Annotated in this window: 121 protein-coding genes (1 of these 121 cut by a window edge); 83 read left to right on the top strand and 38 right to left on the bottom strand. The window is 43.4% G+C overall.

Annotation, left to right across the window (positions count from 1 at the left end):
* On the bottom strand, nt 1–216 hold the 5' end (the start) of the coding sequence (locus EO130_RS03395) for a 5-(carboxyamino)imidazole ribonucleotide synthase (RefSeq protein WP_127140120.1). It extends 939 nt beyond the left edge of the window; only the first 216 of its 1,155 coding nucleotides appear in the window; it begins with the start codon at nt 214–216; the stop codon falls past the left edge of the window.
* Between the two features lie 117 nt (nt 217–333).
* Between EO130_RS03395 and EO130_RS03390 the strand changes: the two genes are divergently transcribed.
* The 5 genes from EO130_RS03390 to EO130_RS03370 all read left to right on the top strand — a co-directional run bounded on the left by EO130_RS03390 (nt 334) and on the right by EO130_RS03370 (nt 5,345).
* Nucleotides 334–1,440: an adenylate kinase gene (locus EO130_RS03390; protein ID WP_127140137.1), complete on the top strand. Its 1,107-nt coding sequence runs from the start codon at nt 334–336 to the stop codon at nt 1,438–1,440.
* Nucleotides 1,441–1,473: 33 nt separating this feature from the next.
* Entirely contained in the window at nt 1,474–2,475 is a 1,002-nt protein-coding gene (gene obgE, locus EO130_RS03385; protein ID WP_127140119.1) for a GTPase ObgE, read from the top strand.
* A gap of 64 nt (nt 2,476–2,539) precedes the next feature.
* Nucleotides 2,540–3,064: a DUF4136 domain-containing protein gene (locus EO130_RS03380; protein ID WP_127140118.1), complete on the top strand. Its 525-nt coding sequence runs from the start codon at nt 2,540–2,542 to the stop codon at nt 3,062–3,064.
* A 500-nt stretch (nt 3,065–3,564) separates the two neighbouring features.
* Entirely contained in the window at nt 3,565–4,623 is a 1,059-nt protein-coding gene (locus tag EO130_RS03375; RefSeq protein WP_127140117.1) for a sensor histidine kinase, read from the top strand.
* Nucleotides 4,620–5,345, top strand: coding sequence for a LytR/AlgR family response regulator transcription factor (locus tag EO130_RS03370; RefSeq protein ID WP_127140116.1), 726 nt, complete (start codon nt 4,620–4,622; stop codon nt 5,343–5,345). Before EO130_RS03375 ends, EO130_RS03370 begins: the two co-directional genes overlap by 4 nt.
* Before the next feature lie 166 nt (nt 5,346–5,511).
* On the opposite strand, the gene EO130_RS03365 is transcribed toward EO130_RS03370, so the two are convergent.
* Together EO130_RS03365 and EO130_RS15670 are read right to left on the bottom strand one after the other, a co-directional pair.
* Nucleotides 5,512–5,889 (bottom strand): DoxX family membrane protein, encoded by a 378-nt coding sequence (locus EO130_RS03365; protein WP_127140115.1) that lies wholly within the window; start codon nt 5,887–5,889, stop codon nt 5,512–5,514.
* Between the two features lie 94 nt (nt 5,890–5,983).
* Nucleotides 5,984–6,247 (bottom strand): SDR family oxidoreductase, encoded by a 264-nt coding sequence (locus EO130_RS15670; RefSeq protein WP_313781246.1) that lies wholly within the window; start codon nt 6,245–6,247, stop codon nt 5,984–5,986.
* Nucleotides 6,248–6,439: 192 nt separating this feature from the next.
* Between EO130_RS15670 and EO130_RS03355 the strand changes: the two genes are divergently transcribed.
* From EO130_RS03355 to EO130_RS03340, 4 genes are all read left to right on the top strand, one after another.
* The gene (locus EO130_RS03355; protein WP_206513117.1) at nt 6,440–7,027 is read left to right on the top strand and encodes a DUF2202 domain-containing protein; all 588 of its coding nucleotides are present in this window, start codon (nt 6,440–6,442) and stop codon (nt 7,025–7,027) included.
* 191 nt (nt 7,028–7,218) lie between these two features.
* Nucleotides 7,219–7,698, top strand: coding sequence for a DUF4265 domain-containing protein (locus EO130_RS03350; RefSeq protein ID WP_127140113.1), 480 nt, complete (start codon nt 7,219–7,221; stop codon nt 7,696–7,698).
* Nucleotides 7,699–7,887: 189 nt separating this feature from the next.
* Nucleotides 7,888–8,139, top strand: a complete 252-nt coding sequence (locus EO130_RS03345; RefSeq protein ID WP_127140112.1) for a type II toxin-antitoxin system ParD family antitoxin — start codon at nt 7,888–7,890, stop codon at nt 8,137–8,139.
* On the top strand, nt 8,132–8,431 hold the full coding sequence (locus EO130_RS03340; protein ID WP_127140111.1) for a type II toxin-antitoxin system RelE/ParE family toxin: 300 nt from the start codon (nt 8,132–8,134) through the stop codon (nt 8,429–8,431). The genes EO130_RS03345 and EO130_RS03340 overlap by 8 nt, the downstream gene beginning before the upstream one ends.
* Before the next feature lie 51 nt (nt 8,432–8,482).
* Here EO130_RS03340 and EO130_RS03335 read toward each other — a convergent pair whose 3' ends face one another.
* Both EO130_RS03335 and EO130_RS03330 read right to left on the bottom strand, forming a co-directional pair.
* A complete protein-coding gene (locus EO130_RS03335; protein WP_127140110.1) occupies nt 8,483–9,268 on the bottom strand; it encodes an SDR family oxidoreductase in 786 nt (261 codons plus the stop codon).
* The gene (locus EO130_RS03330; protein WP_127140109.1) at nt 9,265–9,576 is read right to left on the bottom strand and encodes a cupin domain-containing protein; all 312 of its coding nucleotides are present in this window, start codon (nt 9,574–9,576) and stop codon (nt 9,265–9,267) included. Before EO130_RS03330 ends, EO130_RS03335 begins: the two co-directional genes overlap by 4 nt.
* Nucleotides 9,577–9,671: 95 nt before the next feature.
* Here EO130_RS03330 and EO130_RS03325 point away from each other — a divergent pair, with 95 nt between their 5' ends.
* Complete coding sequence (locus tag EO130_RS03325; RefSeq protein ID WP_127140108.1) at nt 9,672–10,547, top strand: Mur ligase domain-containing protein; 876 nt, start codon at nt 9,672–9,674, stop codon at nt 10,545–10,547.
* Nucleotides 10,548–10,551: 4 nt separating this feature from the next.
* Here the strand turns inward: EO130_RS03325 and EO130_RS03320 are convergent, their stop codons facing one another.
* Nucleotides 10,552–11,004 (bottom strand): DUF1569 domain-containing protein, encoded by a 453-nt coding sequence (locus EO130_RS03320; protein WP_127140107.1) that lies wholly within the window; start codon nt 11,002–11,004, stop codon nt 10,552–10,554.
* Nucleotides 11,005–11,057: 53 nt separating this feature from the next.
* Between EO130_RS03320 and radC the strand changes: the two genes are divergently transcribed.
* Genes radC through EO130_RS03290 form a run of 6 tightly spaced genes read left to right on the top strand, consistent with a single transcriptional unit; the run spans nt 11,058 to nt 16,661 of the window.
* Complete coding sequence (radC, locus tag EO130_RS03315) at nt 11,058–11,756, top strand: RadC family protein (RefSeq protein WP_127140106.1); 699 nt, start codon at nt 11,058–11,060, stop codon at nt 11,754–11,756.
* A gap of 3 nt (nt 11,757–11,759) precedes the next feature.
* The gene (locus tag EO130_RS03310; protein WP_127140105.1) at nt 11,760–13,055 is read left to right on the top strand and encodes a polysaccharide deacetylase family protein; all 1,296 of its coding nucleotides are present in this window, start codon (nt 11,760–11,762) and stop codon (nt 13,053–13,055) included.
* The gene (locus tag EO130_RS03305) at nt 13,048–13,737 is read left to right on the top strand and encodes a YjjG family noncanonical pyrimidine nucleotidase (protein ID WP_127140104.1); all 690 of its coding nucleotides are present in this window, start codon (nt 13,048–13,050) and stop codon (nt 13,735–13,737) included. Before EO130_RS03310 ends, EO130_RS03305 begins: the two co-directional genes overlap by 8 nt.
* Before the next feature lie 54 nt (nt 13,738–13,791).
* Complete coding sequence (locus tag EO130_RS03300) at nt 13,792–14,343, top strand: hypothetical protein (RefSeq protein WP_127140103.1); 552 nt, start codon at nt 13,792–13,794, stop codon at nt 14,341–14,343.
* On the top strand, nt 14,340–15,800 hold the full coding sequence (locus EO130_RS03295; protein ID WP_127140102.1) for a DUF5723 family protein: 1,461 nt from the start codon (nt 14,340–14,342) through the stop codon (nt 15,798–15,800). Before EO130_RS03300 ends, EO130_RS03295 begins: the two co-directional genes overlap by 4 nt.
* A 12-nt stretch (nt 15,801–15,812) precedes the next feature.
* Nucleotides 15,813–16,661: a hypothetical protein gene (locus EO130_RS03290; RefSeq protein WP_127140101.1), complete on the top strand. Its 849-nt coding sequence runs from the start codon at nt 15,813–15,815 to the stop codon at nt 16,659–16,661.
* Here EO130_RS03290 and EO130_RS03285 read toward each other — a convergent pair.
* Nucleotides 16,658–17,935 (bottom strand): replication-associated recombination protein A, encoded by a 1,278-nt coding sequence (locus EO130_RS03285; protein ID WP_127140100.1) that lies wholly within the window; start codon nt 17,933–17,935, stop codon nt 16,658–16,660. The genes EO130_RS03290 and EO130_RS03285 overlap by 4 nt on opposite strands.
* Before the next feature lie 120 nt (nt 17,936–18,055).
* Here EO130_RS03285 and EO130_RS03280 point away from each other — a divergent pair, with 120 nt between their 5' ends.
* The gene (locus EO130_RS03280) at nt 18,056–18,778 is read left to right on the top strand and encodes a rhomboid family intramembrane serine protease (protein ID WP_127140099.1); all 723 of its coding nucleotides are present in this window, start codon (nt 18,056–18,058) and stop codon (nt 18,776–18,778) included.
* Between the two features lie 2 nt (nt 18,779–18,780).
* Here EO130_RS03280 and rlmB read toward each other — a convergent pair whose 3' ends face one another.
* From rlmB to EO130_RS03255, 5 genes are all read right to left on the bottom strand, one after another.
* On the bottom strand, nt 18,781–19,521 hold the full coding sequence (rlmB, locus tag EO130_RS03275) for a 23S rRNA (guanosine(2251)-2'-O)-methyltransferase RlmB (RefSeq protein ID WP_127140098.1): 741 nt from the start codon (nt 19,519–19,521) through the stop codon (nt 18,781–18,783).
* Between the two features lie 62 nt (nt 19,522–19,583).
* The gene (locus EO130_RS03270; RefSeq protein WP_127140097.1) at nt 19,584–20,327 is read right to left on the bottom strand and encodes a hypothetical protein; all 744 of its coding nucleotides are present in this window, start codon (nt 20,325–20,327) and stop codon (nt 19,584–19,586) included.
* A 207-nt stretch (nt 20,328–20,534) separates the two neighbouring features.
* A complete protein-coding gene (locus EO130_RS03265) occupies nt 20,535–21,464 on the bottom strand; it encodes a hypothetical protein (RefSeq protein WP_164732864.1) in 930 nt (309 codons plus the stop codon).
* A gap of 48 nt (nt 21,465–21,512) precedes the next feature.
* Nucleotides 21,513–23,183: a SusD/RagB family nutrient-binding outer membrane lipoprotein gene (locus tag EO130_RS03260; RefSeq protein ID WP_127140095.1), complete on the bottom strand. Its 1,671-nt coding sequence runs from the start codon at nt 23,181–23,183 to the stop codon at nt 21,513–21,515.
* Between the two features lie 25 nt (nt 23,184–23,208).
* Entirely contained in the window at nt 23,209–26,451 is a 3,243-nt protein-coding gene (locus tag EO130_RS03255; protein WP_127140094.1) for a SusC/RagA family TonB-linked outer membrane protein, read from the bottom strand.
* A 560-nt stretch (nt 26,452–27,011) separates the two neighbouring features.
* Here EO130_RS03255 and rpsL point away from each other — a divergent pair.
* The 36 genes from rpsL to EO130_RS03075 all read left to right on the top strand — a co-directional run bounded on the left by rpsL (nt 27,012) and on the right by EO130_RS03075 (nt 49,835).
* A complete protein-coding gene (gene rpsL, locus EO130_RS03250; protein ID WP_014032016.1) occupies nt 27,012–27,386 on the top strand; it encodes a 30S ribosomal protein S12 in 375 nt (124 codons plus the stop codon).
* Nucleotides 27,387–27,405: 19 nt separating this feature from the next.
* On the top strand, nt 27,406–27,882 hold the full coding sequence (gene rpsG / locus EO130_RS03245; RefSeq protein WP_127140093.1) for a 30S ribosomal protein S7: 477 nt from the start codon (nt 27,406–27,408) through the stop codon (nt 27,880–27,882).
* Nucleotides 27,883–27,890: 8 nt separating this feature from the next.
* Nucleotides 27,891–30,017: an elongation factor G gene (gene fusA / locus EO130_RS03240; protein WP_127140092.1), complete on the top strand. Its 2,127-nt coding sequence runs from the start codon at nt 27,891–27,893 to the stop codon at nt 30,015–30,017.
* Between the two features lie 12 nt (nt 30,018–30,029).
* On the top strand, nt 30,030–30,335 hold the full coding sequence (gene rpsJ / locus EO130_RS03235) for a 30S ribosomal protein S10 (RefSeq protein WP_108246808.1): 306 nt from the start codon (nt 30,030–30,032) through the stop codon (nt 30,333–30,335).
* Nucleotides 30,336–30,504: 169 nt separating this feature from the next.
* Nucleotides 30,505–31,128: a 50S ribosomal protein L3 gene (gene rplC / locus EO130_RS03230; RefSeq protein ID WP_127140091.1), complete on the top strand. Its 624-nt coding sequence runs from the start codon at nt 30,505–30,507 to the stop codon at nt 31,126–31,128.
* Complete coding sequence (rplD, locus tag EO130_RS03225; protein WP_127140090.1) at nt 31,128–31,757, top strand: 50S ribosomal protein L4; 630 nt, start codon at nt 31,128–31,130, stop codon at nt 31,755–31,757. The genes rplC and rplD overlap by 1 nt, the downstream gene beginning before the upstream one ends.
* A gap of 7 nt (nt 31,758–31,764) precedes the next feature.
* Nucleotides 31,765–32,055, top strand: coding sequence for a 50S ribosomal protein L23 (rplW, locus tag EO130_RS03220; RefSeq protein ID WP_127140089.1), 291 nt, complete (start codon nt 31,765–31,767; stop codon nt 32,053–32,055).
* A gap of 9 nt (nt 32,056–32,064) precedes the next feature.
* Nucleotides 32,065–32,889, top strand: coding sequence for a 50S ribosomal protein L2 (rplB, locus tag EO130_RS03215; RefSeq protein WP_127140088.1), 825 nt, complete (start codon nt 32,065–32,067; stop codon nt 32,887–32,889).
* 11 nt (nt 32,890–32,900) lie between these two features.
* Nucleotides 32,901–33,179: a 30S ribosomal protein S19 gene (rpsS, locus tag EO130_RS03210; protein ID WP_127140087.1), complete on the top strand. Its 279-nt coding sequence runs from the start codon at nt 32,901–32,903 to the stop codon at nt 33,177–33,179.
* Between the two features lie 7 nt (nt 33,180–33,186).
* On the top strand, nt 33,187–33,594 hold the full coding sequence (rplV, locus tag EO130_RS03205; protein ID WP_127140086.1) for a 50S ribosomal protein L22: 408 nt from the start codon (nt 33,187–33,189) through the stop codon (nt 33,592–33,594).
* A 9-nt stretch (nt 33,595–33,603) separates the two neighbouring features.
* Nucleotides 33,604–34,314: a 30S ribosomal protein S3 gene (rpsC, locus tag EO130_RS03200; protein WP_127140085.1), complete on the top strand. Its 711-nt coding sequence runs from the start codon at nt 33,604–33,606 to the stop codon at nt 34,312–34,314.
* Between the two features lie 20 nt (nt 34,315–34,334).
* The gene (rplP, locus tag EO130_RS03195; protein ID WP_127140084.1) at nt 34,335–34,754 is read left to right on the top strand and encodes a 50S ribosomal protein L16; all 420 of its coding nucleotides are present in this window, start codon (nt 34,335–34,337) and stop codon (nt 34,752–34,754) included.
* Nucleotides 34,755–34,773: 19 nt separating this feature from the next.
* Nucleotides 34,774–34,965, top strand: a complete 192-nt coding sequence (gene rpmC / locus EO130_RS03190; protein WP_014032004.1) for a 50S ribosomal protein L29 — start codon at nt 34,774–34,776, stop codon at nt 34,963–34,965.
* Nucleotides 34,966–34,978: 13 nt separating this feature from the next.
* The gene (gene rpsQ / locus EO130_RS03185) at nt 34,979–35,236 is read left to right on the top strand and encodes a 30S ribosomal protein S17 (RefSeq protein WP_100816200.1); all 258 of its coding nucleotides are present in this window, start codon (nt 34,979–34,981) and stop codon (nt 35,234–35,236) included.
* Nucleotides 35,237–35,238: 2 nt separating this feature from the next.
* On the top strand, nt 35,239–35,607 hold the full coding sequence (gene rplN, locus EO130_RS03180) for a 50S ribosomal protein L14 (protein ID WP_127140083.1): 369 nt from the start codon (nt 35,239–35,241) through the stop codon (nt 35,605–35,607).
* A gap of 16 nt (nt 35,608–35,623) precedes the next feature.
* The gene (gene rplX / locus EO130_RS03175; protein ID WP_127140082.1) at nt 35,624–35,935 is read left to right on the top strand and encodes a 50S ribosomal protein L24; all 312 of its coding nucleotides are present in this window, start codon (nt 35,624–35,626) and stop codon (nt 35,933–35,935) included.
* Nucleotides 35,936–35,937: 2 nt separating this feature from the next.
* Complete coding sequence (gene rplE / locus EO130_RS03170; RefSeq protein ID WP_127140081.1) at nt 35,938–36,489, top strand: 50S ribosomal protein L5; 552 nt, start codon at nt 35,938–35,940, stop codon at nt 36,487–36,489.
* Nucleotide 36,490: 1 nt separating this feature from the next.
* Entirely contained in the window at nt 36,491–36,760 is a 270-nt protein-coding gene (gene rpsN / locus EO130_RS03165) for a 30S ribosomal protein S14 (RefSeq protein ID WP_036379829.1), read from the top strand.
* Between the two features lie 18 nt (nt 36,761–36,778).
* Complete coding sequence (rpsH, locus tag EO130_RS03160; RefSeq protein ID WP_127140080.1) at nt 36,779–37,177, top strand: 30S ribosomal protein S8; 399 nt, start codon at nt 36,779–36,781, stop codon at nt 37,175–37,177.
* Between the two features lie 19 nt (nt 37,178–37,196).
* Nucleotides 37,197–37,739, top strand: a complete 543-nt coding sequence (rplF, locus tag EO130_RS03155) for a 50S ribosomal protein L6 (RefSeq protein ID WP_127140079.1) — start codon at nt 37,197–37,199, stop codon at nt 37,737–37,739.
* An 11-nt stretch (nt 37,740–37,750) separates the two neighbouring features.
* Complete coding sequence (gene rplR, locus EO130_RS03150) at nt 37,751–38,104, top strand: 50S ribosomal protein L18 (RefSeq protein ID WP_127140078.1); 354 nt, start codon at nt 37,751–37,753, stop codon at nt 38,102–38,104.
* Nucleotides 38,105–38,110: 6 nt separating this feature from the next.
* Entirely contained in the window at nt 38,111–38,635 is a 525-nt protein-coding gene (gene rpsE / locus EO130_RS03145; protein WP_127140077.1) for a 30S ribosomal protein S5, read from the top strand.
* 12 nt (nt 38,636–38,647) lie between these two features.
* Nucleotides 38,648–38,827, top strand: coding sequence for a 50S ribosomal protein L30 (rpmD, locus tag EO130_RS03140; RefSeq protein WP_127140076.1), 180 nt, complete (start codon nt 38,648–38,650; stop codon nt 38,825–38,827).
* Nucleotides 38,828–38,841: 14 nt separating this feature from the next.
* The gene (gene rplO / locus EO130_RS03135) at nt 38,842–39,294 is read left to right on the top strand and encodes a 50S ribosomal protein L15 (RefSeq protein ID WP_127140075.1); all 453 of its coding nucleotides are present in this window, start codon (nt 38,842–38,844) and stop codon (nt 39,292–39,294) included.
* An 11-nt stretch (nt 39,295–39,305) separates the two neighbouring features.
* A complete protein-coding gene (gene secY / locus EO130_RS03130) occupies nt 39,306–40,649 on the top strand; it encodes a preprotein translocase subunit SecY (protein WP_127140074.1) in 1,344 nt (447 codons plus the stop codon).
* A 3-nt stretch (nt 40,650–40,652) separates the two neighbouring features.
* Nucleotides 40,653–40,868, top strand: a complete 216-nt coding sequence (gene infA / locus EO130_RS03125; protein WP_014031991.1) for a translation initiation factor IF-1 — start codon at nt 40,653–40,655, stop codon at nt 40,866–40,868.
* A gap of 4 nt (nt 40,869–40,872) precedes the next feature.
* Nucleotides 40,873–40,989, top strand: coding sequence for a type B 50S ribosomal protein L36 (ykgO, locus tag EO130_RS03120; RefSeq protein WP_010519235.1), 117 nt, complete (start codon nt 40,873–40,875; stop codon nt 40,987–40,989).
* A gap of 2 nt (nt 40,990–40,991) precedes the next feature.
* A complete protein-coding gene (gene rpsM / locus EO130_RS03115) occupies nt 40,992–41,366 on the top strand; it encodes a 30S ribosomal protein S13 (RefSeq protein WP_127140073.1) in 375 nt (124 codons plus the stop codon).
* 101 nt (nt 41,367–41,467) lie between these two features.
* Nucleotides 41,468–41,860, top strand: coding sequence for a 30S ribosomal protein S11 (rpsK, locus tag EO130_RS03110; protein ID WP_127140072.1), 393 nt, complete (start codon nt 41,468–41,470; stop codon nt 41,858–41,860).
* A 108-nt stretch (nt 41,861–41,968) separates the two neighbouring features.
* On the top strand, nt 41,969–42,574 hold the full coding sequence (rpsD, locus tag EO130_RS03105) for a 30S ribosomal protein S4 (RefSeq protein ID WP_127140071.1): 606 nt from the start codon (nt 41,969–41,971) through the stop codon (nt 42,572–42,574).
* A 21-nt stretch (nt 42,575–42,595) separates the two neighbouring features.
* Nucleotides 42,596–43,588: a DNA-directed RNA polymerase subunit alpha gene (locus tag EO130_RS03100; protein WP_127140070.1), complete on the top strand. Its 993-nt coding sequence runs from the start codon at nt 42,596–42,598 to the stop codon at nt 43,586–43,588.
* 60 nt (nt 43,589–43,648) lie between these two features.
* Nucleotides 43,649–44,152, top strand: coding sequence for a 50S ribosomal protein L17 (gene rplQ / locus EO130_RS03095; protein WP_127140069.1), 504 nt, complete (start codon nt 43,649–43,651; stop codon nt 44,150–44,152).
* Between the two features lie 97 nt (nt 44,153–44,249).
* Nucleotides 44,250–45,362, top strand: a complete 1,113-nt coding sequence (gene carA, locus EO130_RS03090) for a glutamine-hydrolyzing carbamoyl-phosphate synthase small subunit (RefSeq protein ID WP_127140068.1) — start codon at nt 44,250–44,252, stop codon at nt 45,360–45,362.
* Nucleotides 45,363–45,478: 116 nt separating this feature from the next.
* Nucleotides 45,479–46,771 carry a phosphopyruvate hydratase gene (gene eno / locus EO130_RS03085; RefSeq protein WP_127140067.1) on the top strand — a complete coding sequence of 431 codons (1,293 nt, stop codon included), beginning with the start codon at nt 45,479–45,481 and terminating at the stop codon, nt 46,769–46,771.
* Between the two features lie 119 nt (nt 46,772–46,890).
* Entirely contained in the window at nt 46,891–48,429 is a 1,539-nt protein-coding gene (locus EO130_RS03080) for a glycogen synthase (RefSeq protein ID WP_127140066.1), read from the top strand.
* Between the two features lie 122 nt (nt 48,430–48,551).
* Complete coding sequence (locus EO130_RS03075) at nt 48,552–49,835, top strand: citrate synthase (protein ID WP_127140065.1); 1,284 nt, start codon at nt 48,552–48,554, stop codon at nt 49,833–49,835.
* A gap of 60 nt (nt 49,836–49,895) precedes the next feature.
* Here the strand turns inward: EO130_RS03075 and EO130_RS03070 are convergent, their stop codons facing one another.
* Nucleotides 49,896–50,363, bottom strand: coding sequence for a hypothetical protein (locus tag EO130_RS03070; protein ID WP_127140064.1), 468 nt, complete (start codon nt 50,361–50,363; stop codon nt 49,896–49,898).
* 285 nt (nt 50,364–50,648) lie between these two features.
* Here EO130_RS03070 and EO130_RS03065 point away from each other — a divergent pair, with 285 nt between their 5' ends.
* Both EO130_RS03065 and ctlX read left to right on the top strand, forming a co-directional pair.
* Complete coding sequence (locus tag EO130_RS03065) at nt 50,649–51,563, top strand: dimethylarginine dimethylaminohydrolase family protein (RefSeq protein ID WP_127140063.1); 915 nt, start codon at nt 50,649–50,651, stop codon at nt 51,561–51,563.
* Between the two features lie 81 nt (nt 51,564–51,644).
* On the top strand, nt 51,645–52,550 hold the full coding sequence (gene ctlX, locus EO130_RS03060; protein WP_127140136.1) for a citrulline utilization hydrolase CtlX: 906 nt from the start codon (nt 51,645–51,647) through the stop codon (nt 52,548–52,550).
* A gap of 231 nt (nt 52,551–52,781) precedes the next feature.
* Here the strand turns inward: ctlX and EO130_RS03055 are convergent, their stop codons facing one another.
* Nucleotides 52,782–52,991 (bottom strand): hypothetical protein, encoded by a 210-nt coding sequence (locus EO130_RS03055; protein ID WP_127140062.1) that lies wholly within the window; start codon nt 52,989–52,991, stop codon nt 52,782–52,784.
* Nucleotides 52,992–53,069: 78 nt separating this feature from the next.
* Between EO130_RS03055 and EO130_RS03050 the strand changes: the two genes are divergently transcribed.
* The gene (locus EO130_RS03050; RefSeq protein ID WP_127140061.1) at nt 53,070–53,303 is read left to right on the top strand and encodes a helix-turn-helix domain-containing protein; all 234 of its coding nucleotides are present in this window, start codon (nt 53,070–53,072) and stop codon (nt 53,301–53,303) included.
* 3 nt (nt 53,304–53,306) lie between these two features.
* Here EO130_RS03050 and EO130_RS03045 read toward each other — a convergent pair whose 3' ends face one another.
* The 3 genes from EO130_RS03045 to EO130_RS03035 all read right to left on the bottom strand — a co-directional run bounded on the left by EO130_RS03045 (nt 53,307) and on the right by EO130_RS03035 (nt 56,956).
* The gene (locus EO130_RS03045) at nt 53,307–54,812 is read right to left on the bottom strand and encodes a peptidase associated/transthyretin-like domain-containing protein (RefSeq protein WP_127140060.1); all 1,506 of its coding nucleotides are present in this window, start codon (nt 54,810–54,812) and stop codon (nt 53,307–53,309) included.
* A gap of 300 nt (nt 54,813–55,112) precedes the next feature.
* A complete protein-coding gene (locus EO130_RS03040) occupies nt 55,113–56,534 on the bottom strand; it encodes an SDR family oxidoreductase (RefSeq protein ID WP_127140059.1) in 1,422 nt (473 codons plus the stop codon).
* Nucleotides 56,531–56,956, bottom strand: coding sequence for a hypothetical protein (locus EO130_RS03035; RefSeq protein ID WP_127140058.1), 426 nt, complete (start codon nt 56,954–56,956; stop codon nt 56,531–56,533). The genes EO130_RS03040 and EO130_RS03035 overlap by 4 nt, the downstream gene beginning before the upstream one ends.
* Nucleotides 56,957–57,049: 93 nt before the next feature.
* Here EO130_RS03035 and argS point away from each other — a divergent pair, with 93 nt between their 5' ends.
* Nucleotides 57,050–58,828 (top strand): arginine--tRNA ligase, encoded by a 1,779-nt coding sequence (gene argS / locus EO130_RS03030; protein WP_127140057.1) that lies wholly within the window; start codon nt 57,050–57,052, stop codon nt 58,826–58,828.
* A gap of 59 nt (nt 58,829–58,887) precedes the next feature.
* Here argS and EO130_RS03025 read toward each other — a convergent pair whose 3' ends face one another.
* Nucleotides 58,888–59,616 carry a bacteriorhodopsin-like gene (locus EO130_RS03025; protein WP_127140056.1) on the bottom strand — a complete coding sequence of 243 codons (729 nt, stop codon included), beginning with the start codon at nt 59,614–59,616 and terminating at the stop codon, nt 58,888–58,890.
* A 98-nt stretch (nt 59,617–59,714) separates the two neighbouring features.
* Between EO130_RS03025 and EO130_RS03020 the strand changes: the two genes are divergently transcribed.
* A complete protein-coding gene (locus tag EO130_RS03020; RefSeq protein WP_127140055.1) occupies nt 59,715–60,644 on the top strand; it encodes a Brp/Blh family beta-carotene 15,15'-dioxygenase in 930 nt (309 codons plus the stop codon).
* Here EO130_RS03020 and EO130_RS03015 read toward each other — a convergent pair.
* From EO130_RS03015 to EO130_RS03005, 3 genes are all read right to left on the bottom strand, one after another.
* Complete coding sequence (locus tag EO130_RS03015; protein ID WP_127140054.1) at nt 60,600–63,170, bottom strand: TonB-dependent receptor; 2,571 nt, start codon at nt 63,168–63,170, stop codon at nt 60,600–60,602. The genes EO130_RS03020 and EO130_RS03015 overlap by 45 nt on opposite strands.
* Nucleotides 63,148–64,059: a FecR family protein gene (locus tag EO130_RS03010; protein WP_127140053.1), complete on the bottom strand. Its 912-nt coding sequence runs from the start codon at nt 64,057–64,059 to the stop codon at nt 63,148–63,150. Before EO130_RS03010 ends, EO130_RS03015 begins: the two co-directional genes overlap by 23 nt.
* Before the next feature lie 76 nt (nt 64,060–64,135).
* Nucleotides 64,136–64,636: an RNA polymerase sigma factor gene (locus tag EO130_RS03005; RefSeq protein WP_127140052.1), complete on the bottom strand. Its 501-nt coding sequence runs from the start codon at nt 64,634–64,636 to the stop codon at nt 64,136–64,138.
* 112 nt (nt 64,637–64,748) lie between these two features.
* On the opposite strand from EO130_RS03005, the gene EO130_RS03000 reads away from it, so the two are divergent.
* The 4 genes from EO130_RS03000 (at nt 64,749) to folD (ending at nt 69,408) form a co-directional block, all read left to right on the top strand.
* Nucleotides 64,749–66,536 (top strand): hypothetical protein, encoded by a 1,788-nt coding sequence (locus tag EO130_RS03000; protein ID WP_127140051.1) that lies wholly within the window; start codon nt 64,749–64,751, stop codon nt 66,534–66,536.
* A gap of 51 nt (nt 66,537–66,587) precedes the next feature.
* Complete coding sequence (locus EO130_RS02995) at nt 66,588–67,064, top strand: hypothetical protein (protein ID WP_241244288.1); 477 nt, start codon at nt 66,588–66,590, stop codon at nt 67,062–67,064.
* Between the two features lie 105 nt (nt 67,065–67,169).
* Complete coding sequence (ffh, locus tag EO130_RS02990) at nt 67,170–68,498, top strand: signal recognition particle protein (RefSeq protein WP_127140050.1); 1,329 nt, start codon at nt 67,170–67,172, stop codon at nt 68,496–68,498.
* Nucleotides 68,499–68,532: 34 nt separating this feature from the next.
* Nucleotides 68,533–69,408: a bifunctional methylenetetrahydrofolate dehydrogenase/methenyltetrahydrofolate cyclohydrolase FolD gene (folD, locus tag EO130_RS02985; RefSeq protein WP_127140049.1), complete on the top strand. Its 876-nt coding sequence runs from the start codon at nt 68,533–68,535 to the stop codon at nt 69,406–69,408.
* 4 nt (nt 69,409–69,412) lie between these two features.
* On the opposite strand, the gene EO130_RS15375 is transcribed toward folD, so the two are convergent.
* A complete protein-coding gene (locus tag EO130_RS15375) occupies nt 69,413–69,574 on the bottom strand; it encodes a hypothetical protein (protein WP_164732863.1) in 162 nt (53 codons plus the stop codon).
* A gap of 120 nt (nt 69,575–69,694) precedes the next feature.
* Between EO130_RS15375 and EO130_RS02980 the strand changes: the two genes are divergently transcribed.
* The gene (locus EO130_RS02980) at nt 69,695–70,321 is read left to right on the top strand and encodes a DUF2306 domain-containing protein (protein WP_127140048.1); all 627 of its coding nucleotides are present in this window, start codon (nt 69,695–69,697) and stop codon (nt 70,319–70,321) included.
* Between the two features lies 1 nt (nt 70,322).
* Here EO130_RS02980 and EO130_RS15520 read toward each other — a convergent pair whose 3' ends face one another.
* From EO130_RS15520 to EO130_RS02960, 4 genes are read right to left on the bottom strand one after another with little or no spacing between them, the layout of a single operon-like run.
* Nucleotides 70,323–70,745 carry a VOC family protein gene (locus EO130_RS15520; protein ID WP_206513116.1) on the bottom strand — a complete coding sequence of 141 codons (423 nt, stop codon included), beginning with the start codon at nt 70,743–70,745 and terminating at the stop codon, nt 70,323–70,325.
* A gap of 33 nt (nt 70,746–70,778) precedes the next feature.
* On the bottom strand, nt 70,779–71,618 hold the full coding sequence (locus EO130_RS02970) for an alpha/beta hydrolase (protein WP_127140047.1): 840 nt from the start codon (nt 71,616–71,618) through the stop codon (nt 70,779–70,781).
* Nucleotides 71,619–71,634: 16 nt separating this feature from the next.
* Complete coding sequence (locus EO130_RS02965) at nt 71,635–72,183, bottom strand: hypothetical protein (RefSeq protein WP_127140046.1); 549 nt, start codon at nt 72,181–72,183, stop codon at nt 71,635–71,637.
* A gap of 8 nt (nt 72,184–72,191) precedes the next feature.
* On the bottom strand, nt 72,192–73,700 hold the full coding sequence (locus EO130_RS02960) for a helicase HerA-like domain-containing protein (protein WP_127140045.1): 1,509 nt from the start codon (nt 73,698–73,700) through the stop codon (nt 72,192–72,194).
* Nucleotides 73,701–73,756: 56 nt separating this feature from the next.
* Between EO130_RS02960 and EO130_RS02955 the strand changes: the two genes are divergently transcribed.
* The 3 genes from EO130_RS02955 (at nt 73,757) to EO130_RS02945 (ending at nt 77,510) form a co-directional block, all read left to right on the top strand.
* On the top strand, nt 73,757–74,209 hold the full coding sequence (locus tag EO130_RS02955) for a RidA family protein (RefSeq protein ID WP_127140044.1): 453 nt from the start codon (nt 73,757–73,759) through the stop codon (nt 74,207–74,209).
* 98 nt (nt 74,210–74,307) lie between these two features.
* Nucleotides 74,308–76,830 (top strand): T9SS type B sorting domain-containing protein, encoded by a 2,523-nt coding sequence (locus EO130_RS02950; protein ID WP_127140043.1) that lies wholly within the window; start codon nt 74,308–74,310, stop codon nt 76,828–76,830.
* A gap of 65 nt (nt 76,831–76,895) precedes the next feature.
* Nucleotides 76,896–77,510, top strand: a complete 615-nt coding sequence (locus tag EO130_RS02945) for a 7-carboxy-7-deazaguanine synthase QueE (protein ID WP_417935505.1) — start codon at nt 76,896–76,898, stop codon at nt 77,508–77,510.
* 9 nt (nt 77,511–77,519) lie between these two features.
* Here EO130_RS02945 and EO130_RS02940 read toward each other — a convergent pair whose 3' ends face one another.
* Complete coding sequence (locus EO130_RS02940) at nt 77,520–78,341, bottom strand: SH3 domain-containing protein (RefSeq protein ID WP_127140041.1); 822 nt, start codon at nt 78,339–78,341, stop codon at nt 77,520–77,522.
* Nucleotides 78,342–78,382: 41 nt separating this feature from the next.
* Nucleotides 78,383–79,093, bottom strand: a complete 711-nt coding sequence (locus EO130_RS02935; protein WP_127140040.1) for a class I SAM-dependent methyltransferase — start codon at nt 79,091–79,093, stop codon at nt 78,383–78,385.
* Between the two features lie 73 nt (nt 79,094–79,166).
* On the opposite strand from EO130_RS02935, the gene EO130_RS02930 reads away from it, so the two are divergent.
* Both EO130_RS02930 and EO130_RS02925 read left to right on the top strand, forming a co-directional pair.
* Nucleotides 79,167–79,661, top strand: a complete 495-nt coding sequence (locus EO130_RS02930) for a YkgJ family cysteine cluster protein (RefSeq protein ID WP_127140039.1) — start codon at nt 79,167–79,169, stop codon at nt 79,659–79,661.
* A gap of 21 nt (nt 79,662–79,682) precedes the next feature.
* Nucleotides 79,683–80,513, top strand: coding sequence for a sterol desaturase family protein (locus EO130_RS02925; protein WP_127140038.1), 831 nt, complete (start codon nt 79,683–79,685; stop codon nt 80,511–80,513).
* 218 nt (nt 80,514–80,731) lie between these two features.
* On the opposite strand, the gene EO130_RS02920 is transcribed toward EO130_RS02925, so the two are convergent.
* A complete protein-coding gene (locus tag EO130_RS02920; protein ID WP_127140037.1) occupies nt 80,732–81,955 on the bottom strand; it encodes an exo-beta-N-acetylmuramidase NamZ family protein in 1,224 nt (407 codons plus the stop codon).
* 3 nt (nt 81,956–81,958) lie between these two features.
* Here EO130_RS02920 and EO130_RS02915 point away from each other — a divergent pair, with 3 nt between their 5' ends.
* The 3 genes from EO130_RS02915 (at nt 81,959) to EO130_RS02905 (ending at nt 85,338) form a co-directional block, all read left to right on the top strand.
* A complete protein-coding gene (locus EO130_RS02915; RefSeq protein ID WP_127140036.1) occupies nt 81,959–83,200 on the top strand; it encodes an ABC transporter permease in 1,242 nt (413 codons plus the stop codon).
* A 63-nt stretch (nt 83,201–83,263) separates the two neighbouring features.
* Nucleotides 83,264–84,562 carry a M20/M25/M40 family metallo-hydrolase gene (locus EO130_RS02910; protein ID WP_127140035.1) on the top strand — a complete coding sequence of 433 codons (1,299 nt, stop codon included), beginning with the start codon at nt 83,264–83,266 and terminating at the stop codon, nt 84,560–84,562.
* Nucleotides 84,562–85,338, top strand: coding sequence for an aldose epimerase family protein (locus tag EO130_RS02905; protein ID WP_127140034.1), 777 nt, complete (start codon nt 84,562–84,564; stop codon nt 85,336–85,338). The genes EO130_RS02910 and EO130_RS02905 overlap by 1 nt, the downstream gene beginning before the upstream one ends.
* A 13-nt stretch (nt 85,339–85,351) precedes the next feature.
* Here EO130_RS02905 and EO130_RS02900 read toward each other — a convergent pair whose 3' ends face one another.
* Nucleotides 85,352–86,719, bottom strand: coding sequence for an exonuclease domain-containing protein (locus EO130_RS02900; RefSeq protein WP_127140033.1), 1,368 nt, complete (start codon nt 86,717–86,719; stop codon nt 85,352–85,354).
* Between the two features lie 71 nt (nt 86,720–86,790).
* Nucleotides 86,791–87,633 (bottom strand): AraC family transcriptional regulator, encoded by an 843-nt coding sequence (locus tag EO130_RS02895; RefSeq protein WP_127140032.1) that lies wholly within the window; start codon nt 87,631–87,633, stop codon nt 86,791–86,793.
* A 137-nt stretch (nt 87,634–87,770) separates the two neighbouring features.
* On the opposite strand from EO130_RS02895, the gene EO130_RS02890 reads away from it, so the two are divergent.
* The 4 genes from EO130_RS02890 to EO130_RS02875 all read left to right on the top strand — a co-directional run bounded on the left by EO130_RS02890 (nt 87,771) and on the right by EO130_RS02875 (nt 93,016).
* Nucleotides 87,771–88,694, top strand: coding sequence for a dihydrodipicolinate synthase family protein (locus tag EO130_RS02890; protein ID WP_417935502.1), 924 nt, complete (start codon nt 87,771–87,773; stop codon nt 88,692–88,694).
* Nucleotides 88,691–90,214, top strand: coding sequence for an aldehyde dehydrogenase (NADP(+)) (locus EO130_RS02885; RefSeq protein ID WP_127140030.1), 1,524 nt, complete (start codon nt 88,691–88,693; stop codon nt 90,212–90,214). Before EO130_RS02890 ends, EO130_RS02885 begins: the two co-directional genes overlap by 4 nt.
* A 3-nt stretch (nt 90,215–90,217) precedes the next feature.
* Nucleotides 90,218–91,225: a 4-hydroxyproline epimerase gene (locus EO130_RS02880; RefSeq protein ID WP_127140029.1), complete on the top strand. Its 1,008-nt coding sequence runs from the start codon at nt 90,218–90,220 to the stop codon at nt 91,223–91,225.
* A 90-nt stretch (nt 91,226–91,315) separates the two neighbouring features.
* Nucleotides 91,316–93,016 carry a DUF885 family protein gene (locus tag EO130_RS02875; protein WP_127140028.1) on the top strand — a complete coding sequence of 567 codons (1,701 nt, stop codon included), beginning with the start codon at nt 91,316–91,318 and terminating at the stop codon, nt 93,014–93,016.
* A 38-nt stretch (nt 93,017–93,054) separates the two neighbouring features.
* Here the strand turns inward: EO130_RS02875 and EO130_RS02870 are convergent, their stop codons facing one another.
* The 4 genes from EO130_RS02870 to EO130_RS02855 form a co-directional block, all read right to left on the bottom strand.
* Nucleotides 93,055–93,789 (bottom strand): NUDIX hydrolase, encoded by a 735-nt coding sequence (locus EO130_RS02870; RefSeq protein ID WP_127140027.1) that lies wholly within the window; start codon nt 93,787–93,789, stop codon nt 93,055–93,057.
* Nucleotides 93,790–94,147: 358 nt separating this feature from the next.
* A complete protein-coding gene (locus tag EO130_RS02865; RefSeq protein ID WP_127140026.1) occupies nt 94,148–95,458 on the bottom strand; it encodes a TolC family protein in 1,311 nt (436 codons plus the stop codon).
* A complete protein-coding gene (locus tag EO130_RS02860) occupies nt 95,448–98,546 on the bottom strand; it encodes an efflux RND transporter permease subunit (RefSeq protein WP_127140025.1) in 3,099 nt (1,032 codons plus the stop codon). The genes EO130_RS02865 and EO130_RS02860 overlap by 11 nt, the downstream gene beginning before the upstream one ends.
* Entirely contained in the window at nt 98,543–99,619 is a 1,077-nt protein-coding gene (locus EO130_RS02855; protein WP_127140024.1) for an efflux RND transporter periplasmic adaptor subunit, read from the bottom strand. The genes EO130_RS02860 and EO130_RS02855 overlap by 4 nt, the downstream gene beginning before the upstream one ends.
* Nucleotides 99,620–99,877: 258 nt before the next feature.
* Here EO130_RS02855 and EO130_RS02850 point away from each other — a divergent pair, with 258 nt between their 5' ends.
* Both EO130_RS02850 and EO130_RS02845 read left to right on the top strand, forming a co-directional pair.
* Nucleotides 99,878–100,723: a universal stress protein gene (locus tag EO130_RS02850; protein ID WP_127140023.1), complete on the top strand. Its 846-nt coding sequence runs from the start codon at nt 99,878–99,880 to the stop codon at nt 100,721–100,723.
* A gap of 4 nt (nt 100,724–100,727) precedes the next feature.
* Entirely contained in the window at nt 100,728–101,588 is an 861-nt protein-coding gene (locus EO130_RS02845; RefSeq protein WP_127140022.1) for a universal stress protein, read from the top strand.
* Nucleotides 101,589–101,590: 2 nt separating this feature from the next.
* Here the strand turns inward: EO130_RS02845 and trxA are convergent, their stop codons facing one another.
* Nucleotides 101,591–101,890: a thioredoxin gene (trxA, locus tag EO130_RS02840; protein ID WP_127140021.1), complete on the bottom strand. Its 300-nt coding sequence runs from the start codon at nt 101,888–101,890 to the stop codon at nt 101,591–101,593.
* A gap of 160 nt (nt 101,891–102,050) precedes the next feature.
* Here trxA and EO130_RS02835 point away from each other — a divergent pair, with 160 nt between their 5' ends.
* Nucleotides 102,051–102,815, top strand: a complete 765-nt coding sequence (locus tag EO130_RS02835; RefSeq protein ID WP_127140020.1) for a 3-keto-disaccharide hydrolase — start codon at nt 102,051–102,053, stop codon at nt 102,813–102,815.
* Between the two features lie 41 nt (nt 102,816–102,856).
* On the opposite strand, the gene EO130_RS02830 is transcribed toward EO130_RS02835, so the two are convergent.
* Nucleotides 102,857–104,257 carry a S41 family peptidase gene (locus EO130_RS02830; protein WP_241244287.1) on the bottom strand — a complete coding sequence of 467 codons (1,401 nt, stop codon included), beginning with the start codon at nt 104,255–104,257 and terminating at the stop codon, nt 102,857–102,859.
* 38 nt (nt 104,258–104,295) lie between these two features.
* On the bottom strand, nt 104,296–105,441 hold the full coding sequence (locus EO130_RS02825) for a helix-turn-helix domain-containing protein (RefSeq protein ID WP_127140019.1): 1,146 nt from the start codon (nt 105,439–105,441) through the stop codon (nt 104,296–104,298).
* A 240-nt stretch (nt 105,442–105,681) separates the two neighbouring features.
* On the opposite strand from EO130_RS02825, the gene EO130_RS02820 reads away from it, so the two are divergent.
* The 5 genes from EO130_RS02820 to EO130_RS02800 all read left to right on the top strand — a co-directional run.
* Nucleotides 105,682–108,483: a triple tyrosine motif-containing protein gene (locus tag EO130_RS02820; protein ID WP_127140018.1), complete on the top strand. Its 2,802-nt coding sequence runs from the start codon at nt 105,682–105,684 to the stop codon at nt 108,481–108,483.
* A gap of 317 nt (nt 108,484–108,800) precedes the next feature.
* A complete protein-coding gene (locus EO130_RS02815; protein WP_127140017.1) occupies nt 108,801–111,986 on the top strand; it encodes a glycoside hydrolase family 2 TIM barrel-domain containing protein in 3,186 nt (1,061 codons plus the stop codon).
* Nucleotides 111,961–113,409 (top strand): carbohydrate-binding protein, encoded by a 1,449-nt coding sequence (locus EO130_RS02810; protein ID WP_241244286.1) that lies wholly within the window; start codon nt 111,961–111,963, stop codon nt 113,407–113,409. Before EO130_RS02815 ends, EO130_RS02810 begins: the two co-directional genes overlap by 26 nt.
* Before the next feature lie 18 nt (nt 113,410–113,427).
* On the top strand, nt 113,428–114,261 hold the full coding sequence (locus EO130_RS02805; RefSeq protein WP_127140016.1) for a glycoside hydrolase family 16 protein: 834 nt from the start codon (nt 113,428–113,430) through the stop codon (nt 114,259–114,261).
* A gap of 45 nt (nt 114,262–114,306) precedes the next feature.
* Nucleotides 114,307–115,090, top strand: a 784-nt coding sequence (locus EO130_RS02800) for a PKD domain-containing protein (RefSeq protein WP_127140015.1), incomplete at its 3' end; no start/stop codon positions are given.

The following is a 115,090-nucleotide window of genomic DNA, read 5'->3' as shown; positions in this document are numbered from 1 at the left end:
AAGCACATCAACATCCTTCCCGAAGGCAACGACCGCATCAAAATCCATCAAACTGCCCTGTACAAACTCATTACAGGCTATTTTGCAGGGTGCTTCGGCCGAGGCATCCATAACTTTCGTTTGGATGTCCCATTTCCGTGTTTCGTAGAGCATCATTTTGCCCAATTGTCCACCACCTAAAATTCCCAGTTTAAAGTCAGAAGAGAAAAATTGCATTGATCTGTATATTGAATGTGGGCAAAAATACATGAAATCCACGAGGGTATAAAAGATGTAGGGGCTTAGGAGTGCTAAAAATAGTATCTTTGCCAACCTGACCATAACTTGAGAACATTGATCAAACTCCACGACAAGTACTTTCAGCCGTATTTAAAGGAAGAACAAATCCTTGCTGCCATTGATAAAATGGCCAAGGAAATTGCTGCGGATTACAAAGATGAAACGCCATTGTTTGTGGGGGTGCTCAATGGAGCCTTTATGTTTGTGGCGGATTTTTTGAAGGCTTACCCGTACCCTTGCGAGGTTTCTTTTGTGCGATTGAGTTCTTATCAAGGCCTTACTTCAACGGGCATTGTGGAAACACTGTTGGATGTGCCCGATGAGCTGGAAGGGAAAAGTGTCATTATTTTGGAAGATGTGGTCGATACAGGACGAACCTTGAAGCAGTTGGTACACCTGTTTTCCAATAAGAATGTGAAGGAGTTCAAAATAGGAACGCTTTTTTACAAATCGGATATTTACAACGGGGAATACGCCATCGATTATGTGGGGCTGGAAATCCCCGATTATTTTATAGTGGGATACGGACTGGATTACAATGAACTGGGCCGTAACCTTAGAGAAGTTTACCAATTAAATCAAACAGATATGATCAACCTAGTGCTTTTTGGAAAGCCAGGAGCAGGAAAAGGGACCCAAGCAGGCTTCCTTAAGGAAAAGTATAATCTAAAGCACATTTCCACAGGGGATGTGTTCCGTTTCAACATTAAAAATGGGACCGAACTCGGTACCTTGGCAAAATCCTATATTGATAAAGGGGAATTGGTGCCGGATGAAGTGACTATCGATATGTTAAAGGCCGAGGTAGAGAAAAACCCGGATGCGGCAGGTTTCATTTTTGACGGTTTCCCACGAACTGCGGCGCAGGCACAAGCCTTGGATAACTTTTTGGAGTCTAAGGACATGAAAGTGAATGCGACCATTGCGTTGGAAGCTGAGGACGATATTTTGGTGGAACGCTTATTGGAACGTGGCAAGAGCAGCGGGCGCTCCGATGATCAAGATGAGAGCAAGATCCGTAACCGTTTTGACGAATACAATGAAAAAACGGCTCCGCTCAAGGCCTACTACGAAGCACAGGGGAAATTCCACTCCGTAAATGGAATTGGTGAAATCGAGGAGATTACCCAGCGCTTGAGCAAGGTAATCGATTCCCTGTAATTGATTTCCATAACGACTTTTTTATTTTAGAATATGACCGAAGGAAATTTTGTCGATTATGTAAAGGTGCACATTGCTTCCGGAAACGGGGGCAAGGGTTCTGCGCATTTGCGTCGAGAAAAATATGTGGCCAAAGGTGGCCCTGATGGAGGTGATGGTGGTCGAGGAGGTCATGTCATAATCAAAGGAAACAAAAACTTATGGACCTTGGTCCATTTTAAGTTCCAAAAACATTTTAAGGCAGGGCACGGAGAGCACGGCAGTAAAAGCCGGAGCACTGGAGCCGATGGTGAGGATGTGTACTTGGAAGTACCTCTGGGAACCGTGGTGCGCGATACCGAAACCAACGAAATCCTCTTTGAAATTACCGAGGATGGTGAAGAAAAAGTGGTGCTCGAAGGCGGTATGGGCGGATTGGGGAACTGGCATTTTAAGAGTGCCACCAATCAAACCCCTAGATATGCCCAGCCTGGAATCAAAGGTCAGGAAGGCCACCTTACCTTGGAATTGAAGGTATTGGCCGATGTGGGTCTGGTGGGCTTTCCCAATGCTGGGAAATCCACACTACTTTCGGTGATGACCTCTGCCAAGCCAAAAATAGCCAATTACGAATTTACTACCCTAAAGCCCAACTTGGGCATTGTGGAATATCGGGATTTTCAGAGCTTTGTGATGGCCGATATTCCCGGAATTATTGAAGGAGCTGCTGAAGGCAAGGGGCTTGGACACTATTTTTTGCGCCATATTGAGCGCAATGCCACCTTGTTGTTCTTGATTCCAGCGGATAGCAAGGACATCAGCCAGGAATACAACATCCTATTGGACGAGCTGAGACGTTACAATCCCGAGTTGCTGGACAAGGAGCGTTTGGTGGCCATTTCTAAATGCGATATGTTGGATAAAGAGCTTATCGAGGAAATGGATGCCGATATGAAAGAGGATTTCAAGGATGTTCCCTACACGTTCATCTCTTCCGTTAGCGGTTTGGGGATTCAGCAGCTCAAGGATAGGCTTTGGAAGCTGTTGAACGAATAATATCCCTTCTTCGGGTACTTCAGCAATTTATTCATTATTTTTAGGAGAATCCAAAAGTCCGAAAATGCGAACTGTTCTGCCCATAATATTGGTGCTTCTATTGGCATCCTGTAGCTCCGTGAGGGTGAATTATGATTACGATAAAACCATCGACTTTTCAGGATATACGACCTACAATTACTACCCGGATATGAAATCGGGCTTAAGCCAGTTGGATGAAAGACGATTGTTGCGAGCTTTGGATTCGACGTTAAAGTCCCGTGGTTATCGTTTGGCGGAGGAGCCGGAATTGTTTGTCAACATCATTAGCGAGGAGTATAGGGGCGCCCCAAACAACAATGTTGGCGTAGGCATAGGCGGTACGGGACGAAACGTAGGTGGGGGTATTTCCGTTGGGTTGCCCTTGGGTGGGTCCAATTGGAAACGTAGCATCCAGTTTGACTTGGTGGATGCCCAGCGCGACGCCCTCGTTTGGCAAGCAACCGCCGAAAGCGGGCTCCGCGACAATGTATCGCCAAGCGTTCGGGAAGAACAGCTCCGTGCGGTAGTCAAGAAGGTGTTTTCCAAGTTTCCTCCAAAAGTAAAATAGAACAAAATCAGCTATTTACGATTTTTTTAAGACCCATTTGCAAGGTTTTTACCGTTCGGTGGGTCAAAATGACCACTTGTCATAAATCACTTCTATGGACAAGAATGGTCCATTACTTTAGCATCATCAAAATATCTTAAAACCGAACAATCATGATAGCACTTGCCAAATTGATCATCACACTTTTAGTTAGTATCATTTTATAATCCGCGAGGACCTCACATCAAAACATCACTATGAAAAAGTTTACAACAAACCAGAAAATAGTCTTGATTATTGGAATCGTAGGCGTTGTCACTGCCTTTATAGGCAAAGTAAATGGTTGGGAATACATGGAGTTTTTTCCAGTTTTTTACGCAAGCACGAGTATGATTTGGATTTCATTCGTCTCAAATAAAAAATCGTGCTGCAAAGCTTTAAAAAGCAGGGAGGCACAAAACTCCTAACCTCCGCACACAGATCAAGTTTAATGTATATTTGAGCCATTTGTGCTCCAAAGGATGGAATTAAGTTCGCGTAAACGCAATATTGCATTTTGGACCCTACAGTTGTTGGGGTGGGGGTTTATCAACTCCATTTCTATTTTGGTTCCTCACAACCTTAGTTGGGAACTAACCGTTTTTTCGGTCGTTGTGGGTATTTTTATCGGAGTATTCAGTACTTCTTTACTACGATGGTATCTCAAAAAAAATGTCCATTTTGATTCTTTTGGAGGGAAGGAAGTCATCAAAATCATAGTATCCACCTTGTTGGCGGCCTTACTCTTCGGTCTATTGAACATCCTCTTTGGATATATTTATGTGGAGTTCGGTCCAGAACTGACGGAGATGGAACAGAAGATGTTCGAAGGATACGACAAAATTATGATTCAAGTGCTGAACTCTTTGTTTTTGGTGGGTGCTTGGACAATCACCTATTTGGTGATCAAATTGCTCTTGAAACTGAATCAGAACAGAATAGAACGGTTGGAGTTGAACACGACCCTGAAACAGGCACAATTGAATACGTTAAAGGGACAAATCAACCCACATTTTATGTTCAACAGTTTGAACAATATTCGAGGGTTGATGCTGGAAGATGTGGACCGTTCTCGGGAAATGCTCACCAAACTTTCTGAAATCCTACGTTATTCGTTGACCAAGAACAACATTAACGATATTCCTGTGCGGGAAGAGCTAGAGGTCGTGGATAACTATATCGATCTGTCCAAAATCCAGTTTGAAAATCGTTTGGAGTTTGTAAAACAAATAAAGGATGATACGCTGGATTTAAGGATTCCACCGATGATTATCCAGTTGTTGATTGAAAATGCAGTAAAGCACGGTATTTCCAATCTAAAGAAAGGTGGACGGATATTGCTTTCCATTTTCAAAACGGATAAGGATTTGTACATTGAGGTCCGAAATACCGGTAAATTGGAGATTTCGAAGGATTCTACCCAATTGGGATTGAAAAATATAGAACAGCGGTTGAAACTATTATATGCCGATAAGGCTTCCTTTACGTTGGAAGAAATATCCGATGAGGTGGTGGCACAAATTAAAATTTTGGTGGAATGAACATTAGGGCGGTCATAGTGGAAGATTCCAGGTTGGCCCGGAACGAGCTAAAGGAACTCATCAAACTTCATGATGATTTGGAGCTTGTGGGAGAGGCGGCCAATGTGGACGATGGGGTGGAACTGATAGAAAAGGAGTCTCCCGATCTACTGTTTTTGGATATCAACATGCCCGAAAAGGACGGTTTTGATCTGTTGGAACTACTCGATGAGGTGCCCATCACCATATTTAATACCGCTTACGATGAGTATGCCATAAAATCCTTTGAGTATAATGCATTGGACTATTTGCTCAAACCCGTGAGCAACAAACGTTTTGATATGGCCTTGGAAAAGGTTCGCGAAAAAATGTCGCATAGGTCCAATGAATCAGCTGCTACCACAAAACTGACCAAGCAAAGTCAAATCTTTATTAAAGATGGGGAATCCTGTTGGTTGGTAAAAATCAGTGATATTTCCATGTTCGAGATTGTGGGGAACTACACCCGGGTCTTTTTTGACGATAAAAAGCCCATGCTCTACAAATCGCTCAACCAGGTGGAAGAAAAATTGCCGGACGATTCGTTTTTTAGGGCGAATCGGCAACAGATTGTCAACACGGACTATATAGAAAACGTAGTGCCATGGTTCAATGGCAAGTTAAAACTTACCATGAAGAATGGGGAAGAGGTAGAGGTCTCCCGCAGGCAATCCTACATTTTTAAGGATAAAATGAGTTTGTAAAGAAAAGAGACTGTCTAAAAAACTAGTGAAACAGGTCATTCTGAATTCCTGCCGGTAGGCAAGGTATCTCAGAATTTCATCGTTCTGGTAAACAAATCATTATGAGAACCTGAAACAAGTTCAGGTTGACAAAAATCAAGTTTTTAGGCCGCCTCTTTCAAAGCGTTTAAGCCCGCAACAGGTCTTTGTACCTATCCTTATATCCTACCAACACCAAAATATTAAGAATCAATAGTCCCAGGGCTGGTCCAATGTTGCCCATATCCAAGGTGGCATGGAAAAGTACCGCATTCACGGACACGCTCATTAAAACCAAGGCCATTAAGGCGCCATACTTATTGAAAATTAGCGCAAGTCCCGCCAAAATTTCCACGATGGCCACCAATTGGATGGTGTAGGTGGAGGATAGTCCCCCAAAATAGTTCATTGCCGGTTCGGACATTTCACCTCCAGCGGGAATAAAATTGAGAAATTTGTTCAATCCGAATATCAGGACAAAAAGTCCCAAGAGGATACGGATTCCCAAAAAAACTTTAGAGTTCATAGGGTTAATGATTTATTGGTTACTTCATAAAAGTACCTAAAAAACAAATAGCTATGATTTTCTTGGTCAAGTTATTTTACTGGTAGTAAGGGGTTTATAGTGATCTTAGCAATCCGCCATCAATCGGGATATTGGTTCCCGTGATAAAAGCGGCCTGTTCCGATGCCAAGAAAGTCACCAAATAGCCATATTCCTTTGGGTCGCCAATCCGTTTTACAGGTACTTGCTCTTCCATGTTGCTGCGGACATCTTTTGGGGCGACATCCTTATTTCCGTTTTTTTTGGCGTTTGGTTGTGTCGTAGGGGCGTTTAACCCCCCCCCATATTTTCCCAAAATCGGGAATAGACCTACTAACATGAATGTATTCTTTCTAAGCAAAAAAGTAGTATGTTTATTCCAAATAAGTAGGGATATAAGGAATTAGCTTTATATCCAATAGTTACCTACAAGCATTAAGACAAAGATTGTTTTGAATAGAAGTAGTTTGTAATAAAAGTTACTGATAATTCAAAATAAATAATACATTTTTGACTATATAAAATAAAAATGATGAAAAAGTCAATAATGATTTTGGCTGGTGGGTTAATCCTTATAACAGCTTGTAACAAAGATGAAGGTGAAGTAGTTCCTTTAACTGAACAAGAAAAAACAGATTTGCGTTTTCTTAGAGAAGAAGAAAAATTGGCTAGAGATGTTTATGTTTATTCATACAATAAGTATGGACAGAGTATTTTCAACAATATTTCTAATAGTGAACAATCGCATATGAATAGTGTTTTAAACCTACTTAATAACTATGGATTGACTGACCCTGTAATCAATGATGCTTATGGTGTATTTTCAAATAGCGAATTACAGACACTTTACAATGAATTAACAATTAAATCAGACTCCTCACTTAATAAAGCATTAGAGGTGGGTGCGAACATAGAAGATTTGGATATCAATGATATTGATATTTTTAAAAAGCACACAACAAATATTGATTTAATCAATGTTTATGATAACCTTAGTTGTGGTTCAAGAAACCATTTACGAAGTTTCGTTGGACAGTTAGGGTCATACACCCCCGTTTATATCAGTCAAACAGAATATGATGCTATAATTAACTCTTCAAATGAACAATGTGGTCAATAATTCTTCAAAAGATTAAGCCGTAAAAATAGCAGGAAGAAAAAAACGCCCAGTAGGTAACAAAGTGTATAATTAATGGCGGGTTTGTGTTAAATTTCGAGATTTTAGCATTTTACAAACCACGTGTTAAATCCAAAGTATAGTGCTTCATAACCCGCCACTACTCATACACCGAACGTTGTGCTTAATTAGAAATGACTGACGAAAACGATAAATACGCTAAAGTTCTGTTCCGATACCACAGTAATGTTTTGGACGAAATAACTGTGGAAACCATGTGGGCAATCAAAATTGACGAAAAGAACGGGATTTATAAGTTGGACAGTATTCCGTTTTATGGACCTCTAATTGCAACGGATGATGAATTCTATGCAGAATTTGACGAATCAGAACAGATGCTGACTTATCGTGAGACAACCAAGCCATCGGGCAATTCAATTGTATTAGTCTCAATAACTAAAGAAGGGATTGATAAAGAGAACATTCGAGACGATTTTAAATCAATAGGTTGCACATCAGAAGGATTAAATGAAAGTTACTTTTCCATGGAAATACCTAGATCTTCTGACTATTCTACAATTAAGAGAAAATTAGATGGGTATGAGGAACAAGGTATATTTGAATATGCCGAACCTTGCTTGTCTGAAAAACACAGAAATGAAATAAAATACTAAGCACAACAATGGCTAAAAAGTCATAGCTGCCCTGCGGGACAGCAACGCTTTTAAGCCGGAACGTTGATGGCAATATCCCTTCGGGAACGCAAAACCACGCACGCAGTACGCTCCCCTTTTGCTGATTGCCATGGGGTGTAGCTTGGAAAAATTACCAATTTTTGGTAATTTTGAATAAATACCTGAGCTATGAGTAAAAACACATCCATATCCCTTGGCAATTATTTTGACCAATTTGTGAGTAACCAAGTTTCAGCTGGAAGATATAAGAATGTAAGTGAAGTAATCCGAGCCGGACTTCGACTTTTAGAGCATGAAGAAAGTAAAGCTACTGCTTTGAGAAATGCAATACAGGAAGGAATTGACAGCGGAATTGCTCACGATTTTAACCCGGACGAACATCTTCAGGAATTAAAAGCCAGACGTAAAAAGAATGGCTAAATATGAACTGACCCATAAAGCAGTTGAGGATTTAACTGGAATTTGGGAATACACAATTGAACAGTGGTCTGAACAACAAGCTGATAGCTATTATAACCTGCTATTAGACAGTTGCCAAGACATTGCAAACAACCCTGAGTTGGGAAAAAACTACGATGGAATAACCAAAGACTTATTCGGGCTTAAAACAAGCCGATATATCATTTTTTATCGAAAACGAATTAACCAACCGATTGAAATTACGAGAATTTTACACGGACAAATGGATTTAAAAAACAGAATAACTGAATAGAAATACTACACCTAACAAGGTATCCTATGAAAAGCCCTAAGGGTCTTTAATTTACAACGACTTTAGGAGTCCGCCATCAATCGGGATATTGGTTCCCGTGATAAAGGCCGCCTGTTCCGATGCCAAGAAGGTCACCAAATAGCCATATTCCTTTGGGTCGCCAATCCGTTTTGCAGGTACTTGCTCTTCCATATTGGAGCGGACTTCATCTGGGGTAACACCCATTTTTTCCGCTTTTTTGGAGTTTAATTGCGCAATGCGGTCGGTGTCAAAATAACCTGTTAGGGTACTGTTTACCGTAATCCCATCTTTAGCAACATCGTAGGCCAAACTCTTGGCCCAGGTAACCACGGCAGCTCTAATGGTATTGGAGAGTGCCAAATAGTTCAATGGTTCCTTTACCGAAATGGATGCAATGTTGATGATACGTCCCCATTGTTGTTCCTGCATGTGCTTTAAGGCCAGTTCTGTCGTGTACACCACCGACTTGAACAGCAAATCGAAGGCATTCTGATAATCCTCCACTTTCTTTTCCAGGGCACCGCCACCTTCGGGACCTTGCGTATTGTTGACCAGGATATCCACGGTGTTGGTCTCGAAATACCTTGCTATTTTACTTTTGTAGGCTTCAAAATCGGTAAAATCCACGGACAGGAATTGGTGTTGTTGTCCTTGCGAACTGTCCATTTCCCGAACCAATTCTTGCATCCGTCCTTCGCTACGCGCCATCAGGGTAACACTCGCGCCACTTGCAGCCAGTTGTTTGGCAATGGCCGCTCCAATGCCCTTACTACTTCCCCCAACAAGGGCGTTTTTTCCTTTTAGTGAAATGTTCATCGGTATTCTTCTCTTACAGGACTGAAAATATCCATCAACTTACATGGGGTGAGTGCTTTTCCACTATGGGGTACATTGGAAGGGATAATGACCACATCTCCTGGATGGTAAGTGCCTTTTTTCCCATTTAGGGTAAATTCAAAAGTGCCTTCTACCACATGCATGATCTGTTCATGGTCGTGCTGGTGTTCGGGCACTTCCGCATGTTGGTCCACATCCCAGAACACCCAGCTCATACGTTCGCCATGCACTAATTTTCCGTGGTATCCGGGCATTATTTCCCTTGGTTCAATTTCTGATAGGTTCATTGATTTCTGATTTTAGTGCCAATATAAAAATTAATAGGCAGCCTCCCTATTTGCAATGGCTTCGGCAATGTTTATTTTTGCTGCTTAAAACGAGAATGATGCAGGTACATTTTATAGGTTTGGGTGAAATCAGTTTGTTCAATTTAGCCATTTCCTTGCACAAAAAGGGAGAAACGGTTACAGGAAGTGATGAGAAGTTTGATGAATCCCTTAAGTCCATTATGCAAGAACAGGGACTATTGCCCAAAGGTGCCGGCTGGTTTTCGGATAGTATCCATGCCCGATTGGATGCCGTAGTGATCGGTTCCCAAGTAAAACATGATAACCCCGAATTGGTTAAGGCGCAAGAACTGGGCTTGCCGCTATTTTCTTTTCCCGATTTTCTTTACGAACAGACCAAATACAAAACACGGGTGGTAATCGCTGGTTCCCAACACCAGGGGACTGTTGCCAAAATGATCTTACATGCGCTCGATTATAATGAGGTAGCAACAGATTATGTGACCCAAACATCAAATGGAATACACCTAACTACAGAGAACGACTTTATTTTGATAGAGGCAGGAAATGGTGTTTCATCATCATTGGATAGTACGCCCCAATTCCAAAAATATATTCCAAACATTGCCCTACTAAGCGATATTTCATCGCCTAAGGATACCGATTCGGAACCATTTGCCCTTTTTGTGGATAGCATTGTCAAAGGTGGAAGCATCACCTATAACGATGAGGATTCTACTGTAAAGGAACTTGTGGAAGCTTCGGAAAACCCCATTCGAAAATTTCCATACAGCACCCCGGCCTATCAGGAGGCAAATGGAGAAGTATTTCTCGATACACCGGATGGCGAAATGCCCTTGGAAATTTCAGGAGCAGACGATTTAAGAAGCATGGCTGGAGCCAAATGGATATGCCAACAAATGGGCGTGGACGAGGTTGAGTTTTACGAAGCGATGTCTACTTTCCATTAAAAAATCAAACCCCAAATTGCCGTAAATGGTGATCTAGGTGCTTGTATTGCATCTGCCCCCACTGTTCCGCGGTAAAGGAACCGAATGCAGGATGTGGGTCCCACTCTTTTTTATCCTTTTCTTGGTGAAAATCACGGATAAGGCCTATAAGCACTTCTTTTTCAGCAGCAAAATCCTTATCATCTTCAACTTTAAAGCTTTTGGCGGTTGGCAGGTTTTGTTTCCATGGCTTATCGTTGTAAAGGCTCTTCTTAAAAAATTTGCCCAGTACCTTTAGCATCAGGCTGGGTTTGTTTTTTGGATTGTACCTTCCCAATCCTATTTTTAAGGGATATTGGCAATGGTGCAGCATTTGGCCTACCTGCATTTTCCCCCATCGTCTTTCAGAAGATTCGGATAGCTGGTCGATGCGCGATAAAACTTCTTCGTAGGCTTCCGTGTTGAAAATCGATTTCATATCCAAGGATTTATATTGAAATTTACATAAAATTATTCTCCTATCTTTAGACCATGCAAGAAAAACTAGCTTCCTTTTCCATAAAAAACTGGGCCGATGATGACAGGCCACGGGAAAAACTGGTACAGAAGGGAAGTTTTGTACTTTCCGATGCCGAATTGATAGCAATCTTAATCGGTTCAGGTAGTAGGGAAGAAAGCGCAGTGGAACTCTCCAAGCGTATTTTGGCCTCGGTGGACAATAATTTGAACGAGCTGGGGAAACTTTCCGTCAACCAATTGATGCGCTTCAAGGGCATTGGTGAAGCCAAGGCCGTAAGTATCGCGGCAGCCCTGGAAGTAGGTAGGAGAAGACGACTGGAGGATACCTCAAAAATTGTCAAGATACAGAGTAGCCATGATGTGTTTGAACTACTGTATCCGTTGATAGGGGAGCTTCCGCACGAAGAGTTTTGGATTGTATACCTTAACAATTCCAATAAGGTGATCCATAAGTCGCAATTGAGCAAGGGGGGCATTACGGGAACGTTGGTAGATGTGCGATTGGTGTTGAAGCAGGCCTTGGAACTTGGTGCAGTGGGGATTATTTTGGCGCACAACCATCCTTCGGGAACCTTAAAACCCAGTGCAGCGGACAAACAGATTACACAAAAATTGAAAACAGCCTCCGAGGCTTTGGATATACAGGTATTGGACCATCTAATCTTGGCCCAAAATGAATACCTCAGTTTTGCAGATAAAGGAATCTTGTAGCCAATGTTGTTAATATTTACCCATAAGGTTACCAATCGTTTAACCTATACGGCCAAACACCTCTTCGAGAGAATCTTGGGAGTGGAGATGGGATTTACCACAAAGGTGGAAGATTTTATCAAGCACAATGGCCCAAAAATGACCTATTCCAAACAGCCGCTGCAGAACGAATTTTTTATCCGAAGCAATGATCTATTGTTTGAGCAGGGCATTAACGATTTGGAAATCAAGGTGTCCGATTGGGATGGAATTCCCTGTTTTTTCGCCTCAGGAGAGAAAAGCACCATCCCTTTTGATATTTTCTCCGCAAGTTTTTTCCTTTTGAGCCGCTACGAGGAATATCTGCCCCATGTAAAGGATAGTGTAGGCCGTTTCCCTGTAAAGGAGAGCATAGCGTACCAACACAACTTTTTGGAACTACCGGTAGTCGATCTTTGGGCTTACAGGTTATTGGAGGCGCTTCAAGAACGTTTTCCCGATTTGGAGACCAAGGAGAAGTTTTACAATTTCACCTCGATTATCAATGTGACTACTTCGCATGCCTACGCTATGCGGGGCATTTCAAGAACACTTGGGGGTTTTTTGTTGGACTTGGGAAATTTTCGCTTTTGGGAGATTTGGAATCGTCTCTCAGTATTGCTTAGGATTAAAAGGGACCCTTACGACAATTTTTTTGATTTGGTGGAAATCCATAAAAAGTTCCCTATTAAAACCATGTTCTTCTTTCAGTTTGCCAAGCATTCGGCCCACGACAAAAATGTTTCCACCAACAACAACAGGTTTCGATATTTGATCAAATCCATTGCCGATTACAGTATCGTGTCACTGAGCACTTCCTTTGTTTCTACATCTGACAAAAATGTGCTTCGGGAAGAAAAAAAACAGTTGGGCAATCTCATCAATAGGCCCATAAGTTACGCCCGACTTCGTTATAACAAAGTGAATGTCCCCATTACCTACCGGAATTTGGTAGAAACCGAATTTACGGACGACTTTTCCATGGGATACACCCACGAGATCGGTTTTAGGGCAGGCACCTGTACCCCATTTTATTTTTATGACATCAATACCGAGGTGAGGCAACCTATAAAAATACACCCCTTTGCCATGCATGATTATGCGTTGGTCAAGTATAAGACCAAAGACCAGGTTTTTGAGAAAATGGATAGGGTATATCGTTTGGTGAAACAGGTGAAGGGAGATTTTGTTTTGGTTTTTTCCAACGAACTGTTGGGAGGAAAGCAACCCTTGGATTGGATGGAGCTCTATCAATCCATGTTAAAGCGTTATTATGTTTGAACATCCCATTACCGACATTTTCTTTGATTTGGACCATACCCTTTGGGATTTTGAAAAGAACTCTGCCCTTACTTTTGCCAAGATATTAGTGGATCACAAGGTAGACATTGATTTGGATGGATTTTTGGAGGTGTATGCCCCGATCAATCTGCAAATGTGGGCCCTCTACCGCAATAATGGAATCAGCAAATCCGAGCTTAGGTACCAGCGGTTGAAGCAGACTTTTGATACTCTTCGTGTTCATGTTTCGGACGAAGTGATCCATGTGCTCGCACACGACTATATCGCGCATTTGTCGTCATACACGCATTTGCTGCCCAACACGGTGCAAACCTTGGATTATCTTTTCCCCAAGTACAAGTTGCACATCATTACCAATGGTTTTCAAGAAGTACAGGAAAAAAAGTTAAGGGGCAGCCGCATTCACCACTACTTTCAAAAAATTGTGGATTCTGAAATGGCAGGGGTTAAAAAGCCAGACCCATACATTTTTGAACTCGCCTTGGAAATGGCAAAGGTCAACCCCAAAAATTCCTTAATGGTCGGGGATAATCTTGAGGCCGATATTTTAGGGGCAAAGGCCATGGGTATGCAGGTGCTGCACTATAATTTCCATAAGGAACCCGATCACGGTGAATCCATCATCATTCATGATTTGATTGAAATAAAAAGCATTTTATAGAGTTATATTTAAGTGGTTAACCACATTATTTGACACTGGAAAATGCATTCAGCTATGAAAAGATTGCTCTATGGCGTAGTTCTGCTCGCGGGTTTCCTTTGCGTAACAACTTCTTGTACCGAGGAACAGGACTTCAGTCAAATTGATGATTTGTCCATTACTCCGATCTTGGCTTCAGGAATTTTCTATTTGGAATCCGATGAGGATACCATTAACTCTGCCAGTTCGGGAGGCCCATTTTATACTCGGGAAGTAAATTTTGATGCGTTTAGCCAAGACTACGTGGCGGAACGTTTGCTGGAGGGGACCATTACCTATGAAATGGAAAACACGACAAGCAAGCCTGTTCGGATACTCATTGAATTTTTGGATGAGGGGGGAACGGTGCTGGACATGGAGGTACTCGATATTTCGGCAGACCCTTCAGGTGTAGTTACAAGGGATGTGTTTTATGGGCCCGGAGGTAAAAGTCTGGATATCCTTGCCAATACCTATAGTTTGCGAATTAGGGCACTTAATTTGGGCGATACCTCCAGTGTTTCTTCACAGGATGACCCGAAGGTGATCCTAAGGTCGGGAGCTGAATTTTTATTTGAACTCCAATGAGAATACCGTCCGGACTACTTCTTTTTGCGCTGCTTTGCAACGTACTGGCTACGGCGCAGAACAAACAATTACTCTACGATTTCAATGAAATCCCACAGTCTTTGATGGTAAATCCAGGGGTAAAGACTTCCCAAAAATGGCATGCGGGCATACCTGTGCTATCAGGCTTGGCATTTCAAGGGGCCACCAGTGGCGTTACCGTAAACGATTTGTTCGCCAACGATGGGGTAGACTTTACTACCAAGGTGAGGGAACGCCTCTTGGACGTGATGAGCGATAGGGACGATTTTAGTTCCACCAGCCAAATAGAAGGTATTACCGTAGGTTTTAGGGGAAGAAACAGGCCAGATACCTATTATTCCTTCGGAATGTATGGCGAGATGGATATAATTTCCTATTGGCCCAAAGACTTGGCTATTTTGGCCTTTGAAGGAAATGGGGGCAACAATATTGGTAGAAGTTTTGATCTAGGTGACTTGAATCTCAGGGGCGAAATGATCAATGTGTTCCATTTTGGCATCAATAAAAAAATAGACAACAGCCTTACGATTGGCGGAAGAGCCAAAATCTATTCCAGTATCTTCCAGTTCCAGTCCATACGTAATTCCGGTTCCTTTGTTACAAGGCCTGGGCAGAACAATATTTATGAAAGTGCCATTAGTGCCGACATGCAGTTGCAAACTGCAGGCATTAGGGGCTTTTATGATATTGCCGAAGAAGATACCGGAACTACACAAAAAGATGTAACCAGTTTGTTTACCGAACGCGTATTGTTGGGGGGTAATTTGGGGCTAGGCCTTGATTTTGGCTTCAGTTACAACTTGAATACACAGACCACCATTACAGGAAGTATTTTGGATGTAGGATTCATAAGCAATTCCAAAGATGTTTGGAACTATACCCTCAATGGGAGTACAACAACAGAGGGAATAACCGTATTTCTTCCAGAGGACATCAACAATGTAGACAACGACCTTTGGCAAGAACTGCTGGACGATATTGAGGAAGAATTGCCCTATGGCGAAAACGATTCGGGTTATATTTCGTGGAGACCTGTCAAACTGTATGGATCCGTTCGGTATGATTTCGGTGAAGGCGGACGAGGTTCGGTATTCGAGAATTGTGGATGTGGCGTAAACGTGGATGGAGGAAACAATCGAGATTATTACAGGAACAGCGTAGGCGGACAGTTGTTTATGGTAAAACGGCCCAAGGGTGTGCAAGCGGCGCTTACAGGGTTTTATCAACGGAGCTTTGGTAGGGTGCTTTCATTAAAGACCACATATACCGTAGATAAATATACCTTCACAAACGTTGGATTGGGAGCCAATCTACAGCTGGGCCCAATCAATTTTTATGTATTGGCCGATAATCTTTTGAGCTACTCCAATATAGCGGACAGTCACTATGCTTCTTTACAGTTCGGATTTAATATTATATCTTGGAACAATAATTGATTATAGTTCTGTATGAAATCGAAATTTGTCTACTTTGTACTGATTGTGCTAATGTTTGGCAGTGCCGCGAATGCTCAGTTAAACGATTACAAATACATAATCGTTCCTAAGAAATTTGAGGAGTTCAGGTCCGAAAATCTATATCAGACCAGTACCTTGATCAAGTATTATTTTGAAGAGAACGGTTTCAATGCCATCTATGATGATGAAATGCCAGTTGATTTAGCAGGGAATCGATGCTTGGGGCTGACAGTAGATTTGATCGATGAATCTACCATGTTCTCAACAAAACTGGCCATAGCCCTTATTGACTGTAATAATCAAGAAGTTTTTCGATCACTGGAAGCAAAAAACCGTATAAAGGAGTATAAGGAAGCCTATAGGGATGCCATCCAGAATATCTTTGTGTCGTTTGTAGGCATGGATTATGCCTATGAGCCCAAAGAAGAGGTTGAAGAGCCTGCAACCATAGTGGTCAGCTTTAGGAATGACGTAAAATCGGTGAAGGAGGAATCTAACGAACACGTACTGGAGCAAAAGGCAACCACTGAAGAGCAGGTGTACAAAAGCATCGAGCCAAAGCCTACGAACATTGTTAGGGAATCGAACCCGACCACAGAGGCAGACCATGCTTCCCTTCCAGAGGGATTGCTATATGCCCAACCCACAGAAAATGGTTATCAGTTAGTTGATAGCACGCCCAAAGTAGCACTCCGATTGGAATCTACCTCAATGGACAACGTATTCATGACAACCTATATGGGCAATAATGCCGTCGTCTTTGAAAAGAATGGAAAGTGGTTGTTGGAGTATTCCGATAATGGGCAAAAAGTCCAGAAAGAGCTACAGATCAAATTTTAAAAATCGTACTTGTCCTTCCACCTCTTTTTTAGGAAGTCCCGCATGGCATTCTCCCTAGGATTATTGCCAGGCTTATAAAATGTAGTGCCCGAAATCTCATTGGGCAGAAACTCGAAGTCCACAAAATTATTTTCGTGGTTGTGTGCGTAATCATAGCCTTTGCCATAGCCCAAGTCCTTCATCAATTTGGTAGGTGCATTTCGGATGGCCATGGGTACGGAAAGGTCCCCAGTCTGGCGAACGGTCTGTTGTGCCTTGTTGATGGCCATGTAACTGGCATTGCTCTTCAGGGAACTTGCCAAATAGGTCGCACATTGGCTCAAGATGATCCGTGCCTCGGGAAAACCGATAGTGGTTACGGACTGGAAGGTAGTATTGGCCAAGACCAAGGCCGTAGGGTTGGCATTGCCTATATCTTCGGAAGCCAAGATGATCATCCTCCGCGCTATGAACTTTACATCCTCGCCACCCTCTATCATTCTGGCCAGCCAATACACCGCAGCATTGGGGTCACTGCCCCGGATACTTTTAATAAAAGCTGAGATGATATCGTAGTGCTGTTCGCCCGTTTTATCATAGAGTACCGTGTTCTTTTGGACCTTGTTCAACACTAATTCATTGGTTATGCTGATGTTGTCCCCGCTTTCAGAATTGATCAACAGCTCGAAAATGTTCAGCAACTTCCGCCCATCTCCGCCCGAAAGGCGTAACAAGGCTTCCGTTTCCTTGAGTTCAATTTTTTTCTTCGATAGTTGGACGTCCGTTTTAATGGCGCGCTCCAAAAGGGCTACCAAATCATCTTTTCCAAACGGATTTAAGGTATAGACCTGACATCTGGACAAAAGTGCCGGGATGACTTCAAAACTTGGGTTTTCCGTGGTGGCACCGATAAGGGTAACCCAACCTTTTTCCACTGCGCCCAGCAAGGAATCCTGTTGTGATTTGCTGAACCTATGGATCTCATCAATGAAAAGGATAGGATTTTTTGCGGTGAACAAACCGCCACTCTGCTTTGCTTTTTCGATAACCTCGCGAACATCCTTGACCCCGCTGCTAATGGCACTTAGGGTGTAAAAGGGACGTTGGCTTTCGGAGGCAATAATGTTGGCCAAGGTTGTTTTGCCCGTTCCGGGCGGTCCCCAAAAAATAAGTGAGGGGATAATACCGTTCTTGATTTGGTTGGTAAGTGCGCCTTGCTGGCCCACCAAATGCTGCTGACTGATGTAGTCCTCCAAGGTTTTGGGGCGTATGCGTTCTGCCAATGGTTCGTTCATACCTCAAAAATAAAATAAAATTGATGGTATCTTGTGCTAGTTATAGAAACGATTTTCTGGCCTTGCCTGACAATTTGTATCTAAGGGTTGGTATGGCGGGATGTTTGATTTACGGTTGATATGGATTCACATGCACTTAAGTTTTCCAATGCAGTTGTGTTGGCGCCATTGGTGGCCATACTCTCCATATGGATAGTGTTCTGGGCCGAGGTCCAGTTTGGCATCAACCTGAACGACTATGGGATTTATCCACGAAGGTTATCTGGACTTCGGGGTGTGTTTTTTAGTCCGTTCATCCACGGTTCCATTGAGCATCTGTACAACAATACCATTCCGTTGGCGGTATTGACCGCTTTTCTGTTTTACTTTTATCAGAGTGCGGCTATAAGGGTTCTTTTATTCGGAACCTTGCTCTCTGGTTTGCTTACATGGTGTATTGCGCGGCCATCCTATCATATTGGGGCCAGTGGTGTAATCTATCTTTTGGCCAGCTTTATTTTTTTCAAAGGGATTTTGGCCAAAAATTATCGGTTGGTAGCGTTGTCCTTGGTCGTTGTTTTTGTTTACGGTAGTATGATATGGTATATTTTTCCAGTAAAGGACGGTATTTCGTGGGAAGGTCACTTATCGGGCTTTGCGATGGGATTGGTCTTTGCCTTGGTGACAAAGGTTCGGCTTCCGGAAGTGCGAAAATATGCTTGGGAACGCGATGATTATAATGAAGCCGACGATCCTTTTCTCCAACATTTTGATGAGCATGGCAATTTTATAGAAACCAAACCCGATACAACCGAAGAAACTATTGAAATAAGATACCACTATAAAAAATCCGAAGAGGATTGATTTTAGGAATTCCGTTGCCGGACCACCTCGTACAGGAATACGCCACAAGCTACGGAAACATTCAATGAACCGATTTTGCCCTTGAGTGGGAGTTTTGCCTGATGGTCGATTATCTGTAGGGTAGAGGGGGAGATCCCCTTGTCTTCGGAGCCCATGATAATAGCGGTAGGGCGGTTAAAGTCAATTCCGTAAATTTCATCCGTTGCCTTTTCAGTGGCACCTGTCACCACAATCCCAGAAGATTGCAGGTAGAAAACAGCATCCTTTAAGTGGTCTACCTTGGCAATGGGAACATTAAAGGCGGCCCCAGCCGAGGTTTTGACCGTATCGTCCGTAATGGGAGCGGCCCCATTTTTGGGAATGATGATGCCATGTACACCACAGCATTCGGCGGTTCGGATAATGGCACCAAAGTTCCGTACATCGGAAACCTGATCTAATAGCAAGAAGAAAGGCATTTTTTCTTTGGAGAGAACCTGTTCCACCAATTCCTCAAAAACATGAAATTGTACTGGGGATATTTGGGCCACCACCCCTTGGTGGTTGTGGTTTCGGGTAAGGCGATTCAACTTTTCAATGGGAACGTAGGATAAACTGAGACCACTTTTTCGAACCGTGGATTCGAGTTCCTTGAAGAGTTCACCCTTGAGCCCTTTTTGCACAAAAATCTTATTGATAGGTTGGTTGGCCTGTATGGCTTCCATAACGGCACGGATGCCGTAAATCGATTCTGTTTTTTCCAATTGCTTTAAAATAAAAAACCCACTGACCAAAGGTAGTGGGTTTTTAGTTATTTGTGTATTCGTTATGAATTTAAAACTTCAATGATTTTTTTCAAATCTTCAATGGAGCGGACTTTCATCTTGTTGTCTTTCAAATAGGCTTTGATTTTTTCTTTGTCCTTTCCTTCAAGAACCTTTAAAATCTTTCTATTGGAAGTTTCTATTTCATCTATTCTGTTGCCTCCTTCTTTTTCGATATAGTATTCGGTGAAGTGTGAAAATTTATTGGGTGTTGCCTTTACAAAGGAATTAGCAGCTGGAGATCCTTCTGTGTACTTCACCTTTGTTCTTTGGTAAAGATTATAATTTTCACCATCTATAAGTTCCAGAAGATAACCGTTCATGGTGTTGTTGCCTTTATCAATGAAGGTCTTGAAGCTCAATTTTTTTCCATCTTCAAGAATTGCCAAGGATTTATCCCTGCTCAAACTTCCAACTCCAGTGTCAGCGATGGAAGTCTTTATCTCTACTTCTCCATTATAAGCATTGTAGCGGTAATAGAATTCTCCGACTCTTTCACCTTTGTCAAAAAGGACTGTAGGCTGAAATTTATCCGAGGTATATGGTGAGCCCTGGAAATCGTCAACATTCAACTTAGTGTTTTTCTCTTCCATCATGGAGCCTGTAATATACCCTATGGCAGCCGTACTGGCACCTCCTGGCCCCCCTTTACCAGCAATTACCGGAGATTGGCCTGCGAATTGGGCTACAGCAAAAGAACTGGATATCAGTGTAATTATAAATGTTAGGTTTTTAATTGATTTCATGCGTATATTTTTTGTTTGTCTTGTCAAAATAAGGAAAACGAAGCAAAACTATGTTAAGTAGATTATAAATTTTGTGCTATGCTCAATAACAAGTTTAATAACATGATTTCGCACTTTTACCCAGCTGAATATTTGATTTATGTTAAAATCAAACCCCTATGCGGCGCATAGGGGTTAAGAATAATTTTATGTTAGAAATATTTCGCGCTAAAGCTTCGTAAATGTCAAAGAAGCCTCGTATGTTCCTCCACATCCGCCGTCTGGATTAAAATCTTCGATAAGAATTGTAAATTCTGTATCATCTTCCAAATCGTATGGAATGTTAGCGACTGCAGTTTGACCTATACTTCCATCACTGCATCCAAGACCTCCTTCAGTAATGGCACCTGTGAAATTTTGAATTTCACCACAGACCAAATCAAAAGTGAATGCATATGGAGCTTCGAATCCTCCTGGATCATAAGCAAACTCTATAGTTCTTGCTGTACCCGAGGATGCTGTTACCATAACTGAAGGCTGGGTAAATCCGTCTTCTATTCCGAAGGGTCCGGAGCCACTAGTCTGTGTAATGGAATACTCACCAACGAAATAGTCTTCTGGTACAGGGCAAATGACCAAAGGGGTATACAAGAAGGGTGAACTAAAGAACGAACCTGTTAACGTACCTGTATTGTCTGCAAACGAATATCTTCTGCCATCTGAAAGCACAAGTTCAAACCTTACGGTGAACTGATCGCCACCAGTAATGTCTGCATCGGTTCTGTTTACGAATGCTAGCATATCAGATAACGGAATGGAATAGCTGAATCGAGGCAATCCAAAGGGTCCGTTGGTAAATTCCGAAGATGCTACTGTTCCATATAAAGCTTCATCTACATCCGTTCCAGGGCCAACTGTTTCTGTGTTGTCCCTAAATCCGAGATAAACTTCCACTTGATCAACTAACGCACCATTTTCCTGATCTTGTATTTCAAGTTCCACAGAAAAACCAGCGGTATCATCGCCAATGGGCAATTCATTTGAGATTAAGTTTGCTGTTCTCAGCACAGCACCTCTTTCGGTTCCGTCGACAACCTGGTCAACTACCGTATCGCTGTCCTCACAGGAGGTGGCCAATAAGGCTACGCCTGCGAACATTATAGTTATATATTTAAACCAATTTTTCATATCGTCTGTTTTTATTTTTTAGTTAGCAGGTGGAAAGGTTGGACTTGCCGGATTGGTATCCCAGAATACCTGCTGTGTCAGCGTTTGTTTCTGCGTAAGCGAAGGGTTGGTCACCACTTCGTTCTGCGGATAAAGGAAGGTTCTTGGGAACGGTCCCGGATTTAGTTCCCAGTTAGGCAATACCGTTGTTGGGTAACCCGTTTTCCTGTAATAGTTATACGCTTCCGTAGCTCCACCAAACAAGGTGGTAAAGTACTGCTCAGCAAAGATGTTCTCCTTGTCATCCCCGGTGGCTGCATTGAAATCTGCAATGATACCGTCTATGTAGGCGGTCACTTCAGCTTCGGTAGGGGCAACAGAAAGGTCTGCGTTGGCATCCAATGAACCAAAGGATTGTACCTTGGCAATGGATTTTTCCAGACCACTTCTTAAGAAAGCGGCACGGTCCGTATCGTTGGCGGCCATATCCCCTCTCCAGAAATCCACATAGGAGGAAAGGATGATGGGCTCAATACCGGCCCCTGCGCCTCCTCTTCCAAGACCAACAGTACCAAAACTACTGTCATCAAATCTACCTGCTGCTGGATAAACTCCTACAGCAGTCCTAAAGAAGTTGTCAGGAGGGGTACCCTCATCGTTTCCGTGCGATCTTCCCCAGTAGCCATTGGGAACACTGCAATAGGTGAAACCACCGTCTTGATAGTGCTGTGGCGGAACGGCCAAGGAGCAAGCCAGTGTTTCTTCATTCACTGGTGCATCTGCCCCTGGTGTAGCATCGGTTTGTCTATAGAAATAGTAACGTATGCGTGGATCGTCATTGTTCAACATCAACTCCATCAACCAGTTGGACTGATAAATACCGGCTCCTGAAGGAGTGTAATCAGCAGCATAGTCGGGGTGACGGGTATCGGGCTGTAATTCACTGGTACCATATTGGAACTCGAAATCATCGTCCGCAGAGGAGATGAAATTGCCTCCAGCAATAACAGCATTGAAATTGGCCGTATCACCTGTGGTCACATAGGCTTTCAGCCTAAGGGTATTTACTAATTTCAACCACTTGGAGGTATCACCATCGTAAAAGAAATCGGTCGCACCCAAGGTCAATGGACTTCCGGACAACAAACTTTGGGCCTCGTTCAATAATGAGAGTGCTTCAGCATAAACAGTGGCGCCATCATCCAAGGTCGGTGCCGGAAATTCATCCGGGCTGGAAGCTTGGCTAAGCGCAGTTTCACCCAGATAATCCACCAACAACATCAACATGTGCGCCTGTAGTGTTTTGGATACTCCTAAATGGAAGGAATAATCGGTGTCGCTTTCCGCATCGATGGCCTCCAGCGTATTGATGTTGGTAAACATCCCTACTTGTACACCTGTACCGGGGTCATTGGTTCCACTACTGTAGGTCCTGGACCACACCGCATTAAAGGTATCCCCGGGATAGTTGTTGAAATAATCCCTACCGAACATATAGTCGATACGGGTGAGTTCTGCTCCCAAGTCGCTCATCACATCCATATTGGAGGCGTAGGCCAACTGTATGGAGTTCAACAAGAGGTTAGGGTCTGCCTGATCGGCAGCAAGATCGTTTGGACTTACCCTTAAGTCCAGATCGGTCGTTTCACAGGCGGTGAAAGTCAAGCCTGCAAACAAAACCAGCGAAATATATTTTAAATAATTTTTCATAATGTTATATCATTAACAATTTTTATTAGAACGATGCCCTTACACTGAATCCGTATCTACGTTGCGATGGTCCGTTCATAAAGTCGAAACCACGACCGTTTCCGATACCGATACCGGCTACGTTAGGGTCAAAGTTTGCTCCGTCAGGAGTATTGTAGGCATCATACCACAAGTTGAAACCCTGAGCAGTCAATGTTAGTGCTCCAAATGGAGTTTTGTCCAAGAACTTTTTAGGGAAGGAGTATGACAATGAAACTTCCTGTAAACGAATCACGGATGCATCATAGATTTTCAACTCAGCAGGACCGAACAACAAGTTGCTGAAGTAGTACGTAGAGTTGTTGATCTGAAGATTGTTAGGCTCTCCCGTAGACTGGCTTACACCTGGTAACACGTAGGTATTTTCCCTGTTAGCCGTCTCTGTAATCAAACCACGCCCCAATAGGGTCGCGATGGTGCTCGACATGATGTCCCCGCCTTTCACATGCTGGATCTGGAAACCAAGGCTCCAGTTCTTATAGGAAAGGTTGTTGAAGAAGTTCATGGTGTAATCCGGAATCGCATCCCCAATGATTGGAACGTTACCGTCATTGTCTTGCTCTGTGATCACATAGTTACCACCATTGTTTACCAAGAAGTTGCCGTTTTCGTCACGAGCAACGGCAGTACCTACAATAGTACCCAATGACTCTCCTTTGATAGCGGCGTTCGCACCTACAAATAGGGCAGTACTACCTGCATAGAAGATGATATCCTCTTCTTGTTCCTCAACGATTTCCTCGTTGGCAAAGAAGTTCGTCCTGAAGTTCCAGTTGAATCCATCTTTACCGCCCCTGAAGAGGTCGATACCCAAATCTGCTTCGATACCTTTATTACTGATCTGTCCAATGTTGGACTGTGTCAAGGTAAATCCTGTAGATGGTGGAAGTGGTTGGCTTACGATCAAATCGTCGGTTCTTCTGTCATAATAGGTAAAGTCAAAAGAAATCCTGTTCTGCCAGAAGCGTGATTCAATACCCACCTCGAACTCCTTCAAAAGCTCAGGCTTTAAATCAGGATTGGCCCTAAAGTTGTCCACTTGGTTATTGGTGATCTCACCACCTTCACCATACACTTGGGTGTTTTGCTCAACAACACTTACGGTTGGGTAACCGGTCGGGAAGTTTGCAGAAGTTGCATAACCTGCTCTTAGCTTCAAGTAGTTCAGACCGTTCTCGGACTGTAGCCCCTTGAAGGCTGCTGTAGGCAAGAAAGAGACACTTACCCCTGGGTAGGTCAAGCTCCTGTTTTCTGTAGCTAGGTTGGATACCCAGTCAGTTCTGGTATTCAAGTTCAAGAACAACATGTTGTCATAATCGAAAGATACCTGGCCCAATAGTCCCACAATGTTTCTTTTTTGTGAGAATTGGATGGGCAACTGGTTTTCATAGTTGAAGTGTCTCTTGATTCCGTATACAATCTGTCCTGTACTAGCAACACCTTGCTGGTCGAAGAAATCGGATCGCGCGTTGGCACCTGCAATAAAGGTCATCCCGATTTTTTCAGAAAGATCATAATCACCATTAATGGCCAAATAGTGGTCCCAGATGGTATTGTTGTTGTCGTATGTGTTCAAGAACCCGAATATGGCTTGGGTAAATTCAACACCACCTCGGTTAGAAGAGTTCACGTTTCTTTCATTATAGTAATCCAGACCAGTTCTCCAAGACAATCCCAAGTTTTCGTTGATCTCGTAGTTCAAGGAAGCATTGAAGTTGAACCTGTTGGTCAAGTTATTGTACGTTACGTTTTTGGCCGTCCACCTTGGGTTGATGATATCGTTACCGTTACGGTAGTAGATACTGGAACCATCTTCGGGCTGCTCAAAAGGCAATCCCATAAGGTCCACACTCAAAGGGGTGAACAGTACGTTACCGAATACAGAAAGACCTAACGAACCATTACCTCTACTCGCGGCAATAGGTGGGGTCTTTACATCACTTCTGGCATAGTTGGCCGTAGCCTGAATGCTGAACTTGTTGGAAAGTTTGGATTGTCCACCTACCGAGAAGTTGAAACGGTTAAGTGAGTTGCCTGGCGTAAAGCCTTCTTCATCCAAGTATCCAAGGTTGGCGTTGAATGTTGTGTTGCCATCCTCTGAAGCACCAGCGATATTTACGGAGGTGTTCAACGTTCTACCTGGACGCATAAACTCTTCAACCGAATTGTAAGGTCTCCAGTCATACCTTTGGTTGGCAAACTGTTGTGCCAAGGCACTTGTGCCCGTATTGGGCCCATCAGGGTTCAAGAAAGCGGAAGATGCATAAGGGTGCAATAAAGTACCTTGGTCATCAATGGCCGCTTGGTTGCCCCAACCGGAAACACCATCACGATCGAAACTGGGTCCCCAGTTACTGAAGAACCATCCGAAGGATTGGTCAAAACCGTTACCAAATTGTTGTTGGTAATCAGGTAAGGATGCAAATTCGTTGGTGAACATGGATTGGCTTACCGTAATCTCGGTTTTTTTTGGGCCTGGCTGGCCAGCTCCTGCTTTTGTAGTAATCAGGATTACCCCGTTTCGTCCCAACGTACCATACAATGTGGTAGCGGCAAGACCTTTCAACACTTCCACATTGGCGATGTTGTTAGGGTCGAGATCCAAGAAACGCGAAGGAGCGGGGTTACCGTCCAAAAAGTTTCCAGGGCTGTTGGTGTCATTACTAAAAGGCACACCATCCACAATAAATAGGGCTTGGTTACTTCCACTAAAGGAACTGAAACCCCTAATCGTAACGTTTGTACCGGAACCGGATGTACCACCTCCAGAGGTGATCTGCACCCCCGCGGCCTTACCGTTAAGCACCCTTGCTACGTCACCTTCCGATCTGTTCTCGATTTGATCGGCACCTACCGATGTTACCGAATATCCAAGTGCTTTTTTCTCCCGCTTGATACCTTGGGCGGTAACAACGACCTCCTCAAGGGCTTGGGTGTCTTCCACCATTTGGACGTTGATTACATTACCGGCACCTACAGGTCTTGAGGCAGGTCTTTGCCCGATGTAAGTAAAAAGTAATGTTTGTCCTTCCCTTGCGCTGATGGCATAGTTACCATCAAAATCAGTTTGGGTACCAGTGCTGGTCCCTTCAACGACAATGTTGACCCCAGGAAGCGGCAGCCCATCGGCGTCCGTAACCGTACCTGTAATCGTCTTGTCTTGTGCATAGGATATATGCACAACAAACGCCAATAATAGCGTTAACAATCCATTAAGTTTTGTTCTCATTGTTAAATTATTTGAATTAGCTAGGTGCTAAAATCATAATTCCATGTTAATAATCCAAACTAATTTTATAAAATCTTTAAGAATACTTTCTGAAATGAAATAACCGCAAAAACTGTAAAATTCATTAGCAACTATATAATTTAATGGGGGTAGAATTGTTTTAAATGAAATTTAGCTGTCTAGACCTGTTGCTGGACAAGGGGTGATGGGTTGTTCTGTATATTTGAGCTGTTGTGCTCCACTAGCGAAAAGGTCAAGGACTATTTGTTAGCGCAATGTTAAGGGAGGTGGCTGGGGGGGCTTTAACCTTTTTTGATGTTATACATTAATATAGAGGGTTCGTTTTTGTTCCACATAAAGACGAACTGGAAAAGGAATAAGGTTGGAATGAACAATTTTTCACCTTATAATTTTAGGGTATGGTTGGCCATAGTAGCATCGCTCCCCAACTTTTTTTGTTAGATGTTGAAATTTAATGGTTATGGATTTGAATTATTGGGAAATATCACTACATTTGCAGCCCTCAAAAAGAGGGTTATTTAGTTTTTAAAAGAAATTTAATGCCAACAATTTCACAATTAGTACGAAAAGGAAGGGCCACAATTACCAAGAAGAGTAAATCGGCTGCTTTGGATTCGTGTCCTCAACGAAGAGGGGTTTGTACGCGTGTTTATACTACTACGCCAAAGAAACCAAACTCTGCAATGCGTAAAGTTGCAAGGGTAAGGTTGACCAACGGTAAAGAGGTGAACGCATACATCCCTGGTGAAGGTCACAACCTCCAAGAGCACTCGATAGTATTGGTTAGAGGCGGGAGAGTAAAGGATTTGCCTGGTGTGCGATATCATATCGTTCGCGGTGCATTGGATACCGCAGGTGTTGCGGGAAGAACGCAACGACGATCTAAGTATGGTGCAAAGCGTCCTAAAAATTAATCATTTTTAAGAAGAAGCGATGAGAAAAAAGCAGGCAAAAAAGAGACCATTATTACCGGATCCAAAATTCAATGATCAACTTGTTACACGATTTGTGAACATGATGATGTGGGACGGTAAGAAATCTATTGCGTTCAAGATTTTCTACGATGCTATCGAAATCGTAGATGAAAAAAATACCGACGAAGAAAAAACAGGATTGGAATTGTGGAAAGACGCACTTTCCAATGTAATGCCACACGTTGAGGTAAGAAGTAGAAGGGTGGGTGGTGCTACATTCCAAATTCCGATGCAAATTCGTCCGGACAGGAAAATTTCTACTGCCATGAAGTGGTTGATCAGTTACTCAAGAAAGCGTAACGAAAAATCAATGGCGCAGAAATTGGCAGCCGAAATTTTGGCAGCCGCCAAAGAAGAAGGTGCTGCTGTGAAGAAAAGAGTGGATACACACAAAATGGCCGAGGCCAATAAAGCATTCTCACACTTTAGATTCTAAACAATACAATGGGAAGAGACTTAAAATACACAAGGAATATAGGTATTGCAGCTCACATTGATGCTGGAAAGACTACAACTACAGAGCGTATTCTTTTCTATACAGGTGTGAGTCACAAGATCGGGGAGGTGCACGATGGTGCAGCTACCATGGACTGGATGGAGCAAGAGCAAGAGCGTGGAATTACCATTACCTCTGCTGCTACCACCTGTACTTGGAAGTTCCCTATGGAGAACGCACAGCCTTTGCCTGATACAAAAGATTATCACTTTAATATTATCGACACTCCCGGACACGTTGATTTTACGGTTGAGGTAAACCGTTCCCTTCGTGTGTTGGACGGATTGGTGTTCTTGTTCAGTGCCGTTGATGGTGTTGAGCCACAATCCGAAACCAACTGGAGATTGGCCGACAACTATAAGGTACCACGTATCGGTTTCGTAAATAAAATGGACCGACAAGGAGCCAACTTCTTGGCTGTTTGTAAGCAGGTTCGCGAAATGTTGGGTTCCAATGCGGTTCCAATCGTATTGCCTATCGGTGACGAGGCTGATTTTAAAGGTATTGTGGATTTGGCCAAAAACAGAGCTGTTGTTTGGCACGAAGATAACTTCGGTTCTACTTTCGATGTTGTTGATATTCCGGCAGAAATGCAGGATGAGGTTAGGGAGTTTAGAGCTGCCTTAATTGAAGCTGTTGCCGAATATGATGAGGAGTTGATGGAGAAATTCTTCGAAGATGAAGATTCCATCACGGAGGAAGAGGTGCATGCAGCGCTACGTGCAGCGGTAATGGACAGAGCCATTATCCCTATGGTGTGTGGTTCCTCCTTTAAAAACAAAGGAGTTCAGTTCTTGTTGGACGCCGTATGTAGATATTTGCCTTCTCCATTGGATAAGGACGATATCATCGGTGTCAACCCAGATACTGAAAAAGAAGAAAGAAGAAAACCGGATCCTAAAGAACCATTTGCCGCTTTGGCATTTAAGATTGCTACCGATCCTTTCGTAGGTCGTTTGGCTTTCTTTAGAGCTTATTCTGGTCGTTTGGACGCTGGTTCCTATATCTTGAACAACCGTTCCGGTAACAAAGAGCGTATTTCACGTATCTATCAAATGCACTCTAACAAGCAAAATGCTATCGATTTTATCGAAGCTGGAGACATCGGTGCTGCTGTTGGATTTAAAGATATTAAGACTGGGGATACCCTATCGGATGAAAAACATCCAATTGTTTTGGAAAGTATGCAATTCCCCGATCCCGTAATCGGTATTGCAGTAGAGCCTAAAACAAAGGCAGACGTTGATAAATTGGGTATGGCTTTGGCTAAATTGGCCGAGGAAGATCCAACCTTCCAAGTAAAAACAGATGAAGCTTCCGGACAGACTATTATTTCTGGTATGGGTGAGTTGCACTTGGATATTATCTGTGATCGTTTGAAGCGTGAGTTTAAGGTAGAAGTAAACCAAGGTCAACCTCAGGTAGAGTACAAAGAAGCTATTACGGCTTCTGCCGACCATAGGGAAACTTACAAGAAACAAACAGGTGGTCGAGGTAAATTTGCGGACATCGTATTTACTTTGCAGCCTGCAGAGGAAGGTAAGACAGGTCTTGAATTTGTTAACGAGATAAAAGGTGGTAACATTCCTAAGGAATTTGTTCCGTCTGTAGAAAAAGGATTCAGGGAGGCTATGAAAAATGGTCCTTTGGCCGGCTTCGAAATGGATGCCATGAAAGTTACCCTTAAAGATGGTTCCTTCCACGCGGTGGATTCCGACCAACTTTCGTTTGAGCTTGCAGCCAAGCTTGGTTACAAAGCAGCTGCCAAGAAAGCAAAAGCGGTAATTTTGGAGCCTATCATGAAGTTGGAAGTACTTACCCCTGAAGAAAACATGGGTGATATTGTTGGTGACTTGAACCGAAGAAGAGGTCAGGTGAACAGTATGTCCGATAGAGCAGGAGCAAAAGTTGTTAAAGCTGAAGTGCCACTTTCCGAAATGTTCGGATATGTAACTTCCTTGAGGACATTGTCTTCCGGTAGGGCTACATCAACAATGGAGTTCTCGCACTATGCCGAAACACCTACCAACATTGCAGAGGAAGTGATCAAATCAGCTAAAGGAGTAACCGCTTAATTTTTCAGCAAGATGAGTCAAAAAATTAGAATAAAATTGAAATCTTACGATCACAATTTGGTGGACAAATCTGCTGAAAAGATCGTGAAAACTGTAAAAACTACGGGTGCTGTGGTAACTGGACCGATTCCGTTGCCAACTCGTAAAAAGATATTTACCGTTTTGCGTTCACCCCACGTGAACAAAAAGGCTAGAGAGCAGTTTCAATTAAGCTCTTACAAGAGATTGTTGGACATTTACAGCTCTTCATCAAAAACCATCGATGCCCTTATGAAGCTTGAGCTTCCAAGTGGTGTGGAGGTAGAGATCAAAGTCTGATAATACCCATTTCCGCTGTTGGTGGAAATCACATGTCCCGGACGACGGTTCGGGAAAAACGGAGAAAGAAAAGAATCTGGGTCAGAGCAGAATTGTTTTCTTGACCCAATTTTTTTGCCAAGAAATTGGCTTGAGTTTGAAAAAGTAAATAATTGTTAATTAATTAAATATGTCTGGGTTAATAGGTAAGAAAATCGGTATGACCAGCATTTTCGACGAGAATGGAAAGAACGTTCCATGTACCGTATTGGAAGCTGGGCCATGCGTGGTTACCCAAGTCAGAACCGAAGAGGTAGACGGGTACAAAGCCCTTCAACTAGGTTTCGATGACAAGGCAGAAAAACGTGCTAACAAGGCCGAAACAGGCCACTACAAAAAAGCAGGTACTTCTCCTAAAAAGAAAGTCGTTGAGTTCCAAGGGTTTGAAGGTGAATACAAACTAGGAGACACCGTAGGTGTTGATTTGTTTGTAGAAGGAGAGTTTGTTGATGTAGTTGGTACGTCAAAAGGAAAAGGATTCCAAGGTGTTGTAAAGCGCCATGGTTTCGCTGGAGTTGGTCAAGCAACCCACGGTCAGCACAACAGATTGAGAGCCCCTGGTTCCATCGGTGCGGCTTCTTATCCATCCAAAGTTGTTAAAGGTCTTCGTATGGCCGGAAGAATGGGTGGTGAAAGAGTGACAGTTCAAAACTTGAAAGTATTGAAAGTGGTTCCTGAGAAAAATCTTTTGGTAGTTAAAGGATGTGTTCCGGGTCACAAGAATGCTTACGTAACAATTCAAAGGTGGCAATAATGAAGGTAGCAGTTTTAGATATCACAGGAAAAGAAACAGGTAGGAAAGTAGAGCTTTCTGACGATGTTTTTGCGATAGAGCCTAACGAGCACGCTATCTATTTGGATGTAAAGCAATACTTGGCCCACCAAAGGCAAGGAACGCACAAGGCCAAAGAAAGAGCGGAAATCGCTGGTAGTACCAGAAAGATCAAAAAACAAAAAGGCACGGGTACTGCAAGGGCCGGTAGCATCAAGTCTCCTGTATTTAGAGGAGGAGGTAGAATTTTTGGTCCAAGACCAAAGGACTACACCCAAAAGTTGAACAAGAATATGAAGCGATTGGCCAGAAAATCGGCCTTGAGCTTGAAGTCCAAAGAGCAATCTTTGGTGGTTGTGGAAGACTTCAATTTTGAAGCTCCGAAAACCAAGGACTTCGTTAAATTCTTGTCTTCCTTGGGAATAGATAAGAAAAAGTCTCTTATTGTGTTGGGCGGTACAAATAATAATGTATATTTGTCGTCGCGCAATTTGGACCGCTCAGAAGTCGTAACTGGTTCAGAATTAAACACTTACAAAATTGTTAATGCAACAAGTTTGGTGTTGACCGAAAGCGCTTTGGAAGGAATTGAATCGAACCTAAAGAAATAGAATAATCATGAGTGTGTTGATAAAACCGATAATTACGGAGAAGATGACCGCCGATAGCGAGCTTTTCAATCGCTATGGATTCTTTGTAAATCCAGCAGCAAACAAGTTGGAAATCAAAGAAGCGGTAGAATCCACTTATGGTGTATCTGTTGAAAAGGTAAGAACCATGAATTATGGTCCAATCCGTAAGAGTCGTTATACAAAAACCGGAATTCAGCACGGTAAAACGAATGCCATTAAAAAGGCAATTGTAGATGTGGCTGAAGGTGATATTATTGATTTTTACAGTAATCTATAAAGACGAGAAATGTCAGTTAGAAAATTAAAACCGATAACCCCTGGTCAGCGTTTTAGAGTAGTAAACGGATTTGACGCGATTACTACTGATAAGCCGGAGAAAAGCTTGCTTGCTCCGATAAAAAAGACAGGTGGTAGGAACAGTCAAGGAAAGATGACCATGCGCCATAAAGGTGGTGGGCATAAAAGAAGATATCGAATTATCGATTTCAAAAGGGACAAGCAAGGGGTTGAGGCCACTGTGGTTTCTATCCAGTACGATCCCAACAGAACTGCATTTATCGCCTTGGTTGAATATAAGGACGGAGAAAAAAGATATGTAGTTGCCCAAAACGGGTTGCAAGTTGGTCAGACTATTCAGTCTGGAACCGGATCTGCTCCCGAAATAGGAAATGCACTTCCGTTGAGTGAGATTCCTTTGGGTACCATTGTTTCCTGTATTGAACTGAGACCAGGTCAAGGAGCCATCATGGCTCGTAGCGCCGGTACTTTTGCCCAATTGATGGCGAAGGACGGAAAGTTTGTGACTATGAAATTGCCTTCTGGCGAATCCAGAATGGTGTTGGCCACTTGTTTGGCGACCATTGGGGCGGTATCGAACTCAGACCACCAATTGCTTGTTAGCGGTAAAGCCGGTAGAAGCAGATGGTTGGGTAGAAGACCGAGAACCAGACCAGTAGCTATGAACCCTGTGGATCACCCAATGGGAGGTGGTGAAGGTAGAGCTTCCGGTGGTCATCCAAGGTCTAGAAACGGTATTCCTGCAAAAGGATTTAGAACCCGTTCTAGAACCAAGGACACCAATAAGTATATCGTAGAACGTAGAAAGAAATAAAAGAAAAGTAAATGGCACGTTCGTTAAAAAAAGGACCATACGTTCATTATAGCTTGGAGAAGAAAGTCCAAGCCAATATAGAATCAGGTAAGAAATCAGTTATCAAAACGTGGTCTAGAGCCTCTATGATAACGCCAGACTTTGTTGGGCAAACCATCGCGGTGCATAACGGTAGACAATTTGTCCCTGTTTTTGTTACTGAAAACATGGTAGGTCACAAACTTGGGGAATTTTCACCTACAAGATCTTTTAGAGGTCATGCAGGAGCTAAAAACAAAGGAAAAAAGTAAGTAAGCTATGGGAGTTCGTAAAAGAGAAATGGCCGAAAGGTTAAAAGAAGAGAAAAAGCAACTTGCTATTGCAAAGCTTAACAATTGCCCAACTTCTCCAAGAAAAATGCGCTTGGTCGCTGACTTGGTCAGAGGAAAACAGGTTGAGTTGGCTTTGGCTACCCTAAGATTTAACCCAAAAGAAGCTTCTAGAAAGCTGGAGAAACTGTTGCTTTCTGCAATTGCCAACTGGGAAGCTAAAAACGAGGGTGCTGATATTGAAGCTGCAGATCTTTACATCAAGGAAATCCGTGTTGACGGAGGTACCATGCTAAAAAGACTGCGACCAGCTCCCCAAGGTAGGGCACATAGAATTAGAAAGCGTTCCAATCATGTAACCATGATTTTGGAGGCCAATAACAACGTTCAAAGCTAGAAGAATAATATGGGACAGAAGACCAATCCAATAGGAAATCGCTTAGGAATTATCAGGGGATGGGAATCCAACTGGTACGGAGGAAATGATTACGGCGATAAACTGGCTGAAGACGATAAGATCAGAAAATACCTGTATGCACGTTTGGCCAAAGCCAGTGTGTCCAGAGTGATTATAGAGAGAACATTGAAGTTGATTACCATTACCATAACCACCGCAAGGCCTGGTATCATTATCGGTAAAGGAGGACAAGAGGTTGATAAACTTAAGGAAGAGCTTAAGAAAATCACCAACAAAGAGGTCCAGATCAATATTCATGAAATCAAGAGACCTGAGCTTGATGCCAATTTGGTCGCTGCCAGTGTGGCAAGACAGATTGAGAGCAGGATTTCATACAGAAGGGCCATCAAAATGGCGATTGCAGCTGCAATGCGTATGAATGCAGAAGGTATCAAGATTCAGATTTCCGGACGTTTGAACGGTGCTGAAATGGCTCGTTCCGAATCTTACAAAGAAGGAAGGATTCCATTGTCCACTTTCCGTGCCGATGTAGATTATGCATTGCACGAGGCTCACACTACCTACGGAAGATTAGGTGTTAAGGTGTGGATCATGAAAGGAGAGGTTTATGGAAAAAGAGAACTTTCCCCATTGGTAGGATTGAGCAAGAGTCAAGGAAAAGGCGGCAAGGAGAACAAGAAGCCTCGTCGTAGAAAGTAATTAAGATAAAGTAAGGTAAGATGTTACAGCCAAAAAGAACAAAATTTCGTAAGGCCCAGAAAGGGCGTATGAAGGGGATTTCCCAAAGAGGCCACCAACTTTCCAACGGAATGTTCGGTATCAAGTCCTTGGATTCGCACTTCATTACTTCCCGTCAAATCGAGGCTGCACGTATCGCTGCGACAAGATACATGAAGAGACAAGGTCAATTGTGGATCAAAATATTCCCGGACAAGCCCATCACCAAAAAACCTCTAGAGGTTCGTATGGGTAAAGGTAAAGGTGCTCCGGAATATTGGGTAGCCGTTGTAAAACCAGGTCGAATCATGTTCGAAATTGCCGGTGTACCCATGGACGTTGCCCAGGAAGCCTTGAGGCTTGCGGCACAAAAACTACCGGTGAAGACCAAGTTTGTTGTAGCAAGGGATTATTCCGCCTAATTTTTAATTGAGAAGAAAGATGAGACAATCAGAAATAAAAGAACTTTCAATTGAAGAGCTAAAGGAGCGATTGGCAGAGTTCAAAAAACAACATGCCGATCTTAAGATGGCCCACGCTGTTACACCTTTGGAAAATCCATTACAGATCAGAAAGACTAGAAGGACGGTAGCAAGACTTGCAACTGAATTAACTAAAAGGGAATTACAATAATCGGTTCTGCCTTATGGAAAACAGAAATTTAAGAAAAGAAAGAATAGGCGTTGTTACCAGCAACAAAATGGAGAAATCGATAGTGGTTTCTGAGGTAAAGCGAATGAAGCACCCTATGTACGGGAAGTTCGTTTTGAAAACCAAAAAATATGTTGCGCACGACGAAAAGAACGATTGCAACGAAGGTGATACCGTCAAAATAATGGAAACACGACCATTGAGCAAAACAAAATGCTGGAGGTTGGTAGAAATCCTAGAAAGAGCTAAATAATTATGGTACAGCAAGAATCAAGATTAAGGGTTGCGGACAATACCGGTGCAAAAGAAGTTTTGACCATCCGCGTACTAGGAGGAACAAAAAGAAGATATGCTTCCGTTGGTGACAAAATCGTTGTTACCGTGAAAGAAGCTACTCCGAACGGTACTGTAAAGAAAGGTTCTGTTTCTACGGCGGTTGTTGTAAGGACCAAGAAAGAAGTAAGAAGACCTGACGGTTCTTACATCCGTTTCGACGATAACGCATGCGTGTTGTTGAACCCAACCGGGGAGATGAGAGGAACCCGTGTGTTTGGACCTGTTGCGAGAGAGTTGAGGGACAGACAATTCATGAAGATTGTTTCATTGGCGCCTGAAGTGCTATAACAGAAATATCAGAAAGATGAAGTTGAAAATAAAAACAGGGGATACGGTAAGAGTCATTGCGGGAGACCACAAGGGCAGCGAAGGTAAAGTACTTCGTGTAGACCGTGAAAAGAACAAAGCTATCGTGGAAGGCGTCAACGAGGTGTCCAAACACGAAAAGCCAAGTGCGAACAATCCTCAAGGAGGCATAACAAAAAAGGAAGCTCCGATGCACATTTCCAACCTTTCCTTGATCGACCCAAAATCCGGTGAGGTTACTCGCGTTGGGTACGAAGTAAGGGACGGAAAGAAAGTACGTGTTTCCAAAAAATCCAATGAAGTAATTTAGTCATGAGTTACATTCCAAGATTAAAGCAAGAATACAAAGAGCGTGTGATAAAGGCGCTGACCGAAGAATTTGGTTACAAAAACGTAATGCAGGTTCCTAAGTTGGAAAAGATAGTGGTAAGCCGAGGTGTCGGTGCAGCTGTGTCCGATAAAAAACTTATCGACCATGCCGTAGACGAGTTGACCAACATTACAGGTCAGAAAGCGGTAGCTACCCTTTCCAAAAAAGACGTCGCCACGTTCAAATTGAGAAAAGGAATGCCAATTGGTGCAAAAGTAACCCTTAGGGGAGAGCGTATGTACGAATTTTTGGATAGATTGATCACAACTGCCCTTCCAAGGGTACGTGATTTCTCCGGAGTGAAAGCCACTGGTTTTGATGGTAGAGGTAACTACAACTTAGGGGTTACCGAACAAATCATCTTCCCTGAGATCAATATCGACAGAATCAACAGGATCAACGGAATGGATATCACGTTTGTGACTTCCGCTGAAACTGATAAAGAAGCAAAATCATTGTTAACCGAACTGGGAATACCCTTTAAAAAGAACTAGTATGGCCAAGGAATCAATGAAAGCCCGCGAAAGGAAAAGGGCTAAAATGGTAGAAAAATACGCCGAGAAAAGAAAGGCGCTAAAGGAAGCGGGAGATTATGAGGCTTTGCAAAAGTTGCCAAAGAATGCTTCTCCTGTGCGCATGAGGAACCGTTGCAAGCTCACCGGTAGACCTCGTGGATACATGAGAACTTTTGGTATATCCAGGGTAATGTTCAGGGAAATGGCCAACAAAGGTCTTATTCCCGGTGTTAAGAAGGCAAGTTGGTAATTTAGATAAAGAAAAGAAATGCTTACAGATCCAATTTCAGATTATTTGACCAGATTGAGAAATGCCAACAAGGCAGGTCATAGGGTTGTAAATATCCCAGGTTCCAATCTTAAGAGACAGATTACCAAAATATTGTTCGATCAAGGCTATATTTTGAGCTACAAGTTCGAGGAGAACGAAGTACAGGGCAATATCAAAATTGCTTTGAAGTACGATAAGTTTACCAAGGAGCCTATCATTAAAAAATTGCAGAGGGTAAGTAAGCCCGGTCTGCGAAAGTATTCAAGCTCTAACGATTTGCCCAGGGTATTGAACGGATTGGGTATCGCCATCGTTTCCACTTCCCACGGAGTTATGACGAGCAAGCAGGCCCAACAAGAGAACGTAGGTGGCGAGGTATTGTGCTACGTATATTAATTGAGAAAAGAGAAGAAAAATGTCTAGAATAGGTAACAGTCCAGTTAAAATTCCTGAGGGAGTCACTGTAGAGGTGAAGGATTCCTTGGTTACTGTAAAAGGTAAATTGGGAGAGCTTACACAAGAGTTTTCAGGAATTGACGTAAAAGTCGAGGACGGAAGTGTTGTTTTGGAGAGACCTTCCGATGATAACAATCACAAAGCAAAGCATGGTTTATACCGCGCTCTTATCAATAATATGGTAGAAGGTGTGACCAATGGTTGGACCAAGGAACTTGAATTGGTAGGTGTTGGTTACAGAGCCAGCAACCAAGGACAGAAATTGGATTTGGCCCTAGGATTTTCTCACAACATTGTTTTGGACATTGCTCCAGAAGTGAAAATTGAGACCATCTCCGAAAAAGGGAAAAACCCTATCGTTAAATTAACGTCTCACGACAAACAATTGGTGGGCCAAGTGGCTGCCAAAATCAGATCGTTCCGTAAGCCAGAGCCTTACAAAGGAAAAGGTGTGAAGTTTGTAGGTGAGCAATTAAGAAGAAAAGCAGGTAAATCAGCTTAATAATTAAGACTATGGGATTATCTAAGACTGAAAGGAAATTACGCATCCGAAGAAGAATACGCAAAGTATCCTTCGGAACTGAAACAAGACCAAGGTTGTCTGTTTTCAGAAGCAATAAAGAAATATACGCCCAGTTGATTGACGACAATAAAGGTGTAACTTTGGCGGCAGCTTCGTCCAGGGACAAAGATGTCGATTCCAAAGGAAGCAAGTCCGAAATCGCGACAAACGTGGGCAAGGCCATAGCTGAAAAGGCCCTTAAGCTGGGTGTGGAAGCCGTTGCTTTTGATAGGGGAGGAAACCTATATCACGGAAGAGTAAAATCATTGGCTGAAGGAGCTAGGGAAGCCGGACTAAAATTTTAAGAAACTATGTACCAGAATTACAAGAACGTAGAGATAGTTAAGCCAGGAGGACTGGAGTTGAAAGACCGTTTGGTTGGAGTACAAAGGGTTACCAAGGTAACAAAAGGAGGTAGAGCCTTTGGTTTTTCAGCAATAGTTGTAGTTGGTGACGAAAACGGAGTTGTTGGACATGGTTTGGGTAAATCCAAAGAAGTTGCTACGGCCATCGCCAAAGCAATCGAGGATGCCAAAAAGAACTTGGTCCGCATTCCATTGAACAAAGCTACATTGCCACATGAGCAAAAAGGTAAGTTCGGTGGTGCAAGAGTGTACATTAAGCCTGCATCCCATGGTACCGGGGTAATTGCTGGTGGAGCCGTAAGAGCCGTATTGGAAGCCGTAGGTGTTCAGGATGTATTGTCCAAATCCCAAGGATCTTCCAACCCACACAATGTGGTAAAAGCTACTTTCGATGCCTTGTTGCAATTGCGAAGTGCCGATACCGTGGCAAAACAGAGAGGAGTTTCTTTGGAAAAAGTCTTTAAAGGATAAATAGAGGATATTATGTCAAAGATAAAAGTTAAGCAAGTAAAGAGCGGCATCAAAAAACCACAAGACCAAAAAAGGACTTTGGAAGCTCTTGGATTGAGAAAAATCGGACAGGTAGTTGAGCATGAAGCGACTCCCAGTATCCTTGGAATGGTAAATAAGGTAAAACACTTGGTTTCCACAGAGGAAGCTTAAAAATATAAAGGCACATGGATTTGAATAATCTTAAACCAGCGGATGGCGCTGTGCACAAAGAAGGAAAACGTGTAGGACGAGGAGAAGGTTCCGGTAAAGGAGGAACTGCTACCCGTGGGCACAAAGGAGCCAAGTCTAGATCTGGATATTCCAAAAAGATTGGTTTCGAAGGTGGTCAGATGCCATTGCAAAGACGTGTACCCAAGTTCGGTTTCAATAACAGGAACAGAAAAGAGTACACAGGAGTCAATTTGGGTAAACTACAAGAATTGGTGGACAAAGGAGCCGTGAAAAACGAGGTTACCTTGCAAACGCTAATGGACAACGGTTTGGCCCACAAAAACGATTTGGTAAAGATTTTGGGCGATGGCGAATTGAAAGCCTCCCTAAAAGTATCCGTACATAAATTTACTGCTTCCGCTAAAGCTGCCATCGAATCAGCTGGAGGTGAGGCAATAAGTTTATAAGACATTGTAGCATGAAGAAATTTATTGAGACCATATCAAATATCTGGAAGATTGATGAGCTGAGACAACGTATCATCCTAACCTTGGGGTTGTTATTGGTATACCGTTTTGGTGCCCAAGTAGTCCTTCCCGGTATTGATACCGCCCAGTTGGCGGAATTATCTACGCAAACTGAAAGTGGTATTTTGGGTATTCTGAATGCTTTTACAGGGGGTGCTTTTGCGAATGCCTCGGTATTTGCTTTGGGTATTATGCCTTATATCTCCGCCTCTATTGTGGTACAGTTGATGGGAATTGCCATTCCTTATCTTCAAAAGCTACAAAAGGAAGGGGAAAGCGGAAGAAAAACCATCAATCAGATTACCCGTTGGTTGACTATCGGTATCTGTATAGTTCAAGCCCCGGCCTATTTGTACGGTCTTGGTGCCCTTGGTGTGCCGGATAGCGCATTTGTTTTGGGCAAAGGTTTGGATTTTATCGTTCCAGCAGTTATCATATTGGTAACAGGATGTGTGTTTGCCATGTGGTTGGGTGAAAAAATCACCGACAAGGGAATCGGAAACGGTATCTCCCTTTTGATTATGGTGGGTATCATCGCAACATTGCCACAAGCATTTGCGCAGGAGTTCGTATCAAGAACGACCAACAATACTGGTGGAATCATGTTTATGTTGATAGAGGTCATTATCTGGTTCTTGGTTATCTTGGCCAGTGTGTACTTGACCATGGCGGTAAGACAGATTCCAGTGCAATACGCTAGAAGAACAGGCTCTGGCGGATACGAAAAGAACGTAATGGGGGCACGACAGTACATTCCACTAAAGTTGAATGCATCTGGAGTAATGCCTATCATTTTTGCACAGGCAATCATGTTTGCACCGAGTTTGATCGGTAGAACATTTAATGACACCGCTGCAGGACAGTGGATGGAAGTACAGTTTGCCGATATCTTCGGACTGGCGTACAACATCCTTTTTGCAGTATTGATTATCATATTCACCTACTTCTATACCGCGATTACCGTGCCTACCAATAAGATGGCCGATGATTTGAAAAGAAGTGGAGGATTTATTCCAGGTATTCGCCCAGGAAAAGAAACGGGCAACTATTTGGATAAAATTATGTCGCTCATCACTTTGCCAGGGTCCGTATTTTTGGCAATGTTGGCCGTATTACCGGCCGTTGTGGTGAAACTGATGGACGTACAGGCCGGATGGGCATTGTTTTATGGAGGTACATCACTGTTGATTATGGTCGGTGTAGCTATAGATACAGTACAGCAAGTTAATTCGTATTTGTTGAACAGGCATTATGACGGATTGATGAAAACCGGAAAGAACAGAAAAGTAGCATAATTTATGGCAAAGCAGCCAGCAATAGAACAAGACGGGACTATTATTGAAGCATTGTCCAATGCAATGTTCAGGGTAGAATTGGAAAACGGACACGTGGTAACGGCACATATCTCCGGAAAAATGAGAATGCACTATATTAAGTTGCTTCCGGGAGACAAAGTGAAGTTGGAAATGAGTCCATACGATTTAACAAAAGCAAGAATTACGTATAGATACTAGTTACATGAAAGTAAGAGCATCAATAAAGAAGAGAAGTGCCGACTGCAAGATTGTTCGCAGAAAGGGCAGATTGTATGTAATCAACAAAAAGAATCCTAGATTTAAACAAAGACAAGGGTAATTATGGCAAGAATTGCAGGGGTAGATATACCTAAACAAAAGCGTGGCGTTATTGCGCTGACCTACATCTTCGGAATAGGAAAAAGCAGAGCGCAAGAAATTTTGGCAGCAGCCCAAGTAAGCGAAGACACCAAGGTTTCTGACTGGACCGATGATGAAATCGGAAAGATCAGGGAAGCTGTAGGGGCTTACACAATTGAAGGAGAGCTTCGCTCAGAAACCTCTATGAACATCAAGCGATTGATGGATATTGGTTGTTACCGTGGAATTCGCCACAGATCTGGATTGCCGTTAAGAGGTCAGCGTACCAAGAATAACTCTAGGACCAGAAAAGGAAAAAGAAAAACAGTTGCCAACAAGAAAAAAGCAACTAAATAATAAGAACATAGTCATTAGTATTTAGACGTTAGAAGAATCTGTTTGAAATGTAAAAGTCTAGGATTCCAATAACTAAGAGCTAACACTAGAAACTAAAAAATATGGCAAAAGCAAGTAAAACTACAACCAAAAAGCGCAAAGTAGTAGTAGATGCTACGGGAGAGGCGCACGTAGTTGCATCTTTCAATAACATCATTATTTCCCTTACCAATAAGAAAGGTGATGTAATTTCATGGTCTTCCGCTGGAAAAATGGGATTCCGAGGCTCTAAAAAGAATACTCCTTACGCAGCTCAGGTAGCCGCAGAGGACTGTTCCAAAGTTGCTCACGAAGCTGGACTGAGAAAAGTAAAGGTGTACGTAAAAGGACCAGGTAACGGTAGAGAATCCGCTATCCGTTCCATCCACAACTCAGGAATCGAGGTTACCGAGATCATCGACGTGACTCCACTTCCACACAACGGTTGTAGACCACCTAAACGAAGAAGAGTTTAATTATTACAAATAGTTTTAATGGCCCCAAAAGGGTCTTCACCCGAAGGTGCAGTTAGATTATCGAAGGATAAGCCTTAATTCATAATCGCACGTTCAAATTAACAGAAGATGGCAAGATACACAGGACCAAAAACAAAAATCGCTAGAAAATTTGGAGAAGCGATTTTCGGAGACGATAAGTCATTCGAAAAGAAAAATTACCCTCCAGGACAACACGGTAACAACAGACGTCGTGGTAAAAAATCGGAATATGCAATCCAGTTGATGGAAAAGCAGAAAGCAAAATACACTTATGGTATTTTGGAAAAGCAGTTCCGTAACCTTTTCGCAGAGGCAAAGAGAAAAGAAGGTGTAACCGGTGAGGTTTTGCTTCAATTGTGCGAGTCCCGTCTGGACAACGTGGTATTTAGAATGGGAATTTCCCCATCCAGAAGAGGAGCGCGCCAATTGGTATCGCACCGTCACATTACCGTAAACGGAGAGGTAGTGAACATTCCTTCCTACACACTTAGGGCCGGCGATGTTGTTGGTGTAAGGGAAAAATCAAAATCCGTACAAGCCATTGTAGATTCTTTAGCTAATAACAGCAGTGTTTACGAATGGATTACATGGAACTCTGAAAAGAAAGAAGGTACTTTTGTTGCCGTTCCAGAAAGACTTCAGATCCCTGAGAACATCAAGGAGCAACTGATCGTCGAATTATATTCTAAATAAGAATTCAACATTAATCCAATTATGGCATTACTTAATTTTCAGAAGCCCGATAAAGTTATAATGATCGATTCAACAGATTTCGAAGGGAAATTTGAATTCCGCCCTTTGGAACCTGGTTATGGATTAACAGTTGGGAATGCGCTGAGAAGGGTTTTGCTTTCCTCCTTGGAAGGTTTTGCCATCACTTCTGTGCGCATAGATGGAGTTGAACATGAATTTTCTGTGATCTCTGGCGTTGTAGAAGACGTTACAGAAATCATTTTGAACCTGAAACAAGTAAGGTTCAAAAGACAAATTGATGATGTTGAGAGCGAGACTGTATCAATTTCCGTCAGCGGTAAAGAACAAATGACTGCCGGAGATTTCCAAAAGTTCATTTCGGGATACCAAGTGTTGAACCCAGATTTAGTTATCTGCAACATGGACCCCAAAGTGAGCATCAACATGGAAATCGTTATCGAAAAAGGCCGTGGTTATGTTCCAGCAGAGGAAAACAAAAAATCCAATGCACCTTTGGGCAGCATTGCGGTAGATTCTGTTTACACTCCCGTAAAGAACGTAAAGTATAGCATCGAAAACTACAGGGTGGAACAAAAGACCGATTACGAAAAGTTGGTCTTCGAAATCATCACCGATGGTTCCATTCATCCAAAGGATGCCTTGACTGAGGCCGCCAAAGTTTTGATTCACCACTTTATGTTGTTCTCCGATGAGCGTATCACCCTCGAGGCTGATGAAATTGCCCAGACAGAGACTTACGATGAGGAATCATTGCACATGCGTCAATTGTTGAAGACCAAATTGGTCGATATGGATTTGTCCGTAAGGGCATTGAACTGTTTGAAAGCCGCCGAAGTGGATACTTTGGGAGATTTGGTTTCCTTCAACAAAAACGATTTGATGAAATTCAGAAACTTCGGTAAAAAATCACTGACCGAATTGGAAGAATTGGTCATCAACAAAGGCCTACAATTTGGTATGGACCTTTCCAAATATAAATTAGATAAAGATTAATAATCATATTTTGCTCTCCTAAGAAATTGGGATTTGGTAGCAAGATGATAACTTAGAACAATGAGACACGGAAAGAAGTTTAATCACTTAGGAAGAACAGCAGCCCACAGAAAGGCAATGTTGGCCAATATGGGATGTTCCCTAATTGAGCATAAAAGAATCAATACCACGGTTGCAAAGGCCAAGGCGTTGAAACAGTTTATCGAGCCTTTGATCACCAAGGCAAAGACCGAAAACAACCAAACTACCGAAAAAGGTACGCACAACAGAAGGATTGTTTTCAGTAACTTGAGGAGCAAAGAAGCCGTAACGGAATTGTTCAGCACTGTTGCCGAAAAAGTAGGTGACAGACCAGGAGGTTACACAAGAATCATTAAATTGGGTAACCGTTTGGGAGATAACGCTGACATGGCCATGATTGAGTTGGTGGATTTCAATGAGCTTTACAACGCAGGTAAGCCCAAGAAGAAATCGACCCGAAGAAGCAGAAGAGGAGGAGGAGCCAAAAAAGCGGAAACCCCAGCACCAGCGGCTGAAACCAAAACTGACGATTCTGAAGAATAAGAAGAATGTTATTAACTATTGTATTTAAGGAAAAAGGATAAGTGAGAACTTATCCTTTTTTTATGTTTTTTTGTCATAACAGAAACTAGAGCACGACATGAAGTATCACACAAAGAAAAAAGCGTTGATTTTGTTGGCGGACGGAACCATATTTTATGGGAAAGCCGTAGGAGGAAGAGAAGGAACCGCAGTAGGGGAAGTATGTTTCAATACCGGAATGACAGGTTATCAGGAAATTTTTACCGATCCATCCTATTACGGGCAGTTGATGGTGACCACCAATGCACATATCGGTAATTATGGTGCCCATTTGGATGAAGTGGAATCCGACTCTGTTAAGATTGCCGGCCTTATCTGCAAAAATTTTAGCTATGAATACTCAAGGCCCAGTGCCGATATGAGCCTGCTTGAATTTTTGGACAAAAACAATCTTTTGGCCATTTCCGATGTCGATACCCGTGCTTTGGTAAGCTACATCAGGGACAATGGAGCCATGAACGCCTTGATCTCTACCAGAGTGGACGAGATCGATGCCTTGAAAGAGGAATTGAAGCAGGTGCCCAGCATGGAAGGTTTGGAGCTTTCATCCAAAGTGTCCACCAAAGAGCCCTATTTCTATGGCGATGAAAACGCGGACATCAAAATATCGGCGTTGGATATCGGGATCAAAAAGAACATCTTGAGAAACTTGGCCAAACGCGGAGCATATATTAAAGTGTTCCCGTACAACACTTCCTTTAGTGAAATGAAGGAGTTTGACCCAGATGGCTATTTTATATCCAACGGACCTGGTGACCCAGAACCACTAACCGATGCAGTGGCGGCAACCAAGGAAATGATTGCTTCGGACAAACCTTTGTTCGGGATTTGTTTAGGACACCAAGTATTGGCACTAGCCAATGGGATCTCCACGTACAAAATGCACAATGGTCACCGAGGAATCAATCACCCCATTCTTAATTTAATCACAGGAAAAGGTGAGATTACCTCCCAAAACCATGGATTTGCCGTGAACAGGGAGGAGACCAAGGCGCATGCTGAACTGGAAATCACCCACACCCATTTGAACGATCAAACCGTGGCAGGCATCAAAATGAAGAACAAAGACGTGTTTTCGGTACAGTATCACCCCGAAGCAAGTCCAGGACCACACGATGCAGACTATTTGTTCGACCAATTCTTTGATTTGATCAAAGCCGGTAAAAACTAAAACGTTATAGTTTTATTTTTAAGCAATTAAGTGCGTTTTGTGAGCCATATCATGGAGTAAAAAACAGCACCTTTTGTATCTTAGCCCAATAATCACAACTAAAACATTGATTTAAAATGAGCATCATTATCAACATTCATGCAAGACAGATATTGGATTCAAGGGGAAATCCAACCGTAGAAGTAGATGTAACAACCGAAAATGGAATAGTGGGGAGGGCCGCAGTGCCTTCTGGAGCCTCTACTGGGGAGCATGAAGCCGTTGAGTTGCGAGATGGTGGTGATTCCTTTATGGGTAAAGGTGTTGGCAAAGCAGTCAACAACGTTAACACAATCATAGCCGAAGAATTGATTGGAACATCGGTATTTGAGCAAAATTATATCGACCAGACCATGATCGAGTTGGATGGGACACCCAATAAATCCAAATTGGGCGCCAATGCCATTTTGGGCGTTTCCTTGGCCGTGGCCAAAGCCGCAGCCAATGAGTTGGGTATGCCTTTGTACCGATATGTAGGTGGCGTAAGTGCCAATACACTTCCCGTCCCCATGATGAACATTATCAATGGTGGTTCACACTCAGATGCACCCATCGCTTTCCAAGAGTTTATGGTAATGCCGGTTAAGGCAAAAGATTTTAGCCACGCAATGCAAATGGGGACCGAAATTTTCCATAACCTTAAAAAGGTATTGCACGACAGAGGTTTGAGTACTGCAGTCGGTGATGAAGGTGGTTTTGCCCCTACCTTGGAAGGTGGTACCGAGGATGCCTTGGATACCATTGCCAAAGCTGTAGCGAAAGCAGGATATAAATTGGGTGATGATGTAATGATCGCCTTGGATTGTGCTTCTGCTGAATTTTATGTGGATGGTGCTTACGATTATACAAAATTCGAAGGCAGTAAAGGAATGGTAAGGACCTCGGGCGAACAAGCGCAATATCTTGCCGAGCTTTGTGAAAAATATCCGATCATTTCCATCGAGGATGGTATGGATGAAAATGACTGGGAAGGATGGAAAATGTTGACCGAAAAGATTGGCGATAAAGTTCAGTTGGTCGGTGATGATTTGTTCGTGACCAATGTAGAGCGTTTGTCTCGCGGAATCGAAAATGGCATTGCCAATTCCATTCTGATCAAGGTAAACCAAATCGGGACGTTGACCGAAACTATCGCTGCCGTCAATATGGCAAAGAACGCCGGCTATACTTCCGTAATGTCGCACCGTTCAGGGGAAACTGAGGACAATACTATCGCCGATTTGGCCGTAGCATTGAACACTGGGCAGATAAAAACAGGTTCTGCCTCCAGAAGTGACCGTATGGCGAAATACAACCAATTGCTCAGAATTGAGGAAGAGTTGGGAGACATCGCCTACTACCCTCAGGAAAAAGCATTTAAGGTGAAATAAGCATAACGATTATTTAGCACATAAAAAGCCTTTTCCATTTGGGAAAGGCTTTTTTTTGTTTCAATAACAAACTTTGGTTAAATTAAGGGTTCACTAATCTACGATTCAAATTCTCCCGCATGAATAACTTTCTTTTTGTTGCCGCTGAAAACGATGCTTTGGAAAATTGCAAAGCAGGAGGTATGGGCGATGTAGTTCGCGATGTACCAAGGCAAATTTCCGAACGTGGCGATAAGGTGCACGTTGTTGTACCTGCCTACTCCCGGTTGCACCATGGAGGATTGCCCAGGACCACGTTGAACTTTACGCTACGTGGTTTAACTTATACTGCAGAACTATATGAGGTGAAGCCCAAGAAGGAATTTCCAAATATCTTTCATTATGTGTTGCATCATCCAGAAATAGAAGCGGGCGACATTGCACACATCTACCACAACGATCCAGAAGAACCGTTCTATACGGATGCCATCAAATATATCATATTTTGTACGGCAGTGGCTGAGGCTATCAAACAAGGTGCTTTTGGAGAAGTGGATATTGTTCACCTTCACGATTGGCACTCCAGCTTGTTGTTGTTTTTAAGGGAATATCATCCGGAATACACTAATTTAAAGGACATCCGGATTGTTTACAGTATCCATAACCTGGCCATCCAGGGCATTCGTCCGTTTGATGGAAACTATTCCTCCGTTCGAAATTGGTTCCCCAACGTGCCTTTGGATTATCAAAAATTGATGGACCATAGGTATCAGGACTGTATCAACCTTATGGCCGTGGGTATCCGTTTTGCCGATGCCGTACATACCGTATCGCCATCGTACAAAGAAGATGTTTTGAAACCCAGTTCCCCACCGGAGTTTATTGGGGGAGAGGCTTTGGAAAAGGATTTGCAGAAGGCGGATGAAGAAGGTCGTTTGTTCGGGATTTTAAATGGCTGTAACTACAAGAATATCAATAAGGAAAAGAAGGGAAATATTTACCGGAACACGGTAAAGGCACTTTTTATGTGGTTGCAAGAGGAATCCAAAAAGTACAAAGCAGACTTCTTGGCCCATACGGGGGAGAAAATCATGGCTTTTGTGGATGAACGTCCCAAGTTTATTGCCTCAAGTGTGGCCCGATTGACAGAGCAGAAGTTTTACTTTTTTATGCGATCGCCAGAGGCTTTTGTGGAAATTTTGAAGCGTCTCGAAAAGGTAGACGGAATATTCATGCTGTTGGGTACAGGAGCACCGGAATACGAAGAGCTTTTTAGAAAACTGAGCTACCAACATAAGAATTTTATCTTCACCAATGGCCAATCGGAAAAATTGATAGATTCCATGTATTTGGAATCCGATCTTTACTTTATGCCCAGTTTGTTCGAGCCCTGCGGAATAAGTCAAATGTTGGCCATGAGAAATGGAAACCCTTGCCTGGTGCACCATACAGGAGGATTAAAGGATACCGTAGAGCATATGAAAACGGGCTTTAGTTTTGATGGCGACACCTACGACGAGAAAATTACGAATATGCTGGAGACCTTCGATGTGGCCTTGGATGTTTTTGCAAACGATAAGCCGACATGGAAAAAAATACAGGCGGCAGCACGGAGAAAACGATTCACTTGGCAGAAGTCGGTGGACGAATATTACACCTTACTATATCAATTGGATTAACGAGTTGTCCATACCCGATATTTTAGTGTTAAGAAGAACACAAATAACTATTGGGAATTGTTAATGGTCGTGCTTTTTCGTAATTTTAACATTCTATTTTTACTAATCTATTAAAATATAAAATGTCGGATAAAGCTATACTCGAATATGGGGGAAAACGGTATGAATTCCCCGTTATTAAAGGTACTGAAGATGAATTGGCCATAGATATCAAAACCTTGAGGGCCGAAACTGGAATGGTGACGATAGATCCCGGTTACAAGAATACGGGTTCTTGCGAAAGTGCCATCACCTTCCTTAACGGAGAGAAAGGAGTTTTGAGGTATCGTGGATATTCCATTGAAGACTTAGCAGAGAAAGCCGACTTTTTGGAAGTAGCATACCTTTTGATTTTTGGCGAATTGCCGAACAAGGAGCAGCTGGAAAAATTCCATAGCGACATTAAGGAGGAATCCCAAGTGGATGAAGAAATGAAGAAGATCTTGGACGGTTTTCCAAAATCAGCTCATCCTATGGGCGTGCTTTCTTCCTTGACAAGTGCTTTGGTTGCTTTCAACCCATCTTCTGTAGATGTGTCTTCGGAATCGGCCATGTACAATTCAATAGTTAGGATTTTGGCCAAGTTCCCCGTTTTGGTGGCTTGGACCATGCGAAAGAAAAAGGGACTTCCATTGGATTATGGGGATGATAACCTTGGGTACGTAGAGAACATTCACAAGATGATGTTCAAAAGACCAAATCAAGAATACAAACGTGATCCCATTGCCATCAATGCCTTGGATAAACTGTTGATACTTCATGCAGATCATGAACAAAACTGCTCCACTTCAACAGTACGAATTGTAGGTTCTTCACATGCAGGACTTTTTGCATCCCTGTCAGCAGGTATCTCTGCACTTTGGGGACCACTTCACGGAGGGGCAAACCAAGCAGTACTTGAAATGCTGGAAGCCATTGAAGCCGATGGTGGCGACACCAAAAAATATATGGCCAAGGCGAAGGATAAGGATGATCCATTCAGATTGATGGGCTTTGGACACCGAGTCTACAAGAACTTTGACCCAAGGGCCAAAATCATCAAAAAATCAGCTGACGAAGTATTGGGCAATTTAGGAATTCAAGACCCTATTTTGGATATCGCTAAAGGATTGGAAAAAGAGGCTTTGGAAGATTCTTATTTTGTGGACAGAAAATTATATCCAAACGTGGATTTCTATTCAGGAATCATCTACCGCGCCTTGGGCATACCCACAGAAATGTTCACGGTGATGTTCGCTTTGGGTAGATTGCCAGGTTGGATTGCACAATGGAGGGAAATGCGCTTGCGTAAAGAACCAATTGGCAGACCACGACAAGTGTACATTGGAGAAAACCTGAGAAGCTTTACTCCCTTGGAAAAAAGGTAAGACTTGGGACGAATACGATAAAAAGGGGGCAAATCGCCCCCTTTTTTTATTAAAAGACTATTATAGTTTGCCCATAGCGGTTTGGTTCAAATGCTTATCCCTTTCCAGGCACATCCGCATAATTTCATAATGGTAATGTTTCTGGATGGGTGATGTGTCTTCACTCATAACCACTTTTTTTGAATTTAGGAATGTTTTGTGGATAAAGTCATGGGCATCCACCGTACTTAGGTTTTTAAGGGTAGAGTCCAAAGAGACACCATATTTTCTTGCGGTTTCACTAACTTTTTTATAATCCCAGGACAAATGCTGATCCGTAAGTTGAAGCGTATATAAACCAAAACCCTTTGGAAAATCATCTTCCGTGATGCAGTCATCATATTTTGCGGAATAGACCGATTCCACAGCAACCTTAGTCCCTGTTTTGGAGATCATGTTGAATTGCTCCATATTTGAAATCGCATTGATACTGCCAAGCAGAACAAAGAAAGTTACCAACAGTATCGACGTAATTATTATTTTCTTCATAAGTAGGAAAAATCTGATAAAAAAAGTAATGATTAAAGGATATTGTCAAACTGATAATTGTCAGTTTTTTAGGAAAGGTGCATTTTTTAACTATTTGGTTCATACTTATTTCACTTACAATTAGTTTACCTGGTTTTACGTTTAAAAAGGTTAATAAATCGATGGATTTTATGTAATGTGCCAATGGTAAAATTGTTGTAAAACACTAGATTTGCCACAGAATTGTTAGGGATACATTGTCCCGAAGGATATTTGCCGATACGTTCGGACTTAAATTACCCCAATATGATGGATTTGAACATTGTAGACGAGACCAGCAGATTAAAGGCCGTAATTTTGGGCATCGCCCAGAGCAATGGTCCCGTGCCTACCATCGAGGAAGCATACGACCCTAAATCCATTGAACATATTAAGGCAGGTACCTATCCCAAAGAAGCCGATATGATTAAGGAAATGGAGGCCTTTGCAAGTGTTTTTCAAAAGTATGGCGTGCAGCTGTACCGCCCAGAGGTGCTCCAAGACTGTAACCAGATATTTACCCGTGATATTGCCTTTGTCATTGAGGATAAACTTTTCCATGCCAATATTTTGCCCGATAGGGAACGGGAATTCGAGGCCATCCATGAAGTTTTGGACATGATAGCGCCCGAAAAAATTATACGACCGCCTGAGGAGGTGCATATTGAAGGTGGCGATGTCATGCCTTGGAAAGACCATATTTTTATAGGGACATACACTAAACCTGATTACGCCAGCTACATTACAGCCCGCACCAATCAAGCAGCGGTAGAGTTTATCCGTGATATGTTTCCGCACAAAACGGTGAAATCCTTTGAGCTTCGTAAATCCAATACCGACCCTAGGGAAAATGCACTCCATTTGGACTGCTGTTTTCAACCGGTAGGAACCAACAAGGCCATACTGCACAAGAACGGGTTTTTGGTAGAGGAAGAATATCAGTATTTGGTGGATTACTTCGGCCCCGAAAATATCTTTGAAATCGATAAGGAGGAAATGTACCAAATGTTCAGCAATGTGTTTTCCATCTCACCAGACGTCGTGGTATCCGAAAAAAGCTTTACAAGGCTCAATAACTGGCTCCGTGACCAAGGATTTACCGTGGAAGAGATACCCTATTCCGAAATCGCCAAACAAGAAGGCTTGCTGCGGTGCAGCACCCTGCCTTTGATCAGAGCATAATTCCTAACCTAACTTTCTGCTGCCACAGGAATCATTAAAAAAGTCAACATCTTGAAAAAACAGATTACCAATACCATTTTAATGGTGCGCCCCGTGAACTTTAGGATGAACGAGCAGACTGCCGTCAACAACTACTTCCAGGAGGACCCTCATCTCAAGAACGCTGAGATCAACAAAAAGGCTCAGGAAGAGTTCGACCAATTTGTAAAGGTTCTTCGGGAACATGGTGTGAACGTAGTGACCATTAGCGACAATTTGGAGCGAGATACTCCTGATTCCATCTTTCCGAACAATTGGGTTTCCTTTCATCAGAACGGGACCGTATGCGTGTACCCGATGTTTGCCGAAAACCGGAGAAAGGAGCGTCGGGAGGACATATTTGAGTTGCTCGAGGACAACGGATTCCAAATCGATAACATTATGGATTACACGGCGGCCGAAGAGGAAGGTATTTTCTTGGAAGGTACTGGAAGCATTTTAATGGATAGGGTAAACCAAAAAGCCTATTGTGCCCTTTCCGAACGCGCAGATGAAGACCTTTTTATCGAGTTCTGTGAGGATTTTGATTGTTTCCCTGTCATTTTCCATGCTAACCAAACTGTGGAGGACAAGCGTTTGCCCATTTACCACACCAATGTAATGATGGCCATGGCCGAAACCTTTGCGGTGATTTGTTTGGACTCCATTGATGATAAAAAGGAGCGAAAGAATGTGGTGGAGCACCTGAAAATGGACGGAAAGGAAGTCATAAAGATTACCGAAGAGCAAATGTGTCATTTTGCGGGCAATATGTTGCAGGTAATCGGTGCCAATGACCAGCGTTTTATGGTGATGAGTACTCAGGCCTATAACAGCTTGTCGGACGCACAGATCAAAACCATTGAAAAGCATTGCGGCATTATCCACAGTCCTTTGGATACCATTGAAACCTGCGGAGGTGGTAGCGCCCGTTGTATGATGGCGGAGGTGTTTTTGCCCAAAGCCTAAGTTTCGTCATGCTGTCCCGATAGTTATCGGGATTGTTTCAGCATCTCACTGCTTTACACGCCTACCTGCCGTAGGCAGGAACTGCACAAATTTCTCAGCTGTCAGGTTGAGTGTTCCAAATGGAGTTTGGAATGTATCGAGACCCTATTTTAAGATAAAAAATCGATTCTCGATACGGCTCGCCACTCGAATTGACGATTTTTGGGGAATATACACCTCAATAAAGTAGATTTATTGAGAAAGTTTAATAGATTCTTGTTTCCTCAACCCAACCACAATTCCTCTAAGCGCAACCACAACCTCTTGAACTTCTCTTTGTTCAAAAGAACCTTCCTCCAGATAAAATAGCATTTCAATCCCATAATCTAGAATTTTTGCCAACTCTTCTGGGGAGCCATACGTATCTTCAATCCAATTGATCAAAACCTCAGGATGTACCATTATAATTTTAAACTTGCCATATATGGCATTAATAGCGGTAAATATAAACCTTTTCTTGACTTGTCAAATATGGCAAGTATGGAAAAAACGGAAGTTTTACGGAAAATTGGTGAAAATGTCAAAAAAGCCCGACTAGAAAAGGGCTATACACAGGTTGACTTGGTTGGTAAGATAGAAGCCAAAATCGATACTACGAATATTTCCAGAATAGAGAAGGGGAGAACCAATGCCACCATTCACACGCTTTACCGAATAAGCCAAGCCTTGGAAGTACCTCTATCTAACCTCTGCAATCTAAAATCTGACATCTAGAATCTACTCTTCCTCCGTCGTAAAACCTCGAATTGCCTGGTTGGGCTCCATGATGGTATAGCCTTCCCAAAACTCGGGATTGTAGCGTGGCATATAGGTGGCACGCACGGTCTTGTCCTCGGTAAAGTTGTTGAAGTCGTTTTGGGCAATCTCGTCTTGGTTAAATACCACCAATTCCCATTTGGAAGTGATGTTCATTCGAAAGTCTATGTTCAGTTTGAGCTCGTTTTGTTTGCGGCGCCCCTTTACATGCTTGTTTTTTTCCACCACTTTTAGCGGCCGGTCCACACCAAAATATTTGCCATCCGCCAATTCCATAAACTGCAGGTCGTACCTGCCATTGGGCAATTTGGCGAAACGCATGGTACCCTTGTACACGTTTTCTCGGTAGGTAATGCCCAGCAGCCTAAAGTTTCGTAAGCGTTGGGTATTGGTAAAATCCAATCGCATTACCGCAAAATCCTCAATGTTGATGTATAGCCTGCCCTTAAAATCGGCACTGCTCCGTCTGGGCCAAAAATCGACTACGTACACGCCGGCATCGCCCATATCCGCATAACCGGAAAGCTTAAACTCATAGCGTCGGGTCTTCTCCAGAAGGTCCAATTTAGTATCCTCTTGGTAATAGAGTTGCCCCAGAAGTTCCTTGAACTGCCATCGCTGGCTGTCCACCAGTCCCGAAACACTGTCTTTTTCCATTTGGGCCTTTACCTTTTTTAACTGGTCCACCCGCTCATCATCCATGGTGTCCAAAATAGAATCCACTTGGATTTTTTCACTGAAAATCCCGGATTTTATCTTGAGGTAGGAGCCCGGTTTTACGTTTTGTACAAAGATGTCCTCCATGTGTTCGGCCAGGTCTTCGAAGGAGCCCACATCTCTTTTATCGTAAAGATCGGCTGCTTTTATAATGTCGACCTTATAATCGGTGTTATTTTTATAGAGGTCGCCAAAACTTTCCGTATAGTGCGAAGCGTTCCGTGGAATGCTGCGCGAAATGCTGTCCATCAATTCCTTGTTCAGTTCTTTTATGGATGATTTTTCAAACCCAAAATCGACTTTCTCCATGTTGGCCAATTCCGCTTTGCGGAGAAAAAAGCGTTGTTTTACTGGAGTCTTGTTCACATTGTTGGGGATATTTTCAATCATCTTCTCGATGATGTCGTCCACATCCAGTTCCTTGTCAAAAACATAGACTCCGCTGAGCTCAATGGCTTTGGGGTCAAGCTGAAGCAGACTGTCCTGTAATTGCTCCAAGGTGAATCCCTTTTTGCCGTATCCCATGGAGGTGATGTAAATGGAATCCAGCGTAGCTTCTTCCAAAACAAAACTAAAACGACCTTCCTCGTTGGTGATTACGCCTTGTTGTTCACCATATTGCACCGTAGCGTAGGGAATTCCTTTTTGGGTCTTGGCATCGACCAAACGGGAGCTTATGGTCTGTCCCGAAAGTGGGAGACCCATCAATACTGCAATAAACGCTGTAAATAAAGATTTTGAAATTGACATGTGTGCTTCTTGGGTTTCAATGATAAGACACCTTTTTGGGGGCAAAAGGTTGCCTTATGGTTAGACGAACTTGGCTAAAGTTTGTAACAAAGTCCGAAGAAAAAAGCATACGGCTATTGTGCTTAATAGTATTTTAACAGAGGTGGAGTTAGGAGTTAGGAGGATTGTCATTTCGAGCGCCCGCCTGTGTTAGGTAGGTAGGCGAGAAATCTCATGCCAAGAAATGATGACCAACAAATGAAAACATCTCGACTCTGCCCGATGTGACAGCTGTTGACTTATTCACAAAAAAATGAAATCTTACACTTTCGCAATGTTCTTGATCATGTTGCTAAAGATGAAGAGGTGGAACGGCAATACGGAATACCAATACAGTCGGCCCCACAATCCTTTGGGACGAAAAGTTGCGGTTTGGTAGAGTTTTCCGTCTGTTATTTTAAATTCCAGCCAAGCCTCTCCCGGCGTTTTCATTTCGGCGAAAAGTAACAAACGCTTTGATTTTTTATCGGCCAATAACACACGCCAAAAGTCCAAGGCATCACCGGGAAAAATTTTATCGGTATGGGTGCGCCCCCTCCGAAGCCCGGGACCGCCTACCAGTTTATCCAAAAAGCCACGGAATTTCCAGAGCCAATTGCCGTAGTACCACCCCGTTTCGCCTCCAATACGCCAAATGTTTTCCAAAACGGCCTGTTCATCTTTGATGCGTATGGACTTTTTATCCTGTAGCACCCCGTATTTTGGAACTTGGATATATTTTTCGAGGTCTTCCTGAATCTGTCCACTGGCAATGCTGTCCTTCCAACTGCTAATGACAAGGTTTTGTTCGATTTTTTTAAAAGCCATATCGATGGCCTCTTCGTAACTGTGGGTTTCTATGCCCAGCATTTGTTGCAAACGATTATCCTCGGCAACGACTTCCATCTTCATGCTATCCACAAGGTTCACGGCCAATTTATAGGAGGTGGAGGTAACAAAATACAACCAATAGGAAGATAATTTTGGGGTCATTACAGGAACGGTAAAAATCCAATTTTTAAAGCCACGTACCTTTGCGTACCCATGTAGCATGTCCTTGTAGGTGATCACATCCGGTCCTCCAATGTCAAAGGATTGTCCGTAGGTTTCTCGATTGCCCAAAACGCCTGTGAGAAATTGGATAACATCCCGAATGGCAATCGGCTGTGTTTTGGTGAGCACCCATTTGGGCGTTATCATTACTGGAAGTTTTTCGCAGAGGTCACGGATGATTTCAAAGGATGAACTCCCTGAGCCAACTATGATTCCAGCGCGAAGGACGGTGAGTTTAAAATGGCCTTTGTAGAGAATCTCCTCTACGTTTTTGCGGGAACTCAGGTGTTTGGAGAGTTCCTTATCATTGACAATACCGCTCAGGTAGATCACTTGTTCACATTGCGTGCCTTCCAGCAAGGTGTTGAAGTTCTTCGCCGCTTGGGCTTCTTTTTCATCAAAATCTGATACCGAGGAAGTCATGGAATGTATCAAGTAATAGGCGGCGTCAATATCTTCGGGGATATGTTGGTCGGCCGGATCTTCCAAAAAATCAATTTCAACTACCTCTATTTGGGAACGCACCTTGGCATCTACCGAAAGTCGTTTTTCATCACGGACGGCACAGATGACCTCATGGCCCATATCCAAAAGTTTGGGCAATAGGCGCATCCCGATATAACCGTTGGCCCCAGTCAATAAAATTTTCATAGGTCTTCAATATTGGTGGGTAGGTTATCCGCTCGGTAATCCAGTAATTTTTTGAAGAATTTTTGAACGGCCTTGGTATCGGAACGTACTTTGATAAAATATTGGTCCATATAAATGGAGTAAATGGCCATGTCGCCCTTGTATACGTTCAATTTGTAATAGGGGATGATGAGCCCGTAGGTTTCCAACCTTGACCGAAACCGGACAATGATGCCATTAGGACGTAGCTCAACATTGCAGCTGTTGGTGTTGCTGTCCAAAATGAGCAGGTTGTAGATATCCAGACTTGCCTCGGTAATGAACAATTTTGGGGAGCCGATACCACCCATGGCAAAGCGCTCCCTTATAGGAATCGGCTTGCCAACGGCTTCGTCTATTTTTTTGGTGATTTTTTTATCGTTGTAGGATACGTTCAATAGCATATTTAAAAATAATCAAATTACGGCGGACCATGAGCCAATAGTGTGTGAAAAGCCCAAAAAATACGTAGTTTTGCGCCCTGAAAAGCCTATGAGATGAGTTTGCAGAACGATTTGACCCAAAAAGTGATCGAGGCGGTGAAACAACTATATCAAGTTGAGCTGCCCACGGTGGAATTTCAACCGACCCGAAAGGATTTCGAAGGAGATATTACGGTTGTGGTATTCCCTATGTTACGGCACGTAAAGGGAAACCCAGTTCAAATTGGAACCAGTATAGGGGAGTATTTGGTCGAAAATGTGGATGAGGTGTCCAAATGCAATGTGGTGCAAGGCTTTTTGAATATTGTGATTGAGGATAGCTACTATCTTAATTTCTTTAATTCAATTTCCAACGAAACTGATTTTGGTTATGTAAAATCGCAATCTGATGACGCGGTGATGGTGGAATATTCTTCTCCCAATACCAACAAACCGTTGCACTTGGGGCATATTCGAAACAATCTGTTGGGGTATTCGGTGGCCGAAATATTGAAGGCTTCTGGTAAAAAGGTGTACAAAACCCAAATTATAAATGACCGAGGCATCCATATCTGCAAGAGCATGTTGGCCTGGCAGAAATTTGGCGATGGCGAAACCCCGGAATCTTCTGGATTGAAAGGAGACCACTTGGTGGGTAAATATTATGTGGCGTTTGATAAAGCGTACAAAGAGCAGATTGCTCAACTGGGTGAGGCTGGAACACCAAAAGAAAAAGCTGAAAAAGAGGCTCCAATATTGTTGGAGGCCCAAGAAATGCTGCGTAAGTGGGAAGCGGGCGATGATGAGGTGGTAGCACTTTGGAAAAAAATGAACGGTTGGGTGTATGATGGCTTTGACATTACCTACAAAAACCTAGGTGTTGATTTTGACACCTTGTACTATGAGAGCGATACCTATTTGTTGGGTCGTGATGTAGTGAAGGATGGTCTGGAACGAGGCGTTTTCTTTAAAAAAGAGGATGGCAGCGTTTGGATAGACCTTACCGATGAAGGATTGGACGAAAAAATCGTATTGCGTTCCGATGGTACCGCCGTGTACATGACCCAGGATATTGGCACGGCCATTCAGCGGGTAACTGATTTCCCGGACATCAACGGAATGGTGTACACCGTAGGGAACGAACAGGATTACCATTTTAAGGTCTTGTTCCTGATCCTTAAAAAACTGGGGTATTCGTGGGCGGAGCAATTGTACCATTTAAGTTATGGCATGGTAGACTTGCCCAGCGGAAAGATGAAGAGTAGGGAAGGTACCGTGGTGGATGCCGACGACCTGATTAAAAATATGGAGGATACCGCCGAATCCATTTCCCAAGAACTGGGCAAGTTGGACGGCTATTCCGAAGAAGAGAAAAAGGAATTGTACCGAACCATAGGTTTGGGTGCCCTTAAATACTACATTTTAAAAGTAGACCCGAAGAAACGCATCTTGTTCAATCCGGAAGAATCGGTGGATTTTCAAGGAAACACAGGGCCGTTTATCCAGTATACCTACGCCAGGATTCAATCTATTTTGCGCAAAGCAGAGGGTGTCAGGTCGAGCGCGGTCGAGACCACAATGGATTTGCACGAAAAGGAAAAAGAATTATTGAAACAGTTGCAATTGTTCCCAGAAACGGTTCAGTTGGCCGCGGAAAACTTTAGTCCTGCCTTGATTGCCAATTATACCTACGATTTGGTGAAAGAGTTCAACTCGTTTTACCAGCAGGTTTCCATTTTGGGCGAAACAGATGAGCAAAAGAAAACTTTCCGGGTTCAGCTCTCCAAAAAAGTAGGGGAGGTGATTCAATCCGCGTTCCGATTATTGGGGATTGACGTTCCCGAAAGAATGTAAAAAAAATGGCCATGTTTTGCATGGCCATTTCTTCTAAGTTTAAGTAAAATGATATCTGACTAAGCCTTTTCGTTAGCGATTACCGCTAAATTGTAAACTACAAGGCCAAATCCGATTTTGTTAATGGCATCACCGATGTTGTAAATAACGTCCATGGATAGCCCATTGAAGATTCCATCGTACCATCCAGGTGTACCTGCCATGTAGCCAATAGGATAGATGGCCCAACCTACCAATACGAACCAGCAAAGTGTTTTGTGGGCGGAAAGTACAGCGCCTCCGGCTTCTCTAGCCAGTTTGTTGGCACCTCCCAACCATATTTCGTAAACGATTACGAAATAGGCAATTCCGGAAATAAGACCCCAAATCTGTGCTTGGTCACGGTAAACGGTCTCTCCTAGGTAACCTGTAACCAGCATGATTACGGATAGTGCGATCAATTTCCACATCAATGCTTTTTTGGCACCAGCTACTTTCAGAATCAAGTAGAACTCAACGCACATTAGGGGAACTGTTAGAATCCAGTCCACATAACGGAAAAAAGTTGGCGATTCACCATTGGCTGCCCAATAATCACGCATATACCAATAGTGCACTGCAGCAATGAACGTAATCAATCCTGATACCAAAATGGAAGTTCTCCATTTACGATCAAAATTGTTCATTGACAAAAAGAAGAAGGCCGAAGCGGCCATCATGGCCATACACCCAACAAAGAAGGTGAAGCCAACGTAATCATTGGTAGCTATTTTTGCCACCATGGGTAACGATGTAATTAAACTTTCCATAATATGTAAATATTTTTGTTTAACTAAAAGTATAAAAAATTTAACAATATATTCATATTTTTGTATAACTTTTTTTATAAATATTTAAACAAATCGTATTGGATAGTATCAGAATAACAAGTTTTTTGATGGTGGCCACCTTTTTCGGGTTATGGCTATCGGTGTATTTGCCCTTGGAATTGGAGCTGCTCTTGTCCTTTTTGCTTATTGGCACATTTGGGATATTGCATGGCGCAAATGACATTGGGGTACTTACCACTTATTTTCAAAAGAGGGGTGCCAAAATCGCAAAAACGGGTATGACTTTGCTTTACATAGTAATGATAGCATCCATATGCATTGTTTTTTATTTTTTCCCAACGATTGCGTTGGTGCTATTTATCCTATTTAGCAGTTATCATTTTGGGGAACAGCATTGGAACGCTAGCTTAACGGGAAACCTAAAAGGTAAGCCCTTGTTCTACATACTTTACGGTGGTTTGATTTTATTTATGCTGTTCTATGCGCACCGCGTACAAGTGGTCCAGATAGTATCGGATATCACCGGACAGGATGTTCCAACTTGGGTAATTGGTCAATTATTTCTTGGAGTGGGCATAGTGACCAGCTTGTATTTCCTTTATTTCGCCTTTGCCGGACTTAACAGCTATACCATCTTATTGGAGTTGTTCCTATTGGGTGTTTTTTATGTTGTCTTCAATACGGCTTCGTTGTTGCTGGCCTTTTGCATCTATTTTGTGATTTGGCATAGTATTCCTTCTTTGTTAGATCAGATGAAGTTTCTTTATGGAGACGTAAGTTGGAAGTCGTTCTACCGCTATTTTAAAAGTAGTTTTGTTTACTGGTTGGCTTCCTTAGTGGGAACTTTCGTGTTGTATCTCTTGTTACGTAATGCTGAAGAGTTTATGGTTCCCGGTTTGATTTGTTTCTTGGCCTCGATTACGGTTCCCCATGTGTTGGTGATGACAAAAATCGAAGAATTTTTAAAAACTCACCCTGAAACTGATGTTGGGGGTAATGCCCAATGAGAAGTTTTCTATGGTTTCAATTTCATCTTCTTCATTTACTCGATAATACTTGTTTAGGGTATTTCTTCGGTCCGTAAAATTTAAGATGGATAAGCCCGCATTGGCTTTGATGTTCCTAGCAAGCTGAAAATGATAAATGGCTGATGCGTCCGCCCTAAAATAGTCGGGCAAACGGCTATTGTTCGGGGATTGGAAATTGATGCGGGGCGGTACAAAGTCATCATCCAAGCCTTCATCTCCCTCGACAGGTTCCGTAAAAGGTTTGCCGGTCCTGTAATTGAGTCCAATACTTAACTTCAAATCCTTGTAGGTATAAGTGCTGGCAAAGGTTATAGTGTGCCGAATGTCCAAGTTGTTGGGGAAAGTTGGAGGTGTTATGGAATCGAAAGTGTAATCGTTTTTATTGTAGGCATAGGTGAACCATGTACTGTAATTGTCCCCTTTTTTGTTGATGAGCAATTCAACTCCTTTCACATCATAACTGCCAATCTCTCCCGCAAATTGATTTGGATTTTGGAAACCTTGGGTGCTCGTGCTGATACCGTCCACATGCTTGTAAAACCCTTCAACACCGATATAAAGGTTGTTTTTTTCGTAATTGAAGCCAATAGAGCCTTGCTTACTGGTGGTAACGGGCAAAGAGCTGTCGTTGGAAAGTATCCATCGGCGTTTTTCAATTCCCAAAAAGTTTTGCTCCAAATCAATGATCTGGTTGGTGGTTTGGCTTTTGAATTCACCCAAAACCTCGGCCCTAAGATAGTTGGCCAGTTTAAAATTGAGGTTGAGTCTGGGTTCCACAATTACTTTTTGAAAGGTATTCAGGTTCTCGATAAAATTGACCCTAGCGCCGAGTCCGCCCATGAACTTGTTGCCCGGCGAACTATAGTTGAGCTCCGAATAAGGGGCGTGCGTTCGTATAACTCCTTTGATCTCGCTGTTAAAATTAGGTTGGTTGATTACCGTAGCATTGGTAATTCCCGTTTCGATATACTGGTAGCCATTGGTCCAGCTCCATCCATCAGTGATAAGATATCTGGTGTCCAATTTTAGCGCGTTTTCCGTAACCTCATTGTTCTGGAACAACAGCTGAACTTGATTGGCAAAAATGTTCTCCGCATCCAAATTATATTTGGAATAATAGATATTGAGGTGAGAAGAAAATCTTTCGGTCCAACTACTTGTCAATTGCCCACCCACCGAAATGTTATCCTGCTTCAACAGACTGATGTTCGTTTCGTTGAGGGACACATTGGTCTCCTCAAATTTTAGGTTGTTTTTGATGTGGATGGCACTGAGGCTTATCTTATGATCGGGATTCAGGTCGTAAATAATCTTCCCTGAAAAATCATAAAAGAAAAAATCTTCGTCACGTAGAAACTCATCCTCTACGGTGTTTTTGTTCTGCAAGGTGATTTCACTATCCTGAAAGGCCCTATTGATAAACTGCTTGTAAGTGGGAGTACTCAAAAAATCGGTAGCCGAGCGTCTTGCGGCGAACTGTACCCCCAACTTTTGGGTTACTGGGATTTCGGCATATACATCACCGCTAATCAAGTTGAAACCACCGCCACCTTTAAAGGTTTTGGGCACGGTATTGCCGGTTTCCATTTGGATAACACTGCTTACCCCATCCCCAAAAATGGCAGGGGTTCCGTTTTTGTAGACGGTCACTTTATCCGTTTGATATGGATTGAAGGCGGAAATCAACCCAAAAAAATGACCGGATTGGTACATTTTGATACCGTTCCACAGTACGAGGTTCTGGTCATTGGTCCCCCCGCGGACATTGATGTCGGAGACCGTCTCGTCAATACTTTTGATACCAGGCAATGCTTGAACAGTTTGAAGGATATCAGGCTCGATCAAGCCTGGTAGGATACCAAACTCAGCGGTGTTCAGTGAGATACTCGCATCACTCTCCTTTATGATTCCAGAGGTAAGATACTTGTACACAAATACCTCGTCCAACTCTTCGTAACGTGGTGCCAACAGGATTTTGGGACATCCGCCTTGGTGGATGAGTGCTTCAACACTGATATATTTGGTATCGTAGCCCAAGTATCGAATTCTTAGGGAAGCATCGCGGGATACGTTTTCCAAACGGAATGAGCCATCGGAATCGGTAATAATGGCGATATTGAAGCCCATCACCTCCACCGTGGCACCTATGACGGTATTTTCCGCAAAATTATCCAGTACCACACCACAAAGATTGACACGGTTATTCTTGGAAAGAGCGTAGTAACGATCATTCAATTTTTCGGGGACAATCCGAAATTTATCCTGGATATATTGGAGAATATCGCTTAGGGAGTTGAGGTTTTCGGGAATCTGGATGGCGTAGCCTTCCAGATCTTCGTTCAAGTAGGAGAATTTAATATTAAAACGATCCTCCAAGGTTTTGATGTACGAAATAAGGGAAACGGACGACTCTTGTTTTTCTTGGGACTGCATGCAAAAGCTGCCCATAAAAAACAGGAAAACCAATACGCGGCCTATATTTTTATTGAGGTGTGTTCCCAGCATAAAAAAGTACATTGTCTCCTTCTACCTTATAACGAGTTTGGGAGGGGGTACTTATACTTTTTAACGCCATATTTAGGTCGGTGTTGTTGAAAGATCCGGTAAATAGTAAATCGGTATTGATGTTTTCCGTGGTAACTTTTACATTGAACTGTCTTTCCAATTCAGCAAAGACAAATTTTAAAGGAATACTTTCAAAGGTACTTTCGTTGTTCATCCAAGAGGGTTGGGTTCCTTTGGGAGTTCCGGTAGTTTGTTTTCCATTGATGACCACATAGGAGTTACCAGCAGGCAACTTTATTTCTTTGCCCTTGTGGGTAACGCTTACCAAGCCTTCATAACAGGTCACCTCAAAGATTCCTTCCCTATTTTCTACGTTGAATTGGGTTCCCAATACGATTACGGTGCCTTGTTCTGTGGAAACCGTGAATTTTTTTCCTTTGGCCACCTTAAAAAAGGCCTCTCCGTCCAATTCGATGTTTCGTTGGTTGTCCCAATTCTTTTTGCTGTATGAAATACGGGAATCCGCATTTAAAAATAATTCGGAATTATCGGGAAGGATAACTTCGGAACGTTCGGCAAACCCAGTGGTAACCTTTTCGTTCAAGGAGTTGATATAAAAGTAGGAACCGGCAAGCAGTACAGCGATAACGGCAGCCACCCTCATGAATTTCTTGAAGGGATTCAACGAAATGACCTTAGGTGCCTTGGCCATGTGCTCTTCCTTGAAACGGAGCAAGGCTTGGTCCGCATCAAAATCGGGAGCCTGCAAACCGCTGGAAGCTTCCTTCAGTTTTTGAAAGGAAGCATATCCTTCGGAAGTTTCAAATTCCCGAAGCTCCTGCTCTGAGAGCTCTCCGCTCAACCATTTTGCTAAATAATTTTCTTGCATGGGTCTTATGCTTTACGTTATGATAACAACTACCTATTAAAATACCCTACCTTACCAGTTTAAAAATAATCACCTGCTAGATTCCATCTATATGTTCCCGCAAACTTTTAAGGGCCAAATGCATCCTTTTTTCAATAGCTTTTACGCTTACTCCTTCCATTTCAGCGATTTCCGCATATTTTTTTCCGTCTACCCGGTTGAGCAAAAAGGTGGTGCGCTGATTTTCGGGTAAAGCGTTGAGGGCATCGTCCAATTTTTTCTGGTATTCCTTTTCCTCCATTAAAAATTCGGGTGATTCGTTGGTTCGATCCCTAACAAGACTGTCCGCGTGTTTGAGCCGTACTTTTTCCGATTTGATTACGTTTAGGTACAGATTGTTGGCCACAGTGTAAACAAAGGATTTGGCTTTTTCAGGACTTACCTTGGCACAATTCTCCCATAACTTCACAAAGGCCTCTTGTACGGCGTCATGGGCCTTCTCTTCGTTTCCAAACTTATAGAATATATAATTAAAGACCGTTTTGGAATGGGCCTTAAACACTTCACTGAAAATATGGTCCTCGCAGACATTGCTCATAGCGGGAAAATTGTTTGTACGTCAAATATATTTGAAAAATTTAAGGAAAAAGTAGGGTTTTCTTTTTGATGGTTGTTTTAAGGTTGAATTATAACCCCAAAATTCATTCGTTATGAAAAAGTTGACAAACAACTTGTTGCGTACATTACTTGCAATCCTTGTTCTTGGTTTTATGGCCTGCCAAGAAGAATATGAAGAAGTAGGCGGAGGGACACAAAGCGAGACTATTTCCGCCAGCTCCACTACCGCCGATTTGATTCAGAAGACCTCTTCCAATGATGGTTCTTATGACAATATTGTGGATGGTGCCAGTTGCTTCGCTGTACAATTTCCATACACCGTAAATGTGAACGGAGTGGAAATAACCATCGATTCCAGGGAAGATTTGGATTTGATCGAAGAAATCTTTGATGAATTGGACGACGACGATGATATTCTTGATATCTTCTTTCCTATTACTATCACCCTTTCCGATTTTAGTGAAATCACTATAGAAAATCAAGATCAACTGGAGCAGTATGCCCGTGAGTGTCTTGAAGGAGGTGACGATGATGATATCGAATGTATTGATTTTGTATACCCCATTACACTCTTCACCTTTGGTGTGGACAATCAACAGTCAGGTCAAGTGAACATCGAGAGCGATCGCGACATGAAGCGATTCTTTGACGAACTGGATGATGATGACTTGATCAGTATCGAATTTCCAATTACCCTCATTAAGTTTGACGGCACCCAAGTGGTGATCGAAAACAATGCGGCCTTGGCCGCAGCCCTTGAAATGGCCAAGAACCAGTGCGACGAAGATGATGACGATGCTTATAACGACGACGACAATGATTATAACGACGACGACTTTACTAAATCTGAGTTGGACGAACTTCTACTGGAATGCCCATTGCAGGTAAGGCAGGTCATCCGAAACAGTGTGGACAATACAGAACAGTATGTTGAGCGTCTGTTGACTTTCTCTGCAGATGGTACAGTTTACTTTACCACCTTTACCACCGATGAGATCATGGGTACATGGAGCACCAGTACTACCGAAAATGGTGTGATGCTGAGCCTTGACTTTGAAGATTTCCCAGATTTTACTATCGATGCCATCGTGTATGAATTGGATGATGATAAAATCAAACTTTACAAGGACGATGGAAACAAAATCATATTGAAAGAGAGGTGTGATTTGGAAGATTCCAATCCAATAGACAGTGAGACTTTTACAGCTCTGCTCAACGAATGTAAGTGGATTATTAAGGAAGTGGAAAACCAAGGCGAGGAAATAGAAAGACTCTTGGGCTACGAATTTGAATTTGCCGCTGGCGGTACTGTTACCTTGAGCAATGGCGTAAATACCAAACAAGGTACATGGGAAACCGGTTTGAACAGTCAGTTGCAACTTTCCTTAATGATAACCATTGGTGACGAACCCGGAGTTAGCTTTGAATGGCCCATTCGCAAAATGCTTCAGTCACGATTGGAGTTTGAAATCGACGATACCGACCACGAAATGGTGCTGCTGAAAGAGTGTGATGACAGCACTGATGATGGTGATGTGGTAGAAATAAGAGGAATCGCTTTGGACGGACCATGGAATGTGGCCCTTTACAAGGAAGGAAGCACGGATATGACGGCTTCTTTCGCTGGAATGGACTTTAATTTTGGCGAAATGCACCAAGTTGAGGTCTCCATCAATGCAGATCCTCAGGCCACAGGTCTTTGGAGAGTGCTGCGGGATTCCGAAGAAGGACTAAAGTTCTTTATCAACTTTGATACTATGGATGTCCTGTCCGAATTGACAGATGACTGGAAAGTAGTTTCCATAACTTCCACCCGAATCGAGCTAACGGATGAAAGCGATGATGGAACTAATGATACCCTGGTATTCGAAAAACCATAAACCCGATACCAAACGAGAACACTAAATTTTTTACAATTTCAATAACTATATATGAAAACCTCAATTTTAAAACTGACAACGGTTCTATTGTTCATGATTTTTGTGAGCTGTGAAAACAACAACGATGATGATGTCCTTGATAACATATCGGCAGCCCAGGTCACTGAACTTACAGGAATAGCCGCAAGTGGGTCATGGACCATTACCTATTATTTCGATGATAAGGATGAGACGGACCATTTTAATGGCTATGCTTTTACCTTTAATACCGATGGCACCCTAGTGGCCACTAATGGTACAACTGATATCAATGGTACGTGGTCCATTTCGGACTCCGACGATGATGGGGATGATGACAGTCCAGATGATAGTGATGTGGATTTCAATATTGCTTTTAGTGCCCCAGCCGATTTTGCCGATTTGACGGACGATTGGGATATTGTAAAATACTCCGCTGTCAGAATCGAATTGATTGATGAAAGTGGAGGAAACGGTGGAACCGATAAATTGGTTTTCGAAAAGAATTAAATATTTTTCCCCAATCTTTTTTCAAAAGAAGGACGGCTCTCCCCAAAGCCGTCCTTTTTCTATTGGATTATTCTTAAATTTGTCCCTCTTTAAAACAAAGAACTTATGTTCGATAATTTAAGCGAAAAGTTAGATAAGGCATTACACGTCCTCAAAGGTCACGGGCAAATTACTGAAATCAATGTGGCAGAGACCCTTAAGGAAGTGCGACGAGCCTTGTTGGATGCCGATGTCAATTTTAAGATAGCCAAGGAATTTACCAATACGGTCAAAGAGAAGGCGCTGGGCCAAAATGTATTGTCCTCCCTTCAACCGGGCCAGCTTATGGTCAAGTTGGTAAAGGATGAGCTTACTGAACTTATGGGGGGCGAAGCCGAAGGAATAGACCTTTCAGGCAACCCATCCATAATCTTGATGTCCGGTTTGCAGGGTTCAGGTAAAACCACTTTTTCCGGTAAACTTGCCAACTACCTGAAGAACAAGAAAACAAAAAAGCCGCTTTTGGTAGCCTGTGATGTGTACCGTCCCGCTGCGATAGATCAGTTGCATGTGGTTGGGGAGCAGATAGGAGTGGAGGTCTACTCCGATCGCGACAATAACGACCCCGTGGCTATTGCCAAGGCAGGTATTGCACATGCCAAAAGCAACGGTTGTAACGTGGTGATCATCGATACCGCAGGTCGGTTGGCTGTGGATCAACAGATGATGACCGAGATATCCAATATCCATAAGGCCATACAACCACAGGAAACCCTCTTCGTGGTGGATTCCATGACAGGTCAGGATGCCGTAAATACAGCAAAGGCCTTCAACGATATCTTGAATTTCGATGGGGTCATCCTCACCAAATTGGACGGTGATACCCGTGGTGGAGCCGCTATTTCCATTAAATCTGTGGTAGACAAGCCCATCAAGTTTATCGGTACGGGCGAAAAAATGGAAGCCATCGATGTGTTCTACCCTTCACGTATGGCCGACCGTATCCTCGGAATGGGAGATGTGGTTTCCTTGGTGGAGCGTGCACAAGAACAGTTCGATGAGGAACAGGCGCGTAAGATTCAGAAAAAGATTGCCAAAAATAAGTTCGGTTTTGATGATTTCCTGAGTCAAATTCAGCAGATCAAAAAAATGGGGAACATGAAAGATTTGATGGGCATGATTCCCGGAGCGGGAAAAGCCCTGAAAGGATTGGATATCGATGATGATGCCTTTAAGCATATCGAGGCGATCATCCATTCCATGACCCCCGAAGAACGTTCCACCCCGGCCATGCTTAATGCCAGTCGCAAAAAACGGATAGCCGCAGGTAGCGGAACCTCCATTCAAGAAGTAAACCAATTGCTCAAACAGTTCAACCAAATGAGCAAAATGATGAAGATGATGCAAGGCGGAGGCGGCAAAAAGATGATGCAGATGATGCAGAACATGAGATAACCCTTTTCAGCAAAAAAAACCAACACAGCAACCCATGGAAATCCTCGACGGAAAAAAAATATCGAACCAAATCAAAGAAGAAATCACCGTTGAGGTGGCCCAAATGAAGGAGCGGGGCGAAAAAGTGCCCCATTTGGCCGCAGTGCTGGTGGGTAACGATGGTGCAAGCCTCACTTATGTGGGCAGCAAGGTGCGTTCCTGTAAAAAAATAGGTTTTGAGTCCACGCTGATCCATCTTCCAGAAGAAACCACAGAAGAAGATTTGCTAAAGCAAGTGAACCAATTGAACAATGACCCTGCAATCGATGGGTATATTATCCAATTGCCCCTGCCCAAACATATTGATGAAGAAAAAGTGTTGATGGCCGTAGACCCTAATAAGGATGTGGATGGATTTCACCCAACGAATTTCGGAAAAATGGCCTTGGATATGGAAACCTTCATTTCGGCAACTCCGTTCGGAATCATGGAGTTGTTGAAGCGCTATAAGGTGGATACCGAAGGTAAGCATACCGTAGTTATCGGGAGAAGCCATATTGTGGGACGGCCCATTAGTATTTTGATGAGCCAAAAAGGAAACCCAGGGAATTCAACGGTGACACTTGCCCATAGCAGGACCAAAAACCTTAAGGAGTTGACACTTCAGGCTGATATTGTTATCTCTGCCCTAGGAGTTCCCAAGTTTTTAAAAGCGGATATGGTCAAGCAGGGGGTAACCATCATTGACGTTGGAATTACCCGTGTGCCGGATGATACCAAAGAAAAAGGATACTACATCACTGGTGACGTGGATTACGAAGAAGTGAGCAAAAAGGCTTCCCACATCACTCCCGTACCCGGCGGAGTAGGCCCTATGACCATTGCCATGTTGCTTAAGAACACCTTGCTCGCACGAGAGCGTCACTCATAAGGTGTTAGTTAACATTTTCCTGTTCAACTTCAGTTTTTAAAGGCTTTGCTTGTTGCTCCTCTTCGGGATTGATGTATTCGAATTCGGTGTCACCTTCGTCATTGGTGCAGCTCGATACGGCCATGGCCGAAAAAATAAGGGTGACCAAAAGTAAAATTGTCTTCATACGGATAAGATTTGGGTTCGACTTAATGATCTAATCGATACACTTATAACGAATTAGCATTAAAATTCTTGTTTTTGTCATCAAAATATCGATAACTTACTTCGTGCTTAATATCGAGTTATGGCCCAAACCACAAGAAATAAGGTAGCATGGATTGTTTTTATCTGCCTGGCCATTGGGATTGGCCTGTATCCATTGGTGTACCTCTTTGCCTCCGACGATTTTGGTCTGTTGCTGAACAAATCGGATGAAATAAGGGCAAGTTCACTTTGGAAAGTAGCTTTTTATGGGCATATCAGTTTGGGTGGAATCGCCCTGTTGGTGGGTTGGTCACAATTCATTAAAAAGTTACGCTCCAGACGGCTGCAGCTTCATCGAAACCTAGGAAAGGTCTATGTGGTTACAGCTATCCTGAGTGGTTTATGTGGACTCTATTTAGGGTTTTATGCCACAGGTGGTTGGGTATCTTCAATTGGTTTTAGTAGCCTTGCCCTGATTTGGCTCTTTACCACAACCCGTGCCTACATCGCTATCAAAAACAAGGACTTGGCGCTGCACCAAGGTATGATGGTCTACAGCTACGCAGCCTGCTTTGCAGCCGTAACGCTCCGCATTTGGTTGCCCATTCTGATTGTGGTTTTCGGAGAGTTTCTCGTGGCCTATAAGATTGTTGCGTGGCTATGTTGGGTGCCCAATATGATTTTTGCCTTTTTCTGGGTCCGAAGAAAAGGGTTGAACTTGGCCTAGATTATTTCGCAAATAACTGTCCCATATCCTTGAATGCCTTAAACTCCAGTGCGTTTCCCGCAGGATCTAAAAAGAACATAGTGGCCTGTTCGCCGGGCTCCCCTTTGAACCGAATGTAGGGCTCAATCACAAAATCGATGCCCTTGGCTATCAAGTCTTTCGAAAAGGATTGGAAAGTATCCCAAGGCAACACCACGCCATAGTGAGGTACGGGTACATTTTTACCATCAACCGGGTTGGTATGGGTCTCTTCCTCAGATTTAGGTTTGTAATGGATAACAAATTGATGGCCAAAAAAGTTAAAGTCTACCCATTGTTCCGCACTTCTGCCTTCCTCACACCCGAGGACATCTCTGTAAAAAGTTCGACATTCTTGAAGATTATGAACTGGAACGGCAACATGAAAGGGGGTTATTTTTTGCATGGTTTATTTTTTCTGAAAATTAGAATAAGTTTATCAAGCTTCCAAAAATGATACAATTTGATCATTCACATCGTCTTGATGCATGGAATGGCCGAGGCCTTCGGTGCTCACCAAATGGCTTTCTTCCCAGTTTTTGTTAACTGCAACTGATGCGTGGTAGGGTGTAATGTTATCATATCTGTCATGGAACAACAGCCCTTTTTTACTGAGAGAACGTGCAAATTGAGAAGTGGAAAACTCATCGATTTTAAAACCAAAACGTTGTTGCACATAAGAGTCTAAATGTTTCATCACTCGATTATTGAACTTCAATAAATCTTGAAAATGGGCCATGATTTCATGGAATTCCGAAGGAGAACCAATAGTGACCAGTTTTTCAACTTGGTCGCTCGGGTTCTTGTATTGGTTGTACACAATGGTCATCCCGCCCACAGAGTGTCCGATGAGATGTTTTGGGTTGTATTTTTTAACCATATGGTTCACGGCTTCCTCATATAAGGGAACGTAGAGGTGCTTTCCTGAAGAATACCCGTGCGATGGGGCATCGAACGCAAGAATATTAAAATCGGCTTCCCTTAGTTTTTTGATCAGATTGCGCCACCTGTAGGTGTTGCTTTCCCAACCATGGACCAATAAAACCGTTTCTTTGTTCCCCGGCCAGTGATACGATTGGATTCTGTGCCCAGCTACTTCCTCAAGGGAGAGTTTGTGGGCATCCAAATATGCTGCCTGTTCTGGTGTGACCCTTCCCTTTCTAACCTTGCAAAATACATGGAATGCGGTTTCCGCAGCTTTTTGTGGAGCAACTAGCGCGTAGGCATTAAAATATTGCCCATAAACCAAGGGGATTGCTTTGTTCAACAGTTTTTTCATCGAAAATAATTTGGGGCTACTCCCAACCCAGCATCAAATATTTGATTTTGGCATCATCTGGAATCTGAACCGCTTCAATAGAGGCAGTTGAAAATCGTAAACTTTCGGGAAGCTCCTCTTTGTCGATGGTAAAGTAAAGGTTGCTTCCCTTTGGGAAAACCACAACGCTGTTCAAAGTGGTTACGATTTTTTTGATTTCGTAGGAATCCTGAATATCCTTGAACGTGCTTTTCAGTCCGATACCTTTTTCGGAAGTGTAGCGCGGATCCATGATCCTAACATTTTGGACGGTAGGAATACTGTCGGAATTTGCGGTAAGCGTCAACAAATGTTTACCACCTTTTTCAAAAATATCAACCTTTTTAGGTGAAGCGCCCAGATTGATTTGGGCGGCATCTCCCACAACGGAGTCTTGTACAAAAATGGTTTCCAGTTCACTTACTTTGGAGGTGTTGGTCAAGGGACCAACACTGGTTTCGGTAATGAGGAACGTAGTATCCTTTTGGCAGGATTGCATTGCTGCCATAACACAGATGAGGGCAAAGGCCCAATTTCTCTTTTTCATATAACTAGCTATCGAATCACTTTTTTGAGTACGCCCAGAACACCTCGTATGAATGTGGCGCTGGTCAAGACTTTGACAACAGGGTTCATTCGGGTGCTTCTTCTGCTTGTTGAGCTTCGGGTCGTCGTTTTTATTTCTTTTTCTTTCTCGGCCTCTTTTTCGGCCCTTTCAATTTTTTCGGTCAGGATTTCATAAGCACTTTCGCGGTCGATTTCCTCGTTGTATTTTTTGATGAGCTTTGAATTGTCCAAAACCTCCTCGATTTCCCCATCGGTCAAAATATCCATACGGCTCATCGGCGCCCGCATCATCGTGGCTGCCAATGGGGTAGGTCTACCTTTTTCGTCCAAGGCAGAAACCAGTGCTTCCCCGGTTCCCAACGATGTCAGCACCTCGGCCGTATCGTAAAATTCCGTAATGGGATAGTTCTGGGCCGTAAGTTTTATCGCTTTTCGGTCTTTAGCCGTAAAGGCCCTAAGCGCATGTTGTATTTTAAGTCCCAACTGAGCCAGTACATCGTCCGGCACATCAGTGGGGTTTTGGGTCACAAAGTAAAGCCCGATTCCTTTGGAACGAATCAATTTGACGATGCTTTCAATCTGATCGAGCAGCGCTTTGCTCGCATTGTCAAAAATCAAATGGGCCTCATCGATGAACAATACCAACTCGGGACGTTCACTATCGCCCTGCTCCGGAAAGGTGGAGTAGATCTCTGCCAATAGACTCAGCATAAAAGTGGAAAATAGTTTGGGTCGGTCTTGTATGTCCGTCAAACGGATAATATTGATATACCCACGACCATTATCATCGATACGCACCAAATCGTCCACATCGAAGGACTTTTCCCCAAAAAAGAGGTCGGCGCCCTGCTGCTCCAATTCTATGATTTTCCTTAAAATAGTTCCTGTGGAGCTTGTAGAAATGCGTCCATATGCTTTTTGGAACTCCTCCTTACCTTCTCCCGTAGCGTATTGCAGCACCTTTTTGAAATCCTTGAGGTCCAGAAGCGGCAGTTTGTTATCGTCACAGTATTTGAAGACCACCGCAACAATACCTTCTTGTGTAACGCTCAAATCCAGAATTCGGGAAAGCAGAACGGGTCCAAATTCGGAGACTGTGGCCCGTAGACGAACACCATTTTGTTCCGAGAGCGATAAAATTTCAACGGGAAACCCCTTAGCCTCAAAGGGGAGTCCGATTTTCGCATGGCGTTCATCGATTTTCGGGTGTCCGGGACTTGGTTTGGCTATACCGCTGAGGTCACCCTTAAGGTCCATCAACAGTACGGGTATACCCTTGTCCGATAAGTTTTCGGCCAGCACCTGCAAGGTCTTGGTCTTCCCGGTACCCGTTGCCCCGGCAATAAGTCCGTGCCGGTTCATGGTTTTGAGGGGAATCTTGATAAATGCGTTGGTCATGGTTTCCCCATCGAGCATTCCAGCACCCACGGTAATGTAATCACCTTTGGTGGCATATCCTTGTTCGATATGTTCGATGAACTGTTCTTTGTTGCCCATGCTGTTCAATTTCCGATAAAAATAGGGTAATTTTAAGCAAAACTAAAAATGGGAATATGAAACCTTTTCGATATGTTATTTTGATTTTTTTGTGGGTAGCCTATATGGTACCTGCGAATGCTCAGGAAAAGACAGAATTGATTTTTCACCAATCGCATGAGCCCAAGAAGCAAAACGCTCCCTTTAGCGATGTGGTACAGGCGGGAAACCTCTATTTTTTGGCAGGGCAGATAGGCATGGACCACAGTACGCGAACCTTGGTGAGCGGCGGGATTCAGGCGGAGACTCAACAAGCTATTCAAAATATTTCGGAGGTTTTGGCCCAGCACGGTATGACTTTGGACAATGTGGTAAAATGCACGGTAATCTTGGCGAATATTGAGGATTTTGCAGCTTTTAATGAAATCTACACCCAATATTTTACCCAAAAACCGGCCCGGACTACTTTTGCAGCAAAGGACCTAGCCGCCAATGGTCAAATTGAAATTGATGTGATTGCCGTAAAATAGGCAGTTAATCGATATATCGAGGATATTGTGGCAAAGGGCTTTAAAAATTGGGTCTGATCCATAGATGTGAGTATCTTCATGGATTCAGAAATTAAAGCATGCCAGAACGCTATTTGTTAAAACATTTCTGTGCGGAAACAGTAAGAAGACTTTCTCTTTTCATCTGTTTCTTTTGTTGTATCCCATATTTCATTTATTCCCAGACCAATGTGGCCCCGGAGGTAAACGCGACCGGAGACCAAATATATTGCCCCCTCACTTCGATTCCCGTTGCTACAACATTTACGATTACAGACCCCGACGATACGGAAATAGACGCATTTTATATCCAAATATCAACGGGTTACGAAAGGGGATTGGATACCTTGCGTTTGGAAAACACCCACCCCAATGTTGCGGTAAGTTGGAATAGCCAAGAAGGAAAGCTAACGCTCACTGGGTCTTCAGGAGGTGCAGTCGCCTACACCGATTTAATTGCGGCGGTAAACGACGTTGTGTTCGAGAGCAGCTCCACATCGCCAACAGAAGAAAAATTCTTTTCATTCACGATAGGTAGCGCCAACTTTTTACCCGAAACGGGGCATTATTATGAGTACATAGAAGCCTTTGGTATACGATGGGACGATGCCAGGGCAGCGGCAGAGAATAGGAGCTTTTTTGGACTACAGGGGTATTTGGCCACCATAACTTCCGATGCCGAAGCCCAACTTACAGGTGAACAGGCTTCGGGAACAGGTTGGATTGGTGGCACGGACAGTGTGATTGAAGGGGTTTGGAGGTGGGCCACTGGTCCCGAGGCGGGAACTGTTTTTTGGAATGGTGCCCAAAATGGCTCCTCACCTAATTTTGCATTTTGGAACACCAATGAACCTAACAATCTGAACGATGAGGACTATGCGCATATTACCGCACCTGGAGTCGGCATAACCGGTTCGTGGAACGATTTGTCCATAACCGGTGATCCCACAGGCGATTACCAACCTAAGGGATATATTGTAGAGTATGGTGGAATGCCGGGAGATCCTATCTTAACACTTTCGGCAAGTACTAAAATAACCACTCCAAAAATTCTCACTACCAATCCAGCAGTTATTTGTGGCGCTGGAACCATAACGCTGAGCGCGGAATCCACTTTGGGCGAGGTGGTTTGGTTTGATGAACCAACAGGTGGCATCCCTGTGGCCACGGGCAATGTTTTCACTACCGACATTACAACCAGCACTACTTTTTATGCGATAGCTTCGTACAATGGATGCCTGAACGGTGAACGAATTCCCGTTGAAGCCCAAGTGCAAATAAAGCCGCAGGTGAACAGTGATTTCACGGTGGCCAATTGTAGTTCGGGCCAAGAGGTCTTATTTAATTTATCACAATACAACGACTTGATAATAGCTGACTCCAATAGTTACACCATAACATATCATCTCTCGGAAAATGATGCAGAAAACAATACCAACCCTTTGGATGACCAAATGTTTAGCATTTCCACCGCTGATGAGGTGTTTTTTCGAGTGGAGGGCACAGGCGATTTCTGTCATTCCGTCGGAAGGATATTTTTGGAGGAAAGCACCACCTCTTTGCCTGCGAATTACGTATTTGAACAACAAGAATGTGATGAAGGAGAAATTGATGGTATCACTTCCTTTGACTTACAAGAGGCTGTCAATGCCATTCTTTCGGAGTTGCCCATGAATCAAAATATGTCCGTCTCGTTTTATGTCAGTGAGGATGACGCTTACCTAAGCCGGAACGCCATTTCACAAATTGACAATTATACCAATGTAACACCTTTTGAGGAAACGCTGTTTGTTAGGGTAGAGGACAATACTTCGGGGACTTGCTTTGGCGTAGGTCCAAACGTATGGCTCAGTGTGAATCCCATTCCGTCCTTTGCTGTAGAAGAAGACTATATCTACTGTACAGAAGGGAGTGTTTTGGTGGAGCCGTTCGCTACCAATGGGGATTATGCCTATAAGTGGTTCAATGAAGAAGGTCAGCTTATTGGAACAGCGACAAGGATACGTATTTCACAACAAGGAATTTACAGTGTTATCGCCACCTCGGAATCAGGTTGTGTTGCAGAGCGGCAATCTTTTCAGGTGACCGAATCTGGCCCTCCAACGTTGTTGCCTCAATTTATTCAGGTTGAGGATGATGGCGAAACGGGAACAATCACCGTGAATCATCAGGATGGGCAATTAGGTCTTGGGGCGTATGTATTTGCGTTGGATGACCCTAACAATGTACAGGAGGAAGGTGTTTTTACCAATGTAGCTCCTGGTCTCCATACCTTATATGCTCTAGATTTGAACGGTTGTGGCTTTGATGAAATTCGTATCGGAGTTATTGGAGTTTCAAAATTTATAACCCCAAATAATGATGGCATCAATGATACCGTTAAGATTTTAGGGGTCACTACCGAATTTTATGAGCAAGGGGTTTTTAATGTTTTCGATCGCTATGGTCGATTGCTCGCCCAAACAGACCCTTTGGTGGATGGTTGGGACGGCTTTTTTAATGGCCGACCAATGCCTCCATCCGATTATTGGTATGCATTGGAACTTCGTGATGTAAATGGCAAAGTGCATCTGAAAAAGGGTCACTTTACGTTAAAGCAATAATTGATAAGTTTCTCGAACATACAATTTCTTCGTAGTATCTTTGCGCCATGGTTGAACATAACGTGATGGATTTGGTTGAAAAGGGCCTGATGTTGCCTTTGATGGAAGAGTTTTATACCATTCAAGGTGAGGGCTACCACAAGGGAGCAGCTGCTTATTTTATAAGGGTAGGAGGCTGTGATGTTGGGTGCCATTGGTGCGATGTAAAGGAAAGTTGGAATGCTGAAACCCATCCCCCAACACCTATTGATAGTATTGTGGCCAATGCCGAAAAGTACTCCAACACCATAGTGATTACCGGTGGGGAACCGCTCACCTGGGACATGGGGCCACTGACCGAAGGCTTAAAGGCCAAAAACATGAACATCCATATCGAAACGTCTGGAGCTTACCCGTTGACAGGGGTTTGGGATTGGATATGCCTATCCCCAAAAAAGAATAAGTTGCCCGTTGGCGATATCCACAAAAAAGCCCATGAGCTTAAGGTAATCGTTTACAACAAGCATGACTTTATTTTCGCTGAAGAACAGGCTGCGCAAGTGGGCAAGGATTGTATTCTGTATTTGCAGCCCGAATGGAGCGTGCGGGACAAGATAATGCCGCTTATCGTGGACTATGTGATGAAACATCCAAAGTGGAAGGTTTCGTTACAGACCCATAAATATTTGAATATCCCTTAAAGTTCAAAATTAACGTCCGCCGTATTTCTGAAGATCCAAAATGCATTCGGCATCCAAGCCGGGAATGGTAGCCAACCCTTTGGAAGCGTTGCTTTCCATTTGCTTTAATAAAGAAGAACCAAATTCCAGTTCGGAACGCATCAAACAGCCATCAACATTGCAATGATTATTGCCTTCTTCCACGCCATCATCATTAATGGTGGTCTCTTCGTGGTCGTTGACCGATTGTGTAGAAAGGTTCACCAAGCCGAACAAATGTCCAAACTCATGTATCAAAGTCGCCGTTTCCACATCTTCGGTGCTGACAGCTGTGCTGCTATTGGCAATCTCTTGGATCGTGGACTCATAAATGACCATTGAGGTGTTTCGGTACACCGCACCAAGGGTCACTAGGCTGTTTTCTTGGTCATCGGTTTCGGCAGGTGCATCGGCAAAATAAATGTGCACGGTAATGGTAGATCCGCTGTTATATTCATCCCTATTCTCCCTTTCCAGTTCCACTACTTCGTCGAGGTTCAGGCTTGCTTCGTTGGGCGAGGATACAGCAGTGTACTTGAACTCAATATCTTCCTTAAAGGTGTGATGCCTTAAAAATTCTTCAAAATTGGCTATGGCCTCTGCTGTTGGGGCGAACCCGGTTACATAATCAATTTCGATCAAAAGTTTATCGTAAACGTCGTTGGAAAGTAAGTCCCTGGCCGAAGCACCGGTGGCCAACAGGTTTCCCGCCCTAAGGTTGGCGTTGGAATCCGTAGCCGTTGGGGTAGAATCCTTGGAGCAACCCATAAGTAACCCAAGGCCAAACAAAGTGTATAGCGCAATTTTTTTCATAGCAATCAATATAAACAAAAAACGTTCCTTGTCGGAATCTATTATGTCTTTAAGGTTAGCTTTGCCAAATAGTCGAAATGCTCGCCAGAAATTACAAGCTCGCAATCCAAACCATTTGACTCGCAGGCGTTTTGCAAGGTATCAAAATCTACGTAAACCCAATCAAAAGGTTCGCTTTTTTGCGCCTTATATTCCATTTCGAACTGCACTTCACCGTAATAGGTTCCGTTATTGGGAATCCAATAACCGCCATCCTCATCTTGTTCAAACATGTAAATAATATCGCTGGAATCCAACAATATTTGTCCCTTTGGCCGCAATAATGAAGCCAAATACTGAAAAAAACCACTCAAATTTTTAAGTTGCCCCGCCAATCCTATCCCGTTCATCAACAACAATAGGGTATCATATTTTTCTTCGGAATAATCCAAAATAGGACTGCATACCGTTGATTTCACCCCACGTTCTCGGCAGACTTCGATGCACCCTTCGGAACTGTCCAGGGCAGTTACGTCCAATCCTTTCTTTTGAAGGTAAAGTGCATGACTACCAGCCCCAGCACCTATATCCAGCACTTTTCCGCGTGCCAATTGCAAGGCCTTTTGCTCAATTTTGGGCATTTCAGCAAATGTTCGGAACAAATAGGGTATAGGAATCACATCTTCTTCATCCAAAGATGAATACGTTTTGATATCCTCTATATACTGACCCTTTTGATAATCTTGTAGGGCCTTTCCAAAAACGTCTGCCATGGTTTAGGAATCTTTTTGCAAAGGTGTGACTTTAATTGGATAGAAAGGTTTAAAATGGATAAGTTTGTGTATTATGGACGAACTACTCCGGGAATTGCCCCAAAAAGCAAGGGAAAAGCATTCCGAGAACAAAAAATTCTTTACGAAGTTAAAAAAGCGCCCTCCCAAGGACCTGGACTATACCATGCAACAGCTGCACGATGCCGAATTTGAGCGAACGGACTGCCTTAACTGTGCCAATTGTTGCAAGACCACAGGCCCCTTGTTCACCAATGCGGACATAGAACGGATTGCCAAGCATTTTAGGATGAAGCCATCCCGATTTATCGAGGACTTTTTACGAGTCGATGAGGAGAATGACTACGTGCTTCAGTCTGTGCCCTGTACATTTTTGGGAGAGGATAACTACTGTTCCATTTACGATGTACGCCCAAAGGCCTGCAGAGAGTTTCCACATACAGATAGAAAAAAGTTCCAACAAATATCCAATCTCACCTTAAAAAATGTGGCGATTTGCCCAGCTGCCTTTAACATTGTAGAGGAAATGAAAAAGGCGATAAAAATTTGACGATTTATTATATTTGATAGCATGGAGCAGCTTATTTCATATTTCGAAACCATTCCCTCGTGGCACCGTAGTTTGATACTGGTTGGAGGGATAACTTTTTTCTGGATTTTGGAAGGGATTGTACCCTTGTTCAATGTGCCCTACAAAAAATGGAGGCATTCCGTTCCCAACTTTTTTTTCACAATGACCACGATCATCGTGAACTTTCCGTTGGCGTTCTTGCTGCTCAAGTCATCCGATTGGGCGATTGCCAACGATTTCGGCATCATCAATTGGTTGCCCGAAATGCCGTTGTGGCTCTATGTCGTACTTGGGGTTATGCTTTTGGATTTGATAGGGGCTTACACGGCACATTGGGTGGAACATAAGGTAAAACCGCTTTGGATGGTCCATTTGGTGCATCATTCCGACCATAATGTAGATACGACAACAGCCAACCGCCACCATCCTCTGGAAAGTTTGATTCGTTATTTCTTTACCTTGGTAGGGGTTATCGCGGTTGGTGCGCCTATTGGCATCATCATGTTGTACCAGAGCCTTTCGGTGGTGTTTTCACAATTCAACCATGCTAATATCCGTTTGCCAAGAAAGGTGGATACCGCGCTAAGCTGGATTATCGTGAGCCCGGATATGCACAAAGTGCACCATCATTACCAATTGCCCTATACCGATTCCAATTATGGGAACATATTCTCTATTTGGGACCGATTGTTCGGCACGTATATGTCCATGGACCCCAATAATATCGTTTATGGTGTCGATACGTTTCCTGATGAAAAAGAGAACAGTAGCATCAAAGGGCTGCTAAAACAACCTTTTCATAAATATAGGAGGCCTACAACGGAGGGATAAGGTGTCTTGAAACAAGTAGACAGTAAGCAGTTGACCATTAACAAATAACCAAATCGTCCAAAAGTCAAAGACAAGACACAAGAACAAAGACATCAAAAGACAGCAAACAATCAGCAGTTGCCAATTGTCAGTTCGAGCGCAGTCGAGAACCTTTTGCCATTGACCCTTGGCCTATCAACCAAGAACAAATAACGCAACAACCCGAACTATTCAAAGATTCAATCATAAATCAAATACTTCGCCCTAATTCTTCTAAAATCTTCCAAATCCGCTTGCCAAGTGGCCTTGATTTCATCGTTCGTCATCCCATTCTCAATCTGTTGTTGAAGCAGGGGAGTGCCTGCATGTTTGGTAAATCCGTCGGTTAAAAAGAATTTGGATTTGTCCAAGGTATTCTTGTAGGCGTCGATGATCCATTCCATGGAAACTTCGCTCATTCGTGGCAAATGGGACAAATCACGGCCATAACATGTTTTTCCTTCTTCCTTCGGGTATTTGGACCCAAAGTTGGGTTCCGGAACATAGCTAAAATCATACTTGGTGCTATCCATAAATGAAGCCCCATAACGTTGGAACTGGAATTCGGTACCGCGACCGGCATTTACATTAGTGCCCTCGAACAATCCCAAACTGGGATATAGGTTGATGGAGATATCGTTGGGCAAATTGGGGGAAGGCCGGATAGGAAGATGGTATTCCGATTCGTGCGTGTAGTTCTCCAACTCAATTACAGTTAAGTCAGCTTTGTTGCCATTCTCCAACCATCCTTCGCCGTTGAGCATTTGTGCGTATTCGCCCATGGTCATCCCATATACCAACGGAATGGGGTTCATGCCCAAATAGCTGGTGTGCTCTTTTAGCATGGTGGGGCCGTCCACATAATGTCCGTTTGGGTTGGGTCGATCCAAAACGATTATCGGTTTGTTGTTTTCAGCGCAGGCCTCCATCACCAATTGCAAGGTGGCAATGTAGGTGTAAAAGCGAACCCCTACATCCTGAATATCAAAAACAATAATGTCCAAATCGCTCATCTGCTCCCCTGAAGGTTTTCGGTTTTTGCCGTAAAGCGAAATAATGGGCAGACCTGTTTGGGTATCCATCCCATCCTTTACATGTTCCCCGGCATCGGCCGTACCTCGAAATCCATGTTCTGGAGCAAAGACTTTCCGCACCTCAATCATAGAGGAGAGCAAGGAGTCCACCAAATGGGTATATCCGCTTTTGTGGAAGACAACCGAAGTCGGGTTGGCCACAACACCCACTTTTTTTCCTTGCAGCAGCGGGAGGTAAGCTTTAGTCCGATTGGCCGCGACTATTATAGGTGCTGGGGCATTGGTTATCACCGCCGAAGTGGCATCGGTATCTTTTTGTTGTCCCTTGCAGGCGGAAAACACCAAAAACAACAATAAAACTGTACTTTTGATCTTAGATAAAATGGGCATTCGTTGAATTTAGAATTATTTATAGCCAAACGCCTGATTACAGGGAAGGAACATAAAATTAGTATTTCCGCCCCGATAATAAAAATAGCCATAGCCGCAATTGCAATCGGTGTGGTGATGATGCTCATTGCCATCGCTACAGGTGTTGGCCTCAAGAACAAAATTCGCGAAAAAGTCGCAGCCTTTAATGGCCATATCCAGATTTCCAATTTCGACAACAATAACTCCGAAGTTTCCTTGACCCCAGTTTCCATTAACCAAGATTTCTATCCTGAGTTTAAAAATGTAGAAGGGGTGAGGCATGTGCAAGCAGTGGCCACCAAAGGTGGAATCATCCGAACTGCAGATACGTTTGAGGGCATGCTGGCCAAAGGAGTGGGTACGGATTACGATTGGAGCACTTTTAAGGAATATTTGGTGGATGGCCGACTGCCCGATTATAGCGGTGAACTCAACGAAGAAGTACTCATCTCCAGTTTAATGGCCAACAGGTTGCGGTTAAAGGTGGGCGATAGCTTCTTTTCTTTTTTTCTAAGGGACGGGGACGCATCAAAACCTCCGAACAACCGTAGGTTTGAAATCGTGGGCATTTACGATAGCGGTTTTGAGGAATTTGATGAAACCTATGTGTTCGTGGATATCCGCCACATCCAGTTGATGAACCGATGGGAAGACAATCAAATTGGAAACTTTGAGGTTTTTATTGATGATTTTGACCAATTGGAGGAAAAGAGCAATGAGATCTATGGGAAAACGGTATCCGTACTGGATACGCAGAATATCAAAAACAAGTATTTCCGCATTTTTGAATGGATCGGTCTTTTTGATTTCAATATCGCCCTGATTATTGGAATCATGATTATCGTGGGTGGTATCAATATGATCACCGCTTTGCTGGTCCTGATTTTGGAGCGCACCCAAATGATAGGAATCCTTAAGGCATTGGGATCCGCGAACTGGAGCATCAGAAAGGTGTTTTTATATAATGCTGCCTATTTGATAGCCATTGGGTTGTTTTGGGGCAACCTGATTGGGTTGGGCGTCATCTTTCTTCAGGATAAGTACCGGATGTTCAAATTCCCGAACCCTGAAGAATATTATATCGATTACATCCCTGTGCACATGGATTTGTTGACGATCGTACTCTTGAATTTGGGAGTGATGTTGCTCTGCTTGTTGATGTTATTGGTGCCCTCTTACATCATCACCAAAATAACGCCTGTAAAGGCTATTCAATTTGAGTAGGGTCGTGAAGGAATCATGATTTATCATTCTAAATTGATACCTTGTAGCACAAAATTACCAACCATGACATTCAAATATTACTCGATGCTGTTAGCTGTTTTCCTAACGGCTTCCATTTCAGCACAAAAGCTTTCCAGAACCGAAAAAAAGATTGTTTCCACCATCGAAAAGAACAATACCGAGGCCATTGATTTTTTGGAGAAGGTAGTCAATATCAATAGCGGTACCCTCAATGCCAAAGGGGTTAAAGCAGTGGGAATGGTGTTTAAGGATGCTTTTGATAACATTGGATTCGAGACCAAATGGATTGAAATGCCGTCTGAAATGAACCGTGCAGGTCACCTTTTTGCTGAAACAAAAGGAAACAAAGGAAAGAAGCTATTGCTCATTGGTCATTTGGATACTGTTTTTGAAGAAGATAGTCCATTCCAGACCTTTGAAATGGTAAACGACAGTGTTGCCCATGCCCCGGGTGGAAATGACATGAAAGGAGGGGATGTCATCGTGCTTTACGCCCTCAAAGCACTTTCGGATAACGGACTGTTGGATGATGCACAAATCATTGTGGCGTTTACAGGTGATGAGGAAAGTACGGGTAAACCCTTGTCGATAAGCAGAAAAGACTTGATCGATGCCGCCAAGCGAAGCGATATTGCCTTGGGCTTTGAAACATCAACAGGGTTCAATTATGCAACTGTGGCCAGAAGAGGAGCTTCGGGCTGGGCGGTGGAAGTGGAAGGAAAAAGGGCTCATTCCTCAGGTGTTTTCAGCGAGCGTACCGGTGCTGGTGCCATTTTTGAAATGTCCAGAATCCTACATCAATTTTATACCGATGTGAAGGGAGAGGATTTGCTGACCTTCAACCCCGGTGTTTTGCTCGGAGGAACCTTTGTCAATTTTGATGAAAAAACCAGTAAGGGCGACGCCTTTGGAAAAACCAATGTTGTGGCCCAAAAAGCGGTGGTAAAAGGGGGACTTCGATTTATTTCGGAAGAACAAAAAGAACTGGCTAGAGCCAAAATGAGAGAGATTGTGGCCAATAATTTACCTCAGACCTCGGCTACCATTAGTTTTACGGATAGCTACCCAGCCATGCAGCCCACGGAAGGAAACCTTGCCCTATTGGGCACTTTGAACCAAGTGAGTTTGGACCTTGACCAAGGTGAGGTCTTGGCTTATGACCCAGGAAGGAGGGGGGCGGCAGACGTGTCCTTTGTAGCTGAATATGTTGATGGTTTGGATGGGTTGGGAACCATGGGCTCCGGTGCACATACGCCGCAGGAGACCGTTAACCTGAATACCATCGAGGCTTTGACCAAACGCACAGCAATTCTAATTTATCGATTGATCAACAGTAAGTAATGGTAACACTACAAAACAAAAACACAGCTGTAAGGATTGAAGCCGGCGAACTAGTGGGCTATCAAGTGGACGGGCATGAGTTTATCCATCAAAAAGGGAGCCCGGGATGGAGCAGCGCCGACACCGAAATGTTTCCCATTATTGGCCCGGTCAATGAAGCTGGTTTTCGGGTAAAAACCCCGAAAGGCGAAGCGGTTCAAGATCAACATGGACATTTGCGCCAACTTGAATACAAATTGGAAGGACAAACCGAAACCTCTGCCGTTTTTGTGAAGCAATACCAATCGGGCACTGAGGTGATCAATTCCAAGTTTCCAGAAAAATCTACCGAAGAAGCTCTTACCTGGCCTTACAACTTTCGGTTTGAGAAGACTTTTTTATTGACCGATTCCAGTCTGGAAATCAATTTCAAAATTACTGGTGAAGAAGGAATGCCGTTTATGCTTGGGTACCATCCTGCCTTTAAACTCCATACGGAATCTCCTGTTATTTTGGCCAAGGGCAAAAGGATTTCGCTGGATGAGGTCTTGGCGGTGGGCAGTAGGGCACTCCAAATTTCAGATTGTACCTCCGTTACACTAAAAGATGAGAAGGAAATCACCATAGAAACAGAAGGTTTTGGCAACTTTATGTGTTGGACCGAGGTGCGGAATATGGTCTGTATCGAACCTATATCGTTCTATCCCTATGCTGTAAAACAAACAGAGTTGCACCAAGGCTTTGAAAAGCTCACAGATACGGCCGAATTTAAAGTAGTCTTAAAACCAGGAGTATAAGCTGCTTTTAGGGTTACACGAGCATCTTGCTCTTGTTTTGCTTGAGAAAATACTGCGTCAGAATACTTTCCGTTTCCAAGGTATGCTTTTGTGGGGTGATAAAAGCCTCCACATCTTCAAGGGTGGATAATTGCGTCTCGGTATCGACAAAACCAAAACCCTTGTAAATGCCATCCGCTATCAAGATGACCGCATGTTCATTTTCGTTTCTGCCTTTTTCTTGAATGACCCTGATTTCCGAGGAGAGCATTTTCATGTGGGTGATGGCCTCTTCAACTTTTTGGTTGTACCTATCTATTTCCTCTTCACCGCTGCAGATACCTTCGCAGGTATTTATTTCGTGATGGGAACAAGCTGATGCAGTCTGTTGCAAATGACAGTATCTAGGGCACAGCGAGAATACTTTGCATACTTGCTCCAAATATGCCCGACATTCCGTTTGGTTATGCAATATTTTTAATGGGTTCGGTACACCTTTAATGGTGTTATAGGCCAGATGGGTAATCCCATTTCTGTCTTCGTAGGCAAAAATGGCGTATTGTTTTCCCATTCTTTTTTGGGCACGGTTATAGGGTGGGAAAAGCCGTTTGATTTCCGCAGATTCCATCAAAAGAGCGACCAATTCGCTGCCTGCCAGTTTAAAATCAATGTTGGTCGTCTCGCTGCACATTTGGATTTCCTTTCGGCTCTTGTCGTAAAAATGGCCCAAAACCCGTTTCTTTAGGTTGATGGCCTTTCCCACGTAAATAATCTCCCCTTTTTGATTCATAAAATAATAGATGCCCGGTTTTTGGGGAATACGGTCAAAAACTGATTTGGGCAAATGGGGCGGGAGGGTGGCTTCCTGACTTCGGGCATTCAAAAACTTTTTGAATATGGAATCAGCATCGGGTTGCTCCAACAACTTCTCAAACAGAAGCACCGTTGCATGGGCATCCCCGCGAGCACGGTGACGGTCCACCAAAGGAATTTGAATGGCCGAGCAGAGTTTTCCCAAGCTGTACGAACGCAGTCCGGGAATCAATTTTCGGGACAGCCGAACCGTGCACAACTTTTTTCGGTTAAAATCAACCCCGATCTGCCGGAATTCCTCCTTGATCACACCATAATCAAAATTGACGGAGTGGGCCACAAAAATGCAGCCCTCCGTGATGCTTTCTACCGTATTGGCAATCTCATGGAATACCGGAGCATTTTGTACCATTTGGTCATCGATGCCGGTTAGTCCCGTAATGAAATACGGAATGGGACATTGTGGGTTGACAAGCGATGTAAATTCATCCACGATTTGATTGCCATCATACTTAAATATGGAAATTTCGGTAATCTTGTTGCCCTTGATGCCGTTCCCCGTAGTTTCTATGTCGATGATGGTGTACAAACGATGTGTTGCTTAGATAGTTTGAAATTATGGATAAACGTCCCAGCATCCAAGTGCTATGCCCATTTATATTAAAATTGATGACGGTATTGGGTTGGCGTGCAGTGCTTGAATTCCTTGAACTTGCGGTTAAAGTTGGCAATATTGTTGAAACCGCACTGCTCAGAGATGGAAGCAATGGAAAGCTCAGGGTTTTTTAAAAGGAGCTTGCAGGCATTTTCAATGCGTATTTCAATCAAAAATTGGAAAAATGTCTTGTTGGTCCTCTTTTTGAAATATCTGCAGAAAGCATTCTTCGTCATGTTGGCCTTTTCTGCAATCTCATCCAAAGTAATGGGTTCCCTGTAGTTTTCCATGGCATAGTCGTAGACCTTGCTCATCCGTTTGCCCTCATCATCCGTGAACGATTTGCGATACACAAAGGCCGAAAGTGGCGCCGTCTTGGATTTATTGATTTGGTTGATGATGAGCAGTAGCGATGCAATTTGTTCCACCTTATCCTGTTCCTGCAGGGCAAGGAACAAAGGGATAATATTACCCTGTCTTGAGGTTACTCGCATTCCAAACTCCGCTTTTTTAAAGAAGTGTTGGATGGAAGAAAGATCCGCCAATTGAAAAAAACTTCTTCCAAAGGAATCTTGGTCAAAAAACAAGGTGTGCATCAATGATTCGTCCTTGATTCGGGTATCGCTTCGGAACACATGAGGGACAAAACTACCAATGACCAGAATGTCACCAGCTTTGTATTCATTGATGCTGTCACCCACGATGAGAGAACCTGCGCCTTTTTCCACATAACTGATCTGAATTTCACCATGTTGGTGCAACTGGTCATAAAATACCTGCTCTCGATCAATTTGATAGACCAATGCCTCATCTTGTGGCTTTGGTATTTTAAAGGGAAGCACCTTCATGGATACGCCTAAATTATTTGAAAAATTGATTTTATAGCTAATTTAGGGTAATATACTATCATAATAAGCTAATAATCGAACAAAAGAAAGAGTAGGTCTCTTCGTAATTTTAAAAAGGAAAAAATTAAGCTTACATTATGGTAAAATGGGAAGGCGTAATGCCAGCGGTAACTACAAAGTTTACTAGCGACGACACCTTGGATCTTGAAATGTTCGAAAAGAACATAAAAGCGCAAATCGATGCAGGGGTACATGGGATTATTTTAGGAGGTACCTTGGGGGAGGCGAGCACCTTGCAGCAAGATGAAAAGGAAATCTTGATCAAAAAGTCGGTAGAACTGGCCGACGGAAAAATTCCAGTGATCATGAATGTGGCGGAACAGAGTACCAAAGGCGCCATTGAAGCTGCCCAGAAAGCCGAAAAAGTAGGTGCAGAGGGATTAATGTTGTTGCCGCCCATGCGCTACAAGGCTACCGATTATGAAACGGTCGCTTATTTTAAGGCTGTGGCAGAAAACACGGCTTTACCCATTATGCTGTACAACAATCCAGTAGATTACAAGATTGAGGTAAGTCTGGATATGTTGGAGGAATTGATTACGTTGGATAATATCCAAGCCATAAAGGAGTCCACTAGGGACATTACCAACGTTATCCGGATCCAGAACAGGTTTGGCGACCGTGTAAAGGTTTTTACGGGAGTGGATACCTTGGGATTGGAAAGTTTGGTCATCGGGGCCGTGGGTTGGGTGGCAGGATTGGTTTGTGCCTACCCCGCCGAAACTGTTGCCATTTATGAGTTGGTGAAAGCAGGCAGGATTGGGGAAGCCCTGAAGATATATCGATGGTTCATGCCCTTATTGGAATTGGACATCAGCCCACAGTTGGTGCAAAACATCAAACTGGCCGAAGTGGCCACGGGAATTGGCACCGAACATGTGCGAGCACCCCGATTGCCCTTGCAAGGCGCTGAACGGGAACGCGTTTTACAAGTGATTGAAACCGCAATGAAACATAGACCGGAGCTCCCGGACTATAAAAACATAAATACCGAAGTATGATTACAGGTAAAAACTGTATTGGAGGACAATTTAAGGCAGACGGTTCCGTAGAGTTTAGAACAACAGATCCCAAGAGGAACGTTCCGAACCCAACGGTATTCGTAGAAGCCACCAAAGATGAAATAGATACGGCCGTAGACTTGGCTTGGGAGGCTTTTAAGGTATTCCGAAGTATGCCGGGCAAACAACGAGCAGCGTTTTTAAATACCATTGCTGACGAAATGTTGGCACTGGACCAAGAATTGATTGACACTTATATGTTGGAGTCGGGTTTGCCAGAAGGTAGGGCCATTGGCGAACGGGGACGCACCATTTTTCAGTTGCGTTCGTTTGCCGAACTGGTTGCCAACGACGATTGGCGTGAAAATACATTTGATGCAGCCCAGCCCGATAGACTACCGCAACCAAAACCAAGTCTGCGAAAAACCATGATTCCCTTGGGTCCTGTGGCCGTTTTTGGGGCCAGTAATTTTCCGTTGGCATACTCCACGGCAGGAGGCGATACGGCAAGCGCCTTGGCCGCAGGCTGCCCAGTGATTGTAAAGTCTCATCCCATGCATGCGGGAACCAATGAGTTGGTTGCTTCTGCCATTGTAAAAGCGGCCAACAAAACAGGTATGCCCAAAGGCGTTTTTTCAAGCATCAATGGTTCGGTACAGGCCGGAATTGATTTGGTGAACCATCCAAAAGTAAAAGCCGTTGGTTTTACCGGAAGTATCGGAGGGGGCAGGGCACTGTTCGATTTGGCAGCCAAAAGAGAGGAGCCTATTCCAGTTTTTGCCGAAATGGGCAGTATCAATCCTGTGATCATGACTGCAAGTGCTATTTCGAAAAGAGGAAGTGAACTCGCCAAAACCTATGCAGGGTCCATTACATTGGGTACAGGACAGTTTTGTACCAATCCTGGACTTTTGTTGACTTTGAAGAGTGATGATGCCCAGAGTTTTATTCAGGAGTTGGCCAAAGAAACCGTCGCCATAGCCCCTCAAATCATGTTACATCCCAATATCAAAAAAGGGTACATCTCCAAAGGAGATACCGTAACCGGGCAAGAAGGTGTTAAGGTGGTGGCAACCTACGATGGGGATTTGGATGCCAACGAAGCCGCCGCAACCATAGCCACCGTTTCTGGTAAGGCATTTTTAGATAACCCCAAGATGCACCAAGAGGTCTTTGGTCCCTTTTCCATGGTAGTGCAATGTGAGGACGAAGCGGAATTGCTTCAGATTATTGAAGGCTTGGAAGGACAATTGACCGGGACGCTCATCGCAGAAAAGGATGATACTTTGAATTTACCAAAAATCGTCGATGCATTGCAACATCGCGTGGGACGAATTATTTACAATGGTGTGCCCACAGGAGTTGAGGTATGTGCGTCCATGCAACATGGTGGACCTTACCCAGCGTCCACCGATTCAAGGTTTACGGCTGTTGGTGTGCATTCCATCAAGCGTTGGGTGCGCCCCATTAGTTATCAATCATTTCCAACGGAATTGCTTCCAGACCATTTAAAAAAATAGCGAGTGGCCAGAAAAACATTTTTTTGTGTGGATGCCCATACCTGCGGAAACCCAGTACGCGTTGTGGCTGGGGGAGGCCCTAATTTGATGGGCAAGGACATGAGCGAGAAGCGTCAGCATTTTTTACGGGAATACGATTGGATTCGAAGGGGTTTAATGTTTGAACCACGGGGTCACGATATGATGAGCGGAAGTATTTTGATGGCACCCCATGATGCTGAAAATGACTTTGCCATTCTCTTCATAGAAACCTCAGGTTGCCTGCCCATGTGCGGTCATGGGACCATCGGAACCATAACAGTGGCCATTGAAGAAGGTTTGATAGTTCCCAAAATCCCGGGAAAAATACGCATGGAGGCACCTGCAGGCTTGGTTGAGATTGAATACCAGTTGACGGGAAAAAAGGTAGAATGGGTAAAGTTGGTGAACGTAAAATCCTATTTGGCGGCAGAAAATTTGACGATTGACTGCCCGGGCCTTGGTGAAATCCATTTTGATGTGGCCTATGGCGGAAATTATTATGCCATTGTAGACCCTCAGGAGCATTTTACAGGATTGGAGGACTATACCGCTGGACAGATTATCCAGTTTTCACAAGTGGTTCGAAAGGCCATAAACGAGACATATCCAGATAGGTTCGTGCATCCGGAAAACCCAACCATTCGGGATGTGAGCCATATGATGTGGACAGGAAAACCTTTGGATGCCACTTCATCCGGTCGAAATGCGGTGTTCTATGGGGACAAGGCCATTGACCGTTCGCCCTGCGGCACGGGAACTTCTGCACGTATGGCCCAGTTATATGCGAAAGGAACTTTGAAGGTAGGAGAACCTTTTGTGCACGAAAGCATTATTGGGAGCAAGTTTGTTGGGAAAGTAGAGGCCGAAACCACCTTGAATGGAAAACAGGCCATTGTTCCCAGCATTCAAGGCTGGGCAAAGGTTACGGGTTACAACAACATCATCATAGATGACGATGACCCCTACGCACACGGTTTTCAGGTCCTTTAGGGCACATCGAAATTTAGATGTGGAAGGTGCATCAAAAACATGAAAATAATCAATCATTACCTTTAGGTATTGATCAACTAAATAGAGCGTATGAGCTTAAAGAAAATAACCATTGTATTGGTCGCCTTTGTGGGTACCTGGAGCACAGCACAAAATAGTCGATTGGCGGATTTGGTCACCGAGTTTGAAATGGATACTTGGGCCTTGCAACGCACCTATACAGTAGATGAATCCGAAGAGTACTATCAGCGGTTTTTGACATTTTATTCGAACTGGGAAAATAAAATGAACGCCATTGATTTTGCATCCCTTTCACGACAGGGAAAGGTGGATTACGTGTTGTTGAAGAATCTGGTGACCAAGGGCAACTACTTTTTGAATCAAGACTACCTCGCTTATAAACGGGTGAAAGAGGTGGGCGATTTTGCAAATCCCATTTTCCCGTTCATCCAAGAGCGGAGAAGGGGCAAAAAACACGATGCAAAACAATTGGCACAACTGTTTCAGAATGCCACCGAAGCGATTGATGCCGATATGGAAACCTGGAAGTCCAAACCCTTTAAGGATTGGCAAACTGCAGATAAGGCATCGGATGTAGTTGCCTCATTCCAAAAAGCGTTAAAAGAGGCCTATGAATTTTACTATGGCTACGACCCCGATTTTACCTGGTGGATGGAGAAACCATATCAAAAACTAAACGAAAAGCTCACCGCCTATGCCGAATTCCTAAAGGACAATTATTCCGAGGATAGTGTAAAGGACGACGGCAGCGGCATTATTGGAAAACCTATTGGAGAAGAGGCGCTAAAAGAAAGTTTGGCGTTGGAATTTATTCCCTACACCCCAGCGGAACTCATCAAAACAGCAGAGGAGCAATTTGAATGGTGCAAAAATGAAATGATCAAGGCTTCTAGGGAGCTTGGGTACGGAGATGACTGGAAAAAGGCCTTAGAGCATGTAAAAAACACCTATGTGCCAGCGGGTCAGCAGCCCCAGGCCATTATGGATTTATTCGCCCATTCCGTGAATTTTATAGAGGAAAGGGATTTGATCACCTTACCCGAATTGGCCAAGGAAACCTGGGGCATGAAAATGATGAGCCCCGAGCGGCAAAAAATTAGCCCCTTCTTTCTGGGAGGACGGGATATCATTATTTCATATCCCACCATGGAGATGGACCATAACGACAAGTTGATGAGCATGCGGGGGAATAACCCTAACTTTTCATTTCCTACGGTGCAACACGAATTGTTGCCGGGACATAATTTGCAGTATTTTATGACGAGTCGCCATAAAAGCTACCGCAGACCGTTTTCCACGCCTTTTTGGACCGAGGGGTGGTCATTGTATTGGGAAATCATTCTTTGGAACAAGGGATTTCCGCAGACCCCTGAACAGAAAATGGGAATGCTTTTTTGGAGGATTCACCGATGTGCCCGGATTATTTTTTCATTGAAGTTCCATTTAGGGGAAATGACCCCACAGGAATGTATCGATTTATTGGTAGATGAGGTCGGGCATGAATATGCGAATGCCGAGGCAGAAGTGAGAAGGTCCTTTACCACCAGCTATCCGCCCTTATACCAATTGGCCTATATGATGGGAGGTTTGCAATTTTATGCCCTCCGCAATGAAATGTTGGCTCAAGGATGGACAGAAAAACAATTTCATGACCGGGTGATGCTTGAGGGGCGAATGCCCGTGGAATTACTGCGAAGCCTGCTACAAGAGCTGCCACTCACTAAAAACCATAAAACAACTTGGAAGTTTTCCACCGATTTTAAGGATTGAGGCAGTTTTCTCAATCAAAAGAGGTAATAGTTAAGGGTTTATATTTTGAAGATAAACCCGTCTTCCTCCACCTTTTTTCGGTATTTCTCCTTATCGAAAACATAGAGGTATGCCCCTTTTCGGGAAACGCTCATGTCCTTTTCGTCCAATTTGATGAGTACGTCAAGGGAGTTGATTTTATTGATGAAATTGCGCTTATCCAATTCCTTGTCCAAAATGGATTCATACAAGTTTTGTAATTGTCGCATGGTGAATTTTTCGGGAAGAAGCTCAAAGCCAATAGGTTTGCTAAGTGCACGTCTGCGTAATCGCGCTTTTGCCTTTTCCACCATGGCGTTGTGGTCAAAAATCAAGCTTGGGGCTTCCTTGATGTCGAACCATTGTGCGGCGTCTATTTGGATTCCATCAAAATGGTGACTGTCCACATCAATCAAAGCATAATAGGCTACGGAAATGGTGCGTTGTCCTGGGTCGCGATCTATCTTGCTGTAGGTGTGAATCTGTTCCAGATAGATGTCGCTCAATCCGGTCAATGTTTCCAAAACCCGTGCTGCTGCCTCATCCAAATCTTCAGTCTTTTTGAGAAATCCTCCTATAAGCGACCATTTTCCTTTTTCGGGCTCAATGTTTCTTTTGACCAATAAAATTTTCAGTTTTTCCTTATCGAACCCAAAGATGATACAGTCGACCGCCAAGAGGACACAATCTTCGTTTTCATAATAATTCAATTGTTGGTTGGGGTTCGATGTGACTTCCAAGTTATCTTCTATCATTTTTTTATATCTAGAATACTTTATCAAAAATAGAAACAATTATTGATAGGAACTTTTGTGATATTGTTTTGTAAGAAGCCACGAACCCCCCTTAGTACTTTTTGTAGAAATTTTTTTTGAAATGGTATGAAAATCCTTTTATGTTTTATGAATCACTTAACTTGAACGAGAAGGGTTGAATGTTGTGGCTGATAAACCTTAGGGACTATCACTTCAATACAAGTATCAAGGACAGAAAATTTTCAATTCTTGCTGTTTACTTCAAGATTAGTTAGAAGAATATCCGTTCATTGTCCTGTATTTAGACTTTGATTGGACAGTAAACCAATGGCGTGTAACCCAAAAGGAAAGTTTATGGTTATATCTCCAAATCCCCAGCAAGTTGTTTCAGAACGATTTCCGATAACTTGGCCTGAAACTTTGCATTGCTCAGACGTACACTGGCATTAATGTAGTTGAGTTGCGCAGTTCTGAATTCTATGGTAGGGATTATCCCGATGCGGTATTTTTCAACGGTAATTTCCAAATTTTCCTTGGCGATGGTCTCGTTTTTTTCCTCAAGCTCCATAAGGCTAATGTTGGTTAAATACGTTTGATAGGTAGTGTTTACCAAGGAATTTAAGGCCTGTTCTTGTTGTGCAATGGCAATTTCGGCGTTCTTTAGTGCGACTTTCCCAATTTTTTCGTTTCGATTTTGGTTAAAACCATCGAAAAGGTTGAGCGTTGCCCCAAAACCATAATTGAACCCTCTTGACTCAGAGCTTATCGCAAACCCCAATTCCGATTTGGAACTCCCGATATTGTAACCCGAGGTCACAAAAACGGATGGATAACGAGCAGCCTTTATCTGTTTGAGTTCGAGTTCACTGATGCGTTTATTGATTTTTTCGGCCAACAATTGCGGATTTTCGGAAGCCACTTTCGTTTCCAGTTCTTCCAATATCAATTCTTGGTCCACAAAGATTTCTGGAATTACCCTAAAGTCGATTTTTAAATCACGGGCCAATTGCTCGTTCAACTGTATTTTGGTGTTCTTGTAGAGTTCCAGTTGCCGCTGCATCAAGGTTTGGTCCGTGTTGAGGTCCACTTGCGCGTTCAGTACTTCAAGTTTGGAAGCTTTTCCTATGGTAAAACGGTTTTGTGCCAGTTCCACCCGCTGTTCCGATATGGTCAAGGTACTATCCAATGCAGCCAATTGCTGCTGTTGTTGTACCAAATCGTAATAGGTGATCATGACTTCGCCCACACTGGTCAAAATGGCTTGTTTCAATTCGGCCTCGCCCAATTTCTTGGTTTCCTTTAATTGTTCCAGGTTGGCAAACATGCGCAATCCATCAAAAACCGTCCATTCCAAGGCTACGCCATAGTTGAGGCTACTGTTCCTTACATTGTCGCGTTCCTGAAGGGTACCATCGTTACGCAACTGCGATAAATTCTGAATGCTGTTATTGTCCGTTAAATTGGCACCGACCCTAGGAAGTATCCCTGCTTGCCCCAAGGTGGCTCCCAGTTCATCCATTTCAAGGTCGTTTTGGGCGGTTTTTATCTGAAAATTATTTTCAAGGGCAATCTGTACGGCTTCCTGTACCGTGAGTATTTCTTGGGCCCCACCGTAAAGAATGCCCCCAATAATACATAATATGGTACAGGCTCTTTTCTTAATGTCCATGGGAGGAAAGTTCAAGGTTTTTGAATTCTGGGCGTATGACCTTTTTCTTGGACCACATCAAATAAAGTGCTGGAATGATAAACAGGGTAAGCACCAAAGAGAACAAGGTGCCACCAATGATGACCACTCCCATTCCGGTACGACTGGTGGATGCCGCTCCCAGTGATAAAGCAATGGGCAATGCTCCCAAGGCGATGGTAAGGCTGGTCATCAAAATGGGACGTAATCGGGAAACAGATGCTTTCATAATAGCTTCCATTTTGGTCAAATCTTCATTTTCTTCCTGCAACTGATTGGCAAATTCAACGATTAGAATACCATTTTTGGTAACCAGACCAATCAGCATAATGGTCCCAATCTGACTAAAAATGTTCCAAGTCTCACCGAACAGCCAAAGCGAAAACATGGCTCCAGCTACAGCCATGGGAACCGTCAAAATTATAATGATAGGGTCAATGAAGCTTTCAAACTGTGCAGCCAAAATCAAAAATATGAGTAGAAAGGCCAAGCCAAAGGCAAATGCTGTGTTGGAACTACTCTCTACAAAATCACGTGACTCCCCACCAAGATCTGTGGTAAAGGTATCATCCAACACTCTATCCTTTATGGCATTCATGGCGTCAATGCCATCCCCAATACTCTTGCCAGGCGCAAGGTTGGCCGAAACAGTGGCCGACATATACCGGTTGTTGTGGAACAATTGTGGTGGACTGCTATGTTCTTCGGTGGTCACCAAGTTGTCCAACTGTATGAGCTGGCCCTCATCGTTCTTTACAAAAATGGAAGTAAGGTCCGTGGGTTCGTTCCGATCTTGCTTATCAAACTGTCCAATGACTTGATATTGTTTTCCGTTCATCAAAAAATAACCAAACCGTTGTCCACTTAAAGAGAGTTGTAAAGTTTGTGCTACATCCCGAACGGAAACCCCTAAGCTTTCGGCCTTCTCGCGGTCAATGGACACATAAATTTCGGGTTTGTTGAACTTGAGGTTGACATCTACAAAGGAGAATGTGGGGTCTTTTTCCGCTTCGGCCATAAATTCAGGGACTTTTTCTTCCAATTTTTGGAAGTTTTTGGCCTGAATGATGAATTGGATAGGCGGTCCGCCACGACGGTTCACCGAAATGGTCGGTCTTTCCGATACATTGGATCGTCCGCCTACGAAGGCTTTGGCCCAACGCCCGAGGTCTTCAGCAATTTCGTGTTGGGAACGCTCCCTTTCGCTGGGCTCTACCAGTGCCACGTTGGCGCGACCACTGTTTACCGACGATGTTCCGAATCCGGGTGAGGTCAAAATAAGGCTGACCTTTTTTTCGGGAATGGAATCATTGATGAGTTCCGTAATGCCCGTCATCAATTTATCCATGTATTCGTAGGACGATCCTTCGGGCGCCGAAACGCTCAAACGGACAAAGCTACGGTCATCATAAGGGGCAGTCTCCTTCTGAAGTAAGGAATAGAATAGCACAATCAACCCGATACATCCGATAAGGATAGGGAAACTGAGCCATTTTCGTCGCATAAATTTTTCCAGGGCACTTTTATAGGATTCGTTCATGGCCACAAAATATTTTTCGGTGACCTGATAGAACTTGGAACGACTTTGCTTTCCGGGTTTTGTCAGATAAGCATTTAACATAGGTGTCAACGTAAGGGAAACAAAGGCCGAAACGAGGACCGCGGTGCCGAGTACAACACCAAATTCCCGAAACAGACGACCCACAAATCCTTCCAAAAAAATCACGGGAAGGAACACTGCTGCCAGTGTGATGGAAATGGAAATGACGGCAAAAAAGATTTCCTTGGAACCTTTTATGGCCGCTTCGATGGGGTTCATTCCCTCTTCGATTTTTTTGTAGATGTTCTCGGTGACCACAATCCCATCGTCCACCACCAATCCGGTGGCGAGTACTATGGCCAAAAGCGTAAGTACGTTCACGGAGAAGCCCAAAAGCCACATAAAAAAGAAGGTGGCAATCAAGGAAACTGGAATGTCCAACAAAGGTCGAAGCGCCAATGACCAGTTTCGGAAAAATAGGTAAATCACCAAGATGACCAGAACAATGGATATTAAAATGGTCTCGGCTACCTCTGTCACGGCTTTTTTAACAAAAACGGTGTCGTCTATAACGATGTTGAGCTTAAAATCTTCTGGAAGATCTTTTTGAAGTTTTTCGTACTCCTTATAAAATGCATCCGCGATTTCGAGATAATTGGTACCGGGTTGGGGAACCACGGCTATGGCGACCATGGGCTGTCCGGAATCGCTCATTTTGGTTTCCATGTTCTCTCCTTCCAGACTGGCCCGTCCTATATCGCTGAGCTGCACCAATTTTTCGCCATCGGCCAAGATGATAATATTGTTGAATTCTTCCTCTGTATTGAGATTCCCAAGGGTTTTTACCGTTAGTTCGGTATTTTCGCCCGTAAGTTTTCCGGAGGGCAGCTCAATGTTCTGTGCTAAAAGGGCAGCACGTACATCGGCCACGGTAAGTCCGTAGGAGGCCAATTTCAAGGGGTCTATCCATAACCGCATGGCATACCTTCGCTGTCCCCAGATTTGTACGCCACTTACACCGGGAATGGTCTCTATCCGTTGTGAGATAACATTTTCAGCATAATCGGAAAGCTCCAAGATATTTTTATTATCGCTTTGGATGGTCATGGAGATAATCCTGTCCGCATCAGCATCCGCTTTGGAAACCACGGGAGGGGCATCCAAGTCTTCGGGCAGACTTCTGCGGGCTTGGGAAACTTTGTCCCGAACATCGTTTGCAGCAGCTTCCAAGTCTTTGTCAAGTTCAAATTCTATGGTTATGGAACTGGCTCCCTGAACACTGGATGAAGTGATATTTCGTATCCCGTCTATGGAATTGATGGCCTTTTCCAAAGGCTCTGTGATTTGGGATTCGATAATATCGGCATTGGCACCCGAATAGTTTGTGCGAACGGAAACCACGGCAGGGTCAATGGATGGAAATTCCCGTACCCCAAGAAAAGTGTAACCAATAATTCCGAAAAGAATAATGGTTATGTTCATCACAATGGTGAGAACGGGTCTTTTAATACTTATGGTCGAGAGGTTCATTGGTTTTGGGTCAAAGGTTCAAACTCTTCCAATACTACATCCACGGGGGAACCATTCTGAAGGGCCATCACCCCATAGGTCAAAACTGTGTCCCCAGGGTTCAAGTTGCTCAAAATACGAACGGCTTTGCCGGTTCTTGCACCGATTTCAACATCTATCTCTTTGGCCTTGCCATTTTCCAAAATAAAGATTCTTTTTCCGTTCTGGACAGGAATCAGGGATTCCGATGGCACCAATAGGGCGTCGTTTACAGTTTCTAGGGGGAGCTGCACGCTAGCGTAAGCGCCCGGATATAATTTATTTTCACGATTGTCCATAATGGCCCTCATCCGAAGTGTTCTTGTGGTAATGTCCACTTCCGGGTCAATGGCATAAATAGTGGCATTGTGATCTTCTTTGGAATCTGAGGTGGTAAAAGTCAAAACCGTGCCGACCCTTACTTGTGATGCATATTTTTCGGGAACAGAAAAAGTAATTTTAAGTTCGTCCGTATTGACCAGTTTTGCTACTACGGTGGTAGGGGTCACATAAGTGCCTTTGGAGATGGAGCGGAGTCCGATGGTACCGGAAAAAGGGGCCCGTATGATGGTTTTGGAAAGCTGGGCCTCTATCAATTCCGCTTCTGCGTTAGCTGATTGGTAATCAGCACTGGCAATATCGTATTCTTCTTGGCTAATGGCTTGCTTTTCCAATAAGAGTTTTGCCCTTCTTTCATTTTCGGAAGCCAATTTTTTAGCGGTCAACGCTTTGGAAAGTTGGGCACGGAGCTCAATATCGTTCACTTTAAAAAGAACTTGTCCTTCCGATACCTTGCTACCTTCGTCAAAGTTGATGCTTTCAACAACGCCCGATACCTCACTGCGTATCTCTACTTGTTCATCTGCTTCCAGCGTTCCAGCTAGGGCGATATTGTCCTTAAAGCTCTGTGGCCTTAAAATCATTCCGGTCACAGTAGGAACCATTGGGCCGGAATTGTTTGATTTCCCAATTTCGGCATTGGATTTGATTCTATAGGCTATCAACGCGCCCACACCTACGATCAGTAGGATATACACAATAGTTCTAACTTTCATTTGGCTTGGTGGATAGGTACTATTTTTTTTAAATAGCTCAACTTCAAAGATAAAGTTTACCATTTGTACCCAACCAATTACCAGTCCTATTTTAACATGGGAATCCTTTGAACGTCCATAAGTTATAGGTTAACGACGGAAATAGAGGGCTAAAACGCAAAATTGGCTTGAGAATGTTAACTTTTTACTTTTCACGGGTTGACCAAAATCATTTTGTATCGACTAGCCGCCCAGTATATTTGACAAAACCGCATTGTGATGAAAACGATATTGATTCCTACCGATTTTTCAAAAAACGCCTTGCACGCCCTTGAGTATGCACAACAGTTATACAAATGTGAGCGCGCCTGTTTTTTTGTGCTCCATGCCTATGGAGAGGAAGTCTATGGTCACTATAAAACTACTCCGAAAGAGGAGCTCGAAAAAATGAAGGAGTTAAAACGGGAGGAAACCCAAAAAAAATTGGACAACTTGGTGGATACCGTACTGGGCGAGCCACCAAACCCTTTGCATAATTTTGAGACCGTGGCCCGTATGGATAATCTAGTGGACGCGGTAAATGATTTTGTGGACGAGATGAACATCGATTTGATCATCATGGGGACCAAAGGGGAAACCAGCGACCACAAAACCACCTTCGGAAGCTATACCATTGAGATTTTCAAATATGTAAAATGCCCAGTGTTGGCCATACCCGAAAATTTTGAGTACCGGCAGCCCAAGGCGATCCTTTTCCCCACAGACTATATGTTGCCCTACAAACGAAGGGAATTGAAATTGTTGGGCGATTTGGCCGGCAAGTTTAAGTCCAAGATACATTGTTTGTATATCACTGATTTTGAAGAACTCAGTCCAAGGCAGGAAGATAACAAGCTGTTTTTGGAGGGCACGCTGACCAAACCCTATCTAAGCTTTGAAACTACTCCTGTGAAAAATAAGGCTGAAGTCATTCTGGAGCATATCCAACAAAAGGAGGTAGGCATGTTGGTGATGATGAATTCCAGGCATTCCTTTTTTGAGGACATGTTGTACAGGTCCACGGTAGATCTGCTGGGGCTCAAGATTAAGATACCATTTATGGTAATGCAAAACATAAAAAGATGAACCCATGAAAAAGAAACGAATCATATTGCCAACAGATTTTTCCAAAAATTCTTGGAACGCCATTGTGTATGCCTTGGCAGTTTTCAAGGACGACCCTTGTGATTTCTTTATCTTGAATTCATTTCAGGTGGGTGCTTCCGGTTTATCCACAAAAATGGCCAGGTACAATGATACCCGATTATACAACTTGATGAAAGAACAATCGGAGCGGGATTTGAAACGGGAGATGGAAAAAATCAACGCATTGGACAAAAATCCCAATCATAATTTTATTCCCCGATCTGAGCAGGCTACTCTGGTGAATGCCATTGGAAAAACGGTCTACAAGGAAGAGGTTGATTATGTCATTATGGGAACCAAAGGGGTGTCAGGTCTTAAAGAAGTGTTTATGGGCAGCAATACCTACGAGGTGATTCAAGAAATCGATTTTTGTCCCATTATTGCAGTTCCGGAAGACTATCAGACCGATGGTGAATTGGACTCACTAATGCTGGCCACTGGTTATGAGCACCTTTTTGAGAATTACGAACTACAACCTTTATTGAACCTTCCGGTCAACTTTAAAGCCAAATTGCGCATCGTTTACGTAGGCAACCCTGAAGATATGACCGATGCTCAAAGGGCATCCAAGGAGGCGTTGCAAAAAAAGGTAGCGACCATAGACCACGAGTTTGTGGAAGTGGAAAAGGAGACTTCGGTCACCAATACTATTCAAAAGCTGGTGCAGCAGGATGGCACCATCGATATGTTGGTAATGATCCACCAAGACCATTCATTCTTTAAGAAGTTGACCCGCGAACCCGTAATCAAAAAAGTAGCCTTCAATACCAGGGTACCTTTTATGGTGGTCCATCTGTTTGAATGAGTTTACAGGAGGGACTTGGCCAATTGTACGAGTTCCCCTTTTTGAAGTACGCCCGATTTCCTCCAAAGCTGCTTTCCATTTTTAAAGAAGATCAAGGTAGGGACACCCCTTACTTGATAGGTATTTGCCAGATTTTGGTTTTTGTCCACATCTATTTTTACAATTTTTAAATCTTCGCCCATCTCGTCCTTGACTTGCTTTAAAATGGGAGCCAACATTTTACAAGGTCCGCACCACTCCGCCGAAAAATCGATAAGCGTTAACTGGTCGCTGTTGATCAAAGCTGTAAAATTTCCTTTCATCGTTTTCAAAAATTAGTGCCTGCAATTTACAAACACTGGTATTTTTCCAAAGTGACCTAGGTCACCTTTGGCTTTAATTGGCTTGAGGACAGAGGGTAGTGCAGGGTCCGATTCTTTTTCTATCTTTAGTCGCTGCACAACTAAACAAAACTGACTGCACATGCATAAGATGATTACTGGATGCCTACTAACGCTTTTTCTATTGGTATCCTGTAAAAATGAAAAGAAAAACGAGGTTTCCGAGACGTGGCGTACTAAAAAAGCCGCAATAGAAAATGCGGTTCACAACCAATTATTGGAGGTGGAGCAAGAAGCGGGTTGGGAATTGTTATTTGATGGGGAAACCATGAACGGTTGGCATTTGTACAACGAAGCTGGTGCCCAGTCGGTTTGGGAAGTGGTGGACGGCACCCTGCATAGCAACCCCAATGATGAATCTTTGACGGCCGGCGACTTGGTTACCGATAAGACATACGAAAATTATGAGTTGTCCCTCGAATGGAAGGTAATCGGCAACGGAAATAGTGGCATATTTATCAACGTTCAGGAACTGCCCCATGTTCCTACGGCATGGCAAAGCGGTCCGGAGTATCAAATCTTGGGAGCTGACCATATGGACTACGATGTGTCCGAAAAAAGGCCAGGGTGCCTTTACGTTTTTCTGCCACAACAGCATAAAGTTGAGGTGAAACAAGGAGATTGGAACAAGACGACCATCAAACAAAAGGATGGTAAAATCGAGTTCTATCTCAACGGTGAGCTTACGGCAGAAGAGGACCTGACGTCACCTGAGTGGAAGGATAAGGTAGCTGCGTCCCATTTTTCCAAATATCCTGAGTTCGGAAAAACCACTTCCGGGCAAATAGCGTTGCAATATTGGTACTTTGAAACTTGGTTTCGGAATATCAAAATCCGGGAATTGTAGTGCCGTCATTCACTGAAAAAAATCCGATGGATGAAGTACATCTAATCGGATTCGCTGATCTTTTCAAGTAAGCCCTCCAAAATCTCATCTTTGTCATCCAACAAATGATCCTTGATGTAGATATCTGGAACAACACCTTCTTCTTTGGTGCTTCCACTTACCCGAACCATTTTTCCTTTGGAAACACTTACCGGGATTTGTGTGTGAGGTAATTTAAATTCGAACATAGAGGCGTAAAGGGAAGCATATTCCCCAGTTTCTTCCCCAACAATGGTCCCGAAGCCATAATCCTGTATTTGTGCTGCAGTAACCGTGGCTTGTGAATGCGACTGTCTGTTGACCAAAACATAGACTTTGCCAGAAAATCGCTTGGATGGCGGTTGTGGTTGATAATCCCCAAAATCGTAGTTGTAAATTTCTCCGTTTTCATGCGATAGTGCTTCTTTCCAAAACGCACTGGTGGTGTCGTAATGTTGCCTGGCGTGTTCCTTTAAAAATTTACTGGTTTTCAGTTGGTAGCTCGAATTCCATCGAAATGTAGTGTCCGCAAAATACGAAACCAGGTAATCACTGAAGGCATTGTGACCTCCGCCGTTATTTCTTAAATCAACGATGAGGTTTTTGCTCTTTCGGTCCTTTATTTGTGCAAAAGAGGAATCCATAAACCTTTTGAACTTTGTTTCATCACCACTAAAATCACCTGTGACGAGGTATGCCGATTCTCCTATAAATTGAAGCGACCTTTCCCGGTTGAACAATTCGGTTCGTTTCATTTCGTAACCCTCAATCAAACCAACTGCAGCAACCGTTTGGGTTTTTGTAATGTCATTGGACTTAAATTTGATTTCAAAATTATCTTGCCTGCCGTATAGCTGCCAATAGAGCCTGGGGAACGAGTACAGTTCTATTTTCGCATTTTTAAAATAAGGGCGTTCAGCGGAAATCAACGTGTACATTTCAGCTAGGATTTCTGAAATGGGAATATGATTGATGCTCAAGATTTCAGCTCCGGTGGGGATATGGTTGCCCGACCAATTTTTTCGGACCAACGCCTTCCCATTTTCAAGAGCAATTTCCAGTGGGAAAAGTGTGCCACCGCTATAGGCATAGCTTCCATAGGATTTTCCAGGGAACCCTATTTCAGTATGGCCATTGTCAGCCTTTGAGATTACTTTTTGAAAGATGGAAGTGGCCTCCAATAGACTTAAACTGTCTTTTGAAATGGTGTTTTTGACACGGTTGTAATTCTTTTCAAACTCCTCCTTGGGTGTATAGGCATATAGATCAAAATGTGCTTCTTCCAAAGATTTCCAGAGAAACGCCATATCCTCCAAAACTTCATTTTTGGTGAAATGGTCTTGGGCACGAAGCATGGTGCAGGATAAATGGGTCACCAAGCAAATTTGGAACAGAAGGATTCTGGGGTTGATAATAGCTTTCATCAAATTCAAAATTTTCCGCAAAACTAGGGTTGCATCCGCTACGAAACGACCGACTGCTTCTTTTCGGACTTGTTTTTGAGCTGCTTGGCGTATTGACTTGGGGTTTTTCCCGTTGCTTTTTTGAAGACATCATTAAATGTGGACTTGGAGTTAAATCCGCATTCAAACGCAAGACCGAGCAGGGTCAATTTTTTGTTTTCCGGTTTGGTGACCGATTGTTTAAAGGCTTCAATGCGATAGCTGTTCACGTATTCATAAAAATTCTTGGAGAAGCTTCGGTTAATGGTGTACGATACCTGTTTTGGATTCGCCTCCAATAGTTCTGCCAACCTGTTGAGGTCCAGTTCTGGGTTCAAATATGGTCTTTCCTTGTCCATCAATGCAGTAAGTTTCTTTGCTAATTCTGGATTTGGGTCATCCGAACTGGGTTTTGGTTTTTGGGAAGCATAACCAGAGGTTTCTGTTTGCGTTTTTAGATAGCCTTTAAAACCAATCCAGCAGGTGACTGCTGCCAACCCCACAAAAGTGGGAAGGATGAAATACTCCTTCAGGGATTTGTCAAAAAAGTACTTGTCAACCTCACCAAAGAAGTTCCAACCAATCCAAAACAAAGCATAGATAATAATGGGAAGTTGTAGCCATCTTAGCGATTTGTTTTCCAGATTGGAATAGTGCTGTTTTAACCACGATTGGTACCGGAATAGCAACCTTAACGAAATGATAGCGTAGATGACTATCGATAAGCTGCCCAGCCACTGTTCCACAAGGTAAATTTTGGTGTATGGATGAGCCGGTGTTTGGTAGAGCCCGTCCGCACCCAAATGGTAAAATGCCGTTCTGTAAAAAATAAACTCCAATGCGACTGGAACAAAATGGAGGGCGTCCTTTTTTGAAAAGGTGAATGCCTTATCGGTAACACTTTTGGTATAGAAATACAACGCAGGGCCAATACCAAATAAGAGTTCCAATTGTACATACCGGAAGATATCCATCATGTCGCGGCTCCATAAAACGTTGACCACCGCAATATTGAGTGCCATCAGCGCAAAAAAGAATATCAGAAGTGATAGGAATATGTTGGACTGTTTCCGTGGACGTTTGGTCAATAGCAAAACGCCCAAAACAATTGCCTGAAGGGCAAAAACGAAGATAATGGTTGTTAAAATAGGGCTTGGCGAGCTCATGGCAATGCGAATTTAGTCAATTTCCTAGTGATGCATTTTAGGACTTTTATCAAAACGAGGGATTGTATTACCGCGCCCTCCTTCTAACTGCGGCGATGGCATTAATTCTATGGTGTTCACCCATATTGGAAGATAAATCAAATTTATATGGACAAACGCCACCCCTGTTGCATTCTACTGGCTATTCGCTGAGATGTTGATAAAAGATAGTATCTTAAGGCACCTTAACGCTATGAAATTATGATGAGGTACACACTTTGTTTGCTTTTGTTCTTTTCGCACTGGCTTTGGAGTCAAGAGTTACCACCAATTCAAAACTATACTCCTTCGGATTATCAGGCTGAAAATCAAAACTGGGCCCTTTCGCAAGGCGAAGATAAGGTGGTATATATGGCCAATAACAAAGGTCTTTTGCGCTTCAATGGAGCCGATTGGACTTTGTTCCCATCACCGAACGAATCTATCATGCGTTCGGTAAAGGTAGTGGGCGATAGGATTTATACGGGCTGCTACATGGAGTTTGGGTATTGGGAGCCAGATGGACTGGGAATGCTGCGCTATACCTCCTTATCCGCAGATATGCAAGAAGATTTGTTGGAGGATGAAGAGTTTTGGGGCATTCTAAATTTGGAAGATTGGATTGTGTTCCAGTCTCTAAAACGCATTTATATCTACAATGTTCAAACGGAATCCATCAACAGTATTGACACGGAGGATACCTTGTTTCGGATGTTCAAGGTCTCCAATGAGATTTATTTTCAGGAAAACGGTAAGGGAGTCTTCAAAATCGACAATGGCAAGTCGAAACTCGTGTATGACGATGAAGTGGTGTTGACAGATGAAATCATCAATATATTTCAGGAAAATGATACCTTATATATGCTCACCAAGCATAACGGCTTTTTTAGCGACAGTGATGGTACGCTAGCAAAGCTAACTACCGGCTTGGATGCCTTGCCCAAAAAGATCACAGTGTATAGTGGTATCAGGTTGAGAGATGGGAAATTCGCGCTCGGCACCATTTCCAATGGCCTTGTTCTTTTAGATGAAGATAAGTCCCTGCTCGACCATATCGATCAGATCAAGGGCTTGCGCAACAATACCATTCTCTCCTTAATGGAGGATAGGGACAGTAATATATGGTTAGGGCTTGATAATGGAATAAGTTATGTGAACCTAAAATCGCCGATAAAGGTATACCGGGATAACAAAGGGGTGGTAGGGAGTATTTATGCCGCGGTAGTGAAGGATGGTATCCTGTATCTGGGAACCAATCAAGGCCTTTTCCATAAAGGGTTGGGCAACAACTCCGATTTTATGTTAATCGAAGGGACCCAAGGCCAGGTTTGGTCGCTCCAAGAAATTGATGGTACCCTGTTCTGTTGCCATCATTCAGGGACCTACGTTGTGGAAGGAAGCAATGCCAAAAGAATTACCGATGTGGAAGGTGCGTGGAAAATAAGTCCTTTGCCCATGCAACAGGATTTGTTGTTACAAGGCAATTATGATGGGCTTTATGTTCTGGAAAAGACCGAAGGCAATTGGAAGCTCCGAAACAAAATAGATGGTTTTGGAAATTCTTCACGCTACTTTGAAACATTGGGAAACAAAGTTTTTGTGAACCATGAGTATAAGGGCATATTTAAACTGGATGTGGACAATACGTTCCATCAGGTCAACAAAATTTCCATGGATACCTTGATCAAGGGTTCGGAATCGGGTATCATAAAGTATCGAAACAATGTGTTCTATGCGTATCGGGAAGGGGTTTACAAATATCAACCAGAATCGGATTCGTTTGTAAAGGACAGTTTGCTGAGTAGCATATATGACCGAGAGGAGTATGTTTCAGGGAAAATGGTATTGGATCAAAATGAAGAGAATCTATGGATCTTTACCAATTCCAATATCAGTTTGCTTTCGGAAGGCTCTTTGGCAGATACCTTATTGATCAAGCCCATTCCATTAACGGAAGATATGAGGGATGGCATCGTTGGCTATGAAAACATTGCGGATCTAGGTGAGGAAGGGAAATACCTTTTAGGAACCACTTCCGGTTATATCACTCTGGACGTCAACGGGTTTAAGAATGCAGATTTTCGTGTTCAGATCGGTAAGGTGGAAAAGTCCGATAAGCAGAGTCAACTTTGGGATTTGGTGGAAACGGATTCGAACGCTGAATTTAAGAGTACCGATGATCATGTTCGCTTTTCTTTTTTAACGCCCGAGTATTATAAATTGTTCAAACCCCAATATCAGTATCAATTGGATGGTATTTACGACAATTGGAGCAATTGGTCCGAAGCCTATTCAACAACTTTTGAAAATTTGCCCCATGGCGACTATACATTCCGTGTTAGGGCCAGAATCGGGGACAAAGTTTCGAGCAACGTTGCATCCTATACATTTACCATAGCCAGGCCATGGTACATCTCCAACTTGGCACTAGTGCTGTATGTGCTGGTCTTCATCCTAGGTTCTTTGTTGATTCATCAAGCCTACAGACGCCATTATCATAAACGGCAAGAAAAGCTGATTGAAAGAAGCAAAAGGGAAATGGAGTTGGCCAAGGCGCAGAATGAGAAGGAAATCATCAAAATAAAGAATGAGCAGTTACAGGAGGAGTTTAGGAGCAAGAGCAATGAGCTCGCAGCATCGACCTTGAGCATTATCCGAAAGAATGAACTATTGTCCAAGGTAAAAGATCAACTATTGTCCAGTGTCGATGATACGAGTTCCATAAGGTCCATCATAAAGGTCATTGATAAGAATATTAAGCAGAACGATGATTGGGAACTCTTCAAGGAAGCATTCAATAATGCCGACCGTAAGTTCTTGAAAAAGCTCAAAAAGGCACATCCAAACCTGTCTCCCAACGATGTTCGATTATGTGCCTACCTACGTCTGAATTTATCCTCTAAAGAGATAGCTCCACTTTTCAATATTTCGGTCAGGAGTGTGGAAATCAAACGGTATCGACTTCGTAAAAAAATGAATCTTTCTCATGAAGATAATCTTGTAGACTACATTTTAAAACTATAGCCCTATACGAAACTGGTTTCACACCTCAACATTACCTCTACATTTATACACAACACTCCTTCTCTGTCGATTTAATATACTTTGATTAAGCCAATGTTTTAGCGGATTAAATCAAGATTTGTTAATTATTGACACTTTATTTTGAAGTGTATATTTTTTGTTGAGGAAGTTTTTAAGGAATTCACAAATCGTTAAGTTAAGTTTAAAATTTGCAAATAGAACAAACCGTAAACGAATCATAGTAGTAAACCTGAACAATAAGGATTTCGGTGATGTGGTATGTTTTGATGCGAGGCTAATTTAAACTAAACAATACTATGAAAAACTGGCTGTACGCACTGTTCCTTTTGTGCTTTGTCTTTGTGGCAAATGCCCAAACAGATAAGGTAACGGTAGAAAGTAATGAGGCAGGAATAAAATTAGTCGTGAACGGAGAAGACTTCATGATTAATGGTATGAACTGGGATTATATTCCCATTGGCACAAATACGGTAAATGCACGATTTTGGGAAAAGTCAGACGACATCATAAAAGAAGGATTAGATATGGAGATGTCCCTATTAAGAAATATGGGGGTCAATGCGATACGACAGTATACGGGGGTTCCCGCCAGATGGATCAAATATATCTATGAGGAGTATGGCATTTATACCATGCTCAATCACTCCTTTGGCAGGTATGGATTGACCATAGATGGTGTTTGGACACCCGTAACCATTTACGACGATGCCAAAACCCAGGCATTATTGACCCGAGAATTGACCCAGCTCGTAGAAGAATACAAAGACACTCCTGGGCTATTAATGTACTTATTGGGCAACGAAAACAACTATGGACTTTTTTGGCAAGGTGCGGAAACGGAGGATTTCCCGGATGATGAACAAGAAAAGCAGTTCATTGGTGAAAAACGTGGTAGACCCATGTATCGTCTTATGAACGAAGTTACGAAAAAAATGAAGACCATCGATGGAAATCATCCCGTTGCGATTTGTAATGGCGATGTCCTTTTCATAGATATTATTGCCGAGGAGTGTCCGGATGTTGATATTTATGGCACCAATGTCTACCGTGGCGTTTCTTTTGGAGACATGTTTCAAGTGGTCAAGGAGAAATTGAACAAGCCTATTATGTTTACCGAGTTTGGCGCGGATGCATACAACGCGGTAGAGAATAAAGAAGATCAGTTATCTCAAGCCTATTATATGGTGGGCAATTGGGAAGAAATCTATGCCAACGCCGCAGGTCTAGGGAAAGCGGGCAACTCTATAGGTGGGTTTACTTTTCAGTTCAGTGATGGCTGGTGGAAGTTTGGTTTTGACGATCGTAAGAACGCTGATGTCCACGACAATAATGCCTCATGGTCAAATGGTGGGTACTCTCTTGATTTAGCTGAAGAGGATGCCAACAATATGAACGAAGAATGGTTTGGTATCTGCGCAAAAGGTCAAACGAACTCACGTGGACTTTATGACCTATATCCCAGGGCGGCTTATTATGCGTTGCAGGAGGCCCATAAATTGAATCCGTATGAACCCGGTATGGATTTGAACTTTCTGGAAAACTATTTTGACAATATCGTTCTTATGGATGCCGTACTTAAGGCGAGGGGAGATAAGGCGGCACTGAATTCGGAACAAAGCAATTTATTGCGGATAAGTAACTTACAGGCTAGATTCTCTACTTTTAGTACGGGCGGGAGTCTGATTACAACACCAGACAATCCAGACCCGGACGACCCAAATACCTTCCCAAATCAACTGGGTTTCGACCACATGCAATCCTATTTTGTAGGCGTTGAAGGCAACCCGGCACCAAATATGCGGGCAGAGGTGAATCTGAACGTAGTGGGTAACGTCGCCCAAAATCCCATCAACGAAATCTTCTACGAAAACAATTCGCGGCCTATAGAGGTCAGTACCAATCGCGGTGATGTAGTGGTCTCGGATGTAAACAGGGTACGGGTATATCAGGCCGAATTTGAATGGAACGCCAAGGAATTCGATTTACGTGGATTTTACAGGACCGGGCATTATCATTGGGGCTATGAAGGCGATTTCTTCGGGTTTTATCCTGAAGCGAACTACGGCCCCAACCTCGATATTTATAATGGGGAAATCTTGGGTGCCGAAATCGATGGCAAAGGCCCCCTAAAGGGCTTAAAGGTCGCCGTAGGGCCGCAATTGTGGTGGGGTGCCAATCCCACCATGTTGTTCAAATACCGGAAGCATGTTGGTAAATTCAACGTTACGGGCATCTATCATCGTGATTTTGAGACCAATGTGGAGCTGGATGAAAACGGTCGCCGGATATTGGACCTCAACCAAGTACGCAGTGGTGTGATACCCCCATGGCCCACAGAACGCGCGGCAATCGCCATAGAGCGAGAATTTGGAAAATTTGGTGTGGAACTGGGCGGCATTTGGTCTGGGAGCCCTTTGAACGGCCTAACGTTCCAGGATGTGCGTGGTGAAACGGGCAATTACATCGTTTTTGAAGACCGGATACAGGCAAGCGACAACTGGGGCGGAAAAGTCAAGATCACCTACCAAGGCGGTAAATTCAATTGGTACGGTCAAGCTTCCGCCATGGGGCTCATTGCCAATGGCGGGGCGGACCAGACATTGACATTTACCGGATGGAAACTACGCGATACAGGGAGTGGTAACGTTACGAGTCTTTTGACCGGCTTTACCATTGCTTCGGGCAAATTTCAGATTGCCCCTAATTTTATGATCCAAAAGCCATTGGTAGCGGCTATGCCCAATGACGTTCAAGGACCGGGCCGTTTACGGAATATCATCGACGATCCTTTCTCGGTACGCGCCAACAGGGAGACCATCGGGAGTGAACTATTGATATCCTTTGATCCAACGCCTGGTACTTGGATGTATGAATGGGACAATGACCGTGCGGAGGACGCCCCTTTTGCAATGAACCTCGGTTTTGTCTACAGGCACTTGCCAACCACTATGGACGCCCACATTGGCTTCCTGGCCAACAGACAGTTTTTTGCCTTCCCCAACTCGGCTCCTGCCGAGGACCTTTGGGAAGTACATTCCCGCATGGTGTCAAAAATAGGACCGGACCTCGGTTTTATTGGTAACTTCTACTACGGCAATGGTCAGGGAAACGGTGATAGCCAACGCCTTATCAAACGATTTGGTGGGGATATCAGGGCCATTTATAAGAATTATAAACTTTCTACCCACGTAAAGGTGAACGATTGGGGGCCATTTGATTACCACCGTGATTTTAACTTGACGTTCCCCCTTCAATTGATGTTGGATGTCTCCACGACCTTGGGCAAACCGGACTGGTTCATCCTACCCAGTACCCAAGTGGGCATTAGGGGAATTTGGCGCTCGTTGAACGAATTTTCACCGAGATATGCGCCCAATGCCGCCGAAGAATTTTCGAACCAACCGATCATTAGCCCTGTAGGATTCCCCAACGGATCGGAATGGGAAATCATGACTTATGTACATATCAATATTGGTAAATAACAACGGAATGATGAAAAACAACAGATATATCAGTACTACAACTACCTTGTTTTCCGCCATTGTTCTGACCTTGCTGTTGGGATGTGAACGGAACTTTTCAGAAGACGTGGAATTTGCATCGTTTCCGCAGAATGGCGACGTTTTCATCGATACCTTCTCGGCAGGTCTGGATTATTTTCCATTTGTGGATGGGGGTGCGGATCCCGAAGCATTCAGTGTGGATACCAAGGAATTTTTTGCGGGCAATGCCTCCATACGTTTTGATGTGCCCCCTTTTGGTGTGGGTTTTGTGGGCGCCACATTCAATACAACAGTAAAAAGGGATTTATCAAGTTTTGATGCCCTCACCTTTTACGCCAAGGCATCCCAAGCGGCAGATATAAACGAAATTGGATTTGGTATTGAGGGGGAAACAGGAAATAAATTCCAAGTGACTACCCAGAATTTACAAATAAGTACCCGATGGGAAAAATACACCATACCCATACCAGATCCCTCCAAACTTTTTAATCAAACAGGATTGTTTTGGCTAGCCGAAGGTGCCGAAAACGAATTTGACGAAGGCGGTTATACCTTGTGGTTTGATGAAATAAAATTTGAAAAGACCGGAACCTTGGGCCAACCTAGGCCGGCAATCCTAAACGGTGCGGATGTGCTACAGCCCGGCTTTGTAAACATTGGTCAATCATTGACTGGCCTTACCCAGACCGTGAACTTGGAATCCGGGGAAAATATTACTGTGATTGCCGCACCGTCGTACTTTGACTTTTCATCATCAAATAATGGGGTTGCCCAAGTCAATGAGTTTGGAAATATTTCGGTTACGGGTCTTGGTCGAACAACGATTACCGCCTCCTTGGCAAACAACGCTGCGGAAGGTTCCTTGGAGCTGAATGTTGAAAGTGCCTTTGAGTTCGCCCCTACCCCGCCAGCACGAGCTTCTGTAGATGTCATCTCGGTTTTTAGCGATGCGTATCCCAACGTTGCGGTAGATTACTTCAATGGTTTTTTCACTCCTGACGGTCAAACTACCCAAGGTGGCTCACCGCCGCTGGACTTCAATGGCGATAGGATTATCAACTATACCCAACTCAACTTTGTGGGCATTGGTACTTTCCTGAACGTGTCACCTATCAATGCTTCGGCCATGACCACCTTACATGTCGATATAAAGGTCAATGAAGCCATTGACCCGGGAGATTTTATAAGAATCCAATTGTTGAACTCCGTAGGCAATGGCGAAACTTCCGGTTCGGTGACCCTAGCCGCTTCCGATCTAAGGCAAGACGAATGGGTCAGCTTTGATATCCCATTGGCCGACTTTACAGGCTTGGGCGATCGCTCACAAATTGGTCTATTGTTCTTTGTATCGGACAGCACCATTTCAGACATTTTTGTTGACAACATCTATTATTACAGGTAATACGAAAAAAAACTTCAAATGCTTAACAGAAAAAGAAAGATTGTGAAAAATACTTTGTACCAAGTTTTTATGGGCCTTTTTATCAGCTCATTTATCGGGTGTGATGTGGACGAAACCCAGACGGTAACCACACTGACCAATGTGGTACTTTCCGAGGAATTCGATACCGACGGCGCCCCAAATCCAGACGTATGGGGCTTTGACATAGGACGGGGACCTAATGGTGACGGTTGGGGAAACCAAGAATTGCAGTACTACACAGATCGTCCTACAAATGTGGTCATCGAAAACGGCAATTTAAAAATTACGGCCCGTCAGGAATCCTTCCAGGGTGCGGGCTATACGTCCGCCCGATTGTTGACCAAAAACCGATTTGAACAAGCCTATGGGCGTTTTGAAGCCAGAATACAATTGCCAACAGGTCAAGGGATTTGGCCCGCCTTTTGGATGTTGGGCGCCGATATTGATGAGAACCCTTGGCCTGGTGCCGGGGAAATAGATATTATGGAATACAGGGGGCAGAATCCTACCATTTTGGTGGGTAGTGTGCACGGCCCTGGCTATTCTGCAGGTAATGCCATTTCAAAGGAATATGAACTGCGTAACGACAGGTTCGATACGGGGTATCACATTTTTGGTATCGAATGGTCTCCAAATGCCATCAACTTCTATGTGGACAATGTGCTCTATAACCAAATCACGCCAGAAGATGTTACAGGGGAATGGGTTTTTAACAAGCCATTTTTTCTATTGATGAACGTAGCGGTAGGAGGAAATTTCGTGGGGCCACCCAATATTGAAACCCAGTTTCCACAGACGATGCTGGTAGACTATGTACGCGTATATAATTGAGTAATTGCTTTATAAACAGAAAATTAACTAATTAAACATTTAACTATGAAATCATTTTTAAAAAAAGGGAAATTAATTTCCATGTTGGCTTTACTATCTTTTTTTCTTGGATGTAGCGATGATGATGAAGTATTGCCAGAAGTTGTGGCAAGCTTCACCCAATCCGTTGACCAGACCACAGGTGCTGTCAGTTTTACAAACACCTCCCAGAATGCCACTTCGTATTCCTGGGATTTTGGAAATGGAAATACTTCAACGGCAAAGAATCCTGTACAGACCTATGAAAATGGTGAGTACACTGTAGTGTTGACAGCCTCCAACACAGCTGGTAATTCGGATACGGCAACCGCAAATATCACAATTTCTATACCGGATGATGAAGGGGAGAGCGGAAACGGTTTCGATAGTGGTTTGCTCACCAATGGAGACTTTGAGGCTGGTGTAGAGCCTTGGATTGGAAATGCGGCGAACGTACAGGAAGAAGGGGGCAACAGTTTCAACTTCGCTAATATAGGGGCTGCTGGGAATCCTTTTGATGTTAACTTGAGCCAGGTTGTTGCCATTACCCAAGGTACGAACTACATTTTAAAATTCGATGCGTCATCGGATAGGGAACGGACCCTATTGGCTGGGATTGGATTGAATGAGGCCCCATTTACCAATACCAGTGTGGAAATAAATTTGACAACGGAAATCCAAACCTTTGAGCTGCAATTGGCAGCAACCGATTTTGGAGGAGACAACAGTCGGGTCTTATTCGACATGGGCGCAGCCGAAGGAGTTGTGGTGATAGACAATGTATCGCTAGTGGAGGGCGGTGACGGAAGCG

Source organism: Flagellimonas marinaquae (genome assembly GCF_003992675.1).
GTDB lineage: Bacteria > Bacteroidota > Bacteroidia > Flavobacteriales > Flavobacteriaceae > Flagellimonas > Flagellimonas marinaquae.
The sequence above is the reverse complement of the archived record's forward strand: the minus strand, read 5'-3'. Positions and strand labels throughout refer to the sequence as shown.

Coding starts and splice junctions, on each gene's coding strand:
- EO130_RS02815 (WP_127140017.1), top strand. CDS start 108,801: ATGAAAAACTGGCTGTACGCACTGTTCCTTTTGTGCTTTGTCTTTGTG.
- EO130_RS03340 (WP_127140111.1), top strand. CDS start 8,132: ATGGCTAAATATGAACTGACCCATAAAGCAGTTGAGGATTTAACTGGA.
- EO130_RS02945 (WP_417935505.1), top strand. CDS start 76,896: ATGGATTTGGTTGAAAAGGGCCTGATGTTGCCTTTGATGGAAGAGTTT.
- argS (WP_127140057.1), top strand. CDS start 57,050: ATGAGTTTGCAGAACGATTTGACCCAAAAAGTGATCGAGGCGGTGAAA.
- eno (WP_127140067.1), top strand. CDS start 45,479: ATGAGCATCATTATCAACATTCATGCAAGACAGATATTGGATTCAAGG.
- EO130_RS02810 (WP_241244286.1), top strand. CDS start 111,961: ATGTACATATCAATATTGGTAAATAACAACGGAATGATGAAAAACAAC.
- EO130_RS03290 (WP_127140101.1), top strand. CDS start 15,813: ATGAAATCGAAATTTGTCTACTTTGTACTGATTGTGCTAATGTTTGGC.
- rplQ (WP_127140069.1), top strand. CDS start 43,649: ATGAGACACGGAAAGAAGTTTAATCACTTAGGAAGAACAGCAGCCCAC.
- EO130_RS15375 (WP_164732863.1), bottom strand. CDS start 69,574: ATGAAGACAATTTTACTTTTGGTCACCCTTATTTTTTCGGCCATGGCC.
- rplD (WP_127140090.1), top strand. CDS start 31,128: ATGAAGGTAGCAGTTTTAGATATCACAGGAAAAGAAACAGGTAGGAAA.
- rpsE (WP_127140077.1), top strand. CDS start 38,111: ATGTACCAGAATTACAAGAACGTAGAGATAGTTAAGCCAGGAGGACTG.
- rplO (WP_127140075.1), top strand. CDS start 38,842: ATGGATTTGAATAATCTTAAACCAGCGGATGGCGCTGTGCACAAAGAA.
- rplX (WP_127140082.1), top strand. CDS start 35,624: ATGAAGTTGAAAATAAAAACAGGGGATACGGTAAGAGTCATTGCGGGA.
- EO130_RS03010 (WP_127140053.1), bottom strand. CDS start 64,059: ATGCAAGAAAATTATTTAGCAAAATGGTTGAGCGGAGAGCTCTCAGAG.
- ykgO (WP_010519235.1), top strand. CDS start 40,873: ATGAAAGTAAGAGCATCAATAAAGAAGAGAAGTGCCGACTGCAAGATT.
- EO130_RS02875 (WP_127140028.1), top strand. CDS start 91,316: ATGAGCTTAAAGAAAATAACCATTGTATTGGTCGCCTTTGTGGGTACC.
- EO130_RS03285 (WP_127140100.1), bottom strand. CDS start 17,935: ATGAACGAACCATTGGCAGAACGCATACGCCCCAAAACCTTGGAGGAC.
- EO130_RS02805 (WP_127140016.1), top strand. CDS start 113,428: ATGCTTAACAGAAAAAGAAAGATTGTGAAAAATACTTTGTACCAAGTT.
- EO130_RS02930 (WP_127140039.1), top strand. CDS start 79,167: ATGGACGAACTACTCCGGGAATTGCCCCAAAAAGCAAGGGAAAAGCAT.
- ffh (WP_127140050.1), top strand. CDS start 67,170: ATGTTCGATAATTTAAGCGAAAAGTTAGATAAGGCATTACACGTCCTC.
- EO130_RS02980 (WP_127140048.1), top strand. CDS start 69,695: ATGGCCCAAACCACAAGAAATAAGGTAGCATGGATTGTTTTTATCTGC.
- EO130_RS02890 (WP_417935502.1), top strand. CDS start 87,771: ATGGTAAAATGGGAAGGCGTAATGCCAGCGGTAACTACAAAGTTTACT.
- EO130_RS03330 (WP_127140109.1), bottom strand. CDS start 9,576: ATGAACCTATCAGAAATTGAACCAAGGGAAATAATGCCCGGATACCAC.
- EO130_RS03070 (WP_127140064.1), bottom strand. CDS start 50,363: ATGAAGAAAATAATAATTACGTCGATACTGTTGGTAACTTTCTTTGTT.
- EO130_RS03320 (WP_127140107.1), bottom strand. CDS start 11,004: ATGAAATCGATTTTCAACACGGAAGCCTACGAAGAAGTTTTATCGCGC.
- rplC (WP_127140091.1), top strand. CDS start 30,505: ATGTCTGGGTTAATAGGTAAGAAAATCGGTATGACCAGCATTTTCGAC.
- EO130_RS02845 (WP_127140022.1), top strand. CDS start 100,728: ATGAAAAAGAAACGAATCATATTGCCAACAGATTTTTCCAAAAATTCT.
- EO130_RS02935 (WP_127140040.1), bottom strand. CDS start 79,093: ATGGCAGACGTTTTTGGAAAGGCCCTACAAGATTATCAAAAGGGTCAG.
- EO130_RS03040 (WP_127140059.1), bottom strand. CDS start 56,534: ATGAAAATTTTATTGACTGGGGCCAACGGTTATATCGGGATGCGCCTA.
- EO130_RS02870 (WP_127140027.1), bottom strand. CDS start 93,789: ATGATAGAAGATAACTTGGAAGTCACATCGAACCCCAACCAACAATTG.
- rplN (WP_127140083.1), top strand. CDS start 35,239: ATGGTACAGCAAGAATCAAGATTAAGGGTTGCGGACAATACCGGTGCA.
- EO130_RS03325 (WP_127140108.1), top strand. CDS start 9,672: ATGATGCAGGTACATTTTATAGGTTTGGGTGAAATCAGTTTGTTCAAT.
- secY (WP_127140074.1), top strand. CDS start 39,306: ATGAAGAAATTTATTGAGACCATATCAAATATCTGGAAGATTGATGAG.
- ctlX (WP_127140136.1), top strand. CDS start 51,645: ATGGTGCGCCCCGTGAACTTTAGGATGAACGAGCAGACTGCCGTCAAC.
- EO130_RS03080 (WP_127140066.1), top strand. CDS start 46,891: ATGAATAACTTTCTTTTTGTTGCCGCTGAAAACGATGCTTTGGAAAAT.
- EO130_RS02995 (WP_241244288.1), top strand. CDS start 66,588: ATGAAAACCTCAATTTTAAAACTGACAACGGTTCTATTGTTCATGATT.
- EO130_RS03255 (WP_127140094.1), bottom strand. CDS start 26,451: ATGAGAACAAAACTTAATGGATTGTTAACGCTATTATTGGCGTTTGTT.
- rplW (WP_127140089.1), top strand. CDS start 31,765: ATGAGTGTGTTGATAAAACCGATAATTACGGAGAAGATGACCGCCGAT.
- EO130_RS03345 (WP_127140112.1), top strand. CDS start 7,888: ATGAGTAAAAACACATCCATATCCCTTGGCAATTATTTTGACCAATTT.
- EO130_RS02955 (WP_127140044.1), top strand. CDS start 73,757: ATGAAACCTTTTCGATATGTTATTTTGATTTTTTTGTGGGTAGCCTAT.
- EO130_RS03335 (WP_127140110.1), bottom strand. CDS start 9,268: ATGAACATTTCACTAAAAGGAAAAAACGCCCTTGTTGGGGGAAGTAGT.
- EO130_RS03055 (WP_127140062.1), bottom strand. CDS start 52,991: ATGGTACATCCTGAGGTTTTGATCAATTGGATTGAAGATACGTATGGC.
- EO130_RS02940 (WP_127140041.1), bottom strand. CDS start 78,341: ATGAAAAAAATTGCGCTATACACTTTGTTTGGCCTTGGGTTACTTATG.
- EO130_RS02885 (WP_127140030.1), top strand. CDS start 88,691: ATGATTACAGGTAAAAACTGTATTGGAGGACAATTTAAGGCAGACGGT.
- EO130_RS02835 (WP_127140020.1), top strand. CDS start 102,051: ATGCATAAGATGATTACTGGATGCCTACTAACGCTTTTTCTATTGGTA.
- rplV (WP_127140086.1), top strand. CDS start 33,187: ATGGGAGTTCGTAAAAGAGAAATGGCCGAAAGGTTAAAAGAAGAGAAA.
- rpsC (WP_127140085.1), top strand. CDS start 33,604: ATGGGACAGAAGACCAATCCAATAGGAAATCGCTTAGGAATTATCAGG.
- EO130_RS02970 (WP_127140047.1), bottom strand. CDS start 71,618: ATGAAAAAACTGTTGAACAAAGCAATCCCCTTGGTTTATGGGCAATAT.
- rpsM (WP_127140073.1), top strand. CDS start 40,992: ATGGCAAGAATTGCAGGGGTAGATATACCTAAACAAAAGCGTGGCGTT.
- EO130_RS03380 (WP_127140118.1), top strand. CDS start 2,540: ATGCGAACTGTTCTGCCCATAATATTGGTGCTTCTATTGGCATCCTGT.
- EO130_RS03100 (WP_127140070.1), top strand. CDS start 42,596: ATGGCATTACTTAATTTTCAGAAGCCCGATAAAGTTATAATGATCGAT.
- EO130_RS03015 (WP_127140054.1), bottom strand. CDS start 63,170: ATGCTGGGAACACACCTCAATAAAAATATAGGCCGCGTATTGGTTTTC.
- EO130_RS02830 (WP_241244287.1), bottom strand. CDS start 104,257: ATGAAAGCTATTATCAACCCCAGAATCCTTCTGTTCCAAATTTGCTTG.
- rpsK (WP_127140072.1), top strand. CDS start 41,468: ATGGCAAAAGCAAGTAAAACTACAACCAAAAAGCGCAAAGTAGTAGTA.
- EO130_RS02920 (WP_127140037.1), bottom strand. CDS start 81,955: ATGCCCATTTTATCTAAGATCAAAAGTACAGTTTTATTGTTGTTTTTG.
- EO130_RS02910 (WP_127140035.1), top strand. CDS start 83,264: ATGACATTCAAATATTACTCGATGCTGTTAGCTGTTTTCCTAACGGCT.
- EO130_RS03355 (WP_206513117.1), top strand. CDS start 6,440: ATGAAAAAGTCAATAATGATTTTGGCTGGTGGGTTAATCCTTATAACA.
- EO130_RS03265 (WP_164732864.1), bottom strand. CDS start 21,464: ATGTTCGCAGGCGTAGCCTTATTGGCCACCTCCTGTGAGGACAGCGAT.
- rplB (WP_127140088.1), top strand. CDS start 32,065: ATGTCAGTTAGAAAATTAAAACCGATAACCCCTGGTCAGCGTTTTAGA.
- EO130_RS03000 (WP_127140051.1), top strand. CDS start 64,749: ATGAAAAAGTTGACAAACAACTTGTTGCGTACATTACTTGCAATCCTT.
- rpsG (WP_127140093.1), top strand. CDS start 27,406: ATGAGAAAAAAGCAGGCAAAAAAGAGACCATTATTACCGGATCCAAAA.
- EO130_RS03050 (WP_127140061.1), top strand. CDS start 53,070: ATGGAAAAAACGGAAGTTTTACGGAAAATTGGTGAAAATGTCAAAAAA.
- EO130_RS03370 (WP_127140116.1), top strand. CDS start 4,620: ATGAACATTAGGGCGGTCATAGTGGAAGATTCCAGGTTGGCCCGGAAC.
- rpsL (WP_014032016.1), top strand. CDS start 27,012: ATGCCAACAATTTCACAATTAGTACGAAAAGGAAGGGCCACAATTACC.
- rpsN (WP_036379829.1), top strand. CDS start 36,491: ATGGCCAAGGAATCAATGAAAGCCCGCGAAAGGAAAAGGGCTAAAATG.
- rpsQ (WP_100816200.1), top strand. CDS start 34,979: ATGGAAAACAGAAATTTAAGAAAAGAAAGAATAGGCGTTGTTACCAGC.
- EO130_RS03365 (WP_127140115.1), bottom strand. CDS start 5,889: ATGAACTCTAAAGTTTTTTTGGGAATCCGTATCCTCTTGGGACTTTTT.
- EO130_RS15520 (WP_206513116.1), bottom strand. CDS start 70,745: ATGCAAAAAATAACCCCCTTTCATGTTGCCGTTCCAGTTCATAATCTT.
- EO130_RS02950 (WP_127140043.1), top strand. CDS start 74,308: ATGCCAGAACGCTATTTGTTAAAACATTTCTGTGCGGAAACAGTAAGA.
- EO130_RS03375 (WP_127140117.1), top strand. CDS start 3,565: ATGGAATTAAGTTCGCGTAAACGCAATATTGCATTTTGGACCCTACAG.
- EO130_RS15670 (WP_313781246.1), bottom strand. CDS start 6,247: ATGTTAGTAGGTCTATTCCCGATTTTGGGAAAATATGGGGGGGGGTTA.
- EO130_RS03025 (WP_127140056.1), bottom strand. CDS start 59,616: ATGGAAAGTTTAATTACATCGTTACCCATGGTGGCAAAAATAGCTACC.
- EO130_RS03065 (WP_127140063.1), top strand. CDS start 50,649: ATGATGGATTTGAACATTGTAGACGAGACCAGCAGATTAAAGGCCGTA.
- rpsS (WP_127140087.1), top strand. CDS start 32,901: ATGGCACGTTCGTTAAAAAAAGGACCATACGTTCATTATAGCTTGGAG.
- rplE (WP_127140081.1), top strand. CDS start 35,938: ATGAGTTACATTCCAAGATTAAAGCAAGAATACAAAGAGCGTGTGATA.
- rpsD (WP_127140071.1), top strand. CDS start 41,969: ATGGCAAGATACACAGGACCAAAAACAAAAATCGCTAGAAAATTTGGA.
- EO130_RS02850 (WP_127140023.1), top strand. CDS start 99,878: ATGAAAACGATATTGATTCCTACCGATTTTTCAAAAAACGCCTTGCAC.
- infA (WP_014031991.1), top strand. CDS start 40,653: ATGGCAAAGCAGCCAGCAATAGAACAAGACGGGACTATTATTGAAGCA.
- obgE (WP_127140119.1), top strand. CDS start 1,474: ATGACCGAAGGAAATTTTGTCGATTATGTAAAGGTGCACATTGCTTCC.
- rpsJ (WP_108246808.1), top strand. CDS start 30,030: ATGAGTCAAAAAATTAGAATAAAATTGAAATCTTACGATCACAATTTG.
- fusA (WP_127140092.1), top strand. CDS start 27,891: ATGGGAAGAGACTTAAAATACACAAGGAATATAGGTATTGCAGCTCAC.
- trxA (WP_127140021.1), bottom strand. CDS start 101,890: ATGAAAGGAAATTTTACAGCTTTGATCAACAGCGACCAGTTAACGCTT.
- EO130_RS02905 (WP_127140034.1), top strand. CDS start 84,562: ATGGTAACACTACAAAACAAAAACACAGCTGTAAGGATTGAAGCCGGC.
- EO130_RS02820 (WP_127140018.1), top strand. CDS start 105,682: ATGATGAGGTACACACTTTGTTTGCTTTTGTTCTTTTCGCACTGGCTT.
- EO130_RS03075 (WP_127140065.1), top strand. CDS start 48,552: ATGTCGGATAAAGCTATACTCGAATATGGGGGAAAACGGTATGAATTC.
- EO130_RS03295 (WP_127140102.1), top strand. CDS start 14,340: ATGAGAATACCGTCCGGACTACTTCTTTTTGCGCTGCTTTGCAACGTA.
- folD (WP_127140049.1), top strand. CDS start 68,533: ATGGAAATCCTCGACGGAAAAAAAATATCGAACCAAATCAAAGAAGAA.
- rplF (WP_127140079.1), top strand. CDS start 37,197: ATGTCTAGAATAGGTAACAGTCCAGTTAAAATTCCTGAGGGAGTCACT.
- rplR (WP_127140078.1), top strand. CDS start 37,751: ATGGGATTATCTAAGACTGAAAGGAAATTACGCATCCGAAGAAGAATA.
- EO130_RS02965 (WP_127140046.1), bottom strand. CDS start 72,183: ATGAAAAAGAGAAATTGGGCCTTTGCCCTCATCTGTGTTATGGCAGCA.
- rpmC (WP_014032004.1), top strand. CDS start 34,774: ATGAGACAATCAGAAATAAAAGAACTTTCAATTGAAGAGCTAAAGGAG.
- EO130_RS02865 (WP_127140026.1), bottom strand. CDS start 95,458: ATGGACATTAAGAAAAGAGCCTGTACCATATTATGTATTATTGGGGGC.
- EO130_RS02895 (WP_127140032.1), bottom strand. CDS start 87,633: ATGAAGGTGCTTCCCTTTAAAATACCAAAGCCACAAGATGAGGCATTG.
- EO130_RS03280 (WP_127140099.1), top strand. CDS start 18,056: ATGGATTCACATGCACTTAAGTTTTCCAATGCAGTTGTGTTGGCGCCA.
- EO130_RS03350 (WP_127140113.1), top strand. CDS start 7,219: ATGACTGACGAAAACGATAAATACGCTAAAGTTCTGTTCCGATACCAC.
- EO130_RS03045 (WP_127140060.1), bottom strand. CDS start 54,812: ATGTCAATTTCAAAATCTTTATTTACAGCGTTTATTGCAGTATTGATG.
- EO130_RS03270 (WP_127140097.1), bottom strand. CDS start 20,327: ATGAAATCAATTAAAAACCTAACATTTATAATTACACTGATATCCAGT.
- EO130_RS03035 (WP_127140058.1), bottom strand. CDS start 56,956: ATGCTATTGAACGTATCCTACAACGATAAAAAAATCACCAAAAAAATA.
- EO130_RS02960 (WP_127140045.1), bottom strand. CDS start 73,700: ATGGGCAACAAAGAACAGTTCATCGAACATATCGAACAAGGATATGCC.
- rplP (WP_127140084.1), top strand. CDS start 34,335: ATGTTACAGCCAAAAAGAACAAAATTTCGTAAGGCCCAGAAAGGGCGT.
- radC (WP_127140106.1), top strand. CDS start 11,058: ATGCAAGAAAAACTAGCTTCCTTTTCCATAAAAAACTGGGCCGATGAT.
- rpmD (WP_127140076.1), top strand. CDS start 38,648: ATGTCAAAGATAAAAGTTAAGCAAGTAAAGAGCGGCATCAAAAAACCA.
- EO130_RS02825 (WP_127140019.1), bottom strand. CDS start 105,441: ATGAGCTCGCCAAGCCCTATTTTAACAACCATTATCTTCGTTTTTGCC.
- EO130_RS02925 (WP_127140038.1), top strand. CDS start 79,683: ATGGAGCAGCTTATTTCATATTTCGAAACCATTCCCTCGTGGCACCGT.
- EO130_RS02860 (WP_127140025.1), bottom strand. CDS start 98,546: ATGAACCTCTCGACCATAAGTATTAAAAGACCCGTTCTCACCATTGTG.
- EO130_RS03305 (WP_127140104.1), top strand. CDS start 13,048: ATGTTTGAACATCCCATTACCGACATTTTCTTTGATTTGGACCATACC.
- EO130_RS02855 (WP_127140024.1), bottom strand. CDS start 99,619: ATGAAAGTTAGAACTATTGTGTATATCCTACTGATCGTAGGTGTGGGC.
- EO130_RS03300 (WP_127140103.1), top strand. CDS start 13,792: ATGAAAAGATTGCTCTATGGCGTAGTTCTGCTCGCGGGTTTCCTTTGC.
- EO130_RS03310 (WP_127140105.1), top strand. CDS start 11,760: ATGTTGTTAATATTTACCCATAAGGTTACCAATCGTTTAACCTATACG.
- rpsH (WP_127140080.1), top strand. CDS start 36,779: ATGCTTACAGATCCAATTTCAGATTATTTGACCAGATTGAGAAATGCC.
- carA (WP_127140068.1), top strand. CDS start 44,250: ATGAAGTATCACACAAAGAAAAAAGCGTTGATTTTGTTGGCGGACGGA.
- EO130_RS03260 (WP_127140095.1), bottom strand. CDS start 23,183: ATGAAAAATTATTTAAAATATATTTCGCTGGTTTTGTTTGCAGGCTTG.
- EO130_RS03005 (WP_127140052.1), bottom strand. CDS start 64,636: ATGAGCAATGTCTGCGAGGACCATATTTTCAGTGAAGTGTTTAAGGCC.